Origin of the sequence: Sedimentitalea todarodis (assembly GCF_032595355.1) — a bacterium.
GTDB classification, from domain to species: domain Bacteria; phylum Pseudomonadota; class Alphaproteobacteria; order Rhodobacterales; family Rhodobacteraceae; genus Sedimentitalea; species Sedimentitalea todarodis.
Window position 1 is genome coordinate 1 of the sequence record NZ_JASMWN010000012.1, and the last position, 113,355, is coordinate 113,355.

Consider the following 113,355-nt stretch of genomic DNA (forward strand, 5'->3'; position numbering starts at 1 on the left):
CGCCCGCATCTCCGACATGCCGGTCTCACGCCTGCACGAGCTTCTGCCTTGGGAATGGGACGGAGCAACGCAACACGTCAAGGCAGCCTGACCGCGGTACACGGCGGATGCTTACGAAAAAAAATGATCCGGTCCAGCAACTGTGCTTATTCGTCCGACTGAAACTGCCAAGGGATGCCCGTTGTGATGATCGCGTTTGCGATTGTGACCAGCCTGCGTTCTATTGCGATGACGACGAATAAACACAGTTGCCAAAGCGCCGACTTATTCTTGAGACTGGAATGAGGCGGAACGCAGTGCGACATATGGGTGTTTCGCACGCCACGCAAAAACCCAGTGATTCAAGATTTTGGTGTTGCACCCTTCTTCTCTTACTCACAAAATGTGAAACGGCTCAATTGCCGATAGGTTTCGCCCGGATGCAGCGCCGACGCTGGAGCAAGTGGATTGTTCATCGCATCGGGCCAGTTTTGCGGTTCCGAAGCGATACCGGCGTGGCTGGGCCAACCTTCTCTCTTCAGTACGACCAGATCGGTGCGCACCCCGTCGTAAACCTGCAAGCCACGTTCGGTGCTGTGAATCTCCATTGAAACGCCCGCACCGGGTGAATGAAGCCGGGACAGCAGGGCGATATCCCCTCGTTGATGGGTGAAGCAGAAATTGTTGTCTATGGCGCCGGTATCGATCACATCGGCCAAACGGCGTGGTTGGCGAAAGTCATAGCGCGTTCCTTCGACGGAAGTTGGCTCGTGGTTTGGGATCAGCGACATGTCTGTGGTTTGGTAAGTTTGGGCCGGGTTGAAAAGATGATGGTCCAGAATAGTCCTGTCACCGCCCAGATTGAAATAGCCGTGATGGGCAAGGTTGCAAATGGTCGGGGCGTCGGTTGTTGCGGTAATTTCCAATTCAAGCGTCGGGCCGACCAAGATCCGGAAGGTCGCCTTGACCCGCAACGCGCCGGGGAAGCCCATGTGACCATCTGGCAGGTCGATTGCGAGTTGCACGCTGTCAGCCGCAACATCGCTGACCCGCAAGTTCAACTGAGCGGTTCCAATTCGCCCGCCATGTAAAGTGTGTCGCTTCTGAAAGTTCTGATCCAGTTGATAGGTGATCCCGCCCAAAGCAAAACGGCCATCGGCGATCCGGTTGGCGCATCTGCCCACCGTGGCCCCCAGATAAATGGGTTGCAAAAGGTAGTCTTGCAAACTGGGGAGGCCAAGAACCATAGAAGGCGAAAGCCCGTCGATGTGCAACGCTTGTAGCGTCGCGCCATAGGTCAGAACCGAGGCACGCATTTCTTGCCCCGCAATGTCGACCTTGAAGACAGTTTCGCCGCCGGGCAATTGCCCAAACGGATATGGGGTCTGGTACGTCATTGGCATCGCAGCGTGTTCCGTGGATGGAGATCAGTGTGGGCGATGTCGATGCGGACGCAACACAGACTGTCAGTTTGGTGCCACCGCATCGATACAGGCAATCTTGATTGAATCCGTACAACCCGGCACACCCAGAGGCGACCCCGATGTCACGACAATCGGCTTGTCGCGTGGGATATTGCCCGATTTCGATAGGCTCTCCGGGATTTCCCCTTCACGAAACAGCATGAATTCAGCCTTGTTGCGGCTGACGGTCGGCGTGACGCCCCAGACCAGAGCCAGACTGCGCGCGGTTTCCCGGCTAGGGCAGATCGCCAAGACCGGAACATCCGGCCTGCTTTTCGCAACACGCAGCGCGGTTGCGCCGCTTTCGGTATATGTGACGATGCAGTAAGCTCTGCGCATATTGGCGATGAGACACGCGGCACTGGCGATCGATGTTGAATCTTCCGCCGTGTCCAACAACACGCCGTCCTTCAATTCCTGCCTGTAGAGCGGCGCGCGTTCCGCAGAGGTCGCGATCGAGGCCATCGCTTCTATGGCTTCTCTTGGGTATTTCCCGGCAGCGGATTCCGCCGAAAGCATGACGGCGTCGGCCCCCTCGAAGATCGCGTTGGCTACATCGGGTACTTCCGCACGCGTGGGAACCGGGTTTGAGATCATGGATTCGAGCATTTGTGTCGCAACATTCACCGGTTTGCCGGCTGCCCGGCACTTTGCGACAATGTCTCTCTGAACGGCGGGCACATCGCTCCAGTCGCATTCCACACCCAAGTCCCCGCGGGCCACCATGATTGCATCGGTGGCGTGTAGAATGGCGGGAAAACTATCCAAGGCGACGGGCTTCTCGATCTTCGCGACGATCTTTGCCGAAGTACCGATGATCGCCCGAACACTGCTAATATCGGCTACCTTTTGAACAAAGGACAATGCGACCCAGTCGACACCCAGATCCAAGGCAAAGATCAGATCAACCCGGTCCTTGGTGGTCAATGCGGGGATGTCGAGCGCGCGGTCTGGAAGGTTGACGCCCTTCCTGTCCCGAATTGTTCCTCCGGCAATGACTTCGGTGCGGATTTCATCAATCGTGACCGAGACCGTGCGCAGCCGAATTCTGCCAGCATCGACCAGCAGGTAATCACCCGGCTGCAAGGAGTTGAAAATCTCTGGGTGCGGCAGCGAGACCGAGGAGGATGTTCCCTGAGTCTCGGCCGAGGTAAAAGCAAAGCTCTGACCCTCGATCAGTTCAGCGACGCCGCCTTCGAAGGTTCCGACGCGCAACTTTGGACCCTGCAAATCGGCAATTATTGTAATCGGACGCCCCAGTTCCTGTTCGACAGCACGGATGATCCCGTGGATCTTCGCATGATCGCCGTGGGTTCCATGGCTGAAGTTCATTCGAAACACGTTCGCGCCGCTCAGGGTCAGGGCTCGAATGGTCTCATATGAGTTTGACGATGGACCAAGTGTCGCGACAATTTTGGTACGACGGGTTTCGAGCATCAGGTCCTTGTCACGGGAATCTGATTTCGCCGAGGTTCGGGTCATGATTGTCCTTCGCTGAATATCTATCGGGCCACAAAAAACGCGGGCGGCGGCTTGCAACAGCGTCATTGAGGCCACGCAGGCACCTTCAGAAGCCGCTTATCCGCACCGACGGGTCCGTCAGCCCCGATACGGAAGCCGGCGCGGCAAAGACCTGCCCATCAGCCATGTCACGTTTCTTTGTCCCTTCGGAGGCGCTCGTCACAAAAAGGGTTCGCATGTCTGCTCCGCCGAAAGCAGGGCAAGTCACCTGCGACGCGGGATATGACACGCGCTCACCTGCAATCCCGTCCGGAGAGATGCGCAGCACGCTTGCCGATCCCCACATGGCAACCCACAGATGTCCTGTCGCATCCACAGTGGCGCCATCCGGCAGACCTTTCTGCGACGACAGATCAATCAGAATGCGCGGCTGACCTACCGGCCAGCCAGTTTGATCGAGGTCTTGCGCGAAGATTTTGCGGCTGGGAGAATCTGTGAAATAGGCGGTCCTGCCGTCCTTGGCGAAACAGATCGCGTTTGGAATTGTCAGATCGCTGAACAAACGTTTCACTTGGCCGTCGAAATACCGGTAGATTGCGCCAAGCCCGGCTTCGGCAGCTTTACCCATCGTGCTGATCCAGAACCCGCCATGTGGATCCGCGCAGCCATCGTTGGAACGGGTGGCAGGGGTTTCGGACTCCAGCGCCTCGCAATGGGTGCTTTCCCCGGTTTCCAGATCGAACAGCATCAATCGGGTTTCCGAGGCAATGAGCAACCGATCCGTATCGACCCAACCGCCCGCTGACACATGTTCCCCGAACGTCCATTCCTGAAGATGATCGCCCGTCTTGCTGCGCAGACAGCGCCCCAGAATGTCAAACCAGTACAGTTGCTGGCGCAGGGGATGCCAAAGCGGCCCCTCGCCCAACAGGCATTGTCTGCTGTCAAATGTCTCGACCTTCATCGAGCAGCTCAATAGGTCGCCCTGCCGCCCGAAAGGTCGAACACTGCCCCTGTAGAATAGGAACATTCATCGGAACACATCCAGCCAACCATAGCCGCGATTTCCTCGACCGTTCCCATGCGGCCCATCGGGATCTTGGCGAGCATATAGCCGATTTGTTGTTCGGTGACGTCGTCCAGCATTTCGGTCTTGATAACGGCAGGGCAGATGACGTTGACCCGGATACCGGTGGTGGCCAGCTCTTTGCCAAGGCTCTTGGTGAGACCAATGACTCCGGCCTTGGACACCGAATAGGCGGATGCGTTCGGATTACCCTCCTTGCCCGCCATCGAGGCAATGTTGACGATCCGGCCATAGTCACCTTCTTTCATGTATGGCACAATTGCGCGGCAGGTGTGGAAGATGCCGTTCAGGTTCACATCAATGACCGCGTTCCAGGTCTTGAGCGGGTATTCATCAAGGGGCGTGTTGACCCCGGCAATGCCCGCCGCATTTACCAGAATATCAATACCGCCCATGGCATCTGCCGCCGCTTTGGCACCTGCTTCGACGCTGTCATACTCGGCGACATTCACAACCTGCGTGCTGACATTTCCAAGCGAGGAGAGCGCATTGCTTGCCGTCTCCAGCGTATCGCCGTTGATATCCCAAAGCGCAACGGACGCACCGCTGTCCAGAAACCGCCTCGCAAAGGCAAAGCCCATGCCCCGTGCTCCGCCAGTGATGACGGCGCGTTTGCCGTTCAGATCCAATGTGTTCATGTCGTCTCTCCTGTCCTTGGGCGGGTCATGTCCAGCCGCCATCAATGGTGAATTCCTGCCCGGTGCACATGGCGCTGTCGTCGGCGGCCAGGAACGCGACAAGCGCGGCAACGTCTTGCGGCGTTATCATGCCGCTCAGGGGTTGCTTGTCGGCCAGCTGGGCCGCGCCGTCTTCGTCGAAATGCTCCCGCTTTTGGCGCTCCGTCATAACCCATCCGGGCATCACCGTGTTGACGCGCACGCCTGCCGCGCCCAGCACGTCGACAAACGAGCGTGTCAAACCGTGAGTTGCGGATTTGGCGGTTGTATAGCCTGGCATGCCACCATGTTTGACCTTCCAGGAAATGGACCCGATATTGATAATCGCGCCCTGTGCGCGCGCGATCATGCCGTCTGCCACGGTCTGAATCGCAAAAAATGACGGACGCAGGTTGACTGCGAAACGTGCATCCCAATCCGAAGGCGTCACCGCCCGCCAATCATGGCGTGTATCGTTGGCAACATTGTTGACCAGGATATCGACCACACCAAATGCACGGATTGCATTTTGCAGCGCAACAACGTCGGTCACATCCACATGGACAAAGGCAGCCCCGGTTTCCCGAGCGAGGGCATTTCCGTGTTCTTGATCGATGTCGACAAAACCAACCGCAGTGTTCTGGAGGCAGAGACTTCGCACTATGGCCGCGCCAATTCCTGTCGCACCGCCGGTCACGAATGCGCGCTTTCCGACGAGGCTTGGATATCGTGCAAAATCCGTCATTCGCCCAGGCCCGGAATGCGCGTACCCGTGGCATCGAAAAAGCACGCCTCGTCCATCGACAGCGATAGCTCGACCTGATCGTCCTCGTTGGGACGGAATTTGGCATTGAGGACACCAACCAGAGATTTGCCCGCAATCGAAAAGACGACCATTGTATCCGGCCCGGTGGGCTCCACGACGTCCACATTGACTGAGAGGGTCTGTCCGGCCTCGCCCATCGGACGAAAATGCTCGGGACGAACGCCCAGCGTGACCGTATCGCCAATGCAGGGAACCAACTCGTCACGGGCGGCTCCGAGGGCAAAGGCGATATCTTCGCCTTCGCCATGATGTACCACAGTGATGTCGCCGGTCTTACCGGTCACCTCGACTTCGATAAAGTTCATTGAAGGCGATCCCATAAAGCCGGCCACAAAGGTATTCGCGGGTTTTTGGTAGATCGTGTCGGGATCGGCGAACTGCTGGACGACGCCGTCGTTTATCACCACGATCCGGTCCGACAGGGTCATCGCCTCGACCTGATCATGGGTCACATAAACGATCGTTTGCCCAAGCCGCTTGTGCAGCTTTTTCATCTCAGTACGCATTTCTACCCGCAGTTTGGCGTCAAGATTCGACAATGGCTCATCGAAGAGAAACAGCTGTGGGTCGCGCACCAGTGCGCGTCCCATTGCAACCCGTTGGCGCTGACCACCGGATAGTTGGCCGGGCTTGCGGTCCAGAAGCGGTTCGATCTGCAACAGTTTGGCGACATCGGCCACTGCCTTGTCCTGATCGGTCTTGGGAACTTTGCGGTTTTCCATTCCGAAGGTGATGTTCTGGCGGACCGTCATGGTGGGATAAAGCGCGTAGCTCTGAAACACCAAAGCAATATTGCGGTCCTTGGGACTGAGGTCGGTCACATCCCGGTCGCCCAGGGTTAAAGTGCCGTGTGACGTGTCTTCCAACCCCGCGATGATCGACAGCAGCGTCGATTTTCCGCAGCCGGAAGGGCCGACAAGCACAACGAACTCGCCGTCCTGGATATCAAGATTCACATCGCGCAAGGCGATGACATTGCCATATTTCTTCCAGACGTTTTCAATATTGAGGGCGGCCATTATTTCACAGCTCCTTGAGTAAGGCCCCGGACGAAGTAGCGACCGCCGAGGAAATAGATGACAAGAGGAGGGATCGCCGCGATCAGTACCGCAGCCGAACCGAAGCCGTATTCACTGACCCCGGTATCATCGGCGTTCAGGCTCATCAGCGCCGCAGTGATCGGGCGGAAGTCGGATGAACTGAAGGTGATCGCGAACAGGAACTCGTTCCAGATGAAGGTAAACTGCCAGATTATCGTCACGATGATGATCGGTGGAGACAGCGGCACGACGATCTTCCAGAACGTTCGAAAAAACCCGGCACCGTCGATCCGCGCCGCCTTGATCAGATCATCGGGCAGGTTGATCAGGTAGTTGCGGCAAAACAACGTGGTGAAACACGTCCCCTGAATGATGTGAACCAACGACAGACCAACCAAGGATTTGGACAGGCCCAGCCAACCAAGCGCAATTGCCCAGGGCAGAAGAACGACTTGTGGCGGCAGGAAGACGCCGATGGTGATTGCGACAAAGATGAAGCCGGCAAAGGGCATTTTCCATTTGGTCAGGGCGAACCCGTTCACCAGACCGATCGCCGTCGAGATGACTGTCGCCGGAACGACCATCAGGATCGAAGCCCAGAAGTATGGCTTTACCCCGGTACAGCTGGCATTGATGCAGGCTTCGCCCCAGGCAACGCTCCAGTTGTCGAGCGTCATCCGAGTCGGCCAGCCGATGAAGCTTTCGCGCAGGATGTCGTCGTTGAACCGGATGGAATTCAGGATGATGACTGCCAGCGGCGTAAGCACGAACAAAGCAAGCACGGTGAGTGTGGCATAGAGGGCAATGCGACCGAGGACTTGGGACGGGCGCAGGGGCTTTTTTCTGTCGAGGTTCGGAATGGTGTCAACGGCAGTCATGACGCGGCTCCTTTCTGGCGACGGATCACCCAGTTCAATGCCATGATCGGCAGGAATACCACGACGAGGCCAAGCAGCATCCAGACTGCAGCGGCAGCGCCTTGCGCCAGTTCTCCGGCGGCGAACAGGCGGTCATAGACGAAGATCGCCGGAAAGGTGGTCGATATGCCCGGCCCGCCATGGGTCAGTGCCAGTACAAGATCGAAAGTCTTGATGGCAAATTGCAGCAAGATGATAAAAACAGAGATCAGGACCGGCCAGATCGTCGGCAGGATGATCCGCCGGTAAATCTTGCCCATACCCGCCCCGTCGATCTGGCCGGCCTTGACCATATCCGAGTCAACTCCGCGCAGGGCCGCCAGCACCATGACCATGACAAACCCCGACGCATGCCAGACCGCCGCAATGACGACGGCATAGATCGCGGTTTCCCGGTCGGTGATCAGACTTAACTCAAACCCTTCCCAGCCCAGATTCCGAACAAAGGACTGAAGTCCCGTCGAAGGGTTCAGAATCCATTGCCATGTGGTTCCTGTCACGACAAAGGAGATCGCGATCGGATACAAGAAGATCGAGCGCAACAGGTTTTCACCCTTGACCCTCTGGTCCATCAGGATCGCCAGAAAAATCCCAAAAGCGGTCGACAGAAGAATGTAGAGCACCCCGAACAGGGCGAGGTTCCACACCCCGGTCGTCCAGCGTGGGTTGCGCCACAACCGGGTGTAGGCGTCGAATCCGGCAAAGTCATAGACTGGAAGGATCGACGAGCTGGTCATCGAAAGATAGACATTCCACAGCACGAAAACGAAGATGTAGATCCCCGTCGTAATCAACGTCGGTAGCAGAACGACCATCGGCACCAGTTGGGCAAGGCGTGCTGCGCGGCTCTTGGGCCTGGGGGCGAATGACGGAATTGGGGCGTCTTCAGGCATGGGATGCTCCGGTTTCGAGGGAAAGTTGAGCCGCTCCCGTGGACGTGGGGAGCGGCCCGGCAGGGCCAGATCAGTATTCGTTGATCACGGACTCTGCCATGCGACGTGCGGCGATCTCGGAACTCATGTCGGAGGTGATGAATTCGGAAATCACCGTGAACATCGCTTTGCGGAATTTTTCCGGAACAGCCATGTTATGCGCCATCGAACGTACCACAGTTCCGGCATCGGCCGCTGCCCGCAGGTCCTTGATGTTCAGCCGCTGGCAGGGGTTGAACTCATCCCCCAGTTCAACATCCATTCGCGCGGGGATCGACCCCTTCGCGACGTTGAACACCTTCTGGAATTCTGGGGTCATGATGGTCGAGGCCAGCAATGCCTGCCCTTCGACGAAGTCCGGATCAGTTTGCTCAAAGAACACGACGGAATCCGAGTTTAGGATATAACCGGGATCACCACTGTTCATCGGAGCGCCGGCACAAAGGTAATCCACCCCGTATTCGTACCCGGCGGCATTCATCGTACCGATGGCCCAGTCGCCGTGGAAATAGAAACCGGCCTCGCCCTTGGCCATCATGTTCAGCGGCTCTTCCCAGCCGCGACCCGGAAAGGCATCATCCATCCAGCCGACCATCAGGCGCAACTGGTCAAACGCGGATTGCATTTCTAAGCCTTGCAGCGCGTCCAGATCCAGTTCGACAAACGCCTTGCGATACAGATCGGTCGAAATGCCCTGAACCACGATTTCAAACAGAGTGCCGTCGATCCAATCCTGACCACCATGCGCAACCGGGATGATGCCTGCCTCTGCCATCTTTTCTGCAATCGCGTTGAATTCGTCCCAGGTTTTTGGCAACTCAGTTGCGCCTGCCGCGTCCATCGCTGATTTCGAGGCCCACATCCAATCGATGCGGTGAATATTCATCGGAACGGCAACCCATTCCCCGTCGGGGCGCATGACGCTGACCAGTTCCGGTGCGACCACGTCTTCCCAGCCTTCTGCCTCGGCCAGCGCGTTCATGTTCGCGGTCAAGCCGGTATTGGCCCATTCGGCGATCTCCGGGCCTTTCAACTGAACTGCGGAAGGTGGCGTGCCCGAAATCACGTCGGCTCGCAAACGCGCGATGGTATTGGACGTATGCCCCGGCACGGCCGTCTGGTTCCATTGCCCACCAGCAGCCTCATACATTTCACCCAGTTTATTGATGGCCTCGGCGTTGGCACCAGAATGCCACTGGTGCAGGACGTTTGTCTTGGGTTCGGCCAAGGCAGCACCGGCAACAGTGATGGAGATCGCCGCTACTGTTGTTCCTAATTTGGTTCTCAGTTCCATTGTCAAAACTCCTCCAATTGACGTGTCGTTTACTATTTCCGGCACCACGTTCACGTGAACACCAGTCGTTAGGTAAGACCGGGATGATCGTGAGTTTCCGGTCAGATCATGATGCCCCCGTCGATGGCGATGGCCTGTCCGGTGATCAGGGCGCTCTGGTCGCTGGCCAGGTAGGCGGCCAGCCCGGCGATTTCTTCGGGCGTGCCCAGTCGCCCGCTGGGCTGGCGGTCGAGAAAGAACGCTTCAGCCTTTTCGCGGCTGCCAAGCGTTTCGGCCAGTTCGTCCATGCGGTGTTGCAGGCTGGGGCTATCTACGGTTCCGGGGCAGATCGCGTTGGCGCGAATACGGTCTTGCAGGTAATCTGCCGCCACCGATTTGGTCAGGCCTATGACCCCCGCTTTCGTCGCGCCATAAGCCGCGCGACGGGGAAACCCTTTGAACGAGCCGACCACGGAGGCGATCGTGATGACGCTGCCACCCTTGGACTTCATCCGCGGGATCGCTGCGGCGAGTACATGGAAAGCGCTGTCCAGCGTGATCGACACCGACCGGTGCCAATCGGCGGGGGTGCATTCCTCGATCGTACCCTGATGCACATAGCCGACAGCGTGAACCAGCACATCGATCCGCGGGATAGCTGTGAAATAGGCGTTCACGGCGTCTGGGTCGGTTGCGTCCAACGCTGCCGCGTGGCCGCCGGCAAAGTCGGATAACAAGGCGGCATTCAGATCACTGGCATGGACAGTGGCACCGTCATCGCGCAGACGTTCAGCGATAGCGCGTCCGATTCCCTGTCCGGCGGCGGTGACGACAGTAATTTTACCTGCCAACGTTTGCGTCCTAGTGGTTGTCACGTGGCACCCCCTTTTTCTGCGCAATTTGTTGGTATTCAACGGCAGGTTTCAGGACCATGCCCCTATCGAACTGGTCGACCATCGCGCGCTGAATCTCCTGCCACGGGGTCTGATGCGGCGGAAAAACAAAACCGCCTGCGGCCTCCAGGGCGGCGCGACGCTCCGCTATCACGGCATCCCCGATCAACATGTCCACCCGCGCCTTGCGCAGATCGACACGGACGAGGTCGCCGGTGCGCAGAATTCCCAGATTGCCACCCACGGCTGCCTCGGGACTGGCATTCAGGATCGACGGGCTACCCGATGTACCGGACTGGCGACCGTCACCCATGGTGGGCAGTTCGTTTATCCCCTGCTGGATCAGTGCAGCGGGCGGCTGCATGTTGACGACCTCGGCACCGCCGGGATAGCCCACCGGCCCGCAACCCCGGATCACGAGTATGCAACGTTCGTCGATTTCGAGCGCAGGGTCATCAATGCGGTCGTGATAATCCTCGGGTCCGTCAAACACGATTGCGCGCAGTTCGCAGGCCTCAGGATCATCCGGATTTGAGAGATACCGTGCCCGGAAGGCTTCGGAAATGACCGAAGTCTTCATGATCGCGCTGTCAAACACGTTGCCCGAAAGATTCACAAAACCCGCAGCCGGTTTGAGTGGCGCGGCAAACGGCCGAATAACTTCCGCGTCAGTCACCCGCGTATCAGCACAGTTCTGCGAAATTGTGCGGCCGTTGACGGTCATGGCATCCGGATGGGGTAACGTGCCTGCAGTCATCAGTTCATTGACGACACCGGGAACTCCACCGGCGCGATAGAAATCCTCACCCAGATATGCGCCAGCAGGTTGCACATTGCACAAGAGCGGAATGTCATGGCCCAGCGACTGCCAGTCGTCGTTGGTCAGGGTCACTTCCAGGTGGGCCGCCACCGCGTTCAAATGGATCGGCGCATTTGTGCTGCCGCCCAAGGCAGAATTGACGGCGATGGCGTTCTCGAATGCGGCGCGGGTCATTATGTCCGAGGGCTTCAGGTCTTCATGCACCATTTCGACGATCCGCTGCCCGGTCATGTAGGACATCTGCCCTCGCTCGCGATAGGGCGCGGGAATGGCCGCCGCTCCGGGCAACTGCATTCCCAACGCTTCGGCAAGCGAATTCATCGTCGTGGCGGTGCCCATGGTGTTGCAAAACCCCACCGAGGGCGTCGATGCGGTGGACATCTTCATGAACTCGGCAAAATCGATCTCTCCGGCAGCATGCAGCTTGCGTGCCTCCCAGATGGAAGACCCGGTCCCGGCCCTTTTGCCCTTGTGCCAACCGTTCAGCATCGGGCCAACCGACAGCGCAATCGCAGGAATGTTCACCGTCGCCGCCGCCATCAGCAGCGCGGGCGTCGTCTTGTCGCAACCGATGGTCAAGACCACCCCGTCCAGGGGGTAGCCAAACAGACTTTCGACCAGCCCCAGATAGGCAAGGTTTCGATCCAGCGCTGCGGTGGGGCGTTTGCCGGTCTCCTGTATCGGGTGCACGGGAAACTCGAAACAGATCCCACCCGCGGATCCGATCCCCGACCGGACCCGCTTGGCCAGTTCCAGATGGTGTCGATTGCAGGGGCTGAGATCACTGCCAGTCTGGGCAATTCCGATGATTGGCTTGCCCGACTGTAGCTCTTCCAGCGTCAAGCCGTAATTCAGGTAATGCCCGACATAGATCGCGGTCATACCCGGATTGTCGGGATTGTCGAACCATTGCTGTGATCTGAGATTCATGCGGGATTCCTTACAGAGCGACCACGATCTGGGTCTGCTCACCCAGCCCGTCGATGCCGAGCGACACCGTATCGCCCTGCTTGAGCCAGACGGGTGGCTTCATGCCCGCGCCGACGCCCGGAGGCGTTCCGGTACAGATCAGATCGCCGGGTTCCAGCCGGGTGAATTCGGACATGTAACTGACAATGGTAGCCACATCGAAGATCATGGTCCCGGTATTGCCCGACTGCATGCGCTTGCCATTCACGTCCAGCCACATGTTCAACGCTTGGACGTCGCCAATCTCGTCCGGTGTAACCAGGACCGGGCCGGTTGGGCAGAAGTTGGGAAAAGACTTGCCCTTGACCCACTGGCCCGCGCGTTCCATCTGCCAGGCCCGTTCGGACAGATCATTCACCAATACAAACCCTGCCACATGCTCCATCGCTTCCGATTTGGAAATGTTCAGGGCGGGTTTGCCGATGACGATCCCGAGTTCGACTTCCCAATCCAGCTTGGTCATTTTCGGGCTATAGAGAATGTCGTCGTTCGCACCGCAATAGGTGGCTGTCGACTTGTTAAACAGGATGGGTTCGTCGGGAACGGGCAGCCCCGCCTCGGCGGCGTGATCGGAATAGTTCAGTCCGATGCACCAGATATTAAAGGGTTGCGCGACCGGCGGAGCCAGCCGTTTGCCCTCAATGTCCGCGACAGGAAGGCTGGCCGGATCGGTGTCACGCAACCTGTCAAGCAAGTCCTCCGACAAGGTTCGGGGGGAAAAATCCCTAGCGATGGACGACGCATCGCGCGCAACGCCATCGTTATCCAGAATACAGGGAAGTTTCGCGCCGCTCCGGTTGCCGTATCGTGCAAGTCTCATGCCATTTCCTTTTGTTTTGCGCCCCACCAGGTATCCGCCAGCGCTGTGCCTTTCACAAAAGCATCGCGTCCGAGTATGTCCTGAATGCGCAGACATTCATTCCATTTCGCCATCCGCTCCGAGCGGGTGAACGAACCGACTTTCAGCTGTCCCCCGCCAAGCCCAGTGGATAGATGGCTGATCGAGGTGTCTTCGGTCTCACCTGACCGGGCCGAAACGATCGCGCCCCAGCCGTGGCTCTGCGCCGCACGAAATGTGCTGAGGCTTTCGCTGACCGTGCCTGCCTGATTGACCTTGATCAGAACCGCGTTGCAGGCTCCGTTCGCAGCAGCTTCATCGACCAGTTGGGCGTTCGTGACCAAATAGTCATCGCCGATGATCTGCACTCGGCTGCCAAAGCGCCGCGTAAATTCGATCATCCCTTCCGGATCGTCCTCTCCGACGGGGTCTTCGATGGATGCGATGGGGTAGGCGTCCAGCCATCCGCCAAGCATGTCGATCAGCGCACCACTGTCCATCTTGCGATCTTCAAGTGCCAGGCGATACGCGCCCTGCTTGCCGAATTCCGATGCCGCGATGTCGAGCGAAATAACAACACGGTCCCCTGGCACTTCGCCTGCTTTTTCGATCGCCGCGACCAGTGTTTCAAGAGCTTCCTCGTTGCTGTCGAACGATGGCCACCAGCCGCCTTCGTCAGCGACCCCAGCCAGTTTACCTTTCTGCGCCATGATATCGCCTGCGGCGAAATAGACCTCGTTGGTGATCTCCATTACCTCGTCGAAATCGCGTGCGCCCGGCACCATGATCATGAAATCCTGAATGTCGACCCGCCGCCCGGCATGTGCGCCTCCGCCAAAGATCTGGATTTCCGGCAGAGGCAGCGAGGGGGTCGTTCCGTATTGATCGGCCACAAACCGCCACAAGGGCTTTCGCGCACTCGCGGCTGCTGCATGCAGAACGGCCAGTGACGTGGCAACCGTCGCGTTGCCACCAAGTACTTCTTTGTGCGGCGTCCGATCCAACGCCAGCATCGCTGCGTCGGCACCAGACTGATCCGTCACATCACGCCCGATCAAAGCCCTGGCAATCGGGCCATTCACATTGGCCAATGCGCTTTGTACGTCCTTGCCGCGAAGAGTGGCACCGCCATCGCGCAGATCAATCGCCTCACGCGCCCCGCGCGACGCGCCAGCGGGGGCAATGGCGCGCGCCGATGTTCCGTCGTCCAGATGGATTTCGACCTCGACGGTAGGCGCCCCGCGAGAATCCCAAACCCGCCGTCCATGAATTGAAGAAATCGCTGTCACTTGAGACGCTCCTTTGAATGAACTTCGATTGTTTCGGCCAACGCCGAAAGTGTGGGAACCGGGCCCAAAATCATTCCGATTGCCAGACTCCGCACGAAATCGCGCTCGTCGTCATCAAGGTATTCGACAGGCGATTTTCCGTCGATCCGGCCCAGCATGAGCGCTGGAACCAGCCGACAAATCCGGGCCTCCAGTTCGCGCGGGTCTTCCCAAGTGACCTGCGCGCCATAGGCCGCCCAAAAGTGTCCGATATCTGCCAACAGACGGTTCCGCGACTTAGGCAAGTGGATTGCCTTCAGCACCAGATGATTAATGCAGAACGACGGGTCGAAACTCGCGTCGCCCATCGTTGCGCATTCCGCGTCAAGCAATACGGGACCGGCCGCGCGGAACACGATATTTTTCGGGCTGACATCACCGTGCACCAAAACCTGATCACTGGCGTAAAGCACCTCCGCCAGATCGTTCAGGGCCTGAGCGACCTGTGGCTGCGTCTGTGCCGTGAATGTCAGGTAGGGCTCGATCCTCAAAGCACGGAAGTCATCACGATTGTGGAAGGCAGAGCGATCGAAATCGCCGGCTGCAGATGCCGCATGAATCCGCCCTAGCATATCGCCGACAAGCCCGGCTTCGCCCCGGAACGGTGCCTTGTCCAATAGGGCCTGCTTCCAAAGATAGACATCTTTTCCGTCCAGAAATTCCATCGCAAACCCGTGCTGGCTGGCCGACCGGCCAAACAGCTTGATCGATGCCTCCGGGCAGACGGCCGCCGCGACCTCTAGCCATGCATATTCGGCGGCATTGCGGTGCACGGGTGCGCGCCAGTCGGCGGACACCTTCAACTTGGGCAGGGCAAATTTTACGCAAAGCGAGCGACCTTCCACGTCCACCCGCGCAATGTCTGACGCGACCCCACCCGTCAAAGGAGCGACGACGGAAACGGCATCTTGTGACGCAATTCCCAACTCTTCGATCAACGCGGCGCATTTTTGGTGAAGACTTGGCATCAACTGCTCTTTCAAGTAATGTTCACGTGAACATATCAACTATTCAGGCGATTCTGTCAAGACTTCACAGTGAAAAAGCAATAGAAAGCAGAAAACAAAGGGCTTAACATGTCAGATCGCGTTACGATCAAGTCCATCGCCAAGGATCTCGGCATCTCACACATGACGGTCTCTCGTGCGCTGTCGGATCATCCGAATGTGCTGAAAGAGACCCGCGACGCGGTCAAACAGAGAGCGCGTGAACTGGGATATGTCAAAAATGCCGCTGCCTCCGCGATGCGCGGTGAACAGACCCAGATCGTCGGCCTTCTCCTGCCAAATATCGTGAACGAGTTTTATGCCCGATTTGCCAATACGATGGCGCTCGCTTGCGAGGCTCAGTCGCTACAGCTTGTCATTCACCTGACGGGCGACAACATCGTGAATGAGGAACAGGCCCTCGAACGACTGCATCAGATTCAGGCGCAGCGGGTCGTCATGGTACCCACACCCGGCAAATCCGAAAACAGCGTTCTTCATTTGCGCAGCACGTCGGTTATCCAGTTGATCCGGCAACGCGACATGGGTCGCCCCACCTCCGCAATCCTTGTCGATGATAGCGCGGCCATTCGCAGCGCCGTCACCCACCTCGCGGCACAGGGGCACTCACGGATCGCCTATATCGGCGCAGACAGCAAATTGTCCTCGGGGCGCTCGCGTTTGGCGGCATTTCAGGACGGTTTGATGCTCGCCAACCTGGAAGAAACACCCGAATTGGTCTGCACGGGCGCGCCGTCCAATGAAATGGGACAATCCTATGCGCGCCGGATCATAGGCGACAGGCACGCAACCGCCATGGTTTGCGGCGGCTTCGAAATATCAAACGGCGCACTCAGCGCCCTGATGGACACAGGGCGGCAATCTGCCGAGAATATGAGTTTCATCGGCTATGGCGACCCATCCTTCTATGCATGGGTCGGTGGAGGTGTTTCTACCATCCGTGTGCCTGTAGAAAGCCTTGCCCACAAGGCCGTCGAATTGCTCACCGCTCGCGGCGAGACCCCCTCGGAACCCGTTCACAGCTTTGATGCTGTCCTCATCACGAGGAACACCACACAGGTTCTGAGCGAACGTTGATAGCCGCTGCGGGTCTGTTCTGTATTATGCCGCCTTTGGCGCCCGCCTGTGCCACGCTTCGTTGAACCCGTCCTTTTGAAGGGGTTCGTCCCTGTTTTTGAGGGCAGGGCTCATTCTTGCTTCATAGCCAGAACAGGACTGTCGCAGATGGCGTAACGCTTGGTGTTCATGCCGCCGCTGGTCTTGCCCCCTCTCAGGACATTGCTGCGCAATACTCTGCCGAGCAGCGATCAGGCGGTCACGCCCCCCCTTTTTCACGCCCATACTGGTCGCCGCGCGATGTGCCGTCAGGCAGGCCGCTTCTATCATCACGGTTTTCTCTTCGCCGTGCTCAGCGGCTAGACCTGCCTTCATCTGAGCAAAAAACGCCAACGTCACCCCATCGCTTCCAGCGATTGTACAGGGTCTTGCGCGAACCGTATTCTCCTGGCGTTCCCCGCCAGCGAAAGCCATTTGCGATTGGTGAGGGTAATGCCTCTCAAGACCCGCTTATCATCCCCGCGCGGCTTGCAATGGGGCTTCGGAGAGAAGTGCTCAGACGGGCCATCTGCTCGTCACTCAACCATTACGGATCGCTCATTTCGCCGCTCCGTTCTAGGAGCCGTGAACCAGACCCGAGAACAAAAAATCAATAGATCCGGACCCTAGACCTGCGCAACTATGACTGAATTTCAGTGTGTCGATCAACCATTCGTTGAATCAAAGGCGCAAAGTGCCAAAAGTCTGGTGTTTCCATCTCCGGTCGTTTGCCAGCATCGTCAAGATAGCGCACCGCGACGATCTGATCGAGGTTCGGATTCTGCTCGAATTCGGCGACTTCTTCGATGCTCATGGGGCCGCCCTGAAGAACGAGCGAGTGGATGGATGCTTCGGAGAGACGGCGGAAATACTCAGGCCGCGTGGCGCACAGGTAGCGTTTGGCGGCCACGTGAAACCGCACGCAATCGGTGATGATGCCGGGAAAGAAACGCTCCAGCACCTTGGCGCCTGCATCCTCATGATGCCGGTCTTCGGTGTCATCCATGGTGAAGGTGCCGAACTCGCCAGTGAAGTGGCCAATGTCATGCAGCAGCGCGCCGACGATGATCTCTTCAGGTTGACCATTCTGCTCGGCAATTGTCGCGCCTTGCAACATGTGCTGGCCCATATTCACTGGCTCGCCCAGATATTCATCGCTGCCGCGCCGGTCAAAGATGGAACCGATGAACTCTACGATTGTCTCGGGGCTCAGGCTATTGATATCGGGCTTCATTCTGCGGCCTCCAGAGAGTGTGCACGGCGGATTGCGTCGTAGGTTGATCTTAGTCCGTCCTTGTCCGCATAACACCCTTGAAACCAGCGGGTGCCTTCGCCGGAGTATCCTTTGCGGGCGTGCAGGACGCGGGTGTTGTCAACCACAAACCCTTCGCCGGGGTACAGCCGAAAGGTGACCTCCATCGCCTCATCGTCGATGATTTCGCCGAGGCGGCGGTAGGCGGCATAGTAGGTGGCCATCTTATCGAACGGTACGTCCGTGACCGCCGCCATTGAACGGTTGTTGAACCGCACGCCGATCAACTCCCCGTCCGGTGCAAGTTCGATCATCGGGCGACGCGATGTCAGACAGACACCCGCCTCCCCGGCATATTCAAATCGGGCGCAGTGGTCGGCAAGCACGTCGAAATATTCCTCGTTCTCCTGTCGCAGGCGTTTGACAGCAGCGAACCCGTCCACGACCATATTCTCGCCTCCGGCGGCCGAGCTTTCGAGGCAATAGAGCACCTGGACTGTCGGCACAGGGTCGCGGTAGGGATTATCGGTATGCGCCTGAAGGCCAAGGCCCGTAAAGGCGAGGTTGGTGGGATTAACCTCGGTCCGCACTTCGAAATGCCGCCCATAGTTGGTCTCACGCACATATCCGAATAGATCGACGATGTTGAACAGCGCGCCATCCTCGACCGGCCCGTTGACGACCTTGCCAAAACCAAACTTACAAACCTGCCCAAGCCAGAAGGACCGCGCTGCGGAATCGCGCGACAATTGCGCAAAATCGCCGGTGGGAACGTCGCACATCAACTTCGAATCCCATGTCTCGATTTCGGGGGCAGTCCAGCCGCGTTGTGTCGACTGTGCAGTGTCATAAGCGTGCGCCTCCAGCCAGCCCACTTCAAAGCTGATCACTTTGCCCTCGGGGGCAAAGCAAACCCCCAGGGTTTGGCCTTTCAGATCGACGCCCATGACACGCGTTTCGGCCGGGATATCGCGCAGGGCGATCAAGCGCTGGCCATTGCCGGGCGCGCGTGTTTCGGGGTCGTTGGCATTGTCGCGCAGCCAAATCGCATGGAAGCGATAGGTCGACTTTTTGGACCTGAGTGTCAGGAATTCCCCCGATGGGTCAACGGAAACGGATGTCATGATGTGGTCCTTGAATGGCAAGTCCTTGACAACAGCATTGCTCCGTTCAGACATTAGATCAAATTAGTAATTATCAACCTGAGACCCGGATTTCCTAATGCCAGACCGTCAATTCAAGATTCCCCCACTGGAATGGATACGCGCCTTTGAGGCAGCCGCCCGCTGCGGTAGCTTTACGGCCGCTGCTGCTGAGACCGGGTTGACGCAGTCCGCCATCAGCCAGCGGATCGGGCAGCTTGAAAAACGGTTGGGGACAACGCTGTTCTACAGGCGCGCGCGGTCCATCGAGTTGACCATTGAAGGCGAGGCGTGGTTGCCGCATGTGCGCACGGCGCTCAATAGTTTGCGTGACAGTTCCGAGGCGCTGTTCGGCGCGGGCAGTCGGCAGCTGACGTTGTCGGCCAGCCAATCGATCATCGGGCTGTGGCTGCTGCCGCGGCTGCGCCGTTTGCAAGGGGTTGCAGCGGGTCAATTGACCATCCAATCCATGGTGCTTGGCGCGCATGAGGCCGCTTTGGACGATGTGATCCGGATCCGATATGGTGCGGGGGACTGGCCCCATGATCACAAAATGCAGCTTTTCACCGAGCAGGTTGCGCCGCTGGCCGCACCCAAGCTGATAGAGCGCAGAGGCCCTTGGACGGACTGGCCCCGCATCGCCTGTTCCGGGCCGCGTCCTGGTTGGTCCACCTGGGCCTCTCGGTTCGGCATCCCGACAACGCCGGTCCCGCAGTTGCGGTTCGACACCTTTCTGTCGGCCCTCGATGCTGCGCGCAGCGGTATGGGCGTGCTTCTCGGATCATTGCCGCTTTGCTCCGAGGACATCAAAGCGCGGCGGTTGGTGCGCCTAAGCGACGATGTTTTGGCGCACTCCGATAGCTATTGGGTCATTGCCGGATCGGACGCTATAGCGCGGGCTCAATGGTATGAGCTTGCCAAGGCGCTTGCATGACAATGCACTTCATCGTCCTGCCAGAATTTTTCATCTTTTCAATGCTTTAAAGAAGCACTGAACGGAACATGTATCTCAATGGCAAACGTCCGCGCATATCAAGCTTCAGCTCGGCTTTCAACGACGCCCTTCTAGGTGTTTGATCCCATGGTTTGATGGTGCGATCAATTCTTTGGAATGGAAGGAAGCCTTATGGGACAAGTGCGTCATGGGAGCGCCGCGCACTGTTACCCGGCAGTGGTTTGCATAGCAAACCATGAGAGGGCACGCACGCCGTCAGAGCAGCAATACAATGATCGCAAGCTGCGAACGCGGCGCTAAGCCGGGAACTTGGGATCAATATCAAAACGACTGCCAAGTGGCACAAGCGCGAGACGCTAGAAGATCGTAAGACCGGCCCGACGGAGCCCAGCTCGACGGTTCTCAGCTCGTCTGAGGAAGCGATGGTCGTGACCTTCCGGCGTCATACGCTGCTTCCGCTCGATGATTGCCTCTATGCCTTACAACCGTCGATTCCACATGTGACGCGCTCTTCCTTGCATCGCTGTTTGCAACGGCATGGCATTTCTCGACTGCCAGACATAGCGGACGACAAGTCCAAGCGGCAACAGTTCAAACGATATCCTATTGGCTATTTCCACATTGATATCGCTGAGCTTCGTAGCAATGAAGGTAAGCTGTATCTCTTTGTAGTTATTGATCGAACCAGCAGGTTTGCCGTCGCGCAGCTGGTTGACAAAGCAAACCGCAAGACGGCCTGGGAGTTTCTAGAGACCGTGTCGGAAGCCGTTCCATACAAGGTGCAAACAATCCTTACGGACAACGGCATCCAGTTTTGTGAGCAATCCCGCAACCGGAACACCGCCTATTCCCGGCCCATGCGGCTTGACATGATTTGCGCAGCAAATGGCATTGAGCATCGTCTGAGCAAGCCAAACCACCCTTGGGCGAACGGACAGGTCGAGCGCATGAACCGCACGGTCAAAGACACGACCATCAAACAGTATCACTACGATAGCCATGACCAACTCCGCGCGCCGCCTCAAGACGCTCAGCGGCCTCACCCCTTACGAATACATCTGCAAAATCTGGACATCCGAGCCAGATCGATTCATCCTAAATCCGATCCACCAGATGCCTTGACTGAACTTCTAGGCTCTGGCGGCAATTGGGAGAAACATCATGCGCGATTTTCAGGTTCCGGGGCGGTCTGTCGTTTTCAGCACGAACGGAATGTGCGCCACGTCGCATCCGTTGGCGGCACACGCCGCCGTGGACATACTCAAACGCGGCGGCAATGCGATGGATGCAGCAATTGCTGGTGCCGTGCTGCTGGGCATTTGCGAACCACAGATGACGGGTATCGGCGGTGATTGCTTCGTGCTCTATTCTCCTTCCGGTCACGATGACGTCCTGGCGATGAATGGCTCGGGCAAAGCACCGGCCGCAGCGGATGCGACCCGCCTGCGCAGCGCCGGTTTGACAGCAATCGAACAAGGCAGCCCGGATGCCGTGACCGTGCCCGGTGCGATGGATGCGTTTTGCCACCTGTCGGAAACGGTCGGCGTGCTCGGATTGGATGCGATCCTGCAACCCGCGATCCACTATGCAGAAAACGGAGTCCCGGTTGCGCCGCGCGTGGCCTTTGACTGGGGAAACGATGCACCGATCCTGAATCCGCGCGCACGCGAAAGCTATCTTGTGAACGGAGCGGTACCGAAACCCGGCCAAATCTTCCGCGTGCCTGGCCAGGCCGAAGTGTTGCGCCGGGTCGCCAAGCACGGGCGCGCAGCCTTTTATACCGGCGAGATCGCCGAAGACATGGTCAACACGCTGACCGCGTTGGGCGGCGTGCACACCCTTGACGACTTTGCCGCCACCGCCTGCGAGGCGACGACACCTGTCAGCGGCAACTATGCCGGGGTCGAGCTGGTCGAGCATCCGCCCAATGGTCAAGGCGCCACCGCCATCCTGATGCTGAATATCCTGTCGCATTTCGATATCGCGGACATGGATCCGCTTGGTGCCGAACGCGCCCACATCGAGGCCGAGGCGGCCAAACTGGCCTATGACACGCGCAATCGTTTCATCGCGGATTCGCGCCACACCGAGCGATTGGACCACATGCTCGCCCCGGAGACAGCGGCTGCGCTGGCAGCGCTGATCCGGCAGGACACCGCCATGCCCGCCGCTGCGCCGCTGGCGGAATCCGTGCACAAGGACACGATCTATGTCACGGTGGTCGACAAGGACCGGATGGCCGTTTCGCTTATCTATTCCGTCTTTCACGGGTTCGGATCAGGCATCGCGACCGACAAGTTCGGGATTCTGTTCCAGTGTCGCGGGATGGGGTTCACCCTGCAGGAGGGCCACCCGAACGAGTTGGGCGGCGGCAAGCGCCCGATGCACACGATTATCCCGGGCATGCTTCGAGAAAACGGGCGGGTGACGATGCCGTTTGGCGTGATGGGCGGGGCCTATCAACCCAACGGACATGCCCGTCTGGTCAGCAACTTGCGTGATTTCGGAATGGGAATACAGGAGGCACTGGATGCGCCGCGATGCTTTTCGGATGCGGGCGACATGAAGGTCGAGCGGGGGTATTCTGACGTGGTGCGCCAACAGCTTGCCGATCTGGGCCATGCGGTATCGATACCGGATACGGCAATTGGCGGAGCGCAGGCAATCCGGATCACGGAGGACGGCGTCCTGGAAGGCGCAAGCGATCCGCGCAAGGACGGTTGTGCGCTTGGCTACTGAACCGCTATGCGAGGTCAGTTCAGCTGAAAATGCAGCGGGTAGGAGCCGTCTTCGAACGGTCCGAACATGTCGGGAATGTCGGGGTGATCAACCGGCTCTCCAGAATAATCCGCAACAAGATTTTGCTCGGACACGTAGGCCACATAGTAGGATTGATCATTTTCCGCGAGCAGGTGGTAAAATGGTTGGTCACGCACAGGACGACTTTCCTCGGGGATGGCCTGATACCACTCCTCGGTGTTTGCGAACTCGGGGTCTACGTCAAACACAACACCACGAAACGGGTGCTTCTTGTGACGGACAACCTGACCGAGATGATATTTTGCTCGTGTTCTCAGCATAATAATGGTGCCCCTACCCGTCCTAATTAACCTTTTCAAGTCGCGCTTGTCCAATAAATGCGTTCTGAATCAAAGAAACAGTCTGTGAACGGCGAATTGACAGTCATCTTTGCCTGAACTCTCTGCGCAGACCCCATCGCTGCGATGCTGCAGGCGCAAAGACCTGCCGACGGCATGACGGGTCATGCGGAATTGTGATTCCATACCGCGCAATTTTCCGCTAGGGTTTGACCAAAAAGGCAAGAGGCAGATGAGCAGAACTCTTCGCGCAATGATGCTGTTGCTGATTCTGGCATCCTGTGGTGGTGGGCACGAGCCGCCGCCAAAGAACATGGATGACGCATGCAGCATCGCGAAACAGCGACCGAAATACGTAAAGGCGTTCAAGGCGACCGAGCGTCGCTGGGGCGTTCCGATGCATGTGCAGATGGCGACGATCTACCAGGAAAGCCGGTTCCGCGGGAACGCGCGCACCCCGTACAACTATGTCCTCGGGGTCATTCCGATGGGCCGCCAAAGCAGCGCCTATGGCTATAGCCAGGCCCTTGATGGCACTTGGGACGATTACCGCGCCCAAACCGGCCGACGTAGTGCCAAACGTGACCGGATACGCGATGCAACCGACTTCATGGGCTGGTACATGAACCAGAGCCGCAAAAAGAACGGCATCGCTCTGACCGATACCAGAAATCAGTATCTGGCCTATCACGAAGGGCAAACCGGGTTTTCGCGTGGGACCTACAAGAACAAGAGCTGGCTGATGCGCGTCGCAGATCAGGTTCAGGACCGGTCGAACATCTATGCCGCGCAGCTCGCGAACTGCAAATCCGTGCGATAGCGGGAACGGGCGGTCTCATTCAGGCCGCCCACCCGCTTGGCGAATGACTACCGTTTCGAGCCTCGGCTACCGCTGCCCTTTGAGCTGAAGAGCGAGTTCCCCAGGTTCTGTCCCTTGGTCAGGACACCCAGCACCACGGTCGTCTGGCCACCCGCACCGTCGTGGATGACCCAGCTGCGCAGCTCCAGTGGAGTGCCCGAAAACTTCAGATCGATGCGCCCATAGTCGGGGTTCTTCGGATCCTGTGCCGTCACCACGGTCGATGTGCCGTCAAAGCTGTGCCCGACGACCATATTAGCCTGACCCAGGTTCACGCGCCGGTCTAGAATAATCGACAGGGGCGTACGCTTGAGCGGATAGCTTTCAGGCGGCTGGTTCGACTTGGGGTCATGGATCACCACGGCCCCGTTTCCGGCGACCACCGTTGCCCCGTTGGGCGGATCGTATTCAAAGCGCATACGCCCGGGCCGGTTCAGATAGAGTTGTCCGGTGGATTGACTGCCATCGTCATTGTATTGAGTGAACGGCGCCGTGACCGTCGTCAGCCCGTTGAGATATTTGGAAATGGTGGACAGCGGCACCTTGCCCTGCGCCTGTGCAGAGGTTGCCATCAAGGCCAGAACGAACCCGGCGAGAAGCTTTGTCATAGTATTCATATTGTTGAGATAACCCCGCCGGCCCATCGATTCATCCCCCGTTCTGTCACATCGGCGTGTTCCAGCCGCCCGACCCAGATCAGGAAAAATCGTGATAGAGGTCGAGATACGAGACAAGATCACTCGTCACCGTGTTCTTGAAGAGGATATCAAAATCTATGCCCGCACCGTCATTGATGGTGAGCACGGAATGCGCCCCGCCACCCGAACTTTGCACCGTGAAATCGTCCCGCACCAGTTCCGCCGCCCCAAATTCGAGCGTGTCGGCAAAATAGACGAAATCGCGTACCTTGTCCCGTTGCCTGTCAGTTGCCGGATTGAATCTGAACACATCAGCGCCGCTGTCTCCAAACAAAACGTCGCTGCCGCGACCGCCAACAAGCGTATCGTTACCATAGCCGCCCTTGAGCCGGTCCTTGCCGCCGCCGCCCAGCATCAGGTCTTCTCCATCCCCGCCCAGCAGCACATCGTCACCAGCACCACCGGCCAGAAGGTGCGAGCCCGGATCGGAATAATTCTCATCATCCTGCACGCGGCTGACGAGCCGGTCATTGCCCCTGCCACCATAAAGCTCGTCGGCGCCGTCCATGCCCAGCAAGGTGTCATCACCGTTGCCGCCATACAATTTGTCATCGCCATCGCGCCCAACGATCAGATCGTCGCCCTTTCTGCCCTTCAGAACATTCGGGCCTTCGACCCCCATGATCCGGTCATCGCGCGCGGATCCGCTGACTTCGAACACACCGTTTGCAAACCCATACGTCCAGCCGTTCATATTCGCCACGTTACCGTATATGGCCTGCAAGGCCTGGACATCTAATGGCCCGAGCGTGTCGGTCGGGGTGGGTGCCCAATTATATGACATCACCGTCTGGCTGCGGATATCGAGCGCATCCGCCAGGGTAAGATCACCACCATGGGTATGGGACAGACCGACGGAATGGCCGATTTCATGCAGCAGCGTTCCGATACCATTCCCAGACAGCTTGTCACCAGTGGTCACATCGATCACATAATCACCAGAAAGCGACGTGAGGTCGGTCACATACGGGTAATACGCCCAGCCGCCCCAATCTGATCCCGTGACCGTGTGAGCGTTAACCATCGCTTCGCCCGTGGTCTCGACAAACGTGATACCGGCCACCGCCTCGAACTGTGTCATCGCGGATCGCACGGCAGCTTTCTGTGCTTCCGACATGACCTGAACCCCGGTCGCCGCATAAGCCAGATCGCCAACCTCAGGCAGGTCTGCAGCGGTGTAGAAACTATAGCTGACAAAAACCGGAAACCCGAGATCTTCGGTCGCGTTCCAGCGGCGTTCCTCGGCGTCCAGATAAGCCAGAATAGAGGTATAGTCCGATACAACAGGCATTGTTCAATCCTTCACAAGTCACGCGCCGCCCGTTCAGAGCATATCGTCCGATCGGGCGGCGTTCCAGTCAACTTTGCTCAGGATTGTTCCGGCACCAGAATCTCGCGCTTGCCAACGTGGTTGGCGGTGGAAACGAGACCCTCGTCCTCCATCTGCTCCACGAGGCGGGCCGCCTTGTTGTACCCGATAGCGAGCTTACGCTGGATGTAGCTGGTCGAGCATTTGCGATCCTGGATCACCACCTGAACGGCCTGATCATAAAGTGCGTCTTCGCCATTGGTGTTGCCGCCAAGTCCCAGCACCGCGTCGATATTGCTTTCCTTGGCTTCGTCCGGCCCCTCGATCACACCACTCATATAGCTGGGCGGACCGTAGGATTTGAGATGGTTGACCACCTCTTCCACTTCTTCATCCGAGACAAACGGGCCATGACACCGCGTGATCTTGGCGCCTCCGGCCATATAGAGCATGTCGCCCATGCCCAAAAGCTGCTCGGCGCCCATTTCCCCGAGAATCGTACGGCTGTCAATTTTCGAAGTGACCTGAAACGAGATCCGCGTCGGGAAGTTGGCCTTGATCGTGCCGGTAATCACGTCGACCGACGGGCGCTGTGTCGCCATGATCAGGTGAATGCCCGAGGCTCGCGCCATTTGTGCAAGACGCTGGATGCAGGCTTCGATCTCTTTGCCCGCAACCATCATCAGGTCAGCCATCTCGTCGACGATCACGACAATGAACGGCATCGCTTCGGGCGCGAATTCTTCTGTCTCGAAAATCGGATCGCCGGTTTCATCGTCAAAGCCGGTCTGCACCGTGCGGCTGAACATTTCGCCCTTGGCCTGCGCGTCGCGGACCCGGCTATTGTATCCCTCGATGTTGCGCACGCCCATCTTGGACATCTTGCGATAGCGATCTTCCATCTCGCCAACGGTCCATTTCAGCGCCACAACCGCCTTCTTGGGGTCGGTCACCACAGGCGACAACAGATGTGGAATGCCATCATAGACCGACAATTCCAGCATCTTTGGGTCGATCATGATCAGGCGGCATTCTTCCGGCGTCAGCTTGTACAGCAGGCTCAGGATCATGGTGTTGATCGCAACGGATTTACCCGAACCCGTGGTCCCGGCGATCAGCAGGTGAGGCATCTTGGCCAGGTTGGCAACGATGGGATCGCCACCGATATCCTTGCCCAGGGCCAGTGGCAGGCGCATGTTGCTGTCGCCAAAGTCACGCGCCGCGAGGACCTCGCGCAGAACGCACATTTCGCGGTTTTCGTTGGGCAACTCGATACCAATGACCGACCGGCCCGGCACGGTGCTGACCCTTGCAGACAACGCCATCATCGATCGGGCGATGTCATCGGAAAGACCGATCACGCGGCTGGCCTTGAGGCCCGGCGCCGGCTCCAGTTCGTACATCGTGACCACGGGGCCGGGGCGCACGCTGACGATCTCGCCTTTCACCCCATAGTCATCCAGCACGTTTTCCAGCATCCGCGCGTTTTCCTCAAGCGCCTCATCGCTCAAATGATGGCGCTTGATCGTGGAGGGGCTGGCCAACAGGTTGAGCGGCGGAAGCTCGAATTCGTTAGAACTCTCGTCAAAGGCCAAGGCAGGCTGCGCCTCGGCCTGGGCACGGCGCGACGGCGCAGGGGCTTTGCGCAGCGGGTTCAGCACCACCTTGCGCGGTTCCGCCACCGGAATTGTCGGCAACTCGGATTTCGGCGGTTCCGCCAGTGGCAGGATGTTCTCGGGTTTCTCGGCCTCGATCAGCGTATCCTCGGGCGCGAGCATGGCCGGGTCGATCATCGCCGGTCCCGACGCGGCGTCTCCCTGCGATGCTGAAGCCGGCGCGTGCAGCATCGGTTCCGGCGGCAATTCCGCGTGCGCCGCAGTCAAAGGCGGCTCCGGACGCATTCCCGATGAGCGCGACGTGTCCAGCAGCAACGGATCCGGGCCGCGCCCCCGGCCCTTGGTCAACGGGCGTGTCGGATCCGGTTTGGGTTCGCCCGGCAGGATCCGAGACCGCACGGCATCGGCAATCTTGGCACGGATGCGGTCATCGCCGGGCATGTCGTCATACCCATCGATCTCCTGCGCTTCGAGCAGTTCAGCCTGCGGCATCGGATCGGCCCGGCGCATCAGCGAGGGCATCCGCGACAGGAAGCCGCCGCGTTCTTCGGGCTCTTCGTCGATATCGTAGTCGTCCAGCATGTCCAGTTCGGGATCATCAGCAACCCGCCGAATGGTAAAGGCGTCGTCATCGTCATCTTCATACTCGGCATCCGCACGCATGACGCGACGCTCTGCGAACTGCGCCGCGCGGTCCCGCGCCGCGCTGGCGGCGGTCACTGCCCCCCGGCCAAGTGCTCCGCGCAACCAGCTATAGCCCATGATCACGCCATAGAGCGACAGGCGCAGACCACGGCCGACTTCGGCACGGGTAAACCCGAACACGTAGGCCGCCAGTGACACCATGCAGATCGCCGTCAGAAACGACATCAGCTTCAGTGCCAGGTGCGACCCGATCGGCAACAAGGTCAGCAGCACGCCCATCACCGTATCGCCGAACAAACCACCCAACCCAAAGCTGTGGGTCGCGCGCCATTCGGCACCGGGCACCAGCGTCGCGGCATAGATCGAAGCCAAAGCGATGGCGATGGGGGCAAAGATCACCCTGCCAACGGCACGGTCTTCGCCCATGTGGAAGGCAAACCGCGCACCCCAGACCAGACAGACCAATGCGATGCCCCAGCTGCCCCAGCCGACGATCATGAACAGTGGCGCGGCAATCGAAGCCCCGATCTGGCCCATCCAGTTCTGCACCGGTGCATCCGTCGAGACCATCCAATTAGGATCATCCGGCGTATAGGAGGCGATCATCGCCGCCGCCGCCATCCCCAGGCAGATCAGGACAATCCCCAGCAGTTCCTTGCCGCGCTTTTCGATTGCCGCCTGCATGTTGCTATCCAGCAAAGGATCCCGGCTGCGTGTGTGATATGCCATAACTACCCTCGATCTACCTGTACAAACAGTCGCGCAGCTGAGTAAGCCCGCTCTGCGTGTCGTTTCTTGGAGCCACCATCGCGACCCGTATGTATCCCTCACCGGGGTTTTCACCCCGTTTCCCTTGCGCCAGATATGCGCCCGGAAGAACGCGAACCCCGGTTTCCTTCCACAGCTTCAGCGCTGCGGCCTCGCCATCTTCGACCGGCATCCAGAGAAAGAAACCGGCTTCTGGCGGCATGTAGCCCTGGACAGTGCCCATGACTTCATCTGCAACCGTGTATTTCTCGCGATACAACGCCCGGTTTTGGGTGACATGATCCTCGTCTGCCCAGACGGCGGCAGCGGCGGCTTGCAAAGGGTCCGGCAGCGGAGCGCCTGCATAGCTGCGCAACAACTTGATCTGCGCGATGCTCTCGGGCCCGCCCGCAACAAAACCTGACCGCAACCCCGGCAGGTTCGAACGCTTGGACAGCGAATGAAAAATCGTCACCCGTTCCGGATTTGCCCCAACATCCTGCGCGACCTGCAAGGCACCGGACGGAGGCGTGTCGCGATAAATTTCGGAGTAGCACTCGTCAGCAAAAATCCGGAAATCATACTGCTCCGCGAGAGAGATCAGATTTGCCCAATAGTCCCGGCTCGCCACCGCGCCCTGCGGGTTGGCGGGCGAACAGACATAGGCAATCGCGGTCCGGTTCAGCACATCCGCCCCGACCGACGCGTAATCCGGCAAGTGTCCGGTGGCAGCGGTGGCGGGCACAAAAATCGGCTCGGCCCCGACCGAAATCGCTGCGACCATATAGGCCTGATAAAATGGGTTCGGCGTCAGGATCGCAGGTTTCTGGCCGTTCATTGTCTCGGGGCACAGTGCCATTGCGGCGTTGTAGAGCCCTTCGCGCGTGCCGTTCAGGGCCATGATCTGCCGGTCCGGATCCAGCGTAACGCCATAGCGGCGTGCCACCCAATCCGCCATGGCGCCGCGCAACGTCTCGGTCCCATCGTTCTGAGGATAAGAATTGAAACCGGCGGCGTTTTCGACAATCACATCCGTAACCCATTGAGGAAACGCATGTTTTGGTTCTCCAATGGTCATATGAACGACCTCGCCGCCGGGCGTGTGAACGTCCAGGAGCGCGCGCAGGCGCGGAAATGCGTATTCCGGTAGGTTCGAAAACCGCTCGGGTAGGTTCATGTTGCTGCCTCAGGTCGGGATCATTTGCGCCCCGTTAGCAGTAGAGTACAGATGCCGTGCGCGTCCGTCCAGACAAAGGGTGGTCAGAAACCGGATTTGTGGCTTTCAGGCCAAAGCGGCCTCGGCCGCCGCGCCAAGCCGCAACAATGCCTCTTCGCCATTTGGCGCGCCCATAAGCGAAATGCCACAGCTGGGCGTACCGGTCGGCAGAGTCAACGCGCACAACCCCATCAGGTTGCCGATACGGGTATTGCGCAGCGTCAGCAGGTTTTCGGTCACGTAATACTCCCCATCCGACAGCAGCCGCTCCATGTTCGGAGGCAGGTTCGGTGCGGTGGGGCAGAGGATTGCGTCAAATCCTGCGGTGTGGTCTTGCCAAGCAGCCCGCGCGGCGCGGAGTTTGGCCCACGCGGCGACGTAATCGGGGCCAGAAAATGTTGCGCCTGCGCGAAACCGGTCTCGGATCTGCTCATACATCAAGTCCGGGTTCGCCTCGATCGCATCACGCCATAAACCATAGGCTTCGGCGGTGTAAAGTACCCCGCTCAGCGCCATCGCATCGGTGAGTTCGGGAACGACGATCCGCTCGACCTTGGCACCGGCCCCGGCGAAACAGTTAACGGCTGCATCAAAGGCCGCACGCGGAGCATCGCGCAGATCATCCGGCGCCACGGTTTGAAGCACTCCCAGCCGCCGCCCCTTGAGCGATGCGCCCCGCAAATCTGCCGCTTGCCCCGCTTCCAGCGCCGCCAGCATCAGCGACGCATCCTCGACGGTGCGGCCCAACGGACCAATTGTATCAAATTTCAGGCACAGCGGCACGACACCCGCAAGGCTGACACGCCCGGATGTGGTTTTCAATCCGACAAGATCGTTCCACGCCGCAGGTATCCGCACCGACCCGCCGGTATCCGAGCCGATGCCGATGGCCGAAAGCCCAAAGGCCACCGATGTCGCGGCTCCGGAGGACGACCCGCCCGGCACGGCATTGGCATCGTTCGCGCAAGGTGGCGTCGCGGTCACCGGGTTATAACCCAGACCGGAAAAGGCCAGTTCGCTCATATGCGTCTTGCCAAGACAGACCGTGCCCAATGCGGAGGCGTTGCGCAGCACCTCGCAATCGGCATCCGGCACCCGGTCTTTCAACAAGGCGGATCCGGACTCGGTGGCAATGCCCGCGCTGTCGAACAGGTCTTTCCAGCTGATCGGTACGCCATCCAGCGGCGACAGCCGGCGACCGCTTTGCGCCCGTTCCTTTGCAGCCCGGGCCTCGGCCATGGCTCGATCATGGGTCACGCGGGCAAATATCCTGTCGCGCAGGGGGTGGGCGTCGATCGCATCAAGATAGGTCTGCGTCAGCGCCACGGGATCAATGTCACCGCCGGCAATGCCACGTCCAAGAGCGCCGGCGCTTTGTGTCAACCAATCCTGCATGTCGCGCTCCCTGAAGCCATCGTGGCGACCCTAGCGACAGCTCCGCGTATGGACAATCCCGCAAGCAAGGTCATATTGCCGGTCATGGAAACAGACACCGACATCATCATTGTGGGCGGCGGGCTGAATGGTCCGGCGCTGGCGCTCGCGATGGCACAGACCGGCCACCGGGTCACGGTGATCGACGCCCTGCCGACAGAGACCAGAGGAGATGCGGCCTTTGACGGACGCGGCTATGCGCTGGCGCTGGCCTCGCAGAGGTTGTTGTCGGTGATTGGCATCTGGGATCGGGTCGTCGCGGACGCGCAGCCGATGTTGGAAATCAAGGTGACGGATGGTCATGCGGGGCAAGGCCCATCGCCATTCTTCATGCATTTTGATCATGCCGAGATCGAAGAAGGCCCGATGGGATACATGGTCGAGGACCGGCATCTGCGCCCGGCATTTCTCGACGCGATGAATTCGGAACCGGGCATTGCCCAGATCAGCGGCCGCAGTGTGGTGGCGCAATCTGTCGTCGCTGCGGGCGCATCCGTAACACTGGATGACGGCGCACAGGTCACCAGTCGCATCCTGATCGGATCCGATGGTCGCAACAGCGGCACCGCGGCGCGCGCCGGGATCAAACGCACCGGATGGGACTATGGGCAGACCGCGCTGGTTTGCGCCATTGCTCATGAAAAGCCCCATGAGGGCATCGCGCATCAGTTTTTCATGCCACCGGGGCCACTTGCCATTCTCCCCCTGACCGGAAATCGCAGTTCCATCGTCTGGAGCGAGCGCGCACAGGATGCCAAACGGATCAATGCGCTGGACGACCAAGGCTATCTGGCCGCATTGCATCCCCGGTTCGGCGATTTTCTGGGAGATATTTCACTGGCCGGAGGGCGTTTTACCTATCCGTTGAATCTGACCATCGCCAACCGGTTTGTTGACGACCGCCTTGCGTTGATCGGCGATGCAGCACATGGGGTACACCCGATCGCGGGTCAGGGGCTGAATGCCGGGCTGCGTGATGTGGCGGCCCTGGCTGAGACCCTGACGATGGCAACCCGGCGCGGCGAGGACATTGGTGCGCAATCGGTCCTGGAGCGGTATCAGCAATGGCGGCGCTTTGACACAACCACGCTGGCCCTCGCGACCGATGCGTTCAACCGGCTGTTTTCAAACGACAACGCATTGCTTCGTATGGGGCGGGATCTGGGCATGGGACTGGTCAACGCCGTTCCCCGGCTGAGGCGCGGTTTCATCCGCGAAGCGGCCGGGCTGACCGGCGATCTGCCGCGCCTGATGCAAGGCAAGGCCATCTGAGCTTGGCGCTGCTCTTGTCAGAGCGGCAGTTGTCAAAAAACTGGCGCGACTCGACCTTGCTTGCCCGCACCGCGCGTCAAGTGCCTGTACGCTGAAAGAACCGCGGCTGGCGAAACACCTGGCGCAGTTGTCGTTCGACGGTGTCTGCATCACCGCTTTCGCCCTGTCGGAACGGGCGGGACAGCAATACAGCGCGAAGCGATTTTTCGCGCGCCTTCAGCCGTTGAATCTCCACCCTGATGTCGTCCAGCTCTTTCACGGGTTGGTACGTTATGGTCATCTGCCGTTCCTCTCATTGCGAGGATCACCAAAGCAGGTGAAGTCTAAGACGGAGTTAAGGGCGGCAAGAATCCCTGCCTCAATCCAGCTCTCGCGCCTCGTCCACCAGCATGATGGGGATGCCATTTCGGATCGGAAAGGCAAGACCGGCAGACTTGGAAATCAATTCCTGGTTCGCTGCATCATAGCGCAATGTGGTCTGTGTCTGCGGGCAAATCAGCGCCTCGAGCATGCGACGGTCAAACCCGGTCCCGGTTTCGGTCATTGCAACAGTTCCTTATGTTCGCCACCGCCACGCAGGGCGTATTCAATCAATGTAACCAAGGTCTCGCGGCGGGTTTCGAGGCTGCGCGCCTCGAGCAGCGCCTGTTTCTCTTCGGGCCCGAAATTCAGCAGCATCGACAGCGAATTGATCAACAGCTCATCCTCGGCCTCCTTGATCGTCTCCCAGTCCGTCGACAGTTGTTGCGTCGAAAAATACCGGTCAAGCAGATCAAGAAACCGAACACGATCAAGGCCCTCGTCGGATTCGATCGGACCAAGATCGCGATCAAACCCGTCCCAGGTGATTTCGAAACGGCGATAGGGGCAGAACCCCTCGTTTTCAACTTTGGTGCGAAAGCGCGAGACGCCGGTGAGCGTGATCATGTACCGACCATCCTCGGTTTCCGAGAATTGGGTGACACGCCCGGCACATCCGATGCTATGAACCGCGCCTTGCGAACCGGGGAGCGGATTTGGCTGCACCATGCCAATCAGGCGTTGCGGCGTTTTCAACGCATCTTCGAACATCTGCAAGTAGCGCGGCTCGAAGATGTGCAACGGCAATCTGGACCGCGGCAACAGCAGTGCCCCGGGGAGCGGGAACACGGCGAGGGTGTCCGGCAGGTCTGCGGCTCTTAACATGCAGATGACTGTAGCCTTGTTGCGACGTTAGGCAAATATCATCGAGCTGAGTTTTCGCCGCCCGTTCAGAACAACCGGATCGTTGGGTTTGAGCGCGTCGAAAATGGTAAAGAGCTGGGTCTTGGCAGCCCCGTCATTCCACTCACGGTCGCTGCGGAAAATCTCGAGCAACTGATCGACAGCCTGTTGAACATCGCCTCCCGCATGCAGGGCGAGCGCCAGGTCAAACCGTGCCTGGTGGTTGCCGGGGTCGGCTTCGACCGCAGCCGTCAACTCGGCAATCGGGCCGGCATCGGCAGCCTGGCGCGCCAGTTCGATCTGTGCATGGGCCGCTTCCAGTTCCGCGCTGTTCGAGATCTCGGCAGGGGCCCCGTTCAGGATCGCTTCTGCCTGATCCAGATCGTCCATCGCGATATGTGCCCGCACCAGCCCACCATAGGCACCAGCATGCTTTGGCTCTTCGGCAAGGATAGCGGAAAATGTCTGTGCTGCATCCACGGCAGCGCCCTCGGTCAGCATTTCTTCGGCCGCCTCGACGGCCGCGTCGAGCGATTCGCCCGGAGCCTCGCCGCCGCCCGCAGTTACGACACGGTCGACAAAGGCCTTGATTTCGGATTCCGGTTGCGCGCCTTGAAAGCCATCGACCGGTTGCCCCTTGTAGAAGGCATAGACAGTCGGGATCGACTGGATCTGCAACTGACCCGCGATCGCCTGCGCTTCATCCACGTTCACCTTGACCATCCTGACTGCGCCTTTGGCAGCAATCACCGCCTTCTCAAGTATCGGGCCAAGCGTCTTGCAGGGGCCACACCAGGGTGCCCAGAAATCGACGATGACGGGCGTCGTCTGAGAAGCTTCGACCACATCCGCCATAAAGCTGGCCTCGGTGGTGTCCTTGATCAGGTCTGCGGGCACATCCGTGCCGGTCGATAGTTCAAGCATGTCGATATCTCCCTGGAGTTTGCGCTCTATATGAAAGGTGTCGCGGCAGAAACCAAGGGGTCACGCGGGAAAATGGCGCTTCGCCTTGCCCTAAAGATCAAAAGTCGCAAAGACCGGCGCGTGATCACTGGGTTTTTCCCAGCCGCGCGCGTCCCGAAGGATGCGGCTGGAATGTCCGGCCGCGGAAATATCCGGCGTCGCCCAAACGTGATCAAGCCGCCGCCCCTTGTCTGCCGCCGACCAGTCGCGCGCCCTGTAGGACCACCAGCTGTACAATTGCCCCTCCGGAATGTCCTGGCGGGTGATATCGACCCAGCCCCCCGCATCCTGCGTCTGAGCCAGATGTTCAACTTCGATCGGGGTGTGGCTGACCACCTTCAAGAGCTTCTTGTGGCTCCAGACATCGTCTTCGCGCGGGGCGATATTGAGATCGCCGACAAGGATGGATTTGGTGGGCCTTTCGGACTGAAACCAGTCCCGCATCTCGGTCAGATAATCGAGCTTCTGGCCAAATTTCTCGTTCTTCTCGCGATCCGGGACATCCCCGCCTGCTGGAACATAGAAATTGTGGATCGTCACTCCGTTTTCCAGCCGCCCCGCGATATGACGGGCATGACCCAAGGTGGCGAAATCCTTGTCGCCGGCCTCTACCATCGGCAGGCGGGACAGGATCGCAACGCCGTTGTACCCCTTTTGCCCCCGCGCAACCATGTGGGTGTAACCAAGTGCTGCGAACCCTTCGGTCGGAATCTTGTCGACGGGCGATTTGCACTCCTGCAAACACAGCACATCGGGAGCTTCCTCCTGCAGCAGCTTGAGCACGATTGGCTCGCGCAGCCGAACCGAGTTGATGTTCCATGTGGCCAGCGAAAAACTCATATGCGGTGTCCGATCCTCAGCGATTTGCGCAAACCTAAGCGTCGCGAACAATGGTGGCCAGCACCAAATGCGCCAGGTCGGCAACCCCACGCCGGGCCACAGCGCGTTCAGGCTTGAAACAGGGATTGGAAGGTAGACAATCTACAGACATAGATCGTGTTCCCCGCCGCTCTCGGGCAAGCCCGAGACAAAAAAATGGCCGGGTGCGAAACCCGGCCAAGTCCAACAGGGAGGTTGCATGTCATTGCCCGGACATACACGGGATGGATTGATCATAGCAGTGCCACGAAAAGCAGTCTGTGATCCGCAACAATCTTTTCAACCATAACGTGTAGTATCAAATATGTAAATAATTCATGTCACGCGACCAGTCGATATCCGCCAGATTCCGTCACGAGAAGCCGGGCATTCGACGGATCCGGCTCGATTTTCTGGCGCAGACGGTAGATGTGGGTCTCGAGCGTATGGGTCGTGACGCCCGCATTATAGCCCCAAACCTCGTGCAAGAGCACTTCACGCGCCACAACGCCATCGGTTGACCGGTAAAGAAACTTGAGAATGCTGGTTTCCTTCTCGGTCAGGCGAATCTTGCGATCCTCTTCGGTGATCAGCATCTTCATCGAAGGCTTGAACGTATACGGGCCGAGCTGAAAAACCGCATCCTCGGATTGCTCGTGCTGGCGCAACTGCGCCCGGATGCGCGCCAGCAACACCGGAAACTTGAACGGTTTGCTCACATAATCATTCGCTCCTGCATCCAGACCGAGTATTGTATCCGCATCGCTGTCATGCCCGGTCAGCATCAGGATCGGTGATTTGATACCCTGCTTGCGCATGAGGCGGCACAATTCGCGCCCATCCGTGTCGGGCAAACCCACGTCTAGAATAATCAGGTCATAGAGAGCTTCCTTGCTGCGCTCCATCGCGGCCTGACCATCGCCGGCCTCGAACACATCGAAATCCTCGGTCAGGATAAGCTGTTCACTCAGCGCCTCGCGCAGATCGTCGTCATCGTCCACCAGCAAGATCTTCTTGAGTTGTGGCATCGGGCGGTTCTCCTGTCTGATCTCGGCGGTGATTCCGGCATCTGCATCGCTGGCCTCAAATGGCAGCGGCAGACTGGCCGAGAATCCGCGAATTCTGATGCCGGGATTGGCGTCTGATCTCGCTCACAGATGTGTGCAGAAACGTGAAGGGGCAAGAAATGCTGCAAATCTTCACGGTGACGTGTCCCGGATCAGAGAAATGTTTCACATTCTGTCAAACACATCAGCGGCGTACCACCTGCGCGGTATGACGCGGACTTCGTTGGGCGATGGTAGCGCAGTCAATTTCGATCCGCCAATACGGATGATATATGGGCCCCGGATTGAACCGAGGCCCGTTTTAGAGTTTCGATCAGTGGACGACCACGTCATCCGGTCTCGGGCGATCGGTGGTTCCCAACCTTTCACCGATGATGAGACCTTCCGCCCCTGACGAAACGGGAACTCTGTCCCCATCGCGGATTTCGCCGGCCAGAAGCGCTTCGGCCAATGGGTTCTGCAAGGCCCGCTGGATTACCCGCTTGAGCGGTCGTGCGCCAAACACCGGGTCATAGCCTTCATCCGCGAGCCATTTCATCGCAGAGTCGTCCAGCTCGAGCGCGATCTTGCGCGCGACAAGACGCTGTTTCAGAAGACCCAGCTGGATTTCGACGATGCCATCCATGTTCGCGCGATCCAGGCGATCAAAGATGATCGTCTCGTCCAAGCGGTTCAGGAACTCGGGGCGGAAGTGCGCCCGCACCGCATCCATCACGTCACGCTTGGCCTCGGATGCATCCGCGCCGTCGGGCAGTTGGCTGAGCGCCTGCGCCCCAAGGTTGGACGTCAGGATGATCAGCGTCTGCTTGAAGTCCACAGTGCGGCCCTGCCCATCGGTCAGGACACCATCATCAAGAACCTGCAACAGCACGTTGAACACATCCGGGTGAGCCTTTTCGACCTCGTCGAACAGAACCACCTGATAAGGACGTCGCCGTACCGCTTCGGTCAGAACACCGCCCTCGTCATAGCCGACATAGCCCGGAGGAGCACCGATCAGACGCGCGACACTGTGCTTTTCCATGAACTCGGACATGTCGATGCGGACCATCGCACTGTCGTCGTCAAACAGGAATTCCGCCAACGCCTTGGTCAACTCGGTCTTACCGACACCAGTCGGGCCAAGGAACAGAAAACTGCCGAGCGGGCGGTTCTCGTCCTGCAGTCCGGCCCGTGCACGACGCACAGCGTTGGATACAGCACGGACAGCCGTATCTTGTCCGATCACCCGCTTGTGCAACCCGTCTTCCATGCGCAGCAGCTTTTCCCGCTCGCCTTCCAGCATCTTATTCACCGGAATGCCGGTCCAGCGTTCGACCACCGAGGCGATCTGTTCCGGGCGCACCTTTTCCTCGACCATGACGCCGTTGGCTTCGCTCTCCTCGGCCTGCTTCAGCTTTTTCTCAAGCTCCGGGATCACGCCGTAAGACAGCTCACCCGCCTTGGCTAGATTGCCTTCACGCTTGGCGATGTCCAACTCGGCACGCGCCTGTTCAAGATGCTCCTTGAGATCGCGGGCACCCGCCAGCTTGTCGCGTTCGGCCTGCCATTGTGCGGTCATCTCGGCGGATTTTTCCTGCAACTCGGCCAGGTCCTTTTGCAGGATTTCCAGACGGTCCTTGCTGGCGGTATCGTCCTCAAGCTTGAGCGCCTGTTCCTCGATCTGCAACTGCAGGATCTGGCGATCCAGCTGGTCCAGTTCCTCGGGCTTGGAATCGACCTCCATCCGCAACCGGCTGGCAGCTTCGTCCATCAGGTCGATTGCCTTGTCCGGCAGGAAACGGTCGGTGATGTAGCGATGCGACAGGGTTGCGGCCGCCACAAGCGCCGCGTCCGAAATATCGACCCCGTGGTGCACCTCGTACTTTTCCTTGATGCCCCGCAGAATGCTGATCGTGTCCTCGACCGTGGGTTCTTGTATCAGGACAGGCTGAAAACGACGGGCCAGCGCCGCGTCCTTTTCCACGTACTTGCGGTATTCGTCCAGCGTTGTCGCACCGATGCAATGCAATTCGCCTCGCGCCAGTGCAGGTTTGATCAGGTTCGCCGCGTCCATTGCGCCATCGGATTTGCCCGCGCCAACCAGCGTGTGCATTTCGTCGATGAACAGGATGATTTCGCCCGCGGCCTCGGTGACCTCGGTGAGAACAGCCTTGAGCCGTTCCTCGAATTCGCCGCGATACTTGGCACCGGCAATCAGCGCGCCCATGTCAAGCGCCAACAGCTTCTTGTCACGCAGAGATTCCGGCACGTCGCCATTGATGATGCGCAGCGCCATGCCTTCGGCGATTGCGGTCTTACCCACGCCGGGTTCCCCGATCAGAACCGGATTGTTCTTGGTCCGGCGGCTGAGAACCTGCATCGCGCGGCGAATTTCTTCATCGCGACCGATGATCGGGTCGATCTTGCCTTCGCGCGCCGCTTCGGTCAGATCACGCGCGTACTTCTTGAGCGCGTCATAGCCTTCTTCGGCAGTGGCGCTGTCGGCGGTGCGTCCCTTGCGTATGTCGTTGATCGCCTCGTTCAGTTTCTGGGCCGTGACGTCGCCTGCATCGAGGGCCTCCTTGGCCTTGGACTTGACCATGCACAGCGCCATCAGCATCCGCTCTACGGGAACAAAGCTGTCGCCGGCCTTGGTGGCGATTGCTTCGGCCTCGACCAACACCTTTCCGGTGGTGCCGTCCATGTAAATCTGGCTCGCATCGCCACTGACCTGCGGGATTTTCGAAACCGCCGTTTCCACAGCCTCGACCACACGCGCAGGGTTGCCACCAGACCGTGTGATCAGGTTGCTTGCCAGCCCCTGATCGTCATCCATCAATGCCTTGAGAATATGCTCCGGCGCCAGCCTCTGATGCCCCTCGCGCAATGCGATCGTCTGCGCAGCCTGCACGAATCCGCGCGCACGCTCGGTGAACTTGTTCAAGTCCATCTTTCTCTCCTTTTCAAAGCGCCCGTGTGTGCGACGCCTGCCAGGCAGCACGTCATCGATTGGGCCTCGCAATAAATTTGGGAATTGAACTGCGATTTCGCAAGAGGTTTGATGTCGGTTTTTGAATCGAATTCCAGAGACCAAGCGTACCAGCGGACGCGGAATCTGCACCCTGTGCCCGGCCGCGGCAGATGGGCCGTTAAACCTCTCTGGTCCCGCTCATGAGGCTATGCAATGATCTGAAGATGGACATGCTGAAGCGCCCGGCGTCGCAGATCGGGGGTGTCACCACGTACCCGCTCGGCGACATATTCGCGATGGTAAAGGCCACCGGAGTAACGATGGCCCTATTTTCCGAGTTGTTCTAGCAACGATGCGCCGTTCAGGTGGATATCCTTTTGACTTTACCGCGGTCGCGAGGAGGACTAGAAGCCTCAGGATTTCAAAGCCTCGGGGTACACATGTCCGATGACCGCCTGATCGTTGCTCTTGACGTTCCCACTGCCTTGCAGGGCCTGGAGTTGACCCAGCAGATTGGCGATGCCGTCAACTTCTACAAGATCGGGCTGGGGATGCTGACCGGCGGTGGGCTGGCGCTGGCCAACGAACTGAAACAGGAACATGGCAAGCGCATCTTTCTGGACATGAAGCTGTTTGACATCGGCGCAACGGTAGAAGCCGCCGTTCGCGGGCTGGCGCAATATGATCTGGATTTCCTGACGGTGCACGGCGACCCGCACGTGGTTCGGGCCGCCAAAGAGGGTGCAGCGGGCAGTGATCTGAAAATTCTGGGCGTGACGATTTTGACCTCGCTTGACCGTGCTGATCTGGACGCCGGGATGATTGTTGCAGGCGCCGTTCCCGAATTGGTGGTCGAGCGCGCGGCGCGCGCGCTGGACGCCGGGGCCGATGGTGTCATCGCGAGTCCGCGGGAGGCCGCCGCAATCCGCGCATTGCCCCAGGCCGAAGGCCGGCTGATCGTGACCCCCGGCGTCCGCCCGACCGGAACAGCACTGGGGGATCAGAAGCGGGTGGCGACACCGGCAACGGCAATCGCGGACGGAGCCGATCATATCGTCGTTGGCCGCCCGGTCTGGACGTCCGAGGATCCAAGGGCAGCCGCAACGGCGATCCTCGCAGAGATGGGCAGCCCACAGGCGATCCTTCCCAACCGGGAATAGGTGATTTATCCGCCTGTGCCCCCAAAAGCACATCCTGAAGGTGTATTTAGCAGGTCCGGTATTCCTGACTTTCAATTTTGGGGATTATGGGTGACGCTAGGTCAACGGATACTCCCCAACGAACCTTTTCTTCCTGTGGTTCGTTACCTCCCCCCGCCTCAGCAGCGGGGGGTCTTTCCATGAATCGCCTGCTTTCCTGAGCTTTCGGCCAGGTAGGTGCGCAGTTGAGCGGCGAAATGCGGCACGGCCAGCCGATGATCGCAGTATTCTTCAGGCGGCATCAGGCTCCACCCCTGCCCTTCGTTCCCAAATATTATCTGGTGCTGCAGGTGCCGTGGCCGGTGTGCCGCGAAGAACCACATCGTCCCGAGCGGTCGTTCATAGTGCCGTGCCCAGACCAGATCCCGCTCCTGCAAGGTTAGCCCGACCTCTTCATGGGTCTCGCGCAGCGCGCATTGCGCAGCGGTCTCCGCGCCTTCGCGACCGCCACCGGGCAGGTCCCAGTAATCCGGCCAAGGAATATCCGGCCGATCATCCCGGCGGATCACCAACAGGTCATTGCCCAGAAACAGGGCCAACTTTGCACCAGAAAACTCCATGATTCGGGTGTTGTCTCCGAAAATTGCGCTGACGCCCGAAAGCGTCCTGCTGTACCATGCACCGATATAGTAACGAATTGTGAAACGGATACCGCATCCATGCCATCACTCTGCCGGGATTGCCTGCACCAGATGCAAAGCGACGCCACCCGCTGTGCACGCTGCGGCGGTCCACGCATGCTGCGGCACCCGGAACTCTTTGACCTTTCTATCGCCCATATGGATTGCGATGCGTTCTATGCTTCGGTAGAAAAACGCGACAACCCCGAATTGGCGGACAAGCCGGTGATCATCGGAGGCGGCCGCCGGGGAGTCGTATCAACGGCCTGCTATGTCGCCCGGATACGCGGTGTGCATTCGGCGATGCCGATGTTTCAGGCGCTCAAACTGTGCCCGGACGCGGTGATCATCAAACCCCGGATGAATGCCTATGTAGAGGCCAGCCGCCAGATTCGCGCGATGATGGAAGAACTGACCCCGGCCATTCAGCCTCTGTCGCTGGACGAGGCATTCCTCGACCTCGGCGGCACGGCCCGTCTGCACGGCGCGCCCCCTGCCGTCATGCTCGCGCGATTGACCAAGCGCATGAAAGACGAGATCGGGCTGACTGGGTCGATCGGTTTGTCGCACAACAAGTTCCTGGCCAAGGTTGCCTCGGATCTCGACAAGCCGCGCGGCTTCTCGGTGATCGGCAAGGCCGAAACCGCTGCGTTCCTGCATGACAAACCGGTTCGCCTGATCTGGGGCATCGGCCCCGCGGCACAGGCGTCGCTCGACAAGGCCGGGATCCGGACGTTCTCCGATTTGCTGCGGTGGGACCGCACGGCACTGTCGGCCCGGTTCGGCGCGATGGGGGAGCGGCTGTGGCACCTCGCCAGAGGACAGGACCGACGCCGGGTCTCCGCGCATGAACCGGTCAAATCGATCAGCAACGAAACGACGTTCTTTGAAGACACCGGCAATCCGGACCTGCTGGACGGCCACCTGTGGCGCATGGCCGAAAAGGTGTCTGACCGCGCCAAGGCAAAGCGTATTGCAGGGCGGGTGGTGATGCTCAAGCTGAAGCGATCCGATCACCGCAGCCTAACCCGCCGGCAGGCCCTGCGCGACGCGACACAGATGGCCGACACAATCTATCGAACCGCGCGGGCGCTGTTTGATCAGGCGTCGGATCAGGGCCCGTTCCGGCTCTTGGGGTGCGGGCTAAGCGATCTGGTTCCCGAGACCGAGGCCGACAAGTCGGGCGATCTGCTGGATCCTGGGGCGAGACAGCGCAGCGGTGCCGAACGCGCTACCGATGCGATCCGCGAGAAGTTCGGAGCCGACGCGATCAGGAAAGGGCGGTCGCTACGCTGAAATCTGGCGACCGCATTGCCCGAGACCGTTTCGCGTTTGACCTGAATCGCCGAACGCTCTAATCAGAAACCCATAGGGGTGCACGACCGTCGATACCCCGAATGGGCTGATCCTCAAGCTGCCTCAGCCCGGCAAGCATGGGTGCGCTGACGCCGGATTCAACCTGAATCCGGGCATGCATCGCCTCACTCATCACCAATTGCACAGAAAGTTCGCGGCTCATCGCCTCGAGCCGGCTTGCAATATTGACGGTGTTGCCGACCACCGCGAATTCAAGCCGGTTCGCGCCCACATCACCCAACACGACCGGCCCAAAGTGCAGACCAAAGCTGACCTGAATGGGCGGCTCGCCCTGCGCCGCGCGTTCGCCGTTCCACCTGTCGACCGCCTCCATCATCCGTTTGGCGCATTCGAGAGCGTTGCTGGCATCGCGCTCGCCCGGCATCGGCGTGCCAAAGGTGGCCATGAGCCCGTCGCCCAGATACTTGTCCAGCGTCCCCTGGTGGCGGAACACCTCGGTCTCCATCCGCGCATGAAACGCGCGCAGGGTCTCGATCAACTGTTGGGGCAAGCGTGTGGCGGCATAGGCGGTGAACCCGACGATGTCGACGAACAGAACCGCGACGTCATGGCTTCGTATCTCTTTGAGAGGGTCGTCGTTATGTGACAGTTCTTCGACCACGTTTGGCGAAAAGTATCGTGACAGGTTGGTTCTCTCTCGCTCAAGCACAGCGTTGTCCAGAAGCAGCCGATTGAACCGACGCACCGACAGGGCCAGCGTGAAGGCGACGATGAGGAACAGGATGATTTCCTGTACACGCAAGCCAAAATCGATGTTGTTCGGGTCCAGCATCTGCGCCATCTTTTGATCCTGTCCAAACGCGGTCTGCGCAGCTTCGGTCAGCGCGGGATCGGTCTTGCCGAACCACCAGACCAGTCCGAGCGCAATCAGCCACATCGCCGCCGTCCAGTTGCCGATGGCCATGATCGTCCGCCATGAATAGGCGAGCGTACCAGCCGCGAGGATGACAAAGAAATAGCTGAACGCGCCAAACCTATAGGTCATCGCAGCCGGCCATCCGCTTTGATCAAGCGGGTTCGGCAAAGCCAGGACAACCGTTGTCAGCGACAGTTCGACGAACAGCAGGACAAGTTCGTTGCCCGACCGCCCAACACGACCGATCCGCCGCTGCGCCCAGCCGATAAGCGCCAGCGCCGCAAGCAAGAGTTCGTAGTAGATCATCTCGAAACTGAAATTCAGCATGGGCAGCAGGACAGCGATGACCGCAAGGGCCACCCAACGCGCCCGAACCGCGAGTTCGAGCCCTTCGCGCTTGTGCCGCTCCAGTGTCGCCTCGGTAAAGCGATTGGCTGCGATCTCGGCATGAGTCGCGCCGGCCGGCAGATCGGCATCGCCGAAATTCGGCAGGCTTGGGTCAGTGGCTGTCATGACAGGACTCACTCCGATTGGTGCCGGGCCATGCTAGAGCGTTTCCGGTTCAAGTGGTAACACCATGATCTGATGGATCGCCAAACGAAAAGAGCCCCGCCGTGAGGCGGGGCAAGTTTGGTGCCCCATGACAGGCCACAGGCACCGGCGGTAGCTCTGAATTTCGGTGGATCAGTTCTGCATTTCGGCCCTGATCTGCTGGCGCAGCACATCGATTGGCACCGTCTTGCCATCGCGTTTGAAGCACCAATAGGTCCAGCCATTGCAACTTGGCGCGCCTTCCAGCGCCGCGCCGACCTGATGAATCGATCCCTTCACATCACCCCCGATCAGGGTGCCATCGGCACGAACCTTGACCTTGTGGCGCTTGTTCATGGAAAACAGTTCTTCTCCCGGGCGCAACATGCCTCGCTCGACAAGCTGCCCGAAAGGAACGCGGGGTTCGGCGCGTTTGCTGATGCTGACCTGCAAGGCCTCCCGGTCGAATTTGCGAACCTTCGAAATACGCTTCTCGGCAACCCTGCGGTAAGCGGCTTCGCGTTCGATCCCGATGAAATCGCGGCCCAGCATCTTGGCCACGGCGCCGGTGGTGCCGGTGCCGAAGAACGGGTCAAGCACCACGTCACCGGGCTTGGTCGATCCGACAAGCACCCTGTGCAGCAGGCTTTCGGGCTTTTGTGTCGGATGCGCCTTGTCGCCGTTGTCATCCTTGAGCCGCTCGTGCCCGGTACAGATCGGCAGAACCCAGTCACTGCGCATCTGGATGCCTTCGTTCAGCGATTTCAGCGCCTCGTAGTTGAACGTGTATTTCGCACCCTCGTCACGGCTCGCCCAGATCATCGTCTCATGCGCGTTGGTAAAGCGTTTGCCGCGGAAATTCGGCATGGGGTTGGATTTACGCCAGACCACATCATTCAGGATCCAATAGCCCGCATCCTGCAATGCGGCCCCGACGCGAAAGATGTTGTGATAGCTTCCGATCACCCAGATCGCGCCATTCGGCTTCAGGATGCGGCGCGCTGCCGCGAGCCAGTCACGCGTGAACTTGTCGTAGGCGGCAAAGGACGAAAACTGATCCCAATGATCATCAACCGCATCAACCTGGCTGTTGTCCGGGCGATGAAGGTCGCCGCGAAGCTGAAGGTTGTAGGGCGGGTCGGCAAATATCAGATCAACAGACGCCTCAGGCAGGCTGTTCATCGCCTCGACGCAATCGCCATCCAGGATCGTGTTCAGTGGGAGCGCCGCCGCGCCCCTGGTTTCGGTCTTGGTCATTGTCTGCCTCTGTCCGTGGCGCTTTGTGCGCTCTGTGGTTGAGGCAAGGATGAGTCAAAGGCGAATCGCCGTCAATTTCTTTTTTTGAATCAGTGGCTTATAGATTTATCTTGATACAATATATTGTATACGGGCTTGAAGGAACGTCTATGGTGTGGGGTGACACCAAGATTTTGAAGCGCCTCTCTGTGTCTTTTCGACGGGTATCCGGCATTGGTCTCCCAGCCATAGCCCGGATGCTGTTGCGCCAAATCCACCATGATGCGATCGCGCGATATTTTGGCAACTATCGACGCGGCGGCAATCGACAGCGAACGGGCATCGCCCTTGATCACCGCCGCTGCCGGAATGGCCAGTCCAAGGGGGATCATATTGCCGTCAATCAACAGGAAATCAGGCACCTGAGACAGCCCGGCAACCGCTCGCTCCATCGCGAGATGACTGGCACGCAGAATGTTGAACCTGTCAATTTCTTCGACGCTGGCATGGGCGATGCTGACGTCGGCAACGCGGTGCAATTCAATGTCGAGCGCGGCGCGGATCTTGGCCGAGAGCTTCTTGGAATCGTTCAGTCCCGGTGGAACGGCCGCCAGATCCAAAACCACCGCCGCCGCCGTGACCGGCCCGGCGAGCGGGCCGCGCCCGACCTCGTCGACGCCCGCGATACGAAGGTGGCCACGCTTACGCGCGGCCTGTTCCAGACTGTCATCAGGTGTGCTCATGAGGATGTGCTGACCCGATCGCCCTTGTTTTGCAAGCGGAAAGCCACTGCGCCGCCCCGTGAAACAGAGCAGCGAAACGGGCTGCTCTTTCTCTAGGGCGGCGCGGATATCACTTGTTGACGATCCGGTAACCACGTTCGCGCAGGCAAAGGGGCTCGTAGCCGGTGCGGCTGAAGTTGCCCCCGTCAAAGCGCAAACGGCAGGCCTGGGGCAGTTGCGCCGTGTAGCGATAGTTGCTCTGCAGGCATTGCAGACCTAGCAGCCGCGACGGACCGCCGTGAAGCTTGTGATTGCGCAGACATTTGCCTGGCAGATTATAGCGCGCCGCCCGTTGCGGCAGCGGGCGCGGGCGAACCGAGTGATTGATCGGCGGTGGCGCGACATGGGAGACTGTCGGGGCATCATCTTTGTCGCGGGCCCTGTGAATGGCGAGGCCCAGGATGGCGAGGGCGGCGAAGCCAGCAAGCGCACGGGCGGTGTCGTTGTCATCGGCGCGGGCCGGCATTGCCGACAGGCTGGTGATGCAAATGGCGGTGGAAACGATCAGGGCGATGAATTTGCGATGCATGGGTCGGGTCCTTTCAAGTGATGGTCCGTTGGCCCGATCTGAATGATCAGGCGATGACCCGACGGTCGGCCAAGAGCGGCAAGACAGGCAATATCAGCCGGTTGATATCGAATATCACTGCGCCAAACGCCTGTGGTTATTGAATATCCGCCCGCGTCGTCGCATCGTGCCGCCATGAAACATCTTGCTCATATTCTTGCGCTTGGCCTGCTCCTGGCCGTTCCGGGAACAGCCCGCGCCGCTGACTGCTTTGCCGACTATAAGGCAAAACAGGACAGCCCTCTCCGCCTGCATTACGGCGTCATGCAACTGTCCGGTGCCTGTTCCAAGGGGCCGGCCAAATCCGAACTCACCGCACGGCTGGACCAGAACGGCTGGACGCTGCTGAATGTACTGTCGGTGTTCGGCCCCGACGGGCTTGAGGAAAGGAAGGCCAATGCCGGACCCTACTATCTCCGTTTCTGAGGCACGCCGATCCGGCACACGGATCGTAACATTTGGCATCACGACAATTGTGGTCGTCCTGGTCATCGCCGGGGCGTTTTTGTTCCTTACACTGCCCGATGCCAATGCCTTTGACGCGCGGGTCGAACGGCTCTTTGTGGAAAACGATCTGACCACGCAGGCAGAAATCAAACTGCTGGAAATTCTTGCCCAATCCGGCACGGCATTTTCCGACACGCTGGCCAGCTATCGCATGGTGATTTTCGTGTTGCTGGTCTTTGCCACGGCGCTGTTGATCGCGGCACTGGTGTTCCTGGTGATGCTGGTCACCTTGAACCGGCGCATGGCACAGATCGAACGGACCGGGATTCAGGTGAACTCCCTGCTGATCAGCCGCGAAGAGAACACGGTCTACCTGAACAATCTCGACTTCAAGCTGACCGCAGCAGCGATGGAAACGCTGGCGGTACTGGCAGAGGCACGTCTGGATGATGACGTCCTGTCCGGCGCCGAGATCGAGGCTGTGATTTCCGGGCGCGAGGCCGCCGATTGTGACGAGGCAGCGGGTGCGACGCGAATCAAGCGGCTACGTGATACGCTGGGCAACCAGATGGTCAGCGCCTTGTTGGTCAAGAACATCACGAAGCGTGGCTATATGCTATCCATAGAAAAGGACGTGATCCAGATGATCTGAGACGCGCGGGCGGATCCCCGTACCTTCAGGTCCGGGTGATGCCCCTTGGAAACCGGCGACTGCGGCCCCATCTAGCTTTCAGCCCCCGAGCACAGGATGCCGCATGACCAACAGCTACCGCATCAAAACCGAACCGCTCAAAGGTCGCGTCACCGCCAGCCGGAACGGCACGGTACTCGCCAGCAGCGAAAGCGCCCTGGTGATGTATGAGACCCGCCTGCCCCCAGCCATCTATTTTCCCGAGAACGATATTGCCGCCCCGCTGAGCGAACTGACCGAACTACAGACATTTTGCCCGTTCAAGGGCACCGCAAGCTACCGTGATCTTGAGGTTTCGGGCGAACACTTGCCGAACGCGGTCTGGTCCTATCTGTCGGCGCTGCCTGAAAGCCACGCAATTCAGGGCCATTATGGTTTCATGCCCGATGTCGTCACCGATATGGACCTGGGCGAAAACACCCTTTGCGCCGATGACCCCGGAAACATCGGCGGCCCGATCGTCGACTGGTTGCTGCGCGAGGCCGCTTTCATCACGACGCCCGAAGACTTCACCGCCGCGCTTGCGCTCAGGCTTCGTGAACATGGGGTGCATCTTTCCCGGCTGAGCGTGATGCTGTGGTCCCTGCACCCGCTGATCGCGGGCAAGAACTATATCTGGGAGAAGGACGCAAAGGAGGTCAGCGTCTTTGCGCCCTCCTACGAAATCCACGATCACCCCAGCTACATGAACAGCCCGCTGCGCCATGTATCAAGCGGCTTTGGCGGTATCCGGCAAAAGCTCGGCGCGAAATGTTCCAGCAACAGCTTCCCGATCATCGAGGACCTGCAGGCCAAAGGCGCGACGGACTATGTGGCGATGCCGATGCCATTTTCTGACGGGCGCAGGAATGTTCTGACGCTGACAAGCGACCATCCCGATGGGTTCAGTACCGCGAATCTGGGGCTGGTGTTTGAATGCTCACCCGTAATCAGCCGATTCTACGAAGTCTTCATGCAGAAGGAGAACGCGCAGTCTCTGCTTGAGACCTATGTCGGCAAACGGTCCGGCGCGCGCGTTCTGGGCGGGCAAATCCGGCGCGGCGACGGTGACGAGATTGATGCCGCGATCATGTTTTGCGATCTGCACGATTCCACCCGGTTGGCCGAAACGCTGGATCGTACCGCGTATATCGCGTTGCTGAACCAGTTTTTCGAAACTACATCGACGATCATTCACGATCACGGTGGCGAGGTTCTCAAGTTCATCGGCGACGCGGTCCTCGCGGTATTCCCGGCAGGCGACGATGCCAAAATGGCCTGTTCTCAGGCTCTGGAAGCCGCGCGGGCAATCGTGGATCATTCCGCCGACCGGGAAGATCCTGCATCGGCCCATCAATACGAATGCTCCATCGGGATCGCCTTTGGTCGCGTGACCTATGGCAATGTCGGTTCGCGGGAACGTCTGGATTTTACAGTCATCGGTCAGGCCGCCAATCTGGCGTCACGTCTCAATGACTATGCCAAGTGCAACAATCACGGTATCGTCGTAACCCGAGATGTTGCCGATGCGTGCAAGGGCATGGTGGAACTCGGTCCGCTCAGGCTTCACAACATGTCCGAGACGGTGCATGGCTACGTCGCAGATGTGCCCGAGGTCGCCTAGAGCGTTTCGCGACTGGCTTGGATCATCCGGTGTCACCTAACGCGTTGTATTCCGCGAAACGCCTTAACCCGACGGACCCCGGCCCCTGCGCGCCATGCCCCGCGCCGGATCATAGCCGATCAGGCTGCCCCCCATGAAAACCGCGAAAGCCAGGACCACCCACAACAATGCTATCCCGTTCAGGCTCTCATAGAGGGCAAAACGGATCAGTTCGACGGCATGGGTAAACGGGTTGACGGCACAGATATCGCGCAATAGGGGCGAGCTTTCGGCCATTCTCCAGAGCGGGTAGAGCGCGCTGGACATGAAAAACATCGGGAAAATCACGAAGTTCATCACCCCGGCAAAGTTTTCCAGCTGTCGGATGGTCGAGGAAATCAGCAACCCCAGGGCACCCAGCATCAGGCCGCTGATCACCAGCGCGGGGAATGCGTAGACATACCCCATCAGCGGCATTGTGATCCCGAAGGCGGCGGCAATGGCGAGAAAGACATAAACCTGCAGGATCGATACCACGACCCCGGCGAGCAGTTTCGAGAACAGCAACCACCAACGCGGCAGCGGGCTGGTCAGCAAGAGCCGCATGGAACCCATCTCGCGGTCATAGACGAGCGACAGGGACGATTGCATCCCGTTGAAAAGTTGGATCATGCCGCATAGGCCGGGAACAATGTAGACTTCGTAGGTGATGTAAGTCTGGTAAGGCGGGATGATCGACAGGCCCAGCGCCGCGCGGAACCCGGCAGCAAACACGATCAGCCACACCAGAGGCCGCACCAGTGCCGCGATGAACCGGCTGCGCTGGTTGACAAAGCGCATGGCCTCGCGAACAACGATCGCGCGCAGGGCGACAAACCAGCCCATCATGCGGGTTCTTTCCGCGCAGTCATCTTGATGAACGCATCGATCAGCGGCCCGTCCCCGGCAATGTTGGCTGCCCTGTCGTGGCACATTACGCGCCCTTGATGCAGCACGACGACATCATCGTCGTCGCCGATTTCGTCAACCAGATGCGTCGCCCAGAACACCAGGAGCCCCGAGTCTGCCAGATCATGCACATGCGCGGTGATCGCCTGGCGGCTGCCAGTGTCCAACCCCACGGTTGGCTCGTCCAACATCAGCACTTTGGGATCATGGATCAGGGCGCGGGCAATCTCCATCCGGCGACGATGCCCACCGTTCAGAGCGCGCGCCTTCTCGCCCGCCCGTTCCCGCATATCAAGACGGTCAAGCGCTGCATCAATGCTGCGCTGTGCGGATGCCCCGGACAGACCCTGAAGTGCCGCGAAATAGCGAAGGTTTTGCAGCACTGTCATATCAAGATCGAGTGTCTGCTGTTGAAAGACCACGCCGATCTGCGCCAATGCGGCGCGCGGGCTTTGTGCCAGATCATGCCCCGCAACCGAGATTGCGCCGTCGCGCGTCACCAGAAGCCGGGTCATCAACGAGAACAGAGTGGATTTGCCGGCACCGTTGGGGCCGAGCAGGGCACAAAATCGCCCTTCAGTCAGATCAAAGGACACATGATCAAGCGCTCGCTTGGCCCCATAGCTATAGGACACGTCGTGAACGGTGAGCATGCTCATCCCGTGCTATTCGATGATGATTTCGACCCGCTGACTTTCACCGGTGGACCCTGGCTGTTTCAGTTCATAGCGTCCGGGTTTGATCGCGACGAATTCGATTTCCATCGTACCGGCTTCGTCGAACTCCAGACTGTCAATGCCATAAGGGCGGATTTCCAACCCATTCACAACCACTTCGTTGACCCAGATCGCGCGAAAGAAGCCGGCACCTTCCAGCGCCAGTTCGCCGGTTCCGTCTGCCACAATCTCGATTTCATAGGCCATGCCGGATTTCAGTTTCAATGGCTCCGCGGCAATCGGCTTGCCGACAGACAGGGTCAGTTCAGGCAAATCTTCCTTGTTGGACTTTGACAAGATGCCGGCAAAGCCGAATTCATGCGCCATCCCCGGCCCGCCAAGCAATGCCGCCGTGCAGGCGAGTGCAAGAAGTCGTTTCATTTGTGTTGCTCCCGGTTGGCAAAGTAGAGATGCCCATTGGCCGGAGCTTATTCGGGGAAACAAACCCGGCCAATGGGCCATTGCAGATGTGCGGTCTGCGCGCGTTCAGAATTCCACACGCATCGGAGAGGTCAACCGCCACCAAAGGCGTAGATGGCGGCGCAGGGCCAGAGACGCTTCTCGCGCGTTCTGAGCTGTCGCTTGGCAGATATCGTTCAAATTCTTGCCAATCGCATTTGGTGCGCGCAAAGCTGAACTGCCGTCCAGGCGTGTCAAACCCAGATTGCGAGAAACTGCCAATGTCCAGAGATCCCCTGTTGCAACCCTATCAGCTCAAGCATCTCACCTTGAAGAACAGGATCATGACAACGAGTCATGAACCCGCATATCCCGAGGATGGCATGCCCAAGGATCGCTATCGCGCCTACCACGAAGAACGCGCGAAAGGTGGTGTCGCCCTGGCGATGACGGCGGGGTCTGCCGTGGTGTCAAAGGACAGCCCGCCCTCGTTCAACAACATTCTGGCTTACAAGGACGAGGTCGTTCCCTGGATCCAGAACCTGACAGACGCTTGCCACGCGCATGGCTGTGCCGTGATGATCCAGTTGACGCATCTGGGGCGACGCACCGGCTGGAGCAAGGGCGATTGGCTGCCCTCTGTTTCGTCCTCGCGCCATCGCGAACCGGCACATCGCGCCTTTCCAAAGCTGATCGAAGACTGGGACATCGAGCGGATCATCACTGACTTTGCCGATGCAGCCGAGCGGATGAAGGCGGGCGGGATGGACGGGATCGAGCTTGAGGTCTATGGCCACCTGCTCGATCAATTCTGGTCTCCGCTGACCAATGAACTGGACGGACCCTATGGAGCAGAGACGCTCGATTCGCGGATGCGATTGCCCCTCGACGTGCTCGCCGCCATCCGCAAGCGGGTTGGCGACGGGTTTATCGTCGGCTTCCGGTACACTGCGGACGAGGCACACAAGGGCGGCATCACCGCAGAGGAAGGTATCGAGATATCTCGTCGCCTGAAGGCCACCGGACAACTCGATTTCCTGAATGTCATTCGCGGGCGCATCCATACTGACTCGGCGCTGACCGACGTCATCCCCGTACAGGGCATGGCCAGCGCGCCGCATCTCGATTTTGCGGGCGAGGTCCGAAAGGCCACCGGGATGCCCACATTCCACGCCGCGCGGATACCCGATGTTGCGACGGCCCGGCATGCGGTGGCGGCGGGACTTCTGGATATGGTCGGCATGACCCGCGCGCATATGGCAGATCCGCACATCGTCAACAAGATCATGGCCGGGCGCGAAGACGACATTCGCCCCTGTGTCGGAGCAACCTATTGCCTTGATCGGATTTATCAGGCGGCTGATGCGCTGTGTATTCACAACGCCGCCACCGGTCGCGAAAGAACCATGCCACATGCCATTTCCCCCGCCGAAACGCCACGCAGGATCGTGATCGTCGGCGCCGGGCCCGCAGGGCTTGAAGCCGCGCGCGTCGCCGCCGAACGCGGGCATGAAGTCGTGGTTTTTGAAGCACAGCCGGACCCGGGCGGCCAACTGCGCCTCGCCGCGCAAAGCCCGCGCCGCCGCGAAATGCTCTCAATCATCGACTGGCGCATGTCCCAATGTGCGGCCCATAACGTGACATTCCATTTCAGCACCTGGGCCGAGACCGGCGATGTCGTCGCGCTGAATCCCGATATCGTCCTGATCGCAACCGGCGGATTGCCCAATACGGAGCTTTTTGAGACCGGCAAGGAGGCGGACCACGTCACGACCACATGGGACCTCATTGCAGGCGATCAAAAACCGGCGAACAACATTCTCATCTATGACGAGAGTGGCGATCATCCAGCGCTGCAAGCTGCCGAAATCGCGGCCAATGCCGGGGCGCGGGTCGAAGTGATGACACCCGACCGGGTCTTTGCCCCGGATATCATGGCGATGAACCTTGTGCCCTACATGCGCGCATTGCAGGACAAGGATGTCACCTTTACGGTGACCCGCCGCCTGCTGGGTGTTGAACGATCCGGCAACACGCTGACCGCGACCATCGGCACGGATTACAGCGATCATACCTACCGTGCCGAGTATGATCAGGTGGTGGTGAATTACGGCACACTGCCAATGGACGACCTGTACCACGAACTCAGACCCCGCAGCACCAACCTTGGCGAGGTGGACCATGACGCCCTGATCGCGGGAAACTCCCAGACTGTTTGCCGAAATGCCGACGGCGCTTTCAAGCTGTTCCGTATCGGGGATGCGGTTTCTGCACGCAACACGCACGCCGCCATCTATGACGCGTTGCGCCTGGTCAAGGATTTGTAGCCGCGCGGTCCTGACGGCCCGCTGCCCGACAAAAAGCCATTCCGGATTGACCCGCTGTACAAAAAATTATTAAAGTAAAGAAATAACTTTACCCGCGATATAAAATCCGAGGCCGGTTAAAATGCCCAAACAGAAGATCCGAAACATGGATGCGTTCTCGGCGGTATGCGGCGTATCGCGTCCGACCTTGTCGAAATTCTTCAACGACCCCGACAGCGTAAAGCGGTCTACCCGCGCCAAGATCGAGCAGGCCCTGGCCAAGTATGACTATCGCCCGAACATCTATGCCGTTAACCAGAATCGGCAGATAACCAGAAACATCGGGATCATGGTGCCAAATCTGGCAGACCCGTTCTTTTCCGAGATCGGGCGCGAGGTCGAGTTGGCCTGTCACGACGCCGGTTACAGCCCCATCGTTCTAAGTTCGCACGGTCGTCCCGCTCTTGAGGCGCGCAATCTGAACCTGCTTCGGTCACTGAAACCTGCGGGCGTGCTCCTGGCCCCTTTCGGGCGCATTTCGGATGTGAACATGGTCGAGAAATTCGCGAAAGACATACCTGTCGTGTTTTTTGATGCGAATATCGACGGGATTGGCGAGGCGTTTGTCGGCACCGACAACGATCAGAGCATGGATCTCATGGTTGAATACTTGTGTCGCAGCGGTCAACCGCCGTGCCTGTTCGAAATGAAGTCGCCCTTGAACCCCAATGCCAATAAGCGGCGCCACGCCTACCTCGAAAGCATGCAGCGGCATGGCTTTCCGGCGCATATCCATCAAGCCAGCGGGGAAGGGTGGGATTTCGAAGCGATTGGCAGCGCCGAAGGCGGCAGAATGCTCTCCGAGAACGCCTTTCCGACAAATACCGTGCTGTGCAGCAATGACCGCCTTGCCATCGGAATGCTATCAGCAGCCTACAGCCTCGGCCTGCGCGTCGGGCACGGGTCGAACTGCAAACTGAGAATCGCCGGACATGACGATCATCCGTATTCTCGCTTTACCTGCCCATCGCTCACGACAATTGCCCAGGACTACAAGGAAATTGCCACACGTGCCGCACAGACGCTTTTTGCGATGATCGAATCGCCGGAAAGTGGCGCAGAGCGAGGTAAGACCTTGCTGGATGGAAAGCTCATCATGCGAAACTCAGCATAAACACATGGAATCAATCAGAATGGATAATATTTTACGCGCGTAAAAATTTATATTGACTTGACCTTTCCGATAGCGCTACCAATGATGTGCAAACTCGAATGGGGGAGGACCCAGAATGTCTCTTAGAAACTCACTTTTGGCAGCAACGGCGCTGACCTGCGCTTCGGCGTTTGGCGCATACGCCCAGACCACGGTGACCATCGCCACCGTCAACAACGGCGACATGGTTCGCATGCAGGGGCTGGCAGACGAATTCACCGCCGCCAATCCAGACATCACATTGGAATGGGTTACGCTGGAGGAAAACGTTCTGCGTCAGCGCGTAACCCAGGACATTGCCGCCAATGGCGGCCAGTTCGATGTCATGACCATCGGCACCTATGAGGTTCCGATCTGGGGTGCCCAGGACTGGCTGGTCTCGCTCAATGACCTTCCTGCGGAATGGGACGCAGACGATATTCTGCCCGCAATCCGGGGCGGTCTGACCGTCGACGGCGAATTGTATGCGGCCCCGTTCTACGGCGAGAGCTCGATGGTGATGTACCGCACCGATCTGATGGAAAAAGCCGGTCTGGAAATGCCCGAGGCACCGACCTGGGATTTCGTCAAGGAAGCCGCCGCGGCAATGACCGACAAGGAAAACGACATCTACGGCATCTGCCTGCGCGGCAAAGCGGGTTGGGGCGAGAACGCCGCATTCCTGACCGCGATGTCGAATTCATTCGGCGCACGCTGGTTTGATGAAGACTGGACGCCGCAATTCGACAGCGAGGCTTGGGCCAACACTCTCAACTTCTACATGGATCTGTTGACCAACTATGGCCCGCCGGGCGCCTCGACCAATGGGTTCAACGAAAACCTGTCGCTGTTTCAACAGGGCAAATGCGGCATGTGGATCGATGCCACCGTGGCTGCGTCCTTCGTGACCAATCCCACCGACTCGACGGTCGCTGACAAGGTTGGTTTTGCATTGGCACCGGACAACGGGTTGGGCAAGCGCGGCAACTGGCTCTGGGCTTGGTCGCTGGCCATTCCGGCTGGTTCTGACGCGGTCGATGCCGCCAAGACGTTCGTCGCATGGGCAACAAGCAAGGAATACACAGCCTTGGTCGCCGCCAAGGAAGGTTGGGCGAATGTTCCTCCCGGAACGCGCACGTCTCTCTATGAGAATCCCGAGTACCAGAAAGTGCCTTTCGCTGCGATGACATTGAATTCCATCAACGCGGCCGATCCGGCCAACCCAACCATCGACCCGGTCCCTTACACCGGCGTTCAGTTCGTCGCCATTCCGGAGTTTGCCGGTATCGCGACCCAGGTCGGTCAGGAATTCTCAGCCGCTTTGGCAGGACAGCAAACGGTCGAAGAAGCGCTTGAAAAGGCGCAGGCCCTGACCGTCGACGAAATGGAAGCCGCAGGCTACTGAGCCGCGCCCATCCCACCGCGAAGGGGGCGGCAAAAGCGTCCCCTTCGTGCACCATGAACTTTCCACATCCAAATTCTGCCGACGGCTGCCCAAAGGCAGCCAACAGAGGAGGTGCGCCAAATGGCAACCCAACATTCTCGATCAGCAGCAAGGCTCATGATGGCCCCGGCTGTCGTCCTACTTCTGGGATGGATGCTTGTCCCACTGATCATGACACTCGTGTTTTCTTTCAAGAAATACCTGCCCCTTCGTGGTGGCGATCTCGGCTGGGTCGGCTTTGACAACTACGTCAGGTTCGTGACGTCCAGCGCCTTTTGGCCTTCGGTTCTCGCGACACTGGTGATTGTCGGGGGCGTTCTTCTGATCACCGTTGTTCTGGGTGTCCTGCTCGCGGTTCTGTTAAACCAGCCCATGTGGGGACAGGGTGTCGTCCGCATTCTCGTCATCGCCCCCTTCTTCGTGATGCCGACGGTTTCCGCCCTGGTCTGGAAGAACATGTTCATGGACCCGGTGAACGGGCTCTTCGCCCATTTATGGAAGTTTTTCGGCGCGCAACCGGTGGAATGGCTCAGCGAAGCGTCGATGACATCGATTATCATTATCGTATCCTGGCAATGGCTCCCGTTCGCGACCCTGATCCTGTTAACGGCGATCCAATCGCTTGACGGTGAGCAACTCGAAGCCTCCGAAATGGACGGCGCGCCGCCGCTGGCCCGCTTTGGGTACATCATTCTGCCGCATCTTGGCCGCGCCGTTACCGTTGTCATTTTGATCCAGACGATCTTTCTGCTGTCAATTTTTGCTGAGATCTTCGTCACCACGCAGGGGTCATTCGGCACCCGTACGCTGACCTACCTGATCTACCAGCGTGTGCTCGAAAGCCAGAACGTAGGCCTCGGTTCCGCCGGTGGTGTCTATGCAATCATTCTCGCCAATATCGTTGCGATCTTCCTGATGCGCATCGTTGGCAAGAATCTCGACGCGTGAGGAGGCAATCATGGCACGTGGAATTACAACACAACGCAAGGTCATCAATACAACGGCCGCATGGGCTGTCGGACTACTGATCTTCTTTCCGATCCTCTGGACGATCCTGACAAGTTTCAAGACCGAAGCAACGGCGATCGCGGATCCACCGGTCTTCCTAGCCTTCAACTGGACGTTGGAAAACTACACTGACGTTCTGGAACGATCCAACTATGCCCGGTTCCTGTGGAATTCGATCATCATCGCCGGCGGGTCAACCATCCTGGGCATCATCATCGCGGTGCCGGCGGCCTGGTCCATGGCGTTCGTCCCCTCCAAGAGAACCAAGGATATCCTTCTCTGGATGCTCTCGACCAAGATGCTGCCGGCGGTGGGTGTTCTTTATCCGATCTACCTCATCTTCATCAAGATGGGGCTGCTGGACACGCGCCTTGGACTGATGATTGTCCTGATGCTGATCAACCTGCCGATCATCGTCTGGATGCTCTACACTTACTTCAAGGAAATTCCAGGAGAGATCCTGGAAGCCGCGCGGATGGACGGTGCAACGCTCAAGGAAGAGGTGCTTTACGTACTGACCCCGATGGCCATTCCCGGCATCGCTTCCACCCTGCTGCTGAACGTCATCCTGGCCTGGAACGAAGCGTTCTGGACCTTGAACCTGACGGCGGCAAAGGCGGCTCCGTTGACGGCTTTCATCGCCAGCTACTCCAGTCCCGAAGGACTGTTCTACGCAAAGCTGAGCGCGGCCTCGACCATGGCCATTGCGCCGATCCTCATCCTTGGCTGGTTCAGCCAGAAGCAACTCGTCAGCGGCCTGACCTTCGGCGCTGTGAAATAAGGAAACTGACCAATGGGACAAATTCAACTCAACCAAGTGACCAAATCCTTCGGCGACGTTCAGGTCATCCCACCACTGGACCTGACCATCGAAGACGGCGAATTCACGGTCTTTGTTGGCCCATCCGGCTGCGGCAAGTCCACCCTCCTGCGCCTGATCGCCGGGCTGGAGGACATGACCAGCGGACATATCGCAATCGACGGCGCGGACGCGACCAACGTTCCCCCTGCCAAACGGGGCCTGGCGATGGTGTTTCAGTCCTATGCGCTCTATCCGCATATGTCTGTGCGCAAGAACATCGCGTTTCCGCTGAAGATGGCAAAGATGTCGGAGGACGAGCAGAACCGCCGGATCGACGCCGCCGCCAAGGCGCTCAATCTCACCGACTATCTGGATCGCAAACCCGGCCAGCTTTCCGGTGGTCAGCGTCAACGGGTTGCTATCGGCCGGTCCATCGTTCGCGAACCTTCGGCTTTCCTGTTTGACGAACCGCTGTCCAACCTGGATGCGGCCCTGCGCGTGGGGATGCGGCTGGAAATCAGCGAAATGCACGAGCGGCTGAAGACCACGATGATCTACGTGACCCACGACCAGGTCGAGGCGATGACCATGGCCGACAAGATCGTGGTGCTGCGTGCAGGGTTCATCGAACAGGTTGGGTCGCCGCTGGATCTGTACCATAGTCCGCGCAATGTCTTTGTCGCCGGTTTCATCGGATCGCCAAAGATGAACATCATCAGCGGACCGGAAGCCGCGAAACATGGCGCTCACTCGATCGGAATCCGCCCGGAACATACCGATGTCAGCACCACCGAAGGCATGTGGGAAGGGCGCGTCGGCGTCGCGGAACATCTTGGGTCGGACACGTTCATTCACGTGCACGATACCGGTCTGGATGATATGATCACCGTACGGATCACCGGAGACATCCCGGTGAACCACGGCGACACGATCTATCTCACGCCGCAGTTGGACAAGCTGCACAAGTTCGACGCCGAGGGGCTGCGGATCCAATGAAAGGGCTGGCTGGCATAACAGCCCGAAAAACTGGCATCGTCCGGAAAACCGGGCGCGCCTCTGCCGAGGCACATGTCAGCAAGGAGCCCAGGTCAGTAAAGGATCGCGGTCGGCAAAGGCGTTCGATATGGCCGGGCGGGCCCGCCGGATGATCTTGCCGAAACGGCCAATTTCCTCGCCATCGATGAAACCAAACACATCGTGGCCCAATGCTCCAACATGGATGGTGGACAATGAATGAGCTTGTACCCCTATCAACTGCAACTCTGAATGCGATGCCCGATGGGGTGCGCTTACCCGGCTATGACCGACAGGCGCTGACCGCCGGTATCGTGCACATCGGTCTGGGCAATTTTCACCGGGCGCATCAGGCCTGGTATCTGCACCGGCTCTTTGATCTTGGCCTGTGCCATGATTGGGCGATCCTTGGTGCGGGCGTTCGCCCGAACGACGCCGTCAGCCGTGAACGGCTGATCGCGCAAGATTGTCTGACCACGTTGATCGAGCTTGATCCGACCGGCATGTCGGCCGAGGTCTGCGGTTCGATGATCGGCTATCTGCCGGTCGAGGACGGAAACGGCGCGCTGATCAGGGCGATGACCGATCCTGCGATACGCATTGTCGCGCTGACCGTGACCGAGGGTGGCTATTACGTCGACGCCGTGACCGGCGCGTTCGACACCACGCACCCTGACATCGTGCACGACGCGAGCAACCCCGAAACGCCAAGGACAGCCTTTGGTGCGATGGTCGCCGCGCTGAAACAGCGGCGGCCATCGGGTGCCGGTCCATTCACCGGGCAAAGCTGTGACAACCTTCAGGGCAACGGCACGGTCCTGCGGCAAGCGGTCGTGGGCCTTGCGCGGCTGACGGATCCTGATCTCGCAGACTGGATCGACACGAACTGTTCGTTCCCGAACGCGATGGTCGACTGCATCGTGCCCGCCACCGGTCCCAAGGAACTGGAACTGGTCAAGAGCTTCGGCATCGCCGACAACGCCCCGGTCACACATGAAAACTTCCGCCAATGGGTCATCGAAGATGACTTCTGTAATGGTCGGCCCGACTGGGACAAGACCGGAGCAACGTTTTCCGATCGGGTACACGACTTTGAAACGATGAAACTGCGTATCCTGAATGGCGGTCATCAGGTCATCGCCGTTCCGGGCGAATTACTCGGCATCGACTCAATCGCGGCATCGATGGCGAACCCGGCTATTCGGGGGTTGCTGCAAAAAGTCATGACCGAAGAAGTCGTGCAACATGTCGCCCCGGTGCCGGGGTTCACCGCGCCTGAGTATCTCGACCTGATCGACCGGCGGTTCTCCAATCCCGAAATCGCCGACACAACCCGCCGTGTCGCGTTTGACGGGTCCAGCCGCCAGACCGGGTTTGTCATTCCCAGCATCCGGGACGGCCTGGATACTGGCGCATCTGTCACGGGCCTCGCCTTGGTGTCCGCTCTGTGGGCGCGGTATTGTCAGGGAGTCAGGGAAGATGGCAGCAAGGTCGAACCCAACGATCCAAACTGGGATGCGCTTTACCAAACCGCCGGCGAAGCCAGGACCTGTCCGCTGGCATGGTTGGAAATGGAACGATACTACGGCGATCTCGCCAGGGAAAACCCGTTCTCGAACGCGTTTGAACGCTGGCTGACGATGCTCAATACCGACGGAACCGAGGCCGCCATCAATGCCTATCTGAACGGCTAGGCTGACACCACCTTAGCCCCGCACACCGTTTGCGGGTGGTGCCGAATCAAATCTCGATCGGTTGATTTAGACCGATCGGGACAGCGTTCTCGCCAGTAACGGCATCGATCTTGTGCCTTGGCCAAACCACCTCGACCACCGCACCCCGGCGCTCGCTCTTGCCCCTGCCTCTGCGGTACGGATCTGAACCGTTAGCAAAACTGAGTTCAGCGCCGGAGCGTTCCAGAAGCGTTTTGGCGATGAACAATCCCAGCCCCATGCCTTCGTACTCGGGGCGGGCCTTGTGGTCGGATTCAGTCCGCCGCCGCCGAACGAACGGATCGCCGATGCGTCCGATCATCTGAGGTGGATACCCGCGTCCGTCGTCTATGATCCGTATCGAGATCATGTTCTTGCTCCAGGTCGACTCGATCCAGACGTTGGCGCGGGCGAAATCCACGGCATTCTGAATCAGGTTGCGCAATCCATGGATCATCTCGGGTTGGCGCAGAACCGCAGGTTGCGGCAGAGCATCATTCAGATCGAGCCCTTCTTCGAAATGGACGAATTTGCCCCGGTGCATGTGCGGCTCGGCCGCTTCGTTGATGACCGCCGTAAGCGGAGCCTGGCGCAAATGCAGGTCGTCCTTGCCTGACCGCCCCATGTCACGCAGGATATCCCGGCATCGGTCGGCCTGTTCGCGGATCAGGACGGCATCCTCGCGCAGGCTTGGATTATCATCGAGTTCTTCAACCAACTCGCTGCTGGTCAGCTTGATCGTCGCCAGTGGCGTGCCGAGTTCGTGCGCGGCGGCGGCTACCACGCCACCAAGATCGGTCAGCTTCTGCTCGCGAGACAATGCCATCTGCGTCGCCACAAGCGCATTGTTCATGGATTGGATTTCCGAACTGATACGGCGCGAATAGGCTCCCATGAAGATGATGGCGATGATGATCGCGGCCCAGTTGCCAAAGACAAAGAAGTCGGGAATTTGCAGGATAGTTCCCTGTTCCGTGCGCAGGGGGATATTGAACATGGCGAGAAACGTCACGAGTATGATCGCGCTGCTGCCGATCAGGACCGTCGAACCAAGCCCGAGAACCGTTGCCGAGATGGTGACCGGCCCCAGAAGCAGCAACGCAAACGGATTGCTCAGACCACCGGTCAGGTAGAGCAGGAACGCCAGCTGCAGCAGATCAAACACTACCATCATGAAGTTCTCGAACTCCGAGAGCCGCTTGTTTTCCGGAAAAATGAATATCGCGACCAGGTTTCCGATCACCGAGATACCGACCGTCAAGAAACAGAGACCGATTTCCAGCCGAAGGCCAAAGAACTGCTGTGCGGCGGTGATGGCGGCTAATTGCCCGGCAATGGCCACCCACCGCAGCAGGATCATGGTGCGCAGTCGAATCCAGCTGCTGCGGGGTTGACCGTGCATAAGGCCCATTTCGGTTGCATTCATATAGACACCTGACTGGTTGCAACGGCTGACTATGTTGATAGGAGTCCGCGTGGAAACGTCAACCACACAGTTCCGGAGACCGACTGCCATGTCACGCCAATATGCGATTGTTGCTGCCGTCGTCCTTGCGGCGCTTGTCGGGGGTGTCTGGGTCGCGACGATGATCGGAGGCGCGTCAGACGATCAGTTCGCTGAATGCCGCGCCAGTCAGGTTGCCGGCGGGTCCGGTCAGATCGGCGGCCCTTTCGAACTTGTCAACTCCAAGGGTGAAACCGTTACGGACAAAGAGGTCATAACCGAACCTGCGTTGCTCTACTTCGGCTATACCTTCTGCCCTGACGTGTGCCCGCTCGATGTGGCGCGCAATGCCGAAGCCATCGATATCCTGCAAGAACGTGGCAAAATGGTGACACCCATATTCATCTCGATCGATCCTGCACGGGACACTCCGGAGGTGGTTGGCGATTTCTCGGAGAACCTGCACGAGCGCATGATCGGATTGACCGGATCGCCAGAGCAGGTGAAATTGGCGAGCCAGGCGTTCAAGACTTACTACAAGGCACATCCGGCCGAGGATGAGTACTACCTCGTCGATCATTCCACGTTCAGCTACCTTGTTTTGCCAGAGCAAGGGTTTGTCGAATTTTTCCGCCGGGATATCACGCCAGAAGACATGGCGGAGGCCGTCGGGTGTTTCGTCGATAACATGTAGTTTCAACGCAGCATTTGACGTTTGCCAGACCGCTGTTAATACTCCCGGGGCAAAATAAGAGCAATTGTCCGGGGGAGGAACCTTATGGCGGAACCAGCACTGCAGGAGATCGGGCTCGACAAGTCGCTATTGCTCGTAGATGACGACGAACCGTTTCTCCGACGGATGGCCAAAGCCATGGAGAAGCGCGGGTTCGAGATTGAAACGGCTTCATCGGTTGCCGCAGGGCGCGCGATTGCCACAGCCAGACCCCCCGCCTATGCCGTCGTTGACCTGAGGCTTGAGGATGGCAATGGCCTGGATGTTGTCGAAGTGTTGCGGGACAAACGCCCGGACAGCCGCGTGGTCGTCCTGACCGGATACGGGGCGATTGCCACAGCCGTGGCAGCCGTCAAGATCGGCGCGACGGACTATCTTTCCAAACCGGCAGACGCCACCGACATCACCAACGCGCTCCTCGCCAAGCCCGATGAATTGCCACCGCCACCGGAAAACCCGATGAGCGCGGATCGCGTGCGGTGGGAACATATCCAGCGTGTCTATGAACTCTGCGATCGCAACGTAAGCGAAACCGCGCGCCGGCTGAACATGCACCGCCGCACATTGCAGCGAATACTGGCCAAGCGCAGCCCGCGATAGAGATGCCGGAACCGGCGGAGACCCAACCCCTTCCTGAAGGCGGATGGTCTGAGGACATCAGGCATCTGATGGATGCCACCGTGGTGCCTCCCGCCGAAAACGGATTTGTACAAGCCGCCGGTGTGCTTGACTCCGATGGAACCTATTGCGCGCACGGCGCGTTGTGGCGCAGGTTTCGCCCCCTGACGACAGAACCCGCGCGGCCAGAGGGCGATTTGCAGAACCTGCCCGGGCGGTGGTTGTGGGGCGGTGTCCTTTGGGCGCATTTTGGCCATTTCCTGGTGGAAAGCACATCGCGGCTCTGGGCGTTGGAGCACCTGGATCAGCCTGTCGATGGGGTCCTGTTCATCCCCAAACGCCCGCGTGCCGGGGAGAATCTGCGCGGATTTCACACGGGTTTTCTCGACATGATGGCACCGGGATTGCCGATCCGCGTGGCGACCGCGCCCACGCAGGTCGAGGAGCTGATCGTTCCCGGGCAGGGCTTTGGGCTGGGTTTGATCACCGCCGGAACCGATCGATTTCGCACCGCCATTCACAACCGGTTCGCCAAGAATGTCGCGGCGGATGGTCCCGAAAGGATCTATCTGTCGCGGTCTGCATTGGGCCTCGGCAAGGGCGGTTTGCTGGGCGAGGAGCGACTGGAAGAATTGTTGCAGGCAGAAGGCTACGAGATATTTCACCCGCAGCAGCACGATCTTGCCACGCAGATTGCCCGCTACAAGGCGGCAAAGCAGATGATCGCCGCTGACGGGTCCGCGGTGCACCTCTATGCGATGGTTGGGCGGCCCGATCAGGCGGTGGCGATGATCCTGCGACGCCAATCACGATCCAACAACCTGTTGGCCGATAATGTGCGCCATTTCTGCGGCACCGAGCCCACGGTCATATCGGCATTGCGTACGGAATGGGTGCGCAAGAGCCAGAATAAATCCAGTCGCCTGTCGTTCGGGGAGTTGGATCACGCGGCCATCGGCGCGGCGCTTGCACGCAGTGGTTTCATATCCGAACAGACACGCTGGCCTCTGCTGACAGAGGAAGAACGCAAACAGGTCTTTGCCGACAAGGGTTTGAATAAGTCGGACGACTTCATCGAAAGCCCGGGGTTCGTGCGCCAGAGGGTGCGGGCCATGCGCCAGGCCCGGCGCACGGGTTAACCGATCTTGCGCAACAAGGTGTCGTGGCGCTGGATGAAATCGCGACGCGCGTCGACCGGAGGGCGCAGCCGGATGTCCAGATCAGCGATCAGGGTTCTGTCCGGTTTGCCGAAGAACTTGTTTGCCTCTGCCTCGGCAAAGCCCGCGATGCGCGTGGCTTCCATCCAGGCGCTGATGCGATCGGCCTTCTTGATCTGTTTCTTGATCGTGGCCGGTATCGTGGCCGGCAGGCCAAAACGAATGTGAATGGCGGCCATAAGGCGCGCGTCCAACTCGTCATAACCCGGCCCCACCGACGCCTTGACCGGGGAAATCATGTCGCCAATCACGTATTCCGGAGCATCGTGCAGCAGCGCCGCCAGCCGCCATTTGACAGGTGCCTTTGGCACGATCCGACCGAACAGATTCTCGACAAGCAACGAATGCTCTGCCACCGAAAAGGCAAAATCTCCGATGGTTTGGCCGTTCCAGCGGGCGACAAAGGCCAACCCATGGGCAATATCGTCAATCTCGATATCAACCGGCGTCGGGTCCAACAGATCAAGCCTGCGCCCCGAGAGCATACGTTGCCAGGCACGGTTTTGCACAGCCATGATGCAGCCCTCCTCAAGGCCAATGAATAATCTGATCAGGTCTCGACCGGACCGGTTGCATAGACATGGTTGCCGTGGACCTTGCAGACGGCCTTGTACCTGAGATTGCGGAACGTTCGGCTGATCCATCGGGCCTCTGAAAAATACTCCAGTATCAGGATCGGCTTCCAGATGTTGATGATATGGTATGCTCCCAGCAACGCGTTTTTTTCGTGCCCTTCCACATCCAGTTGCAGGATCGAAACCTTGCGATCGATGGGAACGGCGTAATCGAGCATCACCGATCGTACTCGGTTTACACCTTCGCCCGCAGCCTCGACCACGTGACTGACACCGCCCATGGGTGATCCGTCTGTCCGATGGGTCTGGAACAGAACCTCACCGCCTTGATCCGACAGTGCAGCGTTCTGCAATTCAACATTCGCAAGACCGTTCAGCGCGACCGTCTGCTCGGCGGCGGCAAAGCTGCCCGGATTCGGCTCGAACGCCCAGATTTTGGCATTCAGGGCCATGCCATCGGACAGACCGGGAAGGAAATCACCAAAGAACGTGCCTGCATGAATAACGTCTCCATCCCCACAATTGGCACGCATGAAATCAATCGTGTCCGGCTCGAACACACGGCCGGAGAGCACCGCCCTGGAGGCAGGTCGCGTTTCGACACCTTCGGGAATGTGGTAGAGGCCGAACTTGTTTCGACCGATCAACGCATCGCCTGCCATTCTCTGCCTGTTCAAAATCAGCCCATACCGCCGAGTTTTGGTCGATGTTGCAGGGACTATCAAGAGATGTTAGGGCGTCGGCAATCAATGAAATCAGACTGGAGTGCCCTGGCCAATGTCCGAAGATTACATCGTCAAAGATATCTCGCTGGCCGAATTTGGCCGCAAGGAACTGGACATCGCGGAAACCGAAATGCCGGGCCTGATGGCACTGCGCGACGAATACGGTGAGATCAAACCGCTGAAAGGCGCGCGCATCGTCGGCTCGCTGCACATGACAATCCAGACCGCCGTGCTGATCGAAACGCTGGTGGCACTGGGCGCGGATGTGCGTTGGGCGTCGTGCAACGTCTTTTCGACCCAGGATCACGCGGCGGCGGCGATTGCTGCCGGTGGGACCCCGGTGTTCGCGATCAAGGGTCAGTCGCTGGAAGAGCATTGGGATTACCTCGACAAATCGTTCATGTTCCCCGAAGGCGCGAACCTGATTCTCGACGATGGCGGTGATGCCACGCTTTACGTCTTGCTTGGCGCGCGCGTTGAGGCGGGAGAAACCAACCTGATCGACGTGGCCACATCGGAAGAAGAGGAGGCCATCTTTGCACAGATCAAGAAACGTATGGCCGCCAGCCCCGGTTGGTTCACCAAGACACGTGACGCGATCCAGGGCGTATCCGAGGAAACCACCACCGGTGTGCACCGTCTCTATGAACTGCAAAGGAAAGGACAGCTTCCCTTCCCCGCGATCAACGTGAACGACAGCGTGACCAAGTCGAAATTCGACAACAAGTACGGCTGCAAGGAATCGCTGGTGGACGGCATTCGCCGCGCGACCGATACCATGATGGCAGGCAAGGTCGCCGTTGTCTGTGGCTATGGCGACGTCGGCAAGGGTTCGGCCGCGTCGCTGAGCGGTGCGGGGGCGCGTGTAAAGGTGACCGAGGTCGATCCGATTTGCGCGCTTCAGGCGGCGATGGACGGGTTCGAAGTTGTGACGCTTGAGGACGCCCTGAGCACGGCAGACATCTTCATCACGACCACCGGCAACAAGGACGTGATCCGCATCGAGCATATGCGCGAGATGAAGGACATGGCGATCATCGGAAATATCGGCCATTTCGACAACGAAATTCAGGTCGCCTCGCTCAAGAACCACAAGTGGACAAACATCAAGGAACAGGTGGACATGATCGAGATGCCGAATGGCAATCGTCTGATCCTGTTGTCCGAAGGTCGCCTGCTGAACCTTGGCAACGCCACCGGGCACCCATCCTTTGTGATGTCGGCTTCGTTCACCAACCAGACCCTGGCGCAGATCGAGCTGTGGACGCGGGGCGACCAATACGGCAACGAAGTCTACGTGCTGCCCAAGCATCTGGATGAAAAGGTCGCGCGGCTGCACCTCGACCGGATCGGCGTGAAGCTCTCGTCGCTGAGCAAGGAACAGGCCGACTACATCGGCGTTTCGACAGACGGCCCCTTCAAGCCCGAGCACTACCGCTACTGAAACGCGGGCGCAGGCATTCAAACGGGCAGCATTCGTAAGAATGCTGCCCGTTGTGTTTTGGGGATGCAAAACACGCGACTGCCCAGAACGGGAGGGCATTTTACGCAGAGGCAGTATCGCGCACAATCGGTTTGTTGCCGACGGGAACGTTCGGAGATATTTCCCCTTTGTTTAAGTTGCCCCCCCCGCTAACGTTCTTTCCAGCCGATTGGGCTGTGTTTGCAAGGCGGGAGTTTTTTTATGGGCAAACGTGACGATTTGATTGCGCAGTATGCGGACGATCTCAAAAACAAATGTGGCATGACGCCGGATATGGATTTGTTGACCAAGGTGACAATTGGCTGTGGGCCGGCAATTTATGACGCCGACGCCTCGACCGTCGCCGGGTCGCAACCGGCAGAGCTTGAAACGGTAAAGAAGAATTTCCTCGTCAAGAAGCTGGGCCTGGATGACGGCCCTGCACTGACCGAAGCCATCAACACTGCGATTGAGACCTACGGAAAATCAGAGCGGAACAAGTACCGCGCTGTGATCTACTACATGCTGACAAAGCACTTTGGAAAAGAATCGGTTTACGGCTGACATATCGTCAGGCCAAACTTTGAGACGCCCGCTCTTTGAGGTGGGCGTTTTGCATTTTAGACAGATCTTTCGGGCTTTGGGTTTGCGGAATCGGTCGTTTCCGGGCTATCAAAGCATACGGCCAGGACGGTCGGGACCTGAGATTTCAATACGCGTGTGGTGAGTAGGTAACACGCGGGGTGAGAGGGAGGGTCCGACTACGTTCGGGCCCTCCCTGAGTTTTTGGCGGCGTTGCTACATCGTTTTGCCGCCATTCGGGCATGATGCCCAAATGGCATCGCTCAAAACAGGGCCAGCACCAACCCCATCGCGGCACATCCCAGCGTCGCATACCCTCCGTCGATCACCGTGAGACTGACCGGGCGCATTCCGTAGGCGTTGTTGATCGCGATCCATGGGGTGATAAAGAACAAACCCACGCCACCTCCGGCCACCAGTCCGGCACCAAGCGTATCAATACCGCCCAGCGAAAAGACATGCCGCATCATCCCCGCAACAACGAGTTGCAGAACAAACGTCATCGCAAAAATCACCGGCGACTGGCCGCCTTCGGGCCCGCCATCCGCATCTCTTCGAATACCCGCTGCTTGCATCCACGGCTCTGCCAATGCCATATACCAGACCGCCCCCAGCACAAATGACGTCGCTGCGGCAGCGATCACGCTCAGAAACTCCATGAAATCCTCCGTTGACTGTTGTCGGGAAGAAGTCTGCCCGATCAGTCGGGTTTTGTCTGCCCCATCTCACAGACGATGCGCCATTCGCTCTCGGTCACCGTTTGCACGGAGAGGCGGGAATTCTTGACCAGAACCATTTCTGCAAGCCGCTCCTCGGCCTTGATCTGATCAAGCGTCACAGGATTGGAAAACGGGCGCACGGCCTTGATATCGACGCAGTCCCAGCGATCATCATCCGTGGTACTGTCAGGGTGCGATTCCGCACAAACCTCAACGATCCCGACAATCTTGCGATCCTTCTGCGACAGGTAGAAAAACCCGCGATCACCCAGCTTCATCTCCCGCATGAAATTTCGGGCCTGGTAGTTGCGCACGCCATCCCACTCTTCGCCAACGTCTCCCTTGGCAACCTGCTGTTCCCAACTCCAGGTCGATGCTTCGGATTTGAAGAGCCAATATGCCATCAGCCGACGACCTTTTTCCATGGGACCAGTTCGACATCCTGAAATAGCCCGGCTTTGGCATAGGGATCATTCGCCGCCCAGTCCCTTGCAGCGGCGAGGTCATCCACATCAAGGATGACGAGCGATCCGATCATCCCGCCTGCGTCATCCAGCAACGGCCCGGCCTGCGAGACCACGCCGGTTTCTTCGATATAGGCAAGATGGGCGGCGCGATTGTCGAGCCGGGTTTGCAGCGCACCGGCAGTGTCACGGGCAATCAGAGCAACGAGCATGTCATTCTTCCTTTAGAGGACGCGCAAGCAGCTCTGCCATCGCGTCGGTTAGTGTCAGTTCTCCATCCAGCATGCCGACCACCGCGCGGGTGATCGGAAGGTCAAGTCCCAGGTCATCCGCTTTGACATAGACGGCATGGGCCGTCGCAGCCCCTTCGACCGTCACCGACGGATCAAACCGTTCGCCACGGCCAAGGGACAGACCAAGCCTGTAGTTCCGCGACTGCTCCGAGGTGCAGGTCAACGTGAGATCGCCAAAGCCCGAAAGCCCGGCAAGCGTTTCGCGCTGCGCGCCGAGCGCCAGCGCCATGCGCTGCATTTCGGCATATCCCCTTGTCATGAGCGCCGCGCGCGCGCTGTCGCCTAACCCGGCGCCGATCACCGCGCCACAGGCAATCGCCACCACGTTCTTGAGGGCCCCACCCAATTCCGCGCCGATGACATCCCGGGTCCGGTAGAGGCGCAGGTTCGCTGTTGTCAGCTCCTGCTGCAAATTTCGCCCCAGGTCCGAATCAGCACATGCCAGCGTCAGCGCCGTTGGAAGACCCCGCGCGATGTCATGGGCAAAGCTCGGCCCGGTGAGCAACGCCGTGCGCGTTTGCGCCACGACCTCTGCCATGACCGCAACCGGCCCGACACCGGTGCCCAATTCGATCCCCTTGCAACAGGCCACCAGCGTTCGCGGGGTCAGCCACGCGGTATGTTCGGTCAGAACCCGGCGCAATTGCTGCATGGGAACCGCCAGCAAGAGGGTGTCCTGCGCAGCGGCCTGTTCCATGTCCGAAGTAACGGTCAACTGATCCGGAAGCGTGACACCCGGCAGACGGGCCGTGTTTTTCCGGTCATTCTGAATCACGCGGGCGTGCTCTTTGGATCTGGCCCACATGGTAACCGGGCACTGGTGAGCCAGCGATATCGCAAGCGCCGTTCCGAACGCACCGGATCCGATTACGCTGATACTCATGCCTTGGCGCCTTTTCTGCCGCTGCCCAGCAAGGCCGGGCTGCTGTTATCCAATGGCCAGCGCGGGCGGGCGGCCAGATCCATGCCATCGCGGACCCCATCGCGGAATCGTTCGATCCCGGCATAGGCGATCATCGCCGCATTATCCGTGCAGAGCGCAAGCGGAGGCGCAAGAAATCCGGTGCCTGATTCGCCTGCGACTGCTTCAAGCGCAGTGCGGATCGCCGTGTTCGCGGCAACGCCGCCCGCAACGGCCAGTGTTGGTTCCGCGGGGTTTTCAGCGAGATAGATGCGCAACGCGCGACGTGTCTTTTCCGCCAGAACGTCGGCGACGGCCTCTTGAAACCCCGCGCACATGTCGGCGCGGTCCTGCCGCGTGATCCCGCTCTTGTCTGCGACAATCTGATCGCGTTGCCGCAACAGCGCGGTCTTGAGGCCCGAGAAGGAAAGATTGCAATCGGCACGGTCCAGCAACGGTCGCGGAAAACGAAAACGTCGCGGATCGCCTTTGAGCGCTTCGGCCTGCACGGCCGGGCCACCGGGCTGAGGCAGCCCCAAAAGGCGCGCGGTCTTGTCGAAGGCTTCGCCCGGCGCGTCGTCGATGGTGCCGCCCAACCGGACAAAATCGTCCGGCGCGCGCACCAGCAGGTACTGGCAATGCCCACCTGACACGAGGAGCATGAGGTAGGGAAACGCAATGCCATCCGTGAGACGCGGGGTCAGTGCATGGCCGGCAAGATGGTTGATCCCCACCAGTGGCAACCCCGTTGCCGCGCAAATGCCCTTGGCGCACATGACACCTGACATGACCCCACCAATCAGCCCCGGACCTGAGGTAACGGCAACTGCATCCAGGTTTTCAAGCGTCAGATCCGCCGCTGCCAGAGCTTCGCGGACGCATTGATCGAGCTTTTCCGCATGTGCCCGGGCCGCAAGCTCGGGCACGACGCCGCCATAGGCGCTGTGCAACTCGGTCTGTCCAAACACAATTGATGACAGGATTTCGGCGCGATCGGCACCGGATTGCCGCACAACGGCGGCGGCGGTATCGTCACAACTGCTTTCCAGCCCCAATACGGTAAGTGTCTGTGCCATAGGCCTGATCATTGCACCCTGTCCTGTCGGGGGGTATCACCCTATGCGTTGCCAAACAATCCCGGTGCGTGTTGATGTCTGATCCTGCGACGACCTTGTTGATGACCCGCCCGCGTGCCGAGGCGGAGCGGTTCCTGCGCCAACTGCCCGCCGATGTCCTGCAACGTGTGACACCCGTTGTTTCGCCGCTTCTCAAGATCGAGACCTGCGGTGAAACCGCAAACCTGGAAAACGTTGCGGGCGTGATCTTTACCTCCGCCAACGGCGCGCGGTCAGCAGCCGCGCCTGACCAAAACACTGCAATACCAGCGTATTGCGTTGGCGCGGCAACAGCCCGGATCGCAGCGCGTCTCGGTTGGCGCGTGGATGCGATTGGCGAGAACGCGGATGAACTCGTCGCCACTCTGATCCAATCCAATACCTGCGGCCCATTGCTGCATCTGTGCGGCAGACACACGCGCGGCAAGGTTGCAGAACGGCTTTGTCACGCCGGGTGCCGGACGACGCGGCATGTGGTTTACGAACAGAAACTGCTGCCGATCAACGACAAGATTCTTGCGATTCTGCGCGAAAGTGCCCTTGTGATCGCTCCGATCTTTTCACCGCGTACAGCGCGTCAATTTGTCAATCAATGCCCCGAAATCAAGCATTTGCACCTTGTCGCGATGAGCGAGGCGGTCGCGGAACCCCTGTCTGGCATGGCACATTCATCACTATCGGTTGCCAAGCACCCGAATGCTGCCAGTATGGTGTCTGCTATTGAAATGCTTGCCCAACGACACTGCCGGGTTGAGAGTGGCGGGGGTGCGCAGTAACATTCAAGAGGTCTTGGGTATGATTGATTTGAGAATCAAAGGGGTAATACACGGTGGCTGACAAGAAGACGCCCGAACACGACGAGGAAACCGGCGGCCAAACCGAACCCGACAAGATTGATGTCGAAGCGGAGTCTGCGGATAGTGGCGCGGAAACGGACACGCCTGAGGTCGAGGTGGACACACCCGCTGACCTGGCCGAACCCGATCCGGTTGATGACCATCAGAATACACCGTCCCAAGCCGAGCGCACCGTCGTGGAAAAGGAAAAGATCATCGAAACCCGCAGCGGCTTCGGATCGGCTCTGTTCGGCGGTATCGTGGCCGCCTGCCTTGGCTTCATCGCCGCGCGGTCCGATGTCATCGAACCTTATTTGCCCGATTTCCTGAGTTCCAAGGACGTGTCCGGCGAACTCTCCGAATTGCAATCCGGTCTCGCGACCCAGACAGAGAACATTTCCGCAGTCAGTGACAAGGTCGATGCCATCGTCATACCGGACCTTGGGCCGGTTGAGACCAGCATCACCGATCTGACCGCGCAGGTCGCACCGCTGAGCGACCGGATCGATTCGATGCGCGCCGATCTTGCGGACATGGACAAGCGATTGACCGAAGTTGCGAAACGGCCAATTTCCGAAGGCGTGTCCGAGGCTGCGATCGCCGCCTACGAGAAAGAACTGGCCGATCTGCAAAAGGCCATGGCCACGCAGCGCAGCGAGGTCGAGGGCCTGATTGCCGATGCCCGTGCGATCAAGGACGAAGCCGGCCAATTGGAAGCCAACGCCGCAAAGGCAGCCCAGCAAGCGGCCAATCGCGCGACCATGGCGCAGTTGCGAGCGGCATTGGATGCCGGATCGCCGTTTGCTGCGGAAACCGAAGAACTGACGGCTGCCGGAGTAGAGGTTCCCGCCGATCTGGCCGGATCCGCTGCGGATGGTGTCGCGACACTGACTGCGCTGAACAACAGCTTTCCGCCCGCAGCGCGCACCGCCCTGGCCGCGGCGAGGGCAGAACGCAGTACCGACGATCGCGGCCTCGGGTCTTTCCTCAAACGCCAGCTGGGCGCGCGTTCGGTCGAACCGCGCGAGGGTGACGACGCCGATGCCATCCTGTCACGTGCCGAAGCCGCCGTTGCCGATGGTCGCCTTGATGAAGCGTTGAACGACATTGCCACGCTGCCTGACACTGCGCAGGCAGCCATGAGCACCTGGGTCGACCGGGCGCATGCGCGACAGGTTGCGGTCACCGCCGCCGACTCTCTGGCTGCCAGCCTGAACTCAAACTGAAGGACCTGCCATGCTCTGGTCACTAATAAAGATTCTGATCTTTGTCGCGATCGTCGCGCTGCTCGCCCTGGGTGCCGGTTATCTGATGGAATCCCAAGGTGGGGTTCAAATCACACTGGCCGGGACCGAATACACACTTGGCCCGCTGCAATCGGTCATGGCCGCCGCGGTACTGGTGATTCTGGTCTGGCTTGGCCTGAAACTTCTGTCTCTGCTCGTCGCGACGCTCCATTTCCTCAACGGAGATGAAACGGCGTTGTCACGCTATTTCGACAGGAACCGCGAGAAAAAGGGATTCGAAGCGCTGTCTGATGGCCTCTTGGCACTTGCATCGGGCGAAGCGAAACAGGCCATGTCCAAGGCTGCGAAAGCGGAAAAATACCTTCAGAAGCCAGAGCTTACAAACCTGCTGACGGCGCAGGCAGCCGAGATGGCCGGCGATACCAACAAGGCGACGGAAACCTACAAGAAACTGATTCAGAACGACAGCACCCGTTTCGTCGGGGTGCGCGGGATCATGAAGCAAAAGCTGTCGGAGGGCGATACCGCGACCGCTCGCAAACTGGCGGAAAAGGCCTTTCAACTCAAACCGCGCCACGAGGAAACGCAGGATGTCCTGCTCAAGCTGCAGGCGCAGGCACGCGATTGGAGCGGTGCGCGGAACACGTTGAATGCCAAGTTGAAATCCGGCAGCCTGCCCCGCGATGTAGTGACCCGGCGCGAAGCAGTTCTGGCGCTCTCCGAGGCTCAGGACATCATCGCTGAAGGCACCAGCATTGAAGGGCAGGAACAGGCGATTGAAGCCAATCGTCTTTCTCCCGACCTGGTTCCGGCGGCGGCAATGGCCGCGCGGTCCTATATCGCTGCGGACAAGCCGAGAAAGGCGATCAGGGTTCTGAAAAAGGCATGGGATGCCCAGCCACACCCGGATCTGGCCGCCGCATTTGCAGAGATAAAGCCCACGGAAACGGCAGCAGAACGCGTCAAACGGTTTGGCACCCTGACAAACATCAGGCCCCAACATCCGGAAACCCGACTGGTCCGCGCGGAACTCAATATCGTGGCCGAGGACTTTCCCGAGGCACGCCGGGCATTGGGCGATCTGGCAGAAACGGCGGCGGATGCGCGGGCATTGACCCTGATGGCCGCGATCGAGCGCGGCGAAGGTGCGCCGGACTCCGTGGTGCAAGGCTGGCTGACCAAGGCGCTGAACGCGCCGCGCGGTCCGCAATGGGTCTGCGAGAACTGCAATCATATCCACGGGGTCTGGTCACCGGTTTGCGAAAGCTGCGAGAGCTTTGACACGCTTGCATGGAAGGTCCCGCAGACACCGGAAATCAGCAGCGCAACGGGTGCTCATCTGTTGCCGCTGATTGCAAAAGGGCCGGAGCCGGTAGACATTGTTCCCGACGCCGAAATCCTCGATGCGGACTCGGATGCAACAGACGTGGAAGACGCTCCAGATACCGAAATTGCAGGAATGCCACAGGACAAGCCTGCGACCTGACAGGATCCGGTGGACTACAGCAAACAAGGTCGCTGGTGGATGAACGGACCATCCGCGCCCATGCGCACTCTTGCCAGGTGTAGAGCCCAGGCGCGCCTTAGCCAGTTCGTCGCGCATCGGTGAAGGATTGCATCACCTCCGCCGTAATTTTCAGTGACTTCAATCGCGCGGTGTGGTCGTGGATGGGCGCATTTACGATGACCTCGTCAGGTTTATACCGCTGAACAAGCCTCGTCATCGAAGCGCGCACCTGATCGGCGGTTCCAGCGACCGAGCATTGCATCGCCTGATCGACCATGCGCAGCAATCCGGCGTCCAGAACCTGAGTAATGTCGCGGACCGGACGCGGGAGTGGCCCGGGCAGTCCGCTGCGCAGGCGCGCAAACGCCTGCTGCATCGAGGTTTTCAGGTATGTGCCGGTGTCAGCGTCATCCGCCGCAAAGGCATTTGCCGCCAACATGAAATAGGGCGCCTCGGAGAACTGCGACGGCTGGAACCGATCCCGATAGATATCCAAAGCCTCGGCGAGGGCCGCAGGCGCGAAATGCGAGGCAAAGGCATAAGGCAGCCCCAGTTGCGCCGCCAGTTGTGCGCCATAGAGGCTGGAGCCGAGTATCCAGACCGGCACGTGGGTGCCCTCTCCGGGAACCGCCCGGACCGGTTGGTTTGGGGACGCCTCGTCCAGGTAGCCAAGCAATTCGATGACATCCTGCGGAAAACTGTCGGTCTGGTCCATTCCACGGCGCAAGGCGCGCGCGGTTTGCATGTCGGTTCCGGGTGCCCGCCCGACTCCCAGATCGATCCGTCCGGGATAGAGTGTCGCCAAGGTTCCGAATTGTTCCGCAACGATCAGCGGCGCATGGTTCGGAAGCATCACGCCACCAGATCCGACCCGGATGGTCCTGGTTCCACCTGCCACATGCCCGATGACGACCGAGGTCGCGGCACTTGCGATACCCGGCATGTTGTGATGCTCGGCCAGCCAATAGCGTGTATACCCCCAGCGTTCGGCATGCTGTGCCAGATCCAGCGTGTTGCGCAACGACTGCGCAGCCGAGCCGCCTTCGACGATCGGTGAAAGATCAAGTACAGAATAGCGGGGCACCGGACGGTCCTTGCGTGAGGGGCAACGTGAAGAGGTGTAGAGTTATCCGTCTTTGCCGACATTCTCCGCAAAGGCAGTCTTGAAGGCCTCCTGCGTCTTGTCGCTGGCCTCGGTCTGGTACTCGGACTTCCACTGGTCCATCGTCATGCCGTAGAAAATTTCGCGCGCCTGCATCTTGTCCATGTCGATGCCTTTTTCATTGGCGGCTTCCTGATACCAGCGCGACAGACAATTCCTGCAAAACCCGGCCAGGTTCATCAGGTCGATATTCTGCACATCCGTGCGATCCTGCATCAGGTGTTTCTGCAACCGGCGAAAGGCTGCGGCCTGAAGTTCGATTTCTGTCTGTGCGTCCATGGGAAACCCTTCTTTGTCTGAATTTGAAACGACGCGCTCTGAAACTGCCTGTCAGATCAGCTTGAGCGCGATGTAGGGTGCAACGGTGAAGATGAGCGTGAGTGTCTTGTAGGTCGCAAGCCAATTGAAATATGCGCGTTTCAGCTCCTTCTCTTCAAGCCCGAACAGACGCTGGTGAATGCTGGCCATCCACGATTGCATTCCGACAATCCCCAGAGTGGCAACCATCAGATAGCCGATATTGATCACGGCCAGCCAGCCGAAAAAGGTTGTGAGCGTATCGATGGTCATGACGCCTCAGCTTTCCTGGATACTCTGATTGCAGACACTGTTCATATGGGCATCAAAGCGCCCTTCATCAAGAATGCCGACTCGATGCAGCCTTTTCAGAGTCCCGACTCCTCAAGTGCGCGCTGCAGGATCGGTGCCAGCCGTTCGGCCCATTCGCGCTGACCACTATGATCTGCAATCAGATCGTTGCGGAGTTCTATCAGCACATTGGGACGCCCCGGACCAATCGCATGCTTGTCGATCGAATCCCCCGGAAGGTGCCCGGAATAGGGCTCGTTGTCGCCGACGCTCAGTCCTTCCGAAGTCAGCAGGTCGATCAAGGGTCGCGCCAGACGGTCGTCATCGGCATAAAGCACACCGACTTCCCAGGGTCGGGGCGCACGCCCGCGCAATTGGCGGGTATAACTGTGCACGGACAGGATCACGGCGTGGGGCAGCGCCGCCATGCGGGCAAGCTCGTCGTGATAGGGGCGATAACAGAGGTTCAGACGGCGTTCGATTTCGGCTGCATCCGCGTGCCGGTTGGCCGGAATGATGGAACCGTCGTAGAGCTTCATCAGAAGTGTTGGGTCATCTTCGCCCCTGTTGGGATCAATCACCAGTCGCGAGAAGTTTGACGCGATCACCGGAGCGTCCAGAGCGACCGCAAGGTGCTGGGCGACATCGTAGGCCCCCACATCATAGGCAATGTGGCGTTCCATATCCTCGCGCATCAGGCCAAGATCGCCACCATTGACCTGTGGGGGCACGGTATTGGTGGCATGGTCGCAGGTAATCAGCCAGCGCGCGGGCCGCGTTTCACCAAGGATATAGAACGGTGTATATGTCATCTGCCTGTCATCTCTTTGACGCCAGCTATAGGCGTGCAACAGCTTGCCCGCAAATGGGAATTGAGGCATAAGGCCACTGATTTGTTTGCGGTAACATGACTTGATACGAAGGATTTGGACAGAATGAAGCGCCTGCGCAATGTAAAAATCGTGGCCACGCTGGGGCCGGCTTCGGAAACCTACGAAATGATCCGGGCTCTGCACGAGGCGGGCGTCGATGTGTTCCGCCTGAACATGAGCCACGGCACGCAGGACGAGATCCGCCAAAAGCACTCCCACATCCGCCAGGTGGAAAAGGATCTGGACAGCCCGATCGCCATTCTCGCCGATCTTCAGGGCCCAAAGCTGCGCGTTGGAAACTTTGTAGATGGCAGCGAAGAGTTGGCGCCGGGCGACATGTTTCGCATGGACCTTGACCCGACAGATGGGGATGCGAGTCGCGTGTGCCTGCCGCATCCGGAGATTTTTCAGGCACTGGTTCCCGGCGTTTCCCTGCTGGTGAATGATGGCAAGATCCGGCTGAACGTCGAAGAGTGCGGGCCCGATTTTGCCAATTGCTCGGTCATTGCCGGGGGCACCATTTCCAACCACAAGGGCGTCAATGTACCAGACGTGGAACTACCGCTTGCCGCCTTGTCGGAAAAGGATCTCAGCGATCTGGAGTTCGCCTGCGAGCTGGGCGTAGACTGGCTGGCCCTGTCCTTTGTACAGCGGGTACAGGACGTTGAAGAAGCCCGCGCTCTGGTCAAAGGCCGTGCTTCGATCATGTGCAAGATCGAAAAGCCCAAGGCCGTAGATCGGTTCGAGGACATTCTCGATGCCTGTGACGGTGTCATGGTCGCGCGCGGTGATCTTGGCGTCGAACTGCCCGTACAGGCGGTTCCACCGATTCAGAAGCGTCTGGTCCGGCGATGCCGCGCAGCGGCGAAACCGGTGATCGTGGCAACGCAGATGCTGGAAAGCATGATCGAAAGCCCGATGCCGACACGCGCCGAGGTCAGCGACGTCGCCACCGCGATCTACGAAGGGGCCGACGCCGTGATGCTCAGCGCGGAATCGGCCGCGGGCCAGTTTCCGATCGAAGCCGTGACAACCATGGACCGCGTTGCAGTCGAGGTCGAAGCCGATCCGACCTATGCCCAGATCATCGCCGCATCGCGCAATGTCAAAGGCAGCAGTGTCGCCGATGGTATCGTTGCCGCGGCGCGCGAGATTGCCGAGACAACCGATATCAAGGCAATCTGCTGTTTCACCCAAAGCGGCACTACCGCATTGCTGACCGCGCGCGAACGTCCCAGTGTTCCGATCATCGCAATGACCAGCCAACTGGGAACGGCACGACGCCTCGCGCTCACCTGGGGCTGCACCTGCCTGATGACACCGGAACTGGAGCGCTTCAAGAGTGCCGTCGTCAATGCAGCCCGCGCCGCGCGAGCAGTCGGGTTTGCAACAGAGACCGACCAGATCGTGATCACCGCCGGTGTGCCCTTCAATGTTCCCGGCACCACGAACATTCTGCGCGTAGCGCCCTGTAATGAACGGCTGATCTTCAGCACCGACCCGGAATAGTTCGCACCGCAAGGACATCAGCGCCACTTTTGCTCTTGCCAGATGCGTCTGGTTTGCGTAGACGACGCCTCTGATTGCGCGACCGGCCAAAGTGGCATGCCGAGTCGTGCATTGTACCGACCCGAAGACAAGGAGACGGAAATGCCCAAGATGAAGACCAAATCAAGCGCCAAGAAGCGCTTCAAGGTGACGGCGACCGGCAAGGTTCTGGGAGGTCAGGCTGGCAAACGCCACGGCATGATCAAACGCACCAGAAAATTCATCCGCGACGCCCGTGGAACAACCACTCTTTCTGCCCCCGACGCGAAAATCGTCAAGGGCTTTATGCCCTACGACCGCTGATAGGAGGCTGATCACATGGCACGAGTAAAAAGCGGTGTCGTCACGCACGCCCGTCACAAGAAAATCGTCAAAGCCGCCAAAGGTTATTACGGTCGTCGCAAGAACACCTTCAAGGTTGCGACGCAGGCCGTCGACAAGGCGAACCAATACGCAACCCGTGACCGCAAGCAGCGCAAGCGCAGCTTCCGCGCGCTGTGGATCCAGCGGATCAACGCCGCTGTCCGCAGCCATGATGAAGCGCTGACATACAGCCGCTTTATCAACGGTCTGACGCTGGCCGGTATCGAGGTTGACCGCAAGGTTCTGGCCGACCTGGCCGTGCATGAGCCCGATGCATTCGGCGCAATCGTCGCCAAGGCACAGGCCGCGCTGGTCGCCTGACCACTCGCCGCTCTTGTGGTATCAAGTATTGCATTCGCCCGGCAGTCATCGGACCGCCGGGCGATTTGCGTTGAGATCAGACCAACGATAGGAAAAGAATCCGTATACAAGCAATTGGAGTGAACCGCATCGCAAGGCGTGTGACACGGCAAAGATTGCGGTTTCCGCCAGCACAGGAGGCCGCCTATCGGCATTCGGTATCCGGTCGGATCGTGCAGATCCTGCAAGTTGGTGGCCTTGCCGGCATGGTTGCAGTACCGGCCTTCATTTCCAATGATCTGCTTTTTGACCCTGACGCCGTGGCGAATACACTTCCGGTTCGCTTGCTCGTCGCCGCGTTGATTGGCGCGGCCCTGATTGCTTTTCGCTTTCGCAGCATCGCCGCTTCCCCAACGGCCATCGCGTGGATCACTTGCGGTCTGTTTGTGTCCTTTTCGCTAGCTTTGGTCTTCATTCAGGCCGGTCACGCCAACGGCTTTCTGGTTACCGTACCCGGCTATATTCAAGTGATGGTGTTCATCCCCATCGTCTGCTTCAGCTTCGTTCAAGCCCTGTTGACTGTGATCAGTATGGCGCTCGTGGGCATTCTGGGTGCGCAGTTTGGCGGTGCCACCAGTATCGAGGTCAAAAACCTGATCAACTGGCTTGGAGGCAGTTCGGCCTTTGCATTGGGGGCCGCCTTCATTGTGGATTCGGCTCGGCGTCGCTCGTTCGAATTGGAGCAAGAACTGAGCGCCGAGAAGGCTCGGGTCGACCAGTTGCTATTGAATATCCTACCGGAATCGATCGCTGAGCGATTGAATAACCAGGAGCAAAGGATTGCGGATTATTGCCCCCGCGCAACGGTTCTATTCGCGGATATCGTCGGTTTCACGACCCTTGCACGCAACTTGCGACCAGGCGAAGTGCTCGACCTTCTGAACGATCTGTTCTCTCAATTTGACATGCTGGTCGAGTCGCATGACGTTGAAAAGATCAAAACCATTGGTGACGGTTATATGGCGGCGTCCGGGCTTTACCAAGCCGACGATCCGGAAAAGGCGGCGCGGGCAGCCTGCGATCTGGCGTTGGACATGCAGGTCGCCTTTGATCAATTCCGTCGCGAATGGAAGGTGGAGATTGACCTGCGGGTCGGGCTACATTCCGGACCTGTCGTGGCCGGAGTCATCGGCGTACGAAAATTTGCCTTTGATCTTTGGGGCGATACCGTGAATATCGCCAGTCGGCTCGAAAGCGGATGTCCGACGGGAAACATCCAGATCAGCCACGAAACCGTCGACCTGATCGGCCCCGGCTACAAGGTGTCGCACTGTGGTGCAATCGACATTCCAGGACACAGGACACGGGAAACGTTCTTACTACTGTCCGGGCCAGCATGACCTAACAGTCTCAACCCGTCAGCATGCGCAATCCCTGTGTTACATCAGATCGCACCGCCAGCCTGAGGCCCGGTTCATCCCCGGCCTTCAACGCGGAAATGATGAGTTTGTGAAAATGCGGAGGCTCAGTGCGCCGCAGACGGCCATATAGCGACCGCATTGTCGGCCCCAGTTGGAGCCAAACGGTTTCTGCCATCGCAAGCATCGCGGGTGCCTGGGCACGTAGGTATAGCGTTCGATGAAACTCGAGATTTGTGCGGATGTAGCCGACGGCATCGCGCGCCGCGACGGCATCGGCAATGTTGGAATTGATAGCCTGCAGTCGATCGATCAGCGCGATATGAGCGCGCGGGAGCGCCCGGCTGGCAAGTTCGACCTCAAGCAACGCCCGCAAGGCGGCCAACTCCTCGATCCTCTCGCTCGAAAGTTCGGGCGTGGACACACGGCCAGATGCCGTCAGCGACAGTGCACCTTCGGCGACAAGCCTGCGTACCGATTCCCGAGCGGGCGTCATGGACACGTCAAATTCCTTGCCGATGCCACGCAAGGTCAGTGCAATTCCCGGTGCGATTTCCCCATGCATGATCCGCGCACGTAAGGTCCGGTACACCCGATCATGGGCGGCAACCAGTGGCGATTCCGTGGGGCGTGTCGTGATCATGGCTCTTTGTGATCACAAATCCCAGGCAGGTCAACTGGGCTGCGTCTCAGAACTTGTACCGATGCAACGTTGCGCCCTCGCGGCGCAGCCAACGCCGTTCTGAGTCACATGGGCCATACAGACGCTCGACCGTGGCCCAGAATTTGGGAGAATGATTCATCTCGGCAAGATGCGCGACCTCATGCGCCGCCACATAGCGCAGGACCTTGGGAGGGGCGAGAATCAGGCGCCAGGAAAACATGAGCCCTCCGTCAGATGTACAAGATCCCCAGCGAGAGCGGGTGTCGCGCAGGGTGATCCGCTTGTAGGACCGCCCCAGACGGTCAGCATAGTGGTCACTGGCCGCCACGAGCCGGTCCCGGCTCAACCCCTTCAGCCATGCCTGCAGTCGACGCCCTGCTGCATCCTCGGGGACGCCAAGCGCACCGTCGCGCTGCACCACCCGTCGCCCGGTCGTCGACACGATCCTGTGCTCTGCCCCCTCGATGGGCAGGCTGGCCCCGATCTCCACCGGCATTTCGTCGGGCCGGTTGTCCAGATGCCCACGGATCCACTCGGCTTTGGATGCCGCGAATGCCAGGGCTTCGGCCTCTTTCACACCCGCCGGAAGCGTCAGAGTCACCCGACCATCAAGCTGAGAGATTCGCAGGCTGATCCGCCGTGCCCGCCCCGATCGCCTGAGCGTCAGAGCCACGGGTGGCGCGCCGGGAAGGACATGTTCTGCGATGTTACATACTCCAACTGGGACTAAAGCCTTTGACAGTGCCCATCTCATATGGCACGTGACCGGAATCGTCGATGCGACTCAGCAGATTATCAAGGGGATAAACATGCCCAACGCAGAATGGGGCACAAAGCGCCTGTGCCCGACAACCGGAAAACGGTTCTACGACCTGAACAGAGACCCGATCGTCAGCCCATACACGGGTGACATCGTTGAAATCGTCGCGGGCAAGAGCCGGATGATTTCGGCCGACTCCGAAGACGCCGAAACACTGAAGGCAAAAAAGAAGGCGAGCGGCGGCGATGACGCCGTACTGGAAGATGACGACGACACCGTTGATGTCGATCTGGACGATGACCTTCTGGAAGACGACGATGATGATGATGTCTCGCTCGAGGAAATCGCCGACGTCCCTGTCGAGGAAGAAGACTGATCCGATAATGCTGCGGGCGGGATTTTTTCACTTGATCCCGCCCGTTCTAGCGCCTAGACACCACGGCACGGTTTTGGGGCCTTAGCTCAGCTGGGAGAGCGCTTGCATGGCATGCAAGAGGTCAGGAGTTCGATCCTCCTAGGCTCCACCAAATCCCGACAGTTCAAAGTGATGACCGAACGCTCCTATGGTATGATACCGGGCAGTGAAGGTTACTTGCCATGCGCTCTATCAAGACCGTCCATGTGATTTCAGCCCACGCCGAGGGCGAAGTCGGCGATGTCATCGTTGGCGGTGTCCTGCCGCCTCCCGGCAAGACGATCTGGGAACAGAGCCGATGGATCGCCCGGGATCAGACATTGCGCAACTTTGTGCTCAATGAACCGCGCGGCGGGGTGTTCCGGCATGTGAACCTGCTGGTGCCACCCAAACATCCGGAGGCGCAGGCCGCATGGATCATCATGGAACCAGAGGACACGCCACCGATGTCGGGTTCAAACGCGATCTGTGTGGCAACCGTATTGCTGGATGGCGGTCTGGTGGACATGCAGGAGCCTGAAACCCATCTGCTGCTCGAGGCTCCCGGCGGGCTGGTGCAAGTGCGCGCCGACTGCCGGAACGGCAAGGCGGAGCGGATCTATGTGCAGAACCTGCCGTCTTTCGCGTCAAGATTGGGCGAGTCGCTCGAAGTCGATGGGCTCGGCTCGCTGACCGTCGATACAGCCTATGGTGGCGACAGTTTTGTCATCGTCGACGCCAGCACGCTCGGGTTCACCCTGGCAGAGAACGAAGCGCACGACATCGCCACGCTGGGTGTGAGAATCACCAATGCTGCCAATACCCAGTTGGGTTTCCAACACCCGGAAAACCCAGACTGGCGACACATTTCATTCTGCCTGTTCGCGGGTCCGCTGACCAAGGGCGCTGACGGGTTGCAAACCAGTGCCGCCGTCGCGATCCAACCGGGCAAGGTGGACCGATCTCCCACTGGCACGGCGCTTTCGGCCCGCATGGCTGTCCTGCACGCAAACGGGATCATGAAAACCGGCGACCGCCTGATGGCCCGCTCACTGATCGGATCGACGTTCTCTGGGCAAATTCTCGGTGAAACGACGGTTGGCGGACAGCCCGCCATTCAGCCGGAGATCTCTGGTCGTGGGTGGATTACCGGCATTCACCAACACATGCTTGACCCGTCCGATCCCTGGCCGGACGGCTATCGGCTCTCGGATACCTGGGGCGCGAAGTGAAACCCCGCCCAGCGAGTGAAGATTCATGCCGGGGCATGAGGGCCGCAGCCAAACATGGCGCCAGCGCATCTCGGCCCGTGAACCGCCCAGCAACGAGTCCCTGACCGCGTTACCCTGTGATGTCAGGATCTGGCGCAGCAATGGGCAAGAAACACCGCCCCGATAACCCCGAAATTTGTAAATCCTGCGATTTGGACTATATTGGTTCTCAAACGAAGAAGAATTGTCGAGTGTTTTCAAAATGATTTCTACCTTCCATTCCTTTTGGGAGTTCTTTCCCGGTCCCTTGCTGCAACGTCCAAAGAGGTTGCAGATTGCAGCGCTGTGCCATCGTGGTGACGGCGCTGACAGGAAGTACCTGCTCATCACCAGCAGGGATACGGGCCGTTGGATCATCCCGAAAGGATGGCCGATCAGAGGTCTCAAATCGAACGAGACGGCCCTGCGCGAAGCGTGGGAAGAAGCCGGCGTAACAGGAAGCAAAGCTGCGGATGAACCCGTAGGCGTCTATACCTATGACAAGCGGCACGCGACCGGTTGGGCGACCCCGGTCGAGACGCTGGTCTATTCGGTTTCTGTCGGCGAACTGCTGGATGAATTTCCGGAATCAAATGAACGCACACGAATGTGGGTCGACGCGGGCACCGCTGCTGAGATGGTGAACGAAGAAGAATTGAAACAAATCTTCCGCAGACATCAGGCAATTTCCCCAAGCCAATCCTGAACTGTTGGCATTTGCGTTGCAGAAGCGCTAGTCATCTTTCTCGGACGGGAGATGACTCATATGAATGAAAAGCAGGGCGATCCGCGCCACCTCGAAACGCTTGATCGCGATCTTGCGCGCTATTCCAACCTTGAAATGGCAACAAGCTACGTATCGCGCCCGATGGTGGGTCTGGGCGTGTCGCTTTGTTTCATTCTATTGACCGGCATCGCCGCAATGTCGTTCTTTGGGCAGAACAGCAACCCCTTGATCGTTGTCATCGCCGCCTGTCTCGGAGCCTATATGGCCCTGAACATCGGTGCCAATGATGTGGCCAACAACATGGGCCCGGCGGTCGGCGCCAAGGCGCTGTCCATGGGCGCGGCCATCGGCATTGCGGTCGTCTTTGAGAGCGCAGGCGCGTTGATTGCAGGCGGTGATGTCGTGGCGACGATCGCCAAGGGTATCATAGCGCCAGAAAGCATAGGCACGGCTTCTGTGTTTATCTGGGCAATGATGTCGGCGCTGCTGTCGGCCGCTCTCTGGGTCAATTTGGCAACATGGATCGGTGCGCCGGTATCCACGACGCATTCCGTTGTCGGTGGCGTGATGGGCGCGGGCATTGCAGCCGCCGGGTTTGCCGCAGTCAACTGGCCAACCATGAGCAAAATTGCAGCCAGCTGGGTAATTTCACCGGTTCTGGGTGGGGCCATCGCGGCCATGTTCCTGTGGTTGATCAAGTCCCGGATCATTTACCGCGACGACAAGATCGCCGCCGCGCGGGTCTGGGTGCCGGTCCTCGTGGGGATCATGGCGGGTGCATTTGCGTCCTATCTTGCCCTGAAGGGGCTGAAAAAGATCATCAAGGTGGACATGTCATCGGCTTTGGCGATCGGCGTCGTCATTGGCGTCGTGATCTGGGCCCTGATGATTCCGATCATTCGAAAGCAATCGGTTGGGCTCGAAAACCGGAACAAATCGCTCAAGACGCTGTTTGGCATTCCGTTGGTGGTGTCGGCAGCGCTGCTCAGCTTTGCCCATGGCGCAAACGATGTGGCAAACGCTGTCGGACCGCTTGCCGCGATCGTCCATGCCTCACAATCAGGCGATATCGGGGATGCCATCAGCATCCCAACCTGGGTCATGATTATCGGTGCCTTCGGAATATCCTTTGGCCTGTTCCTGTTCGGACCGAAACTGATCCGCATGGTTGGCGGTCAGATTACCAAACTCAACCCGATGCGCGCCTATTGCGTGGCCCTGTCGGCGGCGGTCACGGTGATCGTGGCCAGCTGGCTTGGCCTGCCGGTCAGTTCAACTCACATCGCTGTTGGGGGTGTATTTGGCGTCGGGTTCTTTCGCGAGTGGGATGCGGAGCGCCGCATCCACAAGGCGCGCCTGCAGATGCCGGATCGCCCCAAATACGCCCCGGAGGAGCGCCGGCGTCGCAAACTGGTGCGCCGGTCCCATTTCATGACCATCATTGCGGCTTGGGTCATAACGGTTCCAGCCGCTGCGGCGTTGTCGGCGATCTTCTTCTATCTGATCAACACATTCGTGGCCTAAAGCGTTTCACGTTTGACCTGGGCCATCTGCTGTCACCTAACGCGTTGAAATATATGACTTCAGGCTGCGTTTGGCGGATCAGGTTTGACGTGAAACGCATAGAGGCCTCGCGGCACTGCACTGACCTGCTGCGTATTGCGGATCGGAATTTGCGGTGGGATCCTGTGAGCAAGAACTTGCCGCATCCCTCAGAGCTGCATCACGAGATTGTAAGCCAGCCCATTCCTGGTTTTTCTATTCTTCCAAGGGCCCGCCTGCCTGTGCGCAGAAGACAACACCCTGGATTTGCGACATGAATTCCCACCATCCATTCTTGCGACAAGATCACCGATCTGCCGAGTGCTGCTCTTCCCAACAACGTCTGACGCCGGCGCCGCCGTTGACAAAACACCCAAGAAATGCTGCAATTTTGCCCCGAAGGGCGGGGCTCCAATAGCTCTTGGATCGTATTATGTTCATGAGTACCAACGAAGGTTTCTGGCGCACCAAGACGTCTGTTTTTGGCGCATTGGCAGTTGTTTTCTTTCTGTCCTCACTTGAAGCCCCAGTGACTGATGGCCTGAACCTTGTATCTGCAGCAGAGGCAGCGTCAGTTCCGTCTGACTACAACTACGTGGTGACACGGGGAACGGCCAAAAGCTCTATGCCCGCGCCTCAGGGGGGCAAAGGCAATCTGGATCACCACGGATTTCGCTTTTTTTGTGTGCCAACCCACTATTCATATGATGACCCTGTGGTGTATCCCGGCCAAGAAGGGGCGGCGCACCTACACATGTTTTTCGGCAACACTGATGTAGATGCTCATAGTACCGCGGAAAGCATCATCAATTCAGGGCGCACGTCTTGCGACGGCGGAATCACCAACAGGTCTGCCTATTGGATTCCGGCACTCTTCAACGAGGCAGGCGACGTCGTACTTCCAACAATCATCAACAACTATTACAAGAGCTGGGTGTTGGACCGAAGCAAGATCCGACCCATTCCCGCAGGGCTTCAGATACTCGCCAATGATAAGGTTCTGGGCTCTTCTGGCGTTGCTGTCAGCGCGATCGAACAGGAGATTTGGTCGGCAACCTTTCGAGTATTCCCCCATGACGGACTATCCATCGAAATACGGTTTCCTGACTGTGTCGCGGTTGACGCCAATGGAAAGCCGGTCCTGACCAGCCCTGGCGGAACCAGCCACGTCGCCTATTCGTCCGGCAATTGTCCTGCCTCACATCCGTACACAATTCCACAGCTTACACAGAATTTGAACTGGAGCGGCGTACCGTTCGAATCTGACTGGCGATTCGCGTCCGATTTGATGAACAATGCGCCCAAAGGAACCACAATTCACGCGGACTACATGGCCGGCTGGACACCGGAAGCCGCTTTGATCATGTCCAACTGCGTTCGCGACGGCGTCCGTGAATGTGGTCCCGGTTTGCACAGTCACTGGGAGGATCAGTTTTTTGCTCCAAATGGCGATCGGGTCTATGACTATTTCAAGATAGCCGACGGCGTTGACCCGACGCCCGCGGCGTTGGAAGGCTGGCCTTCCATGCTAATGAAAAACAGCAAACCGGTTCCAACTCGCGTCAGCACTTTGGCTCCCGCCGCGTCACGAGCGGAGGTCATGCTGTACGGCAATTGGCCGAGTTTTGATTCCTCGAACGGATATGCCGAGAAGTTGTTGGAGCACCGAAAAGCGTTTGAAGAACTGCGTGACCAGCTGAATGCGAGCCGCCTCCCTGGTCAGCCCCCTGTCTATATTATTCCGAGTTATGAATTCATCTCTCGTGTGATACAGGACCTGGCCGCCGGCAACGCCGTTGGAATCAGCAGCGTGAACGAGCTTTTCTCCGATAATCTGCACCTGAGCGCCATTGGCAACTATGGCATTGCCAGCCTCGCCTACGCGACGGTGTTTGGACGTGACCCGGACGAACAGCCAATTCGCTTCAACCCGGATTCACAACAGGTGACAAATGCCCAAGCGGCTTATCTTAGGGATGTTGCCTGGGACGTGGCGAAAGACTATGGCCCCGCCGGTCTTGGCGTCCGTACGCCTACAGCGCCTGGCACACCCCATGTCTTCAGCGGCAACAGTCAAACCCATGGCTGGCTTGAGTTTCTGTACAAACCCGCATTTGATTCTGGCGGTCAATCTGTTGCGCAGTCCATACAATTTGGATCAACGGCCGCGCAGCGATGGGCCGAAGCAGAGCAGTTGGGTGTACAGCTTCCGGATGCTATCGGTGACTACGCGTTGGTGATCGTGGGCTTGGGCCCATACTTCAGCATTCAGAGAGAGACCCTCAATGCCGAAGCCAATGCTCTGAGAAAATTCATGAAAGCGGCCTGGGCGCAAGGGCTGGGCGCCCCGGATGGTGTTGCGCCTTCCCCAAGTATTGCAACGTTCCGCAGTGGCGAAACCATTATCACAACGGCAAATCTAAACCTGCGTGCTTCGCCCGGCGGTGAAGTATTAAGAGTTCTGCCGGCTGGTACAATCGCAAGAGTACCTGCTTGGTCCACGTCTTATGCGCAAAACGGACGCACCTGGGTTGGTCTAACCATTGATGGAAGTTCAGGATATGTGGTTTCAGACTATTTGGAACATCACTAAGTTCCAGACCCATTGATTTCGTCCTGCGAATGGGCATCAGCATCCGGAAATGCGGGCAACGGCAAGTACGGCCGTGATGCAAACGAGAGTGTCAAGATTGCAAGCCGTGAAGGCAGAGGTCCAACTGCCAGCGGCGCTTGGAATTATCGCGACGTCAGTAGGTATTTGTTGACGATGTATCTGGACGTTGGCGCTTGAACGTTGGTATCGGGCAGACCACTTCTGGTATTCCTCTCTATGTAGTTTCGTTCCATGTTGCAGCAGCCCCTGCGCCCGCCAAATCACACCCACCGCGTTTCAAAGCCAGCAACAACAACCATCGCGGTTGTCATCGTGAACTTTGGTGCTGCGGAACTGACCATGGCTGCGATCGAAAGCGTTCTGACGCGCGTACACGGCGGACGCCAGGTGGAACTTCACGTCGTCGATAATGCGTCCCCAGGAGACGATGCGGCTGTACTCGCCGCGCGCCACGCCCAGAGAGGCTGGGGGGATCGCGTCAAACTATGGTTAGAAGACACGAACCTCGGATTTGGGCGCGGCAACAATGTGGTGCTGGATTATCTTGGCGGCCGAGCCGATCCACCTGACTATGTGTTCTTCCTCAATCCCGATGCCGAGCTGGAAAATGAGGCGCTGGCAATATTGTCGGATCGGCTAGATGCCACGCCCACAGCTGCAGTCGCCGGTGCAGCCGTTACACTACCCACTGGGCAGCCGGTTACGGCTGCATTTCGCTTTCCATCCGCACGCAGCGAGTTTGCTCAGGCAGCCAATTTCGGACCTGTCACCCGCCTTTTTCGCGGCGATTTGGTGCCGCTTCCGCCCAACCATCCCGAAGGGCAGGTTGATTGGGTGGTGGGGGCCGCGATGCTGGTCCGCTTTCAGGTACTTCGTGACATGTGCGGCTTCGATCCCGACTTCTTTCTCTACTATGAAGAGGTCGAGCTGATGTGGCGTATTCGACAGCACGGCCATGATGTTCTCTATGTACCCGCTGCGCTTGTGCGTCATGCCGAGGGAATGTGCACCAACATCAAGTCCGATCAGCCCGTCCGAGAAAGACGCCCCGCATACTGGTACGACTCCTGGCGCCTTTACTACCTCAAGACGAGCGGCAGGGGTGGCGCGATTCGAGCCGGGCTTTGCTGGATGGCAGGCGCAGCCTTGAACGTGCCTCTGGCAGCCCTTCGGGGTCAGCACCAGCAGATGCCAAAGCTCTTCTTCCGAGACTTTTCCCGTCTGGTCATGAAACCGCTTTTTCTGGGGCCGGGAACCCGATGACGTGTTTACCCCGCCGCGTGATCAGGCATGCCAGTGTGGTCGGCACCCTGGGGGCGCACAACGGCAATCCGGACACCATCGGTCTTGGCGCGCTGATTGCGGAAGATTTCCGAACCCATGGTCGGGACTGGTTCTCGGAAGGGTTCTGGGTGCTTTTCTGGCACCGGTTCGGCAATTGGCGCATGGGTCTGCCCAAACTTCTTCGCGCACCGATGACGCTGATCTACGCTATCATGTTTCGGTGGGTTTCGCGGTCGACCGGGATCCTCCTTCCCTATTCGGTTCAGGTTGGCCGCCGCGTCTGTCTGGAGCATTTCGGTGGTATGATCCTGGTGGCACAGAGCATCGGAAGCGACGCAACGATCCGCCAGAACACGACATTTGGGATCGCGCGCAAGGACGCGCTGCACGACCGGCCCATCATCGGCGATCGCGTTGAGATTGGAGCGGGCGCCGTGATCGTAGGCCCGGTTTGCATCGGAAACGGCGCAATCATTGGTGCCAATGCTGTGGTAACCCGCGATGTGGCACCGGGCATGGTCGTCGGCGGCATACCTGCCCGAGTTATTGGCCGGGTCCGAAAGTTGATGCGTGACGAACACCCATCGGACGAGACTGTAGCAGGACCCCTTCCGCAACAATCGACGATCCTCTCGATATAGGAAGTGGAAAGGACGGGGTGTCATGTGGGAAAGGGACGCCAAACTCGTCTGAAATACCGCTCCTGCGCATTCCGCATACCCTCACGCCTTTGCCCTGCCTTCACTGCTCTGGCAGCCTGCCGCCAATCGCAACCAACTCTTGTCCGGTCGCTGTGCCAGCTACGGTGGTCTTTCGATTTGAAGGCCACGGTGTCGGCATCAGCGCCAATCTGGCGGCTGTATGTGATCGCGATCCGGTCGGCGGCTCGGTTCCGCCAACGGATGGCATGGCGTATCCGACGTCGGGTCTTGCACAGCCGATATGTCGATGCTTGACCCATCGGCCGCGGCACCTGTTGGAATTCAGTATCTGGTCGTCATCCGATGGCCCGGGCAAAAGAACAACCGTACAAAGGTGATGGGTTTTTTCTCCCACCAGGTCGAGCGTTCGATGGTGAAAAGGGGCTGGCCGCTCAGGCATCCCAGGTGACCGGCGAGTTGTTCGTCCGCGACCGAGGCCGAAAAGCTGATCTCAGCATTTGAAAAGGGAATTGTTGATACCAGCCATTCGTTCGGTCCGGTCATGGCAAAATCCGCATCCTTTGCCATTGGCAGGATATCCAGATTTATCCAGCGATCCTCGAACTGATAGGGGGCACCGTCGGCGTAATGCATGCAGATCAGATGGATTGCCTTGCTCTGCGGTCCCATGGCCAGCCGAGCCCGCAGCCAATCGGGTGCGATGCCGATCTCCCTGCTGACGAGGGAATAGCGATACTCCGAATTCTGGCTTTCAATTTCGTCCCTGACCACAGGAATATCAAAGCGGGCCTGCCGGATCGGGGCATTTCGCACCCGCGTTCCGGCCTTGCGCCGCCGCTCCACGATACCCTCGTCGGCCAGTTCGCGCACCGCCCGGTTGACCGTCGCCCGCGCACAGCCATAGGTTTCGGCGAGATCAACCTCGTTGGGTATCAGCGTGCCCGGCCCCCATACGCCAAGCGTGATTTTTGCCAGGATGTCAGACTTAACATCTCGGAACGTCGTCCTCATGACGGCCACTGCCCTTGTTATTTGCATAAGCATATTATCGGTAGGTCTATATGTATAGACAGGGGCAGGGCACACTCACAAGGCACGCGCATCTTGCGTTCGGCCCCGTTGGTTGGGTCAATTGCCCCTGTAGGACGCGCCCGTGACGGCTTCCATGCTATCCGGAATGCAGAACCGCATCGGACCCGCGATCAAAGTCCGCCAGCCCCAGGTCCGGTAACTCTCTCAGGCTTTGCAGATCGAACATCGCCAGAAATCCCTCGGTGGTTACAAAGGTGTGTGGCGCACCGGGACGCGGTGATCGTGGCCCGGTGGTGATCAGGTCTCTCAGTCGCATTCGCGTCAGCAGATCGCGGCTGATCTCCTTGCCAAAGATCTCGGCAAGTCCCGCCCGATCAATTGGCTGGTGATAGGCGACGGCGCAAAGGACGGCCATCTCCATCTCGCTGAACTCCGGCGCCCCGTTGCCGAGATCGGCCGCCGCCTTGATCGCATCGGCGAATTGCCTTCGCGTGCGAAACATCCAGCCACCTGCCGCCTGAACCAGCTCATAGGGTCGGTTGCCAAGCTCCGCGCGGATGTCCTCGATCACAAGCTCTACCGACGCCCCCTGCCCTATGACCCGCGCAAGGCTGTCGCGATCTACTGGAGATGCACTGGCAAAAAGCACCGCCTCGACGCGCCCCATCCACTCGCGCCAGCGCAACTCTGCCGGCAGGTCTTCGAGTTCGCGATCAAACGCCTCACTCTGCGGCTTTGATTTCCCGGTCATGGGCCAATTCCGTAGAGCCGGAATGTTGAACGCCCTGTCAACTCCCGCGCGACGCCAAGATCGACCAGACGGCTGCAAAGCCGTCGTGCTGCACGGTCTGTCATCGCGATATTGGTCCCGTGAATTGTGGGAGAGAGCATGGACGACGGCGCGATTGCATCCTGGGCGAGGAACAGATCAATTGCCGCATCCGAAGCCTTGGAGCGTAGCTTTGGCGCTATTTGGGTAAGCGCCGCGGCCCGCAGCGCCAATTCGCGGGCCAGGGTGATCGTCTCGTGAACCGACTCAAGAAGACGGGCCTGAACCGCGACATTCGCCGCAGACTCGTCAGCGACCAAAGCCCGCAACCCGGCCTTGGTCTGCCTTTGTGCTGTAGTCGGCAATACGGCCTTCCAACTCAGCGCCCGCGCCAACACCACATCCGACAGCAGACAAGCCAACCGTTCTGCGCGGTCATCGGCAGAAAGAACCGCGCGCAGGATCCGGGCGCAGCCGCTGAGTGGGCCGTATGCCCCTGCATGATGAACGGCCTCATCCAGCCACGTGTCGATGTCGGCGCCATCCGTTACGCCTCCGATCTCGCAAAGCCTCGTCCGCCAGTTCGTTGAACCCAAACGAAGCCTCGCCGCATCGCGCCAGAACGCCAGCAGATCGCCGTCGGGTCCTCGCGCCTCTCCGGGCGGTGTCAGATGGAAGGCATCGCGGATATCACATTCGCGCGCCAACCGACCTTCCAGTTTCGACGTCGCCGTCGCAGCCCGCAGGGCCAGGGTGTTGGCCAAGAGTTTCAGCGGCACACCGGCCGCCGGATCGCGGAGAGCTGCATCCAGTACCGACAGGCTTGCACCTGAGCGAAAGGCAACCGTCTCCGGGGCCCTGGGCGGGGCTGATTGTGCCCAGACCGGCAAGCTTGGAAAGGTCGAACGGTCTTCGATCCGGGTCTTGGTTTGGTGCTTCATGGTGCAGAGTGTAAACTGCGTCGTCGGCTATGACCATAATCGACCGGCGGCTCTTTGCAGGCCCGAACAGCTGGAATTTCAGATACTGGCAGTCTGACAATCGACCTCAGGATGCGCTGTCCTGGTCCGTTTTCCCGACCCGCCAACGGACTATCATTGCGACAAGCGGCGCGAGCCAGAGTAGAATTGTCACGATGCCTAGCGTTGCCGCGATCGGTCGCGAGAAAAAGCCAAGCGGATCTCCGTCAGCCTTGATCATGGACGCCATGAAATTGTCCTCGACCATGTTGCCAAGGACAATGCCGAGGATCGCCGGAGCAACGGGAAATCCGTTTTCCTCCATCAGGTAGGCGAGGATCCCAAGCACCAGCATGACCGTGATACCAAAAACCGTGTTGTTGATCGCAAACGCGCCGACCATGCAGAAGATCAGGATGATCGGCATCAGGACCTGACGGGGTATTCGCAGGATGTATCGCGAGAGCTTGATCGCGCCAAAGCCCAGCGGGAGCAACGCAAGGTTTGCGATGAAGAACGCGAGAAAGACGGAATAGATCAGTTCGGGCCGCTCAATGAAAACCATCGGCCCCGGGTTCATTCCCTTCATGTAGAGCACACCGATGACAATCGCCGTGATCGAATCTCCGGGTATCCCAAAGACGATCGCAGGCACCCAGGCCCCTGCCAGGCTTGCATTGTTGGCCGCGCCCGCATCGACCAGACCCTCGGGGTGTCCCGTTCCGAATTTTTCGCTTTCCCTGGAGCGTTTCTTGGAGATGGCATAGGATATCCATGCCGCGATATCCGCCCCGGCGCCCGGAAGGATACCGACAACCGCACCGATGGAAGACCCGCGCAGGATGTTGTACCTGTACTTGTTCAGGATCGGACCAAGCCCCCGGAAAACGCCGCCGCCTGAACTCTGCGGAACCTTGGTCACGGTGCGGTTCGAGGCCACGTATCGCAGCACCTCGGAAATGGCGAACATGCCGATCATTGCCGGGATAAAGCTGACGCCACCCATCAATTCGATACTGCCAAACGTATAGCGGGGGTGTCCTGCGGTGCCGTCGATTCCGATCGTCGCGATGAACAGCCCGATGAACAGCGACACGAACCCCTTCAAGGTCGAGCCGGTCGAGATGATCACGGCGCAGGACAGACCGAGGCAGGCAAGCCAGAAATACTCATAGGACGAGAACTGGATTGCGAATTCGGCGAGCATGGGAGAACTCAGGGACAGCACAATGCTGCCGGCAAGGCCGCCGATCACCGAAGTCACCAGCGCAATGCCAAGGGCGCGTTCTCCCAGCCCCTTCTTGGTCATCGCATAGGATTCATCACAATAGGCCGCCGACGCCGGGGTGCCCGGTATGCGCAGCAATGCACCGGGTATGTCGCCCGCGAAAATTGCGGTTGCCACCGTGGTGACGATGGCGGCGATTGCAGGAACGGGGTCCATGAAGAACGTGAACGGGATCAAGAGCGCCGTTGCCATTGTGGCCGTCAGGCCGGGTATCGCGCCGACAAACAGGCCAAATACAGCCGCCAGCAGCATCACGCCAAGCGTCAGGGGATCGGCAATCAGTTCGACGGATTTCAATAGAGTATCCATTTCAGATCACCACGCGACGGGCAACAGGATGCCCCAGGGAAGTGGCACCAGAAGCACCTTGGCGAATACCGTGTGAATGATGAACGTGGTTGCAATGGCGACGATGAGGCTCGTGCGCCAGGACGAACCGAAACGGATCAGAAGTATGGTCAGGATGAGCAGGGACGACGGTATGAAGCCCAAACTGTCAGACAGCAGAATGTAGAAAACGATGCAGCCGAGCACCATCACGACATTCAGGACGTTGTCCCTGTCCTGTGCCCAGTCGCCGATCTGGATCAATGGCACGGTTGCCCGTTGGGCAATGCCCTGAAAGATCAGGATGGTGCCGCAGACAATCAGCCCGATACCGATGAGGGTCGGGAACAGATCGGGACCATAGTTTTGGCCATGCAGACGGGGGAAGGTTGCCGCATAGGCGATTTCAGCCAGCGCGAACAGGATCAACAGGGTTCCGGGTATGGCATTGTTGAAACGCATGTCAGGTCCCATCATGTTGATGCATCAGACACAGGAAAAGGGGCCGCACCCAAACTGCTGCGGACCCCGTCAGATGCGGTTTCGGGAACGCCCAGCTATTTGGCCAGTCCAACGGCGTTCATAACAGTCCCTAGCGCGGCATCGCTTTCGGCCATCCAGGTCACGAACTCGTCACCCGGTTTCCATACCAGACCAAAGCCACGGCCATTCATGAATTCCTGAAATTCGGCGGAATTCCAGACGACCTCAAGTGCGGCGGACAGTGTGGCGGTCGCCTCGTCCGGCATGCCCTTTGGACCAGCAATCCCGCGCCATGCGGCCATTTTCCAGTCCGATCCGGTCGCTTCTTTCAGCGTCGGAACGTCCTCGAATGCGCCGAGGCGTTCTTCGCCCATCACGGCCAGGGATTTCACTTTACCCGCGTTGATCAGCGCTGCGGATTCGACAACTGAACTTGTGACGACGTCAACGCCGCCGGCGACCAGTTCCTGAAGGCCCGCCGCCGCTCCTTTGGAGGGGACCCATGGTGCCGCGTCGGCCCCGGCACCCGCATCGTTCAACATGCCTGCCAGCGCCAGATGCCAAATGCCACCCTGTCCGGTGCCAGACCCCTTGTATTTTCCGGGCTCGGCCTTGACCGCCTCCAAAAAATCACCTGCGGTGTTCCATTCGCTGTCAGCGCGCACCTGAACACCCGCGGCGTCATAGTTGTAGAGCGCGATCGGTGTATAGTCCGCGCCAGTCAACTCGGTCAGCCCGGCCCAGTGCATCATGCCGATTTCGACGGTGACAACGCCAATCGTGTAACCGTCCGGATCTGCAGTCGCGATAGCGGAATGTCCCACCACGCCGCTGCCACCCGTGCGGTTGACGACGTTGACAGGCTGGCCAAGTTCTTCCTGCAGCAGCCCCGCGATCATCCGCCCTGTCGCGTCCGTCCCGCCACCTGCGCCCCATGGCACAATCAATGTGATCGGGCGCTCGGGATACTCCGCATAGGCCGGCACGGTCGATGCAACCAGCCCCGCGCCCAGCAACGATGCACTCAGTGCGATTGCTTTCATGCTATTCGCCTTGGTCATTAATATTCCTCCCAGATTGTCATTTGATTGCCGCGCATTTGGCGCGTTCTGCCTCCTCAACCAACCCCAATTGGGGCGGATAAAGGTCGTCGTTCTTTCGAGCTGCGGCACCTACGAAAAGAGCATACCGCCGTTGATATCCACACAGGCACCGGTCATGAAGGCCGACTGGTCGGACGCGAGGAACGCGGTCAGGTTTGCGACATCCACTGGCAACCCTTCGCGTTTGAGCGGCGTCGCGTTTGCCACGACCTTGCGCACTTCGTCCTTGGTGAAGATGTTATGAAAGTCTGTATCGATCATGCCGGGACAAACGGAATTCACACGGATACCCGGTCCGAGTTCCTTGGCCATGCCACGGGTCATAGTCATCACGGCGCCTTTGGACGTTGCATATGCGACTGCGCCGGGGCCACCGCCATCGCGTCCGGCCTGTGACGCGTAGGTGACGATGCTGCTGCCGTCAGGCATGTGGGGCGTGGCGGCCTTTGCGAGATAGAACAGCGACGTGACATTCAGGTCCATCACCGCGTTCCAATGCGCAACGTCCATCTCGGCGAATGTCTTACGGGCAACCAGACCGCCTGTCACATGAACAAGCACGTCGATGGTTCCGCCATACTCTGACCGGGTCCTTTCGACGAGTTTCTCGACATCCGCCTGATTGGTCATGTCCCCTTGCATGGCAAAGGCCTTGCCGCCCGCCGCAAGGATCTCTGCGACGGCGGACTCCGCACCCTCGCGGCTCGAATGATAATTGATGGCGACATCTGCACCGTCTTCCGCCAGACGCAGCGCACAGGCCCGCCCGATATCGCGACCACCGCCGGTAACGATCGCCGTCTTTCCGTTCAATCCCATTAGAAGCCCCCAAAATGTACAAGTGTGCTGGCACCCATCAACTCGTCTCAAGTGCAAACTGGTATGGTAGTATCCCTCTTTTGTCAACGTTATTGTTTCTCGGGTTTGGACTCCATGCCCGGTACCATCGCTCATTTCTGATCGGCTCGCTGTCTAGACCGGTGGCTGGCTGAGACGGGGGCAGCATCGCCGAGCATAATAGGACCCCAGCCCGATCCACCCGTTGCAGCGAGGTTGTCAGATAGACGCCACCGAACAGGATATGTGGAACCGTCGCGGTCACGACGACGATGCTCCGAAGTGAGTAGCAATCAACCAATACACGTTTTGGCGGCAAGCGTTTCAGGCGGCAGCATCTGACGGTTGATCCCGTCGCTCTTGTCAGGGTTCCGACGTCTCAGTCAGCCTCTGTTGCGAGCCATTCCTGCATCTGCTCGGACATGACAAACTTCTGCGGCTTTCCGGTAATGGTCATGGGCAGTTCCCGTACCATCCGGATATGTTTGGGCACCTTGTAGTGGGCGATCTGCCCCTTGCAATAGTCCTGCAACTCTTGAACAGCCAGTCCGCTGTCGGGCTTTTCAATGATCCAGGCACAGACGACTTCGCCAAGAGTCTCGTCCGGAACGCCAAAGACCTGTGCTTCGCTAACCTTTGGATGCCGGATCAGAAATTCCTCGATCTCGCGCGGAAAGATATTCTCACCACCCCGAATGATCATGTCCTTGACCCGGCCCACAATCGAGCAGAAGCCAAGTTCGTCGAATACGCCGAGATCGCCTGTATGCATCCAGCCATCAACGATGCATTTGTCCGTGGCAACGTCATCGCCCCAGTATCCCGTCATCACGGAATACCCTTTGGTGCAGATTTCGCCCCGCGCACCGACGGGCACGATGTCTCCGGCCTCGTCGACCAGTTTCACCTCAAGATGCGGGTGGATGCGCCCGACGGTTTCGCAGCGCTTGTCGACCGGATCGTCGGTAAAGCTCTGGAACGACACCGGCGACGTTTCGGTCATGCCGTAGCAGATCGTGACCTCCGACATGTTCATTTCGCTGCCGACCCTGTTCATCACCTCAATCGGACAGGGAGCGCCGGCCATGATCCCGGTCCGCAGGCAAGACAGGTCGCGCGGCCGGTTGTTGAGATCCTGAAGCATCGCCACGAACATGGTCGGCACCCCATAGAGCGCAGTGGCACGTTCACCTTCGATCGCGTCCAAAGTCTGTACCGGATCGAACGCTTCACCGGGGAAAACGATTCTGGCTCCCTTGCTGACCGCGCCAAGCACACCCATGACCATTCCGAAACAGTGGTATAGCGGCACAGGGATCACCAGCGTGTCCGCATCCGTTATTGCGATGCGATCCGTGACGAACCGTGCGTTGTTGACGATGTTGAAATGCGACAGGGTTGCGCCCTTGGGCAACCCGGTGGTGCCCGAGGTAAACTGAATGTTGATCGGATCCCGCGGCATCAGCGTCGCGTCGATTGCATCGAACTGTGCGCGCTCTGCCGGGCCGCCCATGGCCGCAAGCGCATCAAATGACAGAATGCCTGGACCGGGATCGGGGCTCATCACGATCACATGGCGCAGATCGGGCAGGTTCGCGGCGTGCAACGCGCCGGGTTTGCCTGTCTCAAGTTCCGGCACCAGAGCGCGGATCATCTCGACATAATTGGAACTCTTGAAGACCGGTGCCGCTATCAATGCCTTGCAGCCGACCTTGTTGAGCGCGTGATCCAGTTCCGAGAGACGGTAGGCCGGGTTGATGTTAACCAGAATCGCGCCGATCCGCGCGGTGGCGAACTGTGTCAGAATCCATTCGATCCGGTTGGGCGACCAGATTCCGACCCGGTCACCTTTTTGCAGCCCGAGCGCAAGCAGACCCGCCGCGCATTCGTCGATCTGCTGGTCAAACTCCCGATAGGTCAGACGAATTCCGGCTTCGGAAAACACCAGCGCTTCGCGGTCGCCATATTGGGCGAGCGTTTCGCGGAGCAATTGCGGGATGGTGACGTCTTTCAGTGCCGGATGAAGCGCCCCGATGACATGAGACCTACCGCCCATTGGGGCCGACCGGTCAAGTTCCACTGTATTCAAGCGACTTCTCCTCGTGATGTGGGCGGGCCGGCACGACTACGAGCCTAAATCCAGTATGCTGCTCCCGCAATCATTCGATGACTCCGGCAGCAGATGACCATTCAGGAGTATGGGCAATCCGATGTCATCCACCAAGTCCAAAGCCGGATTGGAACGCAAACTCGGAGATCAATGTCCGCGTTCATAGCCTCGCATTCGGTTCCAGCCGAGACCTGAAGAACATCAGCCGCCGTTGTTGCAGTTGCCCTGCAAGGTTCGCTCCGTTCTCGCCAAAGTCTCGCTGTAACGACCGACACGAACGGCCAACCTGTCTGGCCAGACAATCGATGGCAATGCCCGCATCATTGGCTTGCGTTCATTCCTGTCCTGTACATTCCGGAACAGATTTTCGTACTTCCGTGACCGCGCCGCTTCGAAAGCGCCTGTTTCGGAGCCAGAGATCATTCTAACGAAGCCGGACACGTGGCGGCGTGGGTCGCCCCGATCTTTCAGACCGAAGCAGGCGAGAAGTTCTGATCGCCCAGAAAAGAAGCTGGCGACCGTTGAACGGCTGGCTCAGGTCGGCCCACATGCTGTAGTGGAACCTCTCCCTACCACAACACTTGCTATTGTTCTCTTTTTGTTCTATCATATTGTTAACTGATCGGAGGTCCCATTCATGCGAACGACTTCAATTGACCCGGCAACACGCTCATTCAGCAGCAATGATTATCATGTGCTTCCGCCGACCGAGAAACAGATCCGCTTTGCCCAAAGCCTTGCGTCGCGGAACAGGGAAGTACTGCCCGCAGAACTGGCCTCCGACCGACGTCGTCTGTCCCGCTGGATCGAAGCGCATTACAAGCAACCCGACCGATCGCCTTTCTCCAGCTACCCATCATCCAAGCAAGTCGCCTTTGCCGAGCGGATCGCCCGAATCAAACGCCGCGATGTTCCGCGAGAGTGCTTTCGTGACAAGATGCTGATGTCGAAATGGATTGACAGCAATCGCTAGCCAATCCTCTTTCACCCCGTCCCCGCGTCCGAAGCTGCGCATTCAACAAGCGTGAACGCGGCAACGGTCTGAAAATCGGGTCGACGGTTTGCAAGGCGGCGGGCGTACGGCCCGCGCGCCTTGTTGGAATCGATCAGCGAGACTCTGTGGTCTGCTGCGTTGTGCCCGAGATCATGCCGCGAGCGTGTCCGATGTCGGCCAGGTCCCGTTCCGACATTGCGCCGGGTGTCTGGCTGGCAGAGTGCGCATCGCGCCGGCTGACGAACTGCGCAAGAATGGCGCGAAGAGACATCCCTATGACGCCAAACCGGCGCTCGTTGGGTGTTGGGGCAAGGGTGGCGTGGGTCATTTAAGCCTCTGCAGTCTGTTTGATGATGTCAGGTAGAAGCGGAGGATTTCCAGGTTTCTCCGATATCCGGCATCTGGGTTTCTTTGCAGGAACAAGCAAGCGAATAGGTAAAGTGTTTACGCAAAGCCGCATTGCGCCAGTCGCATGGCCCGAACAGCGTTTGGTTGGGAGGGTCGCCCAAACCGCAAGCCACCTGCCGCGGGCGCCCCGGAATCGCGAACCGATCTAGACTCCCGAAACGTTGGCCTGCCTATTGTATTCCCGGTGATCCACACCGCATGGCAAACCGGGTCTGGTTTTGCGCCAGATGGAGTTGAGCATCAGCTCGTTTCCTCGCCAGTGGCTGGATCGGATGCGTCGCTTCGTTCGGGTTCGGCAGTCACACTACTCTCGTGTTCCGCCTCATCAAACAGCCGCCAGACCGACAGAAACAGCGACGCAATGACAGGGCCAAGGACCAGCCCGGTCAATCCGAACATGGCCAACCCTCCCAAGGTTGTTACCAGAACCATGTAACCCGGAACGCTGCTCGCGCGGCCTACGACGATGGGACGTACGACATTGTCCGACATGCTGATCACACCTGCGCCAAAGGCCAGCAAGACCAGCCCGCCCTGGAAATTTCCGTTCAACATCATCATGAGGCCTGCGGGTCCCCAAATGAATGCCGCACCAAACGGGGGCACCACTGAAAACAGGCCCATCAAGGCCCCCCAGAACACCGGACTCGGAACGTCCAGAAACCAGAATATGGCGCCGCCCAGAATCGCCTGCACGATGCCGACCGACACCATCCCCTTGATCGTGGCCACCGCCATGTCCGAGAACGCGCCAAAGAACTTTATCTTGCTGTGCTCTGACGCGGGGAAGCTGTCGTAGAATGATCGGTAAATCCGGTCACCGTTCTGAAGCAGGGCAAACAGCACGTAGAGCGCAAGAAAGACGTTGAACAGAAAGGCCGATGCACTTTGGCCGATCACGGCGATATTTGAAACGGCAAATTGCCCGGCCGACACGAACCCCTGACCGACCATCGATTTGATCAGCCCGATGTCGAGTCCAAGCTGCGACAGAAAATCCGCCACCTTGGGGAAACGGGTCGGCAGTGTTTCGAGGACCTCCGCTGGCTTGAACGCGCCCGATTGGATCTGGGCGACGACCGCAGCGGCCCCGTCGGCGATGAGTCCCGCAATCAGGAAGGCTGGAAACAGGATGAAAATCACGATCAGAACGATGATCAGACCCGAAGAAACCGCAGTCCAGCCCAGCATCCGGTCAATAAGCCGTTGCCGCAAGGGCCAGAACAGGATCGCCAGAACGATCGCCCAGAATATAGCCGCCCAGAATGGCGAAAGCACGACCAGCATTCCGACCGTTGCCAGAATGACGATACTGTTCCCGAATACGGTGCGGCGCGTTCGGTCGGGCATGAGCGATCCTTGTTCCAGCAAACGGACTGTATCGGCGTCAAAGCAGTGGGACCCGATCCGGTCAGCAGGTCAAGAGTGGTTGCAACGATGATCCGTACAGGAGCATCCGAAACGTCGATTCAAACTCTGCGCAGGTCGGAAAATCCCGGTCTTACGCGCTACAATGCCATCGGCTTCCGGGCTATTTCAGTTGCAGGATATCCGGTACACAGATTTTCCGGCGTGTAGGCATGGTTGATGCGCCATCCGCGCGGCGCTCGCGGTTGTGGCCATCCTTGACCCTGACCTTGGGATCCTTGATCGGCCCCGCGACCGTGAATGGCCATGGGCTGCGTGACAACGGTCTGCCGATCCGTCTCGGCTGACCGGAAATGTCGAGCGAATCGTTTTTCAGGTTCACTTCCCCCTGTACGACCACCTGCACCTTGGGAGTCTCGACAACGCCGTTCTTGAGCGTGAAGCGACCGTTCGACACGCTCAGCGGTGCCCTGAGACAGACAATCACCGCATTCTTTTTCCGGCCTTTCTCGAACAACCACGGAACAATCCCCAGCCCGGCCAGATCCAGCAATTGGCTGTCGATGCTGCCGTTGCGCATCGAAACCGTGCCGTATCCGGACAAGGTGCCCAGATAGCGACGGAACGATGCGTGCTGACCGGAGACATCAAAACTGGCGTCAAGAATGCCGCTCGCGTGTTTCTTGAACTTCAGAAGCTTGAGAAAGTGCGCAAAGTCCCAGCCCCCCGTTGAGCCCCTGAGGCTCAGAACATCGGGGCTCTTGGCCATGTCCATCGCCGCGCTGACATCGAAATGACCGCCGCCGTAGGAAAACTTCACCGGGCCGAGTTTTGCCTTTTGGTCAATGACGACAAGCTCGCTATGGATGCTGCCGGTCCCTTTGGCCATTTCAATCTTGTCCAGGTCGATCTTGATGTCCATATCCATGTTCGACAGCAGGATCGCCTGGCCAATGGGCTGTAACGTGACATCACGCAGCGGGCCAGCCGGGGCCGTGTCGGTCCCATCATCCGCCTTTTCTTGAGCCTTGGTCCTTGGCTTGTCAGACTGCGCCATTACCGGGGTTTCGTTCAGCTTTTTCAGTTGCATCGACGCAAGGACGATTTCGCGCAGATGATTGATGCGTATCAGGTCACTCTTGATGGTGCCGCTGACGGTCGGATTCTGATCCTTTGCCTGCAATGCCAGATTTGCCTCAACCACCGATTCAGCAACAGACACCTTTGCCGATGATGTCCAGTCAGTGTCATGACTGCTCAGTTTGAGGTCCAGCCCGGCCGACACATCTTCGCCGGGCTTCAGATCCAGAGCCTTCAGAAACGCGGAAACGGACGCGATTTTCGCTGCGACGTCCAGCGTTACACTATCAAACCTAAGAATGTTCTCGACCGATCCGGTCGTTTTCAGAGACCAGAGATCGGTGTCTTTCAGGGCCAGTTGCAACTCCGACAATTTCAGGACCTTGGTATTGCCCACCAACGCAAACTTGCCTGCCAAACGACCAAGCACGGCTTCGCCTTGGAGTTGTTCCGGAGCAATCAGGTTGCCGCCGGGGGAATCCAGCGTGCCCTCAAAGTCGAACTCGCTCAATGCCAGGAGATCTCCGATCACGCCTTCCAGCAAGATGAACGGGCTCGCCGGCGGGCCAATACGCAACTCGGCCTTTCCGATTTTCAACTTGCCGTCCTTGGTCCGTGAGATCTCGGATACTGAAATCGGCGGTGGCCCGATCCCGCCGGTGTCCAGCACGAAGCCGTTGGTCGTTATCACCATGGAGCGCAGTGGTTGCTCGCCGGGGCGGCTGGTCAGATCCATGTCGAGTCCGACCAGTTTGAGATCACGTCGCGAACGCGTCGCCGGTGGCTCGTTCCCATCGGCATAGAGTCTCAACCTGGTTTTGATGGTGGCATCCCTGGGTTTGGTCAGATCGCTGATATCGGCGTCGACCGTAAGGCCTTCTCCGGTGGACAGTTCAAAATCCATGTCTCCTTTGGCCGATCTACCATCGGGCGTCTTTTGGGCAGAGGCGGTGATCTTGCCGGTGCCGTTCACCGTCCCTGCGAGCCTGAAAATCGCCAGCACCTGATTGAGGTCCGAAACTGTTGCGGTCAGGTCCGCATCATACCCCTTGTCGATTCCGCCCGCATCGGGCGTGCCCTTCAGGGCCACATCGACATGGCTGAAACTGGCGGACACCGAAAAGGGTTCGGTCGCGGAATAGCTTCCGCTCAGGGCAACATCCTCGCCGTTCAGCGCGCCTTTGCCCTGAACGGAAACAGCTGCCCCTTCGCTGTTCCGGCGACGACCCAGATCGAGTGTTTCAAGGCGAAGGTCCAAATCCAATCCATTGCCGGAATCTTTGTAGGAGACACTGGAATCCGCAAAGGCAATCTGATGACTGCCGAGGAATGTCATGGCCCTTTGGCCTGTTGACGCGCCCTTGCCGACGGGGCGACTCTTTGGATCGGTCGATGTTCCTTTGCTATCCTGTCGGGCAACCAGTGTGACATCCGCGCCACTGACTGAAATGTCGTGCACCTCCAATCTGCCCCGCAGCAGTGCCCTGAGTGGAACGTCGAAGGCCACCTTCTCAACGGTTGCCAGATTGGTATCGGGCGTCGACGGGTTGATCAGCACCAGTTTTTCGGCACTGACATTCAGGGGCTCGCCCGGTTCCACCCGGACTCCGCCGTCAATCTGTACAGCGTTGCCAAGCTTTCTTTCCAACAGCGACTCGACCAGATGCCCCCGGACGCCAGCCAGCAACGAGGAGGACAGGACAAACCAGCCGCCCAGAATCACCAGCAGCACCAGTCCCAGGCAAAAAGACGCGATCCACTTGATCCGATGCAACACAGCCTACTCCAGTTTCAGAAAGATGCTTGGCCAAAGCACACAATCCAGATCGATCAATGCAAGCGGCCGACAGTCTTTCGGCAAGTTGACTCGATTGAAAGACCTAGATCAAGCGCACTATTGGCCAAGTTTGCTTTAGCCGGCTTCGATGTCCAGAATATCCTTTACCATTGTCGCCTTCGTAAACACGGGATTTCAGGACGCTGGCAACATGGGTCTGAGCACGTCCGGGATGTCAGAGAGCCTCTTCGGCCAACGAGCAAGAGCGCGGATCTAAGACCAAGATTCTCAAGACGCGAAAACCTCATCATAAACGGCGACCATGCGCATGGCGCGCTGGCGTATGTCGTCGGCGGTGAAGCCGGGCTTGTACAGCGCGCTGCCGATGCCAAACCCGTCCGCCCCGGCGGCTTTCCATTCGGCGAAATTCTCCGGGCCTGCGCCGCCGACAGCAAGCACCTCGGTGCCCTCGGGGAGGACGGCGCGGATGGCCTTCACACCTTCGGGGCCAACCAGCGTGCCAGGAAAGAACTTCAGACCATCGGCGCCGTGACGCAACGCCGTGAAACATTCGGTCGGCGTCATCACGCCGGGGAAGGACAGCATTTTCGCAGCTTTGCTCGCTTCGATCACAGCCGGGTTGCAATCAGGAGAGACGACAAGCGCGCCGCCGGCATCCCTGAGCCGACTCACATCGTCCGGTGTCAGGACAGTACCCGCGCCGATCAACGCATCTCGGCCAAAGGCGCGCGCCATCTGTTCGATGCTGTTGAACGGATCGGGCGAATTCAACGGTACTTCTATCTTGGTGATGCCACAGTCGATCAGGGTTCCGGCCAGTTCAAGCGCCTCGGCGGGTTTGATCCCACGCAGGATCGCGACGATATTTCGCGTCATTTCATGTTTCCTTCAAGCTCTTGTAGGCCGTCTTGAGACCGGCGAGCGTCATCGCATCGCCATCAGCCAATGCCACCGGCACGCCTTGTTGATAAAGCGCGACCTTATAGAGCCGCGAGAGTATCGGATCACCGACGACCGCGATCTGCTGACCCAGCCAATAGGCGCGCGCGCCCGCCAGTTCGAGACCGATCAACAAACCCGACAACCGCGATCTGGCGACGTCCGCGGGCATGTCATTGATCAGAGTTTCCGCCCGCACACCAAACAGCCGTGAGGCAAAGTTCTGCGGCGAGCCGAGTGCATCGCGGACTGCGTCGGCAAAGCCCGCATCGTCCCAGCCCTCCGTCTGAACCGAATGGCGCAGGACAGAACTACCGGTCAGCAGGGCAAACAATTCGCCAGTCATGAAGGTGCGAAAACTCACGATCTCGCCGGCGCTGATCTGGACCCATTTGGTATGGGTGCCGGGCAGACAGAGCACTCCGTCGAAAACGGCATGTTCGGCGAGGTATCCGGCGATCTGGGTTTCCTCGCCCCGCATCACGTCGGCGGGCGTCGTCTGCTGCAGTCCTGGCAGTATCAAGGGCGCAATCCGGGGGTCATTTGCGAACACATACGTCGCCTCGCGCGCACCCGGCGGGGTGCAGGGAACCGTCACATAGGCCGCTTCCTGCCATCCCTGACGCGCGCCAACCATGCCACAGCAGACTGCCGGTGTCGTGGCATCACCAAGATGCGGGCCAATCAGATCGAGCAAGATCCCCTCAAACGCATCCGGCGTCAGCGACGCCATGCCATGATCCGAGCCAAGCCGCGCGATCAGCGTATTGTCCGGGCCAAACACCCAGGCGCGAAGGTTTGAGGTCCCCCAATCGACCGCGATCCACTCCGCTGTTTTGGACAATTCACCCTACCCCGTTTTGCGACGCCGCCATCGACCACCAATGCCCGACCCGTCATCATCCAGCTGGTATTCGAGGCAAGAAAGGGCACGGCCTCCACCACATCCTGCGGGTCCAGTCTATCTTTCAGGCATTGACGTTCAAGATGCGCGTCCTGCGCCTCGGGGGCAACCCGTATCTCTTTCGGCTTGTCGATAGACACCCAACCCGGTGCAAGCGTTTTCCCCCAATATCATTGGGACTGGCGACAGGATCAATGTCCCCCTCACGCCGTAATCGGAGAGTATGGCGACTCCGATCCGTAGGAGCGCCTTCGTCTTGGCATCAATTGGCCACTCACCCGCAGGTTGGCGTCAAATCGGAAGGAACGTCCGAATTCGCCGATACCCCGGAGTTGCGGACAGGCGAGACAGAAAATACTCGCAAAGAAATCAAAAAAACAGGGAACCCCCGACGCATCCCAAACGCGTCGACGGTTCCCGCTTGATCAAACCGGCAATCGCCTTGTCAGGATACGTCTGACAACCAGGAATCCACTTCTTCCTTCGCGGCTTCCTTGGTCTTGCCATAGCGTTTTTGAACGAGACCCTCGAGTTGCTCGCGCTCACCTGCCGCCTGGTCAAGCTCATCATCGGTGAGTTCGCCCCACCGTTCCTGTGCCTTGCCTTTCATGATCTTCCATTCGCCCTTTACTTGATCCCAGTTCATTGTTGGTCTCCCTTCTGGTTTGTTCTGTGACGTCTGAAAAAGAAACTCCCCGGGCGGGAAATCGTTCCAGAATTCTTTTCTGGAACCAAACGACGGACGGCTGGTTTTCTCGCCTCACCCTGGCAGGGTTTGGCCTCCCAAATTGGCCGGCACTGCCCGAGATCACTCACGCAAACGAGGTCAAATAAAGGCACCGCAGCTCAGGGCGGACTTTGGCTTTAGGATCGCTCGGGCGGCAAGCAGCTCTCGATTGCGTCATGCCATCGAAGGACTTCCGCCGTAGTGAATATCCCGGACCCCGGGAACCTGATCCGGAACAACTTTTTCGGAACGAATGGGCAGAGCGGCAGTTTGTAAACTGAAGCGATAAAAAAGGAGTATTCAAATGACAAACGCGCTCAATACCGCACCCGAAGTCGTGGATATCGATACTGGCGTTACCGACGCCAAAGCCGTCGCAAAGGAACTGTCCAAGGTTCTGGCGGATACATACAACCTGACGATCAAGACCCATGCGGTCCACTGGAATGTCGAAGGCCCGATGTTCTACGCCGTGCACAACCTGACGGAAACACAATATGGCGAGTTGTTTGCCGCGGCGGATGTCATTGCAGAGCGCATTCGCGCCCTGGGTCGCCTCACCGCGATGTCGCCCGGCGACTTGTTGCAGGGGTCGGTTGTCCAGGACATCAAAGAGGCTGACGATGCCATCACATTGTGCGAGAGTTTGGCCGAGGATCATGTCAATATCGCGAAGCGACTGCATGACGTGATCGAGAAAGCAGGGAAGGCCGATGACCCCGTGACCGAAGACCTCGCCACCGCACGCGCTGCATTCCACGAAAAAGCGGCCTGGATGCTCCGCGCTCTGGCCGCCAAATGACAGACAGACCAACCTGATGTCGCTGAGCGCGCGGATCAAGAAATACCTTGATGACGTCAGGGCCAGCTACTGGTTTATTCCCACTGTTCTGGTGCTGTCCACGATCCTGCTGGCCATTGGGTCGCTGATGGTGGACAGCCACCCTGACCTGTCGACACTCAGGCCTGACTGGACCAATGATCTGGTGAGCACCGATGGTGCGCGCGCCGTTGTTTCGGTGATCGCGCAGTCCATGATCGGCGTTGCGGGCGTGATGTTTTCGATCACCATGCTGGCCGTGTCCTTTGCCTCCGGGCAATACGGGCCGCGATTGATTGGAAATTTCATGCGCGATCGCGGCAACCAGTGGACGTTGGGTATCCTGATTTCCACCTTTGCCTTTGCCCTGCTGGTACTGCGAGCCATCGAGAATTCGCATGACGACGCGGTCGCGTTTGTTCCGCACCTTTCGATCATCATCGCAATGGCGATGGCCTTTCTATCGGTCTTCGTGATGATTTTTCATGTTCATCACGTTCCCGAAACGATCAGCGTCTCCAACATCATTGCCAGTCTGGGTCAGCGGTTCGTCGGAGGCATCAACGCCCTGCTGGAACAGGATCCGCCAGATCAGACGCCGGGTCGCGGGGTGTCGGTAGATATCTACCTGCATACATCCGGCTACATCCACAACATTGCCGATGACAAGCTGAGCGTCCTTGCCAAGGACAATGGCTGGACGATCGAAATCCTCGAACTTCCCGGCGAGTTCATGCATCCCCAAAGAGCGGTGTTGCGGGTCTGGGGTGCGCACGCCGACCTTGCTGATGACGTGGCGACACGCCTGCGCGAAGCGGTAGCCCTGGGTCGCGCCAAGACCGAAAAACAGAACCTCATCTTCGTTGCGGAACAACTGGTCGAGATTGTCGCGCGCGCCATGTCTCCCGGAGTGAATGATCCGTTCACGGCCATAAGTTGCCTGCACTGGATGGAGGCGGGGCTGGCTCTGGTCGTGCAGCAGGATCAGGAGCTACACGTCTTTACGGCGCCCAGAGTCGTTGCAAAGCCGATTACTTTTGAGCACTTGCTGAATCGTTCCATAGGCGATTGCACGTCTTACGTCGCCAACGATCCTCTGACGCGGGATGAAACGCTCAGGGTTCTTGGCCGACTGTCAGCCCTCGCAACCGATCGAAATCGCGGTCCTGTCGAGGATCTGGCGGATCGGCTCAAATCAACGGACTGATAGGCTTTGCAACGTGGCGGGTTGTCGGTGAGCGCATGCTGCATTTGTCCTATGTCGCTCCGTTTGTGGATTGTCCGGAATTGCGGGACGCACGCTCCCTATTTTGCCTGTCTGCGACGCTCTTCAAATGCGTCGGCTGTTTTGGCGGCCGCGCTCAAACCCCTGCACAAACGACAAGACGACGATCTGAAGTGGAGAAAGCTCGGCCGCCAGACGACCCGGCGCACTGGTTTGTGTCTGTTCCACAGTCTTTCCCGAGCCTGCTGCAAACGCGATTGCGGCAGCACCGACATACACCAGACCAAGGATCGTGGCGGCAAACAGTTCAGAGCGCAGTTCGGACAGGAAAATCCAGCCCGCGACCGTCAAGAATGCGACCCCAACCGTGATGAACACTGCACCTGCGGAAAAGGCCGCGCCCTTTCGCGCGGCCACCTCCAATTTTCGTTCAATGCCGAACATTATCGACGCGCCGACAACGTGCCAAAAAGGAAGCCAATGCCAGCGGCGATACCGATGGCAGCGCCCGGGTTTGCACGGACTGCGCCTTCGGTGTCGGCATAGGTCTTTTCGGCCCTTGCCTTCAACGCACCCGCAGCGGCGGCACCACTATCGGCAAGGTTTTCCGCCTTCTCGGCGGCCGCCGACTTCAGGACGGCTCCCTGCGCCTTGCCGAGTTCCGCAACGGTTTCCGTCAGCGTGGCGATATCGTCGCGCAAGACGGCCATCTGCTTTGAAACGTCGCTGTTCAATTCCGAGACATTGCTTTTCGTAGCCTGTGACATCGAAAACTCCTATTCATCTGTGTTCGAAAGACAAACCAGCACGTGGGAAAATGGTTCCGTCCTTTTTTGATCAGTCCGCTTCGATGGCTTCGGATGAGGAAAAGAACATGGCCTGGCTCACGGCGGAACGGACCTGATCCTCGGTATATGGCTTGGTTATCAGAAATGCCGGTTCTGGCCGCTCTCCGGTCAACAACCTTTCGGGAAAAGCCGTGATGAAAATAACCGGAATGTCGCCGGCATCTGCCAGAATCTCGTTCACAGCATCAATCCCGGATGACCCGTCCGCCAGTTGGATATCCGACAGGATCAGATCGGGTCGCTTGGCAGCAGCCATTTTGACCGCGTCATTCTGCCTGCGCGCAACGCCCGTGACCTTATGACCAAGTTCCGTCACGATTTTCTTGATATGAAGGGCAATGATCGCCTCGTCTTCAATCACCAGTATGTCGCCCGACACGGATTTCTCGAGTTCCTGATCGGCGATACGCAAGAGGTCCAACACTTCTTCTTCTGCAACCTCCATGACTTCGGCGACCTCTGCGGTCGTGAACTCTTCGATCGTATGAAGAAGGAGCGCTTCGCGTGTGTTCTCTGTCAGCCGTGACAGATGAACCTGGGCCTGCGCGCCCAACCCAGTTTCGCCGACCTCGACCGGAGAGCCGAGACTTGACCAGATACGATGGAAAGCGCCGAAAAGGGCAACCCTGTGGCTTGAAGCGGTCTCAAAGATCGACCTGTCGGTCAACAGCGCCTCAAGTGTTGTTGCGGCATAGCGGTCGCCCATTCTCTGTGAACCGGTCAGAGCCCGGGCGTATCGGCGCAAGAATGGCAGCAGGTCCGCGACAACGAGGGACAGCGGTTGCTCCGGAGCGGTTTGTGTCATTGGGTGTCCTTTTTTTGGATTTCTTTGGAACCAAACCGGACTTCGCCAGTTTGGTTCCATCAAACGCATTTTTTTCTCGGCAGACGAGATTTAAAAAGGCAAGGAGATTTGGCAGAGCATGGACACCGACAACAACGAGGAAAAGCCGCAATCGGCCCTGATCAAGGACCATCTGCGCCGTTCCTTTCAGGACAAAGCCATCGAAGAGCTTCCTTCCGAACTGATGTCTCTCATCGACGAGCTGCGGAAGCAGGATAGCCAAGATGGCAAATGAAATCGCCGCGGACATCGATCCGCGAGACGAATTGGTCACACATTTGGGTGTCCTGCGTGCGTTCGCAGTGAGCCTCTGTCGCAATCCGACACTGGCCGACGATCTGGTTCAGGAAACCGTAATGAAAGCCTGGAAGTCGATCGACAAATTCGAAGCCGGCACCAACATGCGTGCGTGGCTGTTCACCATTCTGCGCAATACATATTATACCACCTACACCAAGGCCCGCCGCGAAGTCGCGGACGTCGACGGTGTTCTCAGCGACAACCTGGCCGTGAAACCGGAGCACGACGGAAAGCTTGCCTATTCAGATTTCCAGAAAGCTTTTGTGCAGCTTCCGGACGAACAACGCGAAGCGCTGACACTGGTC

At 58.9% G+C, this 113,355-nt stretch carries 110 protein-coding genes, 1 tRNA gene and 3 pseudogenes (1 of these 114 only partly in view); 44 read left to right on the plus strand and 70 right to left on the minus strand.

Features of this window, described 5'->3' with window-relative positions:
• Positions 1 to 371: 371 nt before the first annotated feature.
• The 14 genes from QO231_RS14660 to QO231_RS14725 form a co-directional block, all read right to left on the minus strand.
• Positions 372 to 1,376 carry an aldose epimerase family protein gene (locus tag QO231_RS14660; protein WP_316777795.1) on the minus strand — a complete coding sequence of 335 codons (1,005 nt, stop codon included), beginning with the start codon at positions 1,374 to 1,376 and terminating at the stop codon, positions 372 to 374.
• Between the two features lie 69 nt (positions 1,377 to 1,445).
• Positions 1,446 to 2,879, minus strand: coding sequence for a pyruvate kinase (gene pyk, locus QO231_RS14665; protein WP_316778222.1), 1,434 nt, complete (start codon positions 2,877 to 2,879; stop codon positions 1,446 to 1,448).
• A 130-nt stretch (positions 2,880 to 3,009) separates the two neighbouring features.
• Entirely contained in the window at positions 3,010 to 3,867 is an 858-nt protein-coding gene (locus QO231_RS14670) for an SMP-30/gluconolactonase/LRE family protein (protein ID WP_316777798.1), read from the minus strand.
• A gap of 8 nt (positions 3,868 to 3,875) precedes the next feature.
• Positions 3,876 to 4,628 (minus strand): SDR family NAD(P)-dependent oxidoreductase, encoded by a 753-nt coding sequence (locus QO231_RS14675; protein WP_316777800.1) that lies wholly within the window; start codon positions 4,626 to 4,628, stop codon positions 3,876 to 3,878.
• A gap of 25 nt (positions 4,629 to 4,653) precedes the next feature.
• Positions 4,654 to 5,391, minus strand: a complete 738-nt coding sequence (locus tag QO231_RS14680; protein ID WP_316777803.1) for an SDR family NAD(P)-dependent oxidoreductase — start codon at positions 5,389 to 5,391, stop codon at positions 4,654 to 4,656.
• A complete protein-coding gene (locus QO231_RS14685; protein ID WP_316777806.1) occupies positions 5,388 to 6,491 on the minus strand; it encodes an ABC transporter ATP-binding protein in 1,104 nt (367 codons plus the stop codon). The genes QO231_RS14680 and QO231_RS14685 overlap by 4 nt, the downstream gene beginning before the upstream one ends.
• Positions 6,491 to 7,390, minus strand: a complete 900-nt coding sequence (locus tag QO231_RS14690; RefSeq protein WP_316777809.1) for a carbohydrate ABC transporter permease — start codon at positions 7,388 to 7,390, stop codon at positions 6,491 to 6,493. Before QO231_RS14690 ends, QO231_RS14685 begins: the two co-directional genes overlap by 1 nt.
• Positions 7,387 to 8,322, minus strand: a complete 936-nt coding sequence (locus QO231_RS14695; protein ID WP_316777813.1) for a carbohydrate ABC transporter permease — start codon at positions 8,320 to 8,322, stop codon at positions 7,387 to 7,389. Before QO231_RS14695 ends, QO231_RS14690 begins: the two co-directional genes overlap by 4 nt.
• A 70-nt stretch (positions 8,323 to 8,392) precedes the next feature.
• Positions 8,393 to 9,655 (minus strand): ABC transporter substrate-binding protein, encoded by a 1,263-nt coding sequence (locus tag QO231_RS14700; protein WP_316777817.1) that lies wholly within the window; start codon positions 9,653 to 9,655, stop codon positions 8,393 to 8,395.
• 101 nt (positions 9,656 to 9,756) lie between these two features.
• Positions 9,757 to 10,485 (minus strand): SDR family oxidoreductase, encoded by a 729-nt coding sequence (locus QO231_RS14705; protein WP_316777819.1) that lies wholly within the window; start codon positions 10,483 to 10,485, stop codon positions 9,757 to 9,759.
• A gap of 10 nt (positions 10,486 to 10,495) precedes the next feature.
• Positions 10,496 to 12,277: an IlvD/Edd family dehydratase gene (locus tag QO231_RS14710; RefSeq protein ID WP_316777822.1), complete on the minus strand. Its 1,782-nt coding sequence runs from the start codon at positions 12,275 to 12,277 to the stop codon at positions 10,496 to 10,498.
• A 10-nt stretch (positions 12,278 to 12,287) separates the two neighbouring features.
• Entirely contained in the window at positions 12,288 to 13,136 is an 849-nt protein-coding gene (locus QO231_RS14715; protein WP_316777826.1) for a fumarylacetoacetate hydrolase family protein, read from the minus strand.
• Positions 13,133 to 14,443 (minus strand): phosphopyruvate hydratase, encoded by a 1,311-nt coding sequence (gene eno, locus QO231_RS14720; protein ID WP_316777829.1) that lies wholly within the window; start codon positions 14,441 to 14,443, stop codon positions 13,133 to 13,135. The genes QO231_RS14715 and eno overlap by 4 nt, the downstream gene beginning before the upstream one ends.
• Complete coding sequence (locus QO231_RS14725; protein ID WP_316777831.1) at positions 14,440 to 15,450, minus strand: aminoglycoside phosphotransferase family protein; 1,011 nt, start codon at positions 15,448 to 15,450, stop codon at positions 14,440 to 14,442. The genes eno and QO231_RS14725 overlap by 4 nt, the downstream gene beginning before the upstream one ends.
• A gap of 108 nt (positions 15,451 to 15,558) precedes the next feature.
• Here QO231_RS14725 and QO231_RS14730 point away from each other — a divergent pair, with 108 nt between their 5' ends.
• Positions 15,559 to 16,566: a LacI family DNA-binding transcriptional regulator gene (locus QO231_RS14730; protein ID WP_316777833.1), complete on the plus strand. Its 1,008-nt coding sequence runs from the start codon at positions 15,559 to 15,561 to the stop codon at positions 16,564 to 16,566.
• A gap of 137 nt (positions 16,567 to 16,703) precedes the next feature.
• Here the strand turns inward: QO231_RS14730 and QO231_RS14735 are convergent.
• From QO231_RS14735 to tmpA, 3 genes and pseudogenes are all read right to left on the minus strand, one after another.
• Positions 16,704 to 17,113, minus strand: a pseudogene (locus QO231_RS14735) (transposase); the annotation flags it as partial.
• Positions 17,114 to 17,224: 111 nt separating this feature from the next.
• Positions 17,225 to 17,818 carry a (R)-1-hydroxy-2-trimethylaminoethylphosphonate oxygenase gene (tmpB, locus tag QO231_RS14740; protein WP_316777838.1) on the minus strand — a complete coding sequence of 198 codons (594 nt, stop codon included), beginning with the start codon at positions 17,816 to 17,818 and terminating at the stop codon, positions 17,225 to 17,227.
• Positions 17,815 to 18,960: a 2-trimethylaminoethylphosphonate dioxygenase gene (gene tmpA, locus QO231_RS14745; protein WP_316777841.1), complete on the minus strand. Its 1,146-nt coding sequence runs from the start codon at positions 18,958 to 18,960 to the stop codon at positions 17,815 to 17,817. Before tmpA ends, tmpB begins: the two co-directional genes overlap by 4 nt.
• 97 nt (positions 18,961 to 19,057) lie before the next feature.
• On the opposite strand from tmpA, the gene QO231_RS14750 reads away from it, so the two are divergent.
• The 3 genes and pseudogenes from QO231_RS14750 to QO231_RS14760 all read left to right on the plus strand — a co-directional run bounded on the left by QO231_RS14750 (position 19,058) and on the right by QO231_RS14760 (position 22,672).
• Complete coding sequence (locus tag QO231_RS14750) at positions 19,058 to 19,912, plus strand: LysR family transcriptional regulator (RefSeq protein ID WP_316777843.1); 855 nt, start codon at positions 19,058 to 19,060, stop codon at positions 19,910 to 19,912.
• 192 nt (positions 19,913 to 20,104) lie between these two features.
• Positions 20,105 to 21,055 (plus strand): annotated as a pseudogene (locus QO231_RS14755) (IS481 family transposase).
• A gap of 39 nt (positions 21,056 to 21,094) precedes the next feature.
• Positions 21,095 to 22,672: a gamma-glutamyltransferase family protein gene (locus QO231_RS14760; protein ID WP_316777846.1), complete on the plus strand. Its 1,578-nt coding sequence runs from the start codon at positions 21,095 to 21,097 to the stop codon at positions 22,670 to 22,672.
• A 14-nt stretch (positions 22,673 to 22,686) separates the two neighbouring features.
• Here QO231_RS14760 and hspQ read toward each other — a convergent pair whose 3' ends face one another.
• Complete coding sequence (gene hspQ, locus QO231_RS14765; RefSeq protein ID WP_316777849.1) at positions 22,687 to 23,013, minus strand: heat shock protein HspQ; 327 nt, start codon at positions 23,011 to 23,013, stop codon at positions 22,687 to 22,689.
• Between the two features lie 250 nt (positions 23,014 to 23,263).
• Between hspQ and QO231_RS14770 the strand changes: the two genes are divergently transcribed.
• Positions 23,264 to 23,851, plus strand: a complete 588-nt coding sequence (locus QO231_RS14770) for a transglycosylase SLT domain-containing protein (RefSeq protein ID WP_316777852.1) — start codon at positions 23,264 to 23,266, stop codon at positions 23,849 to 23,851.
• Positions 23,852 to 23,898: 47 nt separating this feature from the next.
• On the opposite strand, the gene QO231_RS14775 is transcribed toward QO231_RS14770, so the two are convergent.
• The 5 genes from QO231_RS14775 to QO231_RS14795 form a co-directional block, all read right to left on the minus strand.
• A complete protein-coding gene (locus QO231_RS14775) occupies positions 23,899 to 24,498 on the minus strand; it encodes a LolA family protein (RefSeq protein WP_316777854.1) in 600 nt (199 codons plus the stop codon).
• Between the two features lie 88 nt (positions 24,499 to 24,586).
• Positions 24,587 to 25,879, minus strand: coding sequence for a hypothetical protein (locus tag QO231_RS14780; protein WP_316777856.1), 1,293 nt, complete (start codon positions 25,877 to 25,879; stop codon positions 24,587 to 24,589).
• Positions 25,880 to 25,956: 77 nt separating this feature from the next.
• Complete coding sequence (locus tag QO231_RS14785) at positions 25,957 to 28,887, minus strand: DNA translocase FtsK (protein WP_316777859.1); 2,931 nt, start codon at positions 28,885 to 28,887, stop codon at positions 25,957 to 25,959.
• A gap of 13 nt (positions 28,888 to 28,900) precedes the next feature.
• Entirely contained in the window at positions 28,901 to 30,082 is a 1,182-nt protein-coding gene (locus QO231_RS14790; protein WP_316777861.1) for an aminotransferase class I/II-fold pyridoxal phosphate-dependent enzyme, read from the minus strand.
• 105 nt (positions 30,083 to 30,187) lie between these two features.
• Positions 30,188 to 31,516 (minus strand): amidase, encoded by a 1,329-nt coding sequence (locus QO231_RS14795; RefSeq protein WP_316777866.1) that lies wholly within the window; start codon positions 31,514 to 31,516, stop codon positions 30,188 to 30,190.
• Positions 31,517 to 31,600: 84 nt separating this feature from the next.
• Between QO231_RS14795 and QO231_RS14800 the strand changes: the two genes are divergently transcribed.
• Positions 31,601 to 32,827, plus strand: coding sequence for an FAD-dependent monooxygenase (locus tag QO231_RS14800; RefSeq protein WP_316777868.1), 1,227 nt, complete (start codon positions 31,601 to 31,603; stop codon positions 32,825 to 32,827).
• A 76-nt stretch (positions 32,828 to 32,903) separates the two neighbouring features.
• Here the strand turns inward: QO231_RS14800 and QO231_RS14805 are convergent, their stop codons facing one another.
• The 7 genes from QO231_RS14805 to clpB form a co-directional block, all read right to left on the minus strand.
• Complete coding sequence (locus tag QO231_RS14805) at positions 32,904 to 33,107, minus strand: hypothetical protein (protein ID WP_316777871.1); 204 nt, start codon at positions 33,105 to 33,107, stop codon at positions 32,904 to 32,906.
• A 78-nt stretch (positions 33,108 to 33,185) separates the two neighbouring features.
• Positions 33,186 to 33,371: a Trm112 family protein gene (locus QO231_RS14810; RefSeq protein WP_316777873.1), complete on the minus strand. Its 186-nt coding sequence runs from the start codon at positions 33,369 to 33,371 to the stop codon at positions 33,186 to 33,188.
• Positions 33,368 to 34,012, minus strand: coding sequence for an LON peptidase substrate-binding domain-containing protein (locus tag QO231_RS14815; protein ID WP_316777875.1), 645 nt, complete (start codon positions 34,010 to 34,012; stop codon positions 33,368 to 33,370). Before QO231_RS14815 ends, QO231_RS14810 begins: the two co-directional genes overlap by 4 nt.
• Before the next feature lie 27 nt (positions 34,013 to 34,039).
• A complete protein-coding gene (gene trxA, locus QO231_RS14820; protein ID WP_316777878.1) occupies positions 34,040 to 34,954 on the minus strand; it encodes a thioredoxin in 915 nt (304 codons plus the stop codon).
• A 90-nt stretch (positions 34,955 to 35,044) separates the two neighbouring features.
• Complete coding sequence (locus tag QO231_RS14825; protein ID WP_316777881.1) at positions 35,045 to 35,833, minus strand: exodeoxyribonuclease III; 789 nt, start codon at positions 35,831 to 35,833, stop codon at positions 35,045 to 35,047.
• 359 nt (positions 35,834 to 36,192) lie between these two features.
• Positions 36,193 to 36,879: a response regulator transcription factor gene (locus tag QO231_RS14830; RefSeq protein ID WP_316777884.1), complete on the minus strand. Its 687-nt coding sequence runs from the start codon at positions 36,877 to 36,879 to the stop codon at positions 36,193 to 36,195.
• A gap of 352 nt (positions 36,880 to 37,231) precedes the next feature.
• Entirely contained in the window at positions 37,232 to 39,850 is a 2,619-nt protein-coding gene (gene clpB, locus QO231_RS14835) for an ATP-dependent chaperone ClpB (protein WP_316777887.1), read from the minus strand.
• A gap of 245 nt (positions 39,851 to 40,095) precedes the next feature.
• Here clpB and QO231_RS14840 point away from each other — a divergent pair, with 245 nt between their 5' ends.
• The gene (locus QO231_RS14840) at positions 40,096 to 40,218 is read left to right on the plus strand and encodes a hypothetical protein (protein ID WP_316777890.1); all 123 of its coding nucleotides are present in this window, start codon (positions 40,096 to 40,098) and stop codon (positions 40,216 to 40,218) included.
• A 93-nt stretch (positions 40,219 to 40,311) separates the two neighbouring features.
• Positions 40,312 to 41,031 (plus strand): orotidine-5'-phosphate decarboxylase, encoded by a 720-nt coding sequence (pyrF, locus tag QO231_RS14845; RefSeq protein WP_316777893.1) that lies wholly within the window; start codon positions 40,312 to 40,314, stop codon positions 41,029 to 41,031.
• A gap of 158 nt (positions 41,032 to 41,189) precedes the next feature.
• Here pyrF and QO231_RS14850 read toward each other — a convergent pair whose 3' ends face one another.
• Positions 41,190 to 41,630: an NUDIX hydrolase gene (locus QO231_RS14850; protein WP_316777896.1), complete on the minus strand. Its 441-nt coding sequence runs from the start codon at positions 41,628 to 41,630 to the stop codon at positions 41,190 to 41,192.
• Positions 41,631 to 41,729: 99 nt separating this feature from the next.
• On the opposite strand from QO231_RS14850, the gene QO231_RS14855 reads away from it, so the two are divergent.
• Entirely contained in the window at positions 41,730 to 42,986 is a 1,257-nt protein-coding gene (locus tag QO231_RS14855) for a DNA polymerase IV (protein WP_316777899.1), read from the plus strand.
• A gap of 58 nt (positions 42,987 to 43,044) precedes the next feature.
• Here the strand turns inward: QO231_RS14855 and QO231_RS14860 are convergent, their stop codons facing one another.
• The 4 genes from QO231_RS14860 to QO231_RS14875 form a co-directional block, all read right to left on the minus strand.
• On the minus strand, positions 43,045 to 44,436 hold the full coding sequence (locus tag QO231_RS14860) for an adenylate/guanylate cyclase domain-containing protein (RefSeq protein WP_316777902.1): 1,392 nt from the start codon (positions 44,434 to 44,436) through the stop codon (positions 43,045 to 43,047).
• A gap of 171 nt (positions 44,437 to 44,607) precedes the next feature.
• A complete protein-coding gene (locus tag QO231_RS14865) occupies positions 44,608 to 45,711 on the minus strand; it encodes a site-specific DNA-methyltransferase (RefSeq protein WP_316777905.1) in 1,104 nt (367 codons plus the stop codon).
• An 89-nt stretch (positions 45,712 to 45,800) separates the two neighbouring features.
• Positions 45,801 to 46,433 carry a ribonuclease HII gene (locus QO231_RS14870; protein ID WP_316777908.1) on the minus strand — a complete coding sequence of 211 codons (633 nt, stop codon included), beginning with the start codon at positions 46,431 to 46,433 and terminating at the stop codon, positions 45,801 to 45,803.
• A 109-nt stretch (positions 46,434 to 46,542) separates the two neighbouring features.
• Complete coding sequence (locus QO231_RS14875; protein WP_316777911.1) at positions 46,543 to 47,001, minus strand: hypothetical protein; 459 nt, start codon at positions 46,999 to 47,001, stop codon at positions 46,543 to 46,545.
• Positions 47,002 to 47,175: 174 nt separating this feature from the next.
• On the opposite strand from QO231_RS14875, the gene QO231_RS14880 reads away from it, so the two are divergent.
• From QO231_RS14880 to QO231_RS14890, 3 genes are all read left to right on the plus strand, one after another.
• Positions 47,176 to 47,466, plus strand: coding sequence for a hypothetical protein (locus QO231_RS14880; RefSeq protein WP_316777914.1), 291 nt, complete (start codon positions 47,176 to 47,178; stop codon positions 47,464 to 47,466).
• Positions 47,438 to 48,139 carry a winged helix-turn-helix domain-containing protein gene (locus QO231_RS14885; protein ID WP_316777917.1) on the plus strand — a complete coding sequence of 234 codons (702 nt, stop codon included), beginning with the start codon at positions 47,438 to 47,440 and terminating at the stop codon, positions 48,137 to 48,139. Before QO231_RS14880 ends, QO231_RS14885 begins: the two co-directional genes overlap by 29 nt.
• 103 nt (positions 48,140 to 48,242) lie before the next feature.
• Positions 48,243 to 49,781 carry a DUF427 domain-containing protein gene (locus QO231_RS14890; RefSeq protein ID WP_316777919.1) on the plus strand — a complete coding sequence of 513 codons (1,539 nt, stop codon included), beginning with the start codon at positions 48,243 to 48,245 and terminating at the stop codon, positions 49,779 to 49,781.
• A 63-nt stretch (positions 49,782 to 49,844) separates the two neighbouring features.
• On the opposite strand, the gene QO231_RS14895 is transcribed toward QO231_RS14890, so the two are convergent.
• The 3 genes from QO231_RS14895 to QO231_RS14905 are packed head-to-tail and all read right to left on the minus strand — an operon-like array spanning position 49,845 to position 51,805.
• The gene (locus tag QO231_RS14895; protein ID WP_316777922.1) at positions 49,845 to 50,648 is read right to left on the minus strand and encodes an ABC transporter permease; all 804 of its coding nucleotides are present in this window, start codon (positions 50,646 to 50,648) and stop codon (positions 49,845 to 49,847) included.
• Positions 50,645 to 51,367 (minus strand): ABC transporter ATP-binding protein, encoded by a 723-nt coding sequence (locus QO231_RS14900; protein WP_316777925.1) that lies wholly within the window; start codon positions 51,365 to 51,367, stop codon positions 50,645 to 50,647. The genes QO231_RS14895 and QO231_RS14900 overlap by 4 nt, the downstream gene beginning before the upstream one ends.
• A 6-nt stretch (positions 51,368 to 51,373) precedes the next feature.
• Positions 51,374 to 51,805, minus strand: a complete 432-nt coding sequence (locus tag QO231_RS14905; RefSeq protein ID WP_316777928.1) for a cupredoxin domain-containing protein — start codon at positions 51,803 to 51,805, stop codon at positions 51,374 to 51,376.
• A gap of 299 nt (positions 51,806 to 52,104) precedes the next feature.
• Here QO231_RS14905 and QO231_RS14910 point away from each other — a divergent pair, with 299 nt between their 5' ends.
• From QO231_RS14910 to QO231_RS14940, 7 genes are all read left to right on the plus strand, one after another.
• Positions 52,105 to 54,150 carry an NADH:flavin oxidoreductase gene (locus QO231_RS14910; RefSeq protein ID WP_316777931.1) on the plus strand — a complete coding sequence of 682 codons (2,046 nt, stop codon included), beginning with the start codon at positions 52,105 to 52,107 and terminating at the stop codon, positions 54,148 to 54,150.
• Positions 54,151 to 54,271: 121 nt separating this feature from the next.
• Positions 54,272 to 55,303 carry a LacI family DNA-binding transcriptional regulator gene (locus QO231_RS14915; RefSeq protein ID WP_316777935.1) on the plus strand — a complete coding sequence of 344 codons (1,032 nt, stop codon included), beginning with the start codon at positions 54,272 to 54,274 and terminating at the stop codon, positions 55,301 to 55,303.
• Between the two features lie 115 nt (positions 55,304 to 55,418).
• On the plus strand, positions 55,419 to 56,726 hold the full coding sequence (locus QO231_RS14920; protein ID WP_316777937.1) for an ABC transporter substrate-binding protein: 1,308 nt from the start codon (positions 55,419 to 55,421) through the stop codon (positions 56,724 to 56,726).
• Between the two features lie 120 nt (positions 56,727 to 56,846).
• Complete coding sequence (locus tag QO231_RS14925) at positions 56,847 to 57,713, plus strand: carbohydrate ABC transporter permease (protein ID WP_316777940.1); 867 nt, start codon at positions 56,847 to 56,849, stop codon at positions 57,711 to 57,713.
• Positions 57,714 to 57,723: 10 nt separating this feature from the next.
• Positions 57,724 to 58,554 (plus strand): carbohydrate ABC transporter permease, encoded by an 831-nt coding sequence (locus tag QO231_RS14930; RefSeq protein WP_316777945.1) that lies wholly within the window; start codon positions 57,724 to 57,726, stop codon positions 58,552 to 58,554.
• 12 nt (positions 58,555 to 58,566) lie between these two features.
• Positions 58,567 to 59,571 (plus strand): ABC transporter ATP-binding protein, encoded by a 1,005-nt coding sequence (locus QO231_RS14935; protein WP_316777948.1) that lies wholly within the window; start codon positions 58,567 to 58,569, stop codon positions 59,569 to 59,571.
• A 233-nt stretch (positions 59,572 to 59,804) separates the two neighbouring features.
• A complete protein-coding gene (locus tag QO231_RS14940) occupies positions 59,805 to 61,283 on the plus strand; it encodes a mannitol dehydrogenase family protein (protein WP_316777951.1) in 1,479 nt (492 codons plus the stop codon).
• A 46-nt stretch (positions 61,284 to 61,329) separates the two neighbouring features.
• On the opposite strand, the gene regB is transcribed toward QO231_RS14940, so the two are convergent.
• Positions 61,330 to 62,727 (minus strand): sensor histidine kinase RegB, encoded by a 1,398-nt coding sequence (gene regB, locus QO231_RS14945; protein ID WP_316777954.1) that lies wholly within the window; start codon positions 62,725 to 62,727, stop codon positions 61,330 to 61,332.
• Between the two features lie 88 nt (positions 62,728 to 62,815).
• Between regB and QO231_RS14950 the strand changes: the two genes are divergently transcribed.
• The 3 genes from QO231_RS14950 (at position 62,816) to QO231_RS14960 (ending at position 65,235) form a co-directional block, all read left to right on the plus strand.
• The gene (locus tag QO231_RS14950) at positions 62,816 to 63,439 is read left to right on the plus strand and encodes an SCO family protein (RefSeq protein WP_316777957.1); all 624 of its coding nucleotides are present in this window, start codon (positions 62,816 to 62,818) and stop codon (positions 63,437 to 63,439) included.
• Between the two features lie 84 nt (positions 63,440 to 63,523).
• Positions 63,524 to 64,078, plus strand: coding sequence for an ActR/PrrA/RegA family redox response regulator transcription factor (locus QO231_RS14955; RefSeq protein ID WP_316777960.1), 555 nt, complete (start codon positions 63,524 to 63,526; stop codon positions 64,076 to 64,078).
• A 68-nt stretch (positions 64,079 to 64,146) separates the two neighbouring features.
• The gene (locus QO231_RS14960; protein WP_316777963.1) at positions 64,147 to 65,235 is read left to right on the plus strand and encodes a glycosyltransferase 61 family protein; all 1,089 of its coding nucleotides are present in this window, start codon (positions 64,147 to 64,149) and stop codon (positions 65,233 to 65,235) included.
• Here the strand turns inward: QO231_RS14960 and QO231_RS14965 are convergent.
• Both QO231_RS14965 and QO231_RS14970 read right to left on the minus strand, forming a co-directional pair.
• Complete coding sequence (locus tag QO231_RS14965) at positions 65,232 to 65,828, minus strand: HD family hydrolase (RefSeq protein ID WP_316777965.1); 597 nt, start codon at positions 65,826 to 65,828, stop codon at positions 65,232 to 65,234. The two genes, QO231_RS14960 and QO231_RS14965, sit on opposite strands and share 4 nt — an antisense overlap.
• A 35-nt stretch (positions 65,829 to 65,863) precedes the next feature.
• Positions 65,864 to 66,550 (minus strand): FkbM family methyltransferase, encoded by a 687-nt coding sequence (locus QO231_RS14970; protein WP_316777969.1) that lies wholly within the window; start codon positions 66,548 to 66,550, stop codon positions 65,864 to 65,866.
• Positions 66,551 to 66,665: 115 nt separating this feature from the next.
• Between QO231_RS14970 and ahcY the strand changes: the two genes are divergently transcribed.
• Together ahcY and QO231_RS14980 are read left to right on the plus strand one after the other, a co-directional pair.
• Positions 66,666 to 68,057: an adenosylhomocysteinase gene (gene ahcY / locus QO231_RS14975; protein WP_316777972.1), complete on the plus strand. Its 1,392-nt coding sequence runs from the start codon at positions 66,666 to 66,668 to the stop codon at positions 68,055 to 68,057.
• A 240-nt stretch (positions 68,058 to 68,297) separates the two neighbouring features.
• The gene (locus QO231_RS14980; RefSeq protein ID WP_316777974.1) at positions 68,298 to 68,639 is read left to right on the plus strand and encodes a DUF2853 family protein; all 342 of its coding nucleotides are present in this window, start codon (positions 68,298 to 68,300) and stop codon (positions 68,637 to 68,639) included.
• Positions 68,640 to 68,920: 281 nt separating this feature from the next.
• Here QO231_RS14980 and QO231_RS14985 read toward each other — a convergent pair whose 3' ends face one another.
• From QO231_RS14985 to tsaD, 5 genes are read right to left on the minus strand one after another with little or no spacing between them, the layout of a single operon-like run.
• Positions 68,921 to 69,316: a DUF1761 domain-containing protein gene (locus QO231_RS14985; RefSeq protein WP_316777976.1), complete on the minus strand. Its 396-nt coding sequence runs from the start codon at positions 69,314 to 69,316 to the stop codon at positions 68,921 to 68,923.
• A gap of 41 nt (positions 69,317 to 69,357) precedes the next feature.
• Positions 69,358 to 69,780, minus strand: coding sequence for an EVE domain-containing protein (locus QO231_RS14990; protein ID WP_316777979.1), 423 nt, complete (start codon positions 69,778 to 69,780; stop codon positions 69,358 to 69,360).
• The gene (locus QO231_RS14995) at positions 69,780 to 70,052 is read right to left on the minus strand and encodes a YciI family protein (RefSeq protein WP_316777982.1); all 273 of its coding nucleotides are present in this window, start codon (positions 70,050 to 70,052) and stop codon (positions 69,780 to 69,782) included. Before QO231_RS14995 ends, QO231_RS14990 begins: the two co-directional genes overlap by 1 nt.
• Before the next feature lies 1 nt (position 70,053).
• Positions 70,054 to 71,016, minus strand: coding sequence for an NAD(P)H-dependent glycerol-3-phosphate dehydrogenase (locus QO231_RS15000; protein ID WP_316777985.1), 963 nt, complete (start codon positions 71,014 to 71,016; stop codon positions 70,054 to 70,056).
• The gene (gene tsaD / locus QO231_RS15005; RefSeq protein ID WP_316777988.1) at positions 71,013 to 72,110 is read right to left on the minus strand and encodes a tRNA (adenosine(37)-N6)-threonylcarbamoyltransferase complex transferase subunit TsaD; all 1,098 of its coding nucleotides are present in this window, start codon (positions 72,108 to 72,110) and stop codon (positions 71,013 to 71,015) included. The genes QO231_RS15000 and tsaD overlap by 4 nt, the downstream gene beginning before the upstream one ends.
• 74 nt (positions 72,111 to 72,184) lie before the next feature.
• On the opposite strand from tsaD, the gene QO231_RS15010 reads away from it, so the two are divergent.
• The 3 genes from QO231_RS15010 to QO231_RS15020 are packed head-to-tail and all read left to right on the plus strand — an operon-like array spanning position 72,185 to position 75,718.
• On the plus strand, positions 72,185 to 72,925 hold the full coding sequence (locus QO231_RS15010; RefSeq protein WP_316777992.1) for a uroporphyrinogen-III synthase: 741 nt from the start codon (positions 72,185 to 72,187) through the stop codon (positions 72,923 to 72,925).
• 53 nt (positions 72,926 to 72,978) lie between these two features.
• The gene (locus QO231_RS15015; RefSeq protein WP_316777995.1) at positions 72,979 to 74,211 is read left to right on the plus strand and encodes a COG4223 family protein; all 1,233 of its coding nucleotides are present in this window, start codon (positions 72,979 to 72,981) and stop codon (positions 74,209 to 74,211) included.
• Between the two features lie 10 nt (positions 74,212 to 74,221).
• A complete protein-coding gene (locus QO231_RS15020; protein ID WP_316777998.1) occupies positions 74,222 to 75,718 on the plus strand; it encodes a heme biosynthesis protein HemY in 1,497 nt (498 codons plus the stop codon).
• Positions 75,719 to 75,815: 97 nt separating this feature from the next.
• Here the strand turns inward: QO231_RS15020 and QO231_RS15025 are convergent, their stop codons facing one another.
• The 4 genes from QO231_RS15025 to QO231_RS15040 all read right to left on the minus strand — a co-directional run bounded on the left by QO231_RS15025 (position 75,816) and on the right by QO231_RS15040 (position 78,301).
• Positions 75,816 to 76,823, minus strand: coding sequence for an LLM class flavin-dependent oxidoreductase (locus QO231_RS15025; protein ID WP_316778001.1), 1,008 nt, complete (start codon positions 76,821 to 76,823; stop codon positions 75,816 to 75,818).
• Between the two features lie 42 nt (positions 76,824 to 76,865).
• A complete protein-coding gene (locus tag QO231_RS15030; protein ID WP_316778003.1) occupies positions 76,866 to 77,180 on the minus strand; it encodes a DUF1244 domain-containing protein in 315 nt (104 codons plus the stop codon).
• 51 nt (positions 77,181 to 77,231) lie between these two features.
• On the minus strand, positions 77,232 to 77,471 hold the full coding sequence (locus tag QO231_RS15035; protein ID WP_316778005.1) for a DUF6868 family protein: 240 nt from the start codon (positions 77,469 to 77,471) through the stop codon (positions 77,232 to 77,234).
• A 95-nt stretch (positions 77,472 to 77,566) separates the two neighbouring features.
• Positions 77,567 to 78,301, minus strand: a complete 735-nt coding sequence (locus QO231_RS15040) for an N-formylglutamate amidohydrolase (protein WP_316778008.1) — start codon at positions 78,299 to 78,301, stop codon at positions 77,567 to 77,569.
• A 123-nt stretch (positions 78,302 to 78,424) separates the two neighbouring features.
• Between QO231_RS15040 and pyk (QO231_RS15045) the strand changes: the two genes are divergently transcribed.
• The 4 genes from pyk (QO231_RS15045) to QO231_RS15060 all read left to right on the plus strand — a co-directional run bounded on the left by pyk (QO231_RS15045) (position 78,425) and on the right by QO231_RS15060 (position 81,972).
• Positions 78,425 to 79,870 carry a pyruvate kinase gene (gene pyk / locus QO231_RS15045; protein WP_316778011.1) on the plus strand — a complete coding sequence of 482 codons (1,446 nt, stop codon included), beginning with the start codon at positions 78,425 to 78,427 and terminating at the stop codon, positions 79,868 to 79,870.
• A gap of 141 nt (positions 79,871 to 80,011) precedes the next feature.
• Positions 80,012 to 80,212 (plus strand): 50S ribosomal protein L35, encoded by a 201-nt coding sequence (gene rpmI / locus QO231_RS15050; protein WP_316778014.1) that lies wholly within the window; start codon positions 80,012 to 80,014, stop codon positions 80,210 to 80,212.
• 15 nt (positions 80,213 to 80,227) lie between these two features.
• The gene (gene rplT / locus QO231_RS15055) at positions 80,228 to 80,593 is read left to right on the plus strand and encodes a 50S ribosomal protein L20 (RefSeq protein WP_316778017.1); all 366 of its coding nucleotides are present in this window, start codon (positions 80,228 to 80,230) and stop codon (positions 80,591 to 80,593) included.
• A 119-nt stretch (positions 80,594 to 80,712) separates the two neighbouring features.
• Positions 80,713 to 81,972: an adenylate/guanylate cyclase domain-containing protein gene (locus QO231_RS15060; protein WP_316778020.1), complete on the plus strand. Its 1,260-nt coding sequence runs from the start codon at positions 80,713 to 80,715 to the stop codon at positions 81,970 to 81,972.
• Between the two features lie 10 nt (positions 81,973 to 81,982).
• Here QO231_RS15060 and QO231_RS15065 read toward each other — a convergent pair whose 3' ends face one another.
• Together QO231_RS15065 and QO231_RS15070 are read right to left on the minus strand one after the other, a co-directional pair.
• On the minus strand, positions 81,983 to 82,633 hold the full coding sequence (locus tag QO231_RS15065) for a GntR family transcriptional regulator (RefSeq protein WP_316778023.1): 651 nt from the start codon (positions 82,631 to 82,633) through the stop codon (positions 81,983 to 81,985).
• A 46-nt stretch (positions 82,634 to 82,679) separates the two neighbouring features.
• Positions 82,680 to 83,408 (minus strand): M48 family metallopeptidase, encoded by a 729-nt coding sequence (locus QO231_RS15070; protein WP_394356605.1) that lies wholly within the window; start codon positions 83,406 to 83,408, stop codon positions 82,680 to 82,682.
• A 55-nt stretch (positions 83,409 to 83,463) separates the two neighbouring features.
• Here QO231_RS15070 and QO231_RS15075 point away from each other — a divergent pair, with 55 nt between their 5' ends.
• The 8 genes from QO231_RS15075 to QO231_RS26155 all read left to right on the plus strand — a co-directional run bounded on the left by QO231_RS15075 (position 83,464) and on the right by QO231_RS26155 (position 91,866).
• A complete protein-coding gene (locus QO231_RS15075; RefSeq protein ID WP_316778026.1) occupies positions 83,464 to 83,790 on the plus strand; it encodes a TIGR02300 family protein in 327 nt (108 codons plus the stop codon).
• Positions 83,791 to 83,865: 75 nt separating this feature from the next.
• Positions 83,866 to 83,941, plus strand: a tRNA-Ala gene (locus QO231_RS15080).
• Positions 83,942 to 84,011: 70 nt separating this feature from the next.
• Entirely contained in the window at positions 84,012 to 85,040 is a 1,029-nt protein-coding gene (locus QO231_RS15085) for a trans-3-hydroxy-L-proline dehydratase (protein WP_316778028.1), read from the plus strand.
• Positions 85,041 to 85,281: 241 nt separating this feature from the next.
• Positions 85,282 to 85,764: an NUDIX hydrolase gene (locus QO231_RS15090; RefSeq protein WP_316778031.1), complete on the plus strand. Its 483-nt coding sequence runs from the start codon at positions 85,282 to 85,284 to the stop codon at positions 85,762 to 85,764.
• A gap of 60 nt (positions 85,765 to 85,824) precedes the next feature.
• Positions 85,825 to 87,309 carry an inorganic phosphate transporter gene (locus QO231_RS15095; protein WP_316778034.1) on the plus strand — a complete coding sequence of 495 codons (1,485 nt, stop codon included), beginning with the start codon at positions 85,825 to 85,827 and terminating at the stop codon, positions 87,307 to 87,309.
• Between the two features lie 451 nt (positions 87,310 to 87,760).
• Complete coding sequence (locus QO231_RS15100) at positions 87,761 to 89,920, plus strand: DUF1996 domain-containing protein (protein WP_316778038.1); 2,160 nt, start codon at positions 87,761 to 87,763, stop codon at positions 89,918 to 89,920.
• A gap of 252 nt (positions 89,921 to 90,172) precedes the next feature.
• Positions 90,173 to 91,204, plus strand: coding sequence for a glycosyltransferase family 2 protein (locus QO231_RS15105; protein WP_316778040.1), 1,032 nt, complete (start codon positions 90,173 to 90,175; stop codon positions 91,202 to 91,204).
• 323 nt (positions 91,205 to 91,527) lie between these two features.
• Positions 91,528 to 91,866: a serine O-acetyltransferase gene (locus tag QO231_RS26155; protein ID WP_394356606.1), complete on the plus strand. Its 339-nt coding sequence runs from the start codon at positions 91,528 to 91,530 to the stop codon at positions 91,864 to 91,866.
• 342 nt (positions 91,867 to 92,208) lie between these two features.
• Here the strand turns inward: QO231_RS26155 and QO231_RS15115 are convergent, their stop codons facing one another.
• From QO231_RS15115 to QO231_RS15150, 8 genes are all read right to left on the minus strand, one after another.
• A complete protein-coding gene (locus QO231_RS15115; protein ID WP_316778046.1) occupies positions 92,209 to 92,898 on the minus strand; it encodes a GntR family transcriptional regulator in 690 nt (229 codons plus the stop codon).
• Positions 92,899 to 93,055: 157 nt separating this feature from the next.
• On the minus strand, positions 93,056 to 93,670 hold the full coding sequence (gene scpB / locus QO231_RS15120; protein WP_316778049.1) for an SMC-Scp complex subunit ScpB: 615 nt from the start codon (positions 93,668 to 93,670) through the stop codon (positions 93,056 to 93,058).
• On the minus strand, positions 93,667 to 94,629 hold the full coding sequence (locus tag QO231_RS15125) for a DUF1403 family protein (RefSeq protein ID WP_316778052.1): 963 nt from the start codon (positions 94,627 to 94,629) through the stop codon (positions 93,667 to 93,669). The genes scpB and QO231_RS15125 overlap by 4 nt, the downstream gene beginning before the upstream one ends.
• A 106-nt stretch (positions 94,630 to 94,735) precedes the next feature.
• Positions 94,736 to 96,244 (minus strand): tripartite tricarboxylate transporter permease, encoded by a 1,509-nt coding sequence (locus QO231_RS15130; RefSeq protein WP_316778054.1) that lies wholly within the window; start codon positions 96,242 to 96,244, stop codon positions 94,736 to 94,738.
• A 6-nt stretch (positions 96,245 to 96,250) separates the two neighbouring features.
• Positions 96,251 to 96,739 (minus strand): tripartite tricarboxylate transporter TctB family protein, encoded by a 489-nt coding sequence (locus QO231_RS15135; protein ID WP_316778056.1) that lies wholly within the window; start codon positions 96,737 to 96,739, stop codon positions 96,251 to 96,253.
• Positions 96,740 to 96,819: 80 nt separating this feature from the next.
• Complete coding sequence (locus QO231_RS15140) at positions 96,820 to 97,788, minus strand: tripartite tricarboxylate transporter substrate binding protein (RefSeq protein WP_316778059.1); 969 nt, start codon at positions 97,786 to 97,788, stop codon at positions 96,820 to 96,822.
• Between the two features lie 129 nt (positions 97,789 to 97,917).
• A complete protein-coding gene (locus tag QO231_RS15145) occupies positions 97,918 to 98,667 on the minus strand; it encodes an SDR family NAD(P)-dependent oxidoreductase (RefSeq protein ID WP_316778061.1) in 750 nt (249 codons plus the stop codon).
• A gap of 397 nt (positions 98,668 to 99,064) precedes the next feature.
• The gene (locus tag QO231_RS15150) at positions 99,065 to 100,741 is read right to left on the minus strand and encodes an AMP-binding protein (RefSeq protein ID WP_316778228.1); all 1,677 of its coding nucleotides are present in this window, start codon (positions 100,739 to 100,741) and stop codon (positions 99,065 to 99,067) included.
• Positions 100,742 to 101,432: 691 nt separating this feature from the next.
• Here QO231_RS15150 and QO231_RS15155 point away from each other — a divergent pair.
• Complete coding sequence (locus QO231_RS15155) at positions 101,433 to 101,768, plus strand: hypothetical protein (RefSeq protein ID WP_316778065.1); 336 nt, start codon at positions 101,433 to 101,435, stop codon at positions 101,766 to 101,768.
• A 133-nt stretch (positions 101,769 to 101,901) separates the two neighbouring features.
• On the opposite strand, the gene QO231_RS15160 is transcribed toward QO231_RS15155, so the two are convergent.
• The 7 genes and pseudogenes from QO231_RS15160 to QO231_RS15190 all read right to left on the minus strand — a co-directional run bounded on the left by QO231_RS15160 (position 101,902) and on the right by QO231_RS15190 (position 108,932).
• A complete protein-coding gene (locus QO231_RS15160; RefSeq protein ID WP_316778066.1) occupies positions 101,902 to 102,117 on the minus strand; it encodes a hypothetical protein in 216 nt (71 codons plus the stop codon).
• Between the two features lie 320 nt (positions 102,118 to 102,437).
• Positions 102,438 to 103,547, minus strand: coding sequence for an AI-2E family transporter (locus QO231_RS15165; RefSeq protein ID WP_316778069.1), 1,110 nt, complete (start codon positions 103,545 to 103,547; stop codon positions 102,438 to 102,440).
• A gap of 181 nt (positions 103,548 to 103,728) precedes the next feature.
• The gene (locus tag QO231_RS15170) at positions 103,729 to 106,422 is read right to left on the minus strand and encodes an AsmA family protein (protein WP_316778072.1); all 2,694 of its coding nucleotides are present in this window, start codon (positions 106,420 to 106,422) and stop codon (positions 103,729 to 103,731) included.
• A 288-nt stretch (positions 106,423 to 106,710) separates the two neighbouring features.
• Positions 106,711 to 107,319, minus strand: a complete 609-nt coding sequence (locus QO231_RS15175) for a 2-dehydro-3-deoxy-6-phosphogalactonate aldolase (RefSeq protein WP_316778073.1) — start codon at positions 107,317 to 107,319, stop codon at positions 106,711 to 106,713.
• Between the two features lies 1 nt (position 107,320).
• The gene (locus QO231_RS15180; RefSeq protein ID WP_316778076.1) at positions 107,321 to 108,226 is read right to left on the minus strand and encodes a 2-dehydro-3-deoxygalactonokinase; all 906 of its coding nucleotides are present in this window, start codon (positions 108,224 to 108,226) and stop codon (positions 107,321 to 107,323) included.
• Positions 108,142 to 108,429 (minus strand): annotated as a pseudogene (locus QO231_RS15185) (SDR family oxidoreductase); the annotation flags it as partial. The gene QO231_RS15180 and the pseudogene QO231_RS15185, both read right to left, overlap by 85 nt.
• Before the next feature lie 302 nt (positions 108,430 to 108,731).
• Positions 108,732 to 108,932: a CsbD family protein gene (locus QO231_RS15190; RefSeq protein WP_316778078.1), complete on the minus strand. Its 201-nt coding sequence runs from the start codon at positions 108,930 to 108,932 to the stop codon at positions 108,732 to 108,734.
• 385 nt (positions 108,933 to 109,317) lie between these two features.
• On the opposite strand from QO231_RS15190, the gene QO231_RS15195 reads away from it, so the two are divergent.
• A complete protein-coding gene (locus tag QO231_RS15195) occupies positions 109,318 to 109,815 on the plus strand; it encodes a Dps family protein (protein WP_316778080.1) in 498 nt (165 codons plus the stop codon).
• A 16-nt stretch (positions 109,816 to 109,831) separates the two neighbouring features.
• Positions 109,832 to 111,040, plus strand: a complete 1,209-nt coding sequence (locus QO231_RS15200) for a DUF2254 domain-containing protein (RefSeq protein ID WP_316778082.1) — start codon at positions 109,832 to 109,834, stop codon at positions 111,038 to 111,040.
• A 123-nt stretch (positions 111,041 to 111,163) separates the two neighbouring features.
• Here QO231_RS15200 and QO231_RS15205 read toward each other — a convergent pair whose 3' ends face one another.
• The 3 genes from QO231_RS15205 to QO231_RS15215 form a co-directional block, all read right to left on the minus strand.
• Positions 111,164 to 111,502: a hypothetical protein gene (locus QO231_RS15205; protein WP_316778085.1), complete on the minus strand. Its 339-nt coding sequence runs from the start codon at positions 111,500 to 111,502 to the stop codon at positions 111,164 to 111,166.
• Positions 111,502 to 111,825 (minus strand): glycine zipper domain-containing protein, encoded by a 324-nt coding sequence (locus tag QO231_RS15210; RefSeq protein WP_316778088.1) that lies wholly within the window; start codon positions 111,823 to 111,825, stop codon positions 111,502 to 111,504. The genes QO231_RS15205 and QO231_RS15210 overlap by 1 nt, the downstream gene beginning before the upstream one ends.
• Before the next feature lie 70 nt (positions 111,826 to 111,895).
• Positions 111,896 to 112,711, minus strand: coding sequence for a response regulator (locus QO231_RS15215; RefSeq protein WP_316778091.1), 816 nt, complete (start codon positions 112,709 to 112,711; stop codon positions 111,896 to 111,898).
• A 118-nt stretch (positions 112,712 to 112,829) separates the two neighbouring features.
• Between QO231_RS15215 and QO231_RS15220 the strand changes: the two genes are divergently transcribed.
• Complete coding sequence (locus QO231_RS15220; RefSeq protein WP_316778094.1) at positions 112,830 to 112,985, plus strand: NepR family anti-sigma factor; 156 nt, start codon at positions 112,830 to 112,832, stop codon at positions 112,983 to 112,985.
• Positions 112,975 to 113,355, plus strand: partial view of an RNA polymerase sigma factor gene (locus tag QO231_RS15225; protein WP_316778097.1) — the 5' portion only. The gene runs 207 nt beyond the window's last position; the window shows 381 of its 588 coding nt (coding positions 1-381); the start codon lies at positions 112,975 to 112,977; its stop codon lies beyond the right edge, outside the window. The genes QO231_RS15220 and QO231_RS15225 overlap by 11 nt, the downstream gene beginning before the upstream one ends.

Bases quoted from the DNA above. Each gene is read 5' to 3' on its own strand.
- QO231_RS14660 (WP_316777795.1), bottom strand. From the start codon at position 1,376: ATGACGTACCAGACCCCATATCCGTTTGGGCAATTGCCCGGCGGCGAA.
- pyk (WP_316778222.1), bottom strand. From the start codon at position 2,879: ATGCTCGAAACCCGTCGTACCAAAATTGTCGCGACACTTGGTCCATCG.
- QO231_RS14670 (WP_316777798.1), bottom strand. From the start codon at position 3,867: ATGAAGGTCGAGACATTTGACAGCAGACAATGCCTGTTGGGCGAGGGG.
- QO231_RS14675 (WP_316777800.1), bottom strand. From the start codon at position 4,628: ATGAACACATTGGATCTGAACGGCAAACGCGCCGTCATCACTGGCGGA.
- QO231_RS14680 (WP_316777803.1), bottom strand. From the start codon at position 5,391: ATGACGGATTTTGCACGATATCCAAGCCTCGTCGGAAAGCGCGCATTC.
- QO231_RS14685 (WP_316777806.1), bottom strand. From the start codon at position 6,491: ATGGCCGCCCTCAATATTGAAAACGTCTGGAAGAAATATGGCAATGTC.
- QO231_RS14690 (WP_316777809.1), bottom strand. From the start codon at position 7,390: ATGACTGCCGTTGACACCATTCCGAACCTCGACAGAAAAAAGCCCCTG.
- QO231_RS14695 (WP_316777813.1), bottom strand. From the start codon at position 8,322: ATGCCTGAAGACGCCCCAATTCCGTCATTCGCCCCCAGGCCCAAGAGC.
- QO231_RS14700 (WP_316777817.1), bottom strand. From the start codon at position 9,655: ATGGAACTGAGAACCAAATTAGGAACAACAGTAGCGGCGATCTCCATC.
- QO231_RS14710 (WP_316777822.1), bottom strand. From the start codon at position 12,277: ATGAATCTCAGATCACAGCAATGGTTCGACAATCCCGACAATCCGGGT.
- QO231_RS14715 (WP_316777826.1), bottom strand. From the start codon at position 13,136: ATGAGACTTGCACGATACGGCAACCGGAGCGGCGCGAAACTTCCCTGT.
- QO231_RS14725 (WP_316777831.1), bottom strand. From the start codon at position 15,450: ATGCCAAGTCTTCACCAAAAATGCGCCGCGTTGATCGAAGAGTTGGGA.
- QO231_RS14730 (WP_316777833.1), top strand. From the start codon at position 15,559: ATGTCAGATCGCGTTACGATCAAGTCCATCGCCAAGGATCTCGGCATC.
- tmpB (WP_316777838.1), bottom strand. From the start codon at position 17,818: ATGAAGCCCGATATCAATAGCCTGAGCCCCGAGACAATCGTAGAGTTC.
- tmpA (WP_316777841.1), bottom strand. From the start codon at position 18,960: ATGACATCCGTTTCCGTTGACCCATCGGGGGAATTCCTGACACTCAGG.
- QO231_RS14750 (WP_316777843.1), top strand. From the start codon at position 19,058: ATGCCAGACCGTCAATTCAAGATTCCCCCACTGGAATGGATACGCGCC.
- QO231_RS14760 (WP_316777846.1), top strand. From the start codon at position 21,095: ATGCGCGATTTTCAGGTTCCGGGGCGGTCTGTCGTTTTCAGCACGAAC.
- hspQ (WP_316777849.1), bottom strand. From the start codon at position 23,013: ATGCTGAGAACACGAGCAAAATATCATCTCGGTCAGGTTGTCCGTCAC.
- QO231_RS14770 (WP_316777852.1), top strand. From the start codon at position 23,264: ATGAGCAGAACTCTTCGCGCAATGATGCTGTTGCTGATTCTGGCATCC.
- QO231_RS14775 (WP_316777854.1), bottom strand. From the start codon at position 24,498: ATGACAAAGCTTCTCGCCGGGTTCGTTCTGGCCTTGATGGCAACCTCT.
- QO231_RS14780 (WP_316777856.1), bottom strand. From the start codon at position 25,879: ATGCCTGTTGTATCGGACTATACCTCTATTCTGGCTTATCTGGACGCC.
- QO231_RS14785 (WP_316777859.1), bottom strand. From the start codon at position 28,887: ATGGCATATCACACACGCAGCCGGGATCCTTTGCTGGATAGCAACATG.
- QO231_RS14790 (WP_316777861.1), bottom strand. From the start codon at position 30,082: ATGAACCTACCCGAGCGGTTTTCGAACCTACCGGAATACGCATTTCCG.
- QO231_RS14795 (WP_316777866.1), bottom strand. From the start codon at position 31,516: ATGCAGGATTGGTTGACACAAAGCGCCGGCGCTCTTGGACGTGGCATT.
- QO231_RS14800 (WP_316777868.1), top strand. From the start codon at position 31,601: ATGGAAACAGACACCGACATCATCATTGTGGGCGGCGGGCTGAATGGT.
- QO231_RS14805 (WP_316777871.1), bottom strand. From the start codon at position 33,107: ATGACCATAACGTACCAACCCGTGAAAGAGCTGGACGACATCAGGGTG.
- QO231_RS14810 (WP_316777873.1), bottom strand. From the start codon at position 33,371: ATGACCGAAACCGGGACCGGGTTTGACCGTCGCATGCTCGAGGCGCTG.
- QO231_RS14815 (WP_316777875.1), bottom strand. From the start codon at position 34,012: ATGTTAAGAGCCGCAGACCTGCCGGACACCCTCGCCGTGTTCCCGCTC.
- trxA (WP_316777878.1), bottom strand. From the start codon at position 34,954: ATGCTTGAACTATCGACCGGCACGGATGTGCCCGCAGACCTGATCAAG.
- QO231_RS14825 (WP_316777881.1), bottom strand. From the start codon at position 35,833: ATGAGTTTTTCGCTGGCCACATGGAACATCAACTCGGTTCGGCTGCGC.
- QO231_RS14830 (WP_316777884.1), bottom strand. From the start codon at position 36,879: ATGCCACAACTCAAGAAGATCTTGCTGGTGGACGATGACGACGATCTG.
- clpB (WP_316777887.1), bottom strand. From the start codon at position 39,850: ATGGACTTGAACAAGTTCACCGAGCGTGCGCGCGGATTCGTGCAGGCT.
- QO231_RS14840 (WP_316777890.1), top strand. From the start codon at position 40,096: ATGGACATGCTGAAGCGCCCGGCGTCGCAGATCGGGGGTGTCACCACG.
- pyrF (WP_316777893.1), top strand. From the start codon at position 40,312: ATGTCCGATGACCGCCTGATCGTTGCTCTTGACGTTCCCACTGCCTTG.
- QO231_RS14850 (WP_316777896.1), bottom strand. From the start codon at position 41,630: ATGGAGTTTTCTGGTGCAAAGTTGGCCCTGTTTCTGGGCAATGACCTG.
- QO231_RS14855 (WP_316777899.1), top strand. From the start codon at position 41,730: ATGCCATCACTCTGCCGGGATTGCCTGCACCAGATGCAAAGCGACGCC.
- QO231_RS14860 (WP_316777902.1), bottom strand. From the start codon at position 44,436: ATGACAGCCACTGACCCAAGCCTGCCGAATTTCGGCGATGCCGATCTG.
- QO231_RS14865 (WP_316777905.1), bottom strand. From the start codon at position 45,711: ATGACCAAGACCGAAACCAGGGGCGCGGCGGCGCTCCCACTGAACACG.
- QO231_RS14870 (WP_316777908.1), bottom strand. From the start codon at position 46,433: ATGAGCACACCTGATGACAGTCTGGAACAGGCCGCGCGTAAGCGTGGC.
- QO231_RS14875 (WP_316777911.1), bottom strand. From the start codon at position 47,001: ATGCATCGCAAATTCATCGCCCTGATCGTTTCCACCGCCATTTGCATC.
- QO231_RS14880 (WP_316777914.1), top strand. From the start codon at position 47,176: ATGAAACATCTTGCTCATATTCTTGCGCTTGGCCTGCTCCTGGCCGTT.
- QO231_RS14885 (WP_316777917.1), top strand. From the start codon at position 47,438: ATGCCGGACCCTACTATCTCCGTTTCTGAGGCACGCCGATCCGGCACA.
- QO231_RS14890 (WP_316777919.1), top strand. From the start codon at position 48,243: ATGACCAACAGCTACCGCATCAAAACCGAACCGCTCAAAGGTCGCGTC.
- QO231_RS14895 (WP_316777922.1), bottom strand. From the start codon at position 50,648: ATGATGGGCTGGTTTGTCGCCCTGCGCGCGATCGTTGTTCGCGAGGCC.
- QO231_RS14900 (WP_316777925.1), bottom strand. From the start codon at position 51,367: ATGAGCATGCTCACCGTTCACGACGTGTCCTATAGCTATGGGGCCAAG.
- QO231_RS14905 (WP_316777928.1), bottom strand. From the start codon at position 51,805: ATGAAACGACTTCTTGCACTCGCCTGCACGGCGGCATTGCTTGGCGGG.
- QO231_RS14910 (WP_316777931.1), top strand. From the start codon at position 52,105: ATGTCCAGAGATCCCCTGTTGCAACCCTATCAGCTCAAGCATCTCACC.
- QO231_RS14915 (WP_316777935.1), top strand. From the start codon at position 54,272: ATGCCCAAACAGAAGATCCGAAACATGGATGCGTTCTCGGCGGTATGC.
- QO231_RS14920 (WP_316777937.1), top strand. From the start codon at position 55,419: ATGTCTCTTAGAAACTCACTTTTGGCAGCAACGGCGCTGACCTGCGCT.
- QO231_RS14925 (WP_316777940.1), top strand. From the start codon at position 56,847: ATGGCAACCCAACATTCTCGATCAGCAGCAAGGCTCATGATGGCCCCG.
- QO231_RS14930 (WP_316777945.1), top strand. From the start codon at position 57,724: ATGGCACGTGGAATTACAACACAACGCAAGGTCATCAATACAACGGCC.
- QO231_RS14935 (WP_316777948.1), top strand. From the start codon at position 58,567: ATGGGACAAATTCAACTCAACCAAGTGACCAAATCCTTCGGCGACGTT.
- QO231_RS14940 (WP_316777951.1), top strand. From the start codon at position 59,805: ATGAATGAGCTTGTACCCCTATCAACTGCAACTCTGAATGCGATGCCC.
- regB (WP_316777954.1), bottom strand. From the start codon at position 62,727: ATGAATGCAACCGAAATGGGCCTTATGCACGGTCAACCCCGCAGCAGC.
- QO231_RS14950 (WP_316777957.1), top strand. From the start codon at position 62,816: ATGTCACGCCAATATGCGATTGTTGCTGCCGTCGTCCTTGCGGCGCTT.
- QO231_RS14955 (WP_316777960.1), top strand. From the start codon at position 63,524: ATGGCGGAACCAGCACTGCAGGAGATCGGGCTCGACAAGTCGCTATTG.
- QO231_RS14960 (WP_316777963.1), top strand. From the start codon at position 64,147: ATGGATGCCACCGTGGTGCCTCCCGCCGAAAACGGATTTGTACAAGCC.
- QO231_RS14965 (WP_316777965.1), bottom strand. From the start codon at position 65,828: ATGGCTGTGCAAAACCGTGCCTGGCAACGTATGCTCTCGGGGCGCAGG.
- QO231_RS14970 (WP_316777969.1), bottom strand. From the start codon at position 66,550: ATGGCAGGCGATGCGTTGATCGGTCGAAACAAGTTCGGCCTCTACCAC.
- ahcY (WP_316777972.1), top strand. From the start codon at position 66,666: ATGTCCGAAGATTACATCGTCAAAGATATCTCGCTGGCCGAATTTGGC.
- QO231_RS14980 (WP_316777974.1), top strand. From the start codon at position 68,298: ATGGGCAAACGTGACGATTTGATTGCGCAGTATGCGGACGATCTCAAA.
- QO231_RS14985 (WP_316777976.1), bottom strand. From the start codon at position 69,316: ATGGAGTTTCTGAGCGTGATCGCTGCCGCAGCGACGTCATTTGTGCTG.
- QO231_RS14990 (WP_316777979.1), bottom strand. From the start codon at position 69,780: ATGGCATATTGGCTCTTCAAATCCGAAGCATCGACCTGGAGTTGGGAA.
- QO231_RS14995 (WP_316777982.1), bottom strand. From the start codon at position 70,052: ATGCTCGTTGCTCTGATTGCCCGTGACACTGCCGGTGCGCTGCAAACC.
- QO231_RS15000 (WP_316777985.1), bottom strand. From the start codon at position 71,016: ATGAGTATCAGCGTAATCGGATCCGGTGCGTTCGGAACGGCGCTTGCG.
- tsaD (WP_316777988.1), bottom strand. From the start codon at position 72,110: ATGGCACAGACACTTACCGTATTGGGGCTGGAAAGCAGTTGTGACGAT.
- QO231_RS15010 (WP_316777992.1), top strand. From the start codon at position 72,185: ATGTCTGATCCTGCGACGACCTTGTTGATGACCCGCCCGCGTGCCGAG.
- QO231_RS15020 (WP_316777998.1), top strand. From the start codon at position 74,222: ATGCTCTGGTCACTAATAAAGATTCTGATCTTTGTCGCGATCGTCGCG.
- QO231_RS15030 (WP_316778003.1), bottom strand. From the start codon at position 77,180: ATGGACGCACAGACAGAAATCGAACTTCAGGCCGCAGCCTTTCGCCGG.
- QO231_RS15035 (WP_316778005.1), bottom strand. From the start codon at position 77,471: ATGACCATCGATACGCTCACAACCTTTTTCGGCTGGCTGGCCGTGATC.
- QO231_RS15040 (WP_316778008.1), bottom strand. From the start codon at position 78,301: ATGACATATACACCGTTCTATATCCTTGGTGAAACGCGGCCCGCGCGC.
- pyk (WP_316778011.1), top strand. From the start codon at position 78,425: ATGAAGCGCCTGCGCAATGTAAAAATCGTGGCCACGCTGGGGCCGGCT.
- rpmI (WP_316778014.1), top strand. From the start codon at position 80,012: ATGCCCAAGATGAAGACCAAATCAAGCGCCAAGAAGCGCTTCAAGGTG.
- rplT (WP_316778017.1), top strand. From the start codon at position 80,228: ATGGCACGAGTAAAAAGCGGTGTCGTCACGCACGCCCGTCACAAGAAA.
- QO231_RS15065 (WP_316778023.1), bottom strand. From the start codon at position 82,633: ATGATCACGACACGCCCCACGGAATCGCCACTGGTTGCCGCCCATGAT.
- QO231_RS15070 (WP_394356605.1), bottom strand. From the start codon at position 83,408: ATGAGATGGGCACTGTCAAAGGCTTTAGTCCCAGTTGGAGTATGTAAC.
- QO231_RS15075 (WP_316778026.1), top strand. From the start codon at position 83,464: ATGCCCAACGCAGAATGGGGCACAAAGCGCCTGTGCCCGACAACCGGA.
- QO231_RS15085 (WP_316778028.1), top strand. From the start codon at position 84,012: ATGCGCTCTATCAAGACCGTCCATGTGATTTCAGCCCACGCCGAGGGC.
- QO231_RS15090 (WP_316778031.1), top strand. From the start codon at position 85,282: ATGATTTCTACCTTCCATTCCTTTTGGGAGTTCTTTCCCGGTCCCTTG.
- QO231_RS15095 (WP_316778034.1), top strand. From the start codon at position 85,825: ATGAATGAAAAGCAGGGCGATCCGCGCCACCTCGAAACGCTTGATCGC.
- QO231_RS15100 (WP_316778038.1), top strand. From the start codon at position 87,761: ATGTTCATGAGTACCAACGAAGGTTTCTGGCGCACCAAGACGTCTGTT.
- QO231_RS15105 (WP_316778040.1), top strand. From the start codon at position 90,173: ATGTTGCAGCAGCCCCTGCGCCCGCCAAATCACACCCACCGCGTTTCA.
- QO231_RS26155 (WP_394356606.1), top strand. From the start codon at position 91,528: ATGATCCTGGTGGCACAGAGCATCGGAAGCGACGCAACGATCCGCCAG.
- QO231_RS15115 (WP_316778046.1), bottom strand. From the start codon at position 92,898: ATGAGGACGACGTTCCGAGATGTTAAGTCTGACATCCTGGCAAAAATC.
- scpB (WP_316778049.1), bottom strand. From the start codon at position 93,670: ATGACCGGGAAATCAAAGCCGCAGAGTGAGGCGTTTGATCGCGAACTC.
- QO231_RS15125 (WP_316778052.1), bottom strand. From the start codon at position 94,629: ATGAAGCACCAAACCAAGACCCGGATCGAAGACCGTTCGACCTTTCCA.
- QO231_RS15130 (WP_316778054.1), bottom strand. From the start codon at position 96,244: ATGGATACTCTATTGAAATCCGTCGAACTGATTGCCGATCCCCTGACG.
- QO231_RS15135 (WP_316778056.1), bottom strand. From the start codon at position 96,739: ATGATGGGACCTGACATGCGTTTCAACAATGCCATACCCGGAACCCTG.
- QO231_RS15140 (WP_316778059.1), bottom strand. From the start codon at position 97,788: ATGAAAGCAATCGCACTGAGTGCATCGTTGCTGGGCGCGGGGCTGGTT.
- QO231_RS15145 (WP_316778061.1), bottom strand. From the start codon at position 98,667: ATGGGATTGAACGGAAAGACGGCGATCGTTACCGGCGGTGGTCGCGAT.
- QO231_RS15150 (WP_316778228.1), bottom strand. From the start codon at position 100,741: ATGGGCGGTAGGTCTCATGTCATCGGGGCGCTTCATCCGGCACTGAAA.
- QO231_RS15155 (WP_316778065.1), top strand. From the start codon at position 101,433: ATGCGAACGACTTCAATTGACCCGGCAACACGCTCATTCAGCAGCAAT.
- QO231_RS15160 (WP_316778066.1), bottom strand. From the start codon at position 102,117: ATGACCCACGCCACCCTTGCCCCAACACCCAACGAGCGCCGGTTTGGC.
- QO231_RS15165 (WP_316778069.1), bottom strand. From the start codon at position 103,547: ATGCCCGACCGAACGCGCCGCACCGTATTCGGGAACAGTATCGTCATT.
- QO231_RS15175 (WP_316778073.1), bottom strand. From the start codon at position 107,319: ATGACGCGAAATATCGTCGCGATCCTGCGTGGGATCAAACCCGCCGAG.
- QO231_RS15190 (WP_316778078.1), bottom strand. From the start codon at position 108,932: ATGAACTGGGATCAAGTAAAGGGCGAATGGAAGATCATGAAAGGCAAG.
- QO231_RS15195 (WP_316778080.1), top strand. From the start codon at position 109,318: ATGACAAACGCGCTCAATACCGCACCCGAAGTCGTGGATATCGATACT.
- QO231_RS15200 (WP_316778082.1), top strand. From the start codon at position 109,832: ATGTCGCTGAGCGCGCGGATCAAGAAATACCTTGATGACGTCAGGGCC.
- QO231_RS15205 (WP_316778085.1), bottom strand. From the start codon at position 111,502: ATGTTCGGCATTGAACGAAAATTGGAGGTGGCCGCGCGAAAGGGCGCG.
- QO231_RS15210 (WP_316778088.1), bottom strand. From the start codon at position 111,825: ATGTCACAGGCTACGAAAAGCAATGTCTCGGAATTGAACAGCGACGTT.
- QO231_RS15215 (WP_316778091.1), bottom strand. From the start codon at position 112,711: ATGACACAAACCGCTCCGGAGCAACCGCTGTCCCTCGTTGTCGCGGAC.
- QO231_RS15220 (WP_316778094.1), top strand. From the start codon at position 112,830: ATGGACACCGACAACAACGAGGAAAAGCCGCAATCGGCCCTGATCAAG.